The sequence below is a fragment of the Pseudomonas sp. CCC3.1 genome (genome assembly GCF_034347405.1).
Classification (GTDB): Bacteria; Pseudomonadota; Gammaproteobacteria; order Pseudomonadales; family Pseudomonadaceae; genus Aquipseudomonas.
This window is the reverse complement of sequence record NZ_CP133778.1, coordinates 805,777-921,119: the sequence shown is the minus strand read 5'-3', so window position 1 is coordinate 921,119 and position 115,343 is coordinate 805,777. Positions and strand designations below refer to the sequence as shown.

Annotated in this window: 101 protein-coding genes, 4 tRNA genes and 1 riboswitch (2 of these 106 only partly in view); of the genes, 49 read left to right on the top strand and 56 right to left on the bottom strand. The window is 57.9% G+C overall.

Annotation, left to right across the window (positions count from 1 at the left end; all coding sequences use genetic code 11):
* The 5 genes from prpF to RHM56_RS04165 form a co-directional block, all read right to left on the bottom strand.
* Positions 1–190 carry the start of a 2-methylaconitate cis-trans isomerase PrpF gene (prpF, locus tag RHM56_RS04185; protein ID WP_322238889.1) on the bottom strand. It extends 995 nt beyond the left edge of the window, so only the first 190 of its 1,185 coding nucleotides appear in the window; it begins with the start codon at positions 188–190; its stop codon lies beyond the left edge, outside the window.
* Positions 191–289: 99 nt separating this feature from the next.
* Complete coding sequence (gene acnD / locus RHM56_RS04180) at positions 290–2,881, bottom strand: Fe/S-dependent 2-methylisocitrate dehydratase AcnD (RefSeq protein WP_322238886.1); 2,592 nt, start codon at positions 2,879–2,881, stop codon at positions 290–292.
* Positions 2,882–3,053: 172 nt separating this feature from the next.
* Complete coding sequence (prpC, locus tag RHM56_RS04175; protein ID WP_322238883.1) at positions 3,054–4,181, bottom strand: 2-methylcitrate synthase; 1,128 nt, start codon at positions 4,179–4,181, stop codon at positions 3,054–3,056.
* 221 nt (positions 4,182–4,402) lie between these two features.
* The gene (gene prpB / locus RHM56_RS04170; RefSeq protein WP_322238881.1) at positions 4,403–5,290 is read right to left on the bottom strand and encodes a methylisocitrate lyase; all 888 of its coding nucleotides are present in this window, start codon (positions 5,288–5,290) and stop codon (positions 4,403–4,405) included.
* The gene (locus tag RHM56_RS04165) at positions 5,287–6,009 is read right to left on the bottom strand and encodes a GntR family transcriptional regulator (protein ID WP_322238878.1); all 723 of its coding nucleotides are present in this window, start codon (positions 6,007–6,009) and stop codon (positions 5,287–5,289) included. The genes prpB and RHM56_RS04165 overlap by 4 nt, the downstream gene beginning before the upstream one ends.
* Before the next feature lie 281 nt (positions 6,010–6,290).
* On the opposite strand from RHM56_RS04165, the gene RHM56_RS04160 reads away from it, so the two are divergent.
* The 8 genes from RHM56_RS04160 to RHM56_RS04125 all read left to right on the top strand — a co-directional run bounded on the left by RHM56_RS04160 (position 6,291) and on the right by RHM56_RS04125 (position 15,835).
* Positions 6,291–6,827 carry an ATP-dependent zinc protease gene (locus RHM56_RS04160; RefSeq protein ID WP_322238875.1) on the top strand — a complete coding sequence of 179 codons (537 nt, stop codon included), beginning with the start codon at positions 6,291–6,293 and terminating at the stop codon, positions 6,825–6,827.
* A gap of 5 nt (positions 6,828–6,832) precedes the next feature.
* A complete protein-coding gene (locus RHM56_RS04155) occupies positions 6,833–8,365 on the top strand; it encodes an inactive transglutaminase family protein (protein WP_322238872.1) in 1,533 nt (510 codons plus the stop codon).
* On the top strand, positions 8,365–9,351 hold the full coding sequence (locus tag RHM56_RS04150) for an alpha-L-glutamate ligase-like protein (RefSeq protein ID WP_322238869.1): 987 nt from the start codon (positions 8,365–8,367) through the stop codon (positions 9,349–9,351). The genes RHM56_RS04155 and RHM56_RS04150 overlap by 1 nt, the downstream gene beginning before the upstream one ends.
* 179 nt (positions 9,352–9,530) lie before the next feature.
* Positions 9,531–10,874 carry an aminodeoxychorismate synthase component I gene (gene pabB / locus RHM56_RS04145; RefSeq protein WP_322241699.1) on the top strand — a complete coding sequence of 448 codons (1,344 nt, stop codon included), beginning with the start codon at positions 9,531–9,533 and terminating at the stop codon, positions 10,872–10,874.
* Positions 10,875–10,943: 69 nt separating this feature from the next.
* Positions 10,944–11,678 carry a phosphoadenylyl-sulfate reductase gene (locus RHM56_RS04140; protein WP_322238867.1) on the top strand — a complete coding sequence of 245 codons (735 nt, stop codon included), beginning with the start codon at positions 10,944–10,946 and terminating at the stop codon, positions 11,676–11,678.
* A 158-nt stretch (positions 11,679–11,836) separates the two neighbouring features.
* Positions 11,837–12,355 carry a sigma-70 family RNA polymerase sigma factor gene (locus RHM56_RS04135; protein WP_322238865.1) on the top strand — a complete coding sequence of 173 codons (519 nt, stop codon included), beginning with the start codon at positions 11,837–11,839 and terminating at the stop codon, positions 12,353–12,355.
* The gene (locus RHM56_RS04130) at positions 12,355–13,341 is read left to right on the top strand and encodes a FecR family protein (protein WP_322238863.1); all 987 of its coding nucleotides are present in this window, start codon (positions 12,355–12,357) and stop codon (positions 13,339–13,341) included. Before RHM56_RS04135 ends, RHM56_RS04130 begins: the two co-directional genes overlap by 1 nt.
* A gap of 76 nt (positions 13,342–13,417) precedes the next feature.
* Positions 13,418–15,835: a TonB-dependent siderophore receptor gene (locus RHM56_RS04125; RefSeq protein ID WP_322238861.1), complete on the top strand. Its 2,418-nt coding sequence runs from the start codon at positions 13,418–13,420 to the stop codon at positions 15,833–15,835.
* Between the two features lie 176 nt (positions 15,836–16,011).
* On the opposite strand, the gene RHM56_RS04120 is transcribed toward RHM56_RS04125, so the two are convergent.
* From RHM56_RS04120 to RHM56_RS04105, 4 genes are all read right to left on the bottom strand, one after another.
* A tRNA-Asp gene (locus tag RHM56_RS04120) sits at positions 16,012–16,088 on the bottom strand.
* A gap of 19 nt (positions 16,089–16,107) precedes the next feature.
* A tRNA-Val gene (locus RHM56_RS04115) sits at positions 16,108–16,183 on the bottom strand.
* 220 nt (positions 16,184–16,403) lie between these two features.
* Positions 16,404–16,480: transfer RNA gene (locus tag RHM56_RS04110), tRNA-Asp, on the bottom strand.
* Positions 16,481–16,499: 19 nt separating this feature from the next.
* Positions 16,500–16,575 (bottom strand) — tRNA-Val (locus RHM56_RS04105).
* A gap of 161 nt (positions 16,576–16,736) precedes the next feature.
* Between RHM56_RS04105 and rdgC the strand changes: the two genes are divergently transcribed.
* The 3 genes from rdgC (at position 16,737) to sugE (ending at position 19,200) form a co-directional block, all read left to right on the top strand.
* Positions 16,737–17,657, top strand: coding sequence for a recombination-associated protein RdgC (gene rdgC, locus RHM56_RS04100; protein WP_322238860.1), 921 nt, complete (start codon positions 16,737–16,739; stop codon positions 17,655–17,657).
* A gap of 144 nt (positions 17,658–17,801) precedes the next feature.
* Positions 17,802–18,767, top strand: a complete 966-nt coding sequence (locus RHM56_RS04095) for a bile acid:sodium symporter family protein (protein ID WP_322238858.1) — start codon at positions 17,802–17,804, stop codon at positions 18,765–18,767.
* A gap of 118 nt (positions 18,768–18,885) precedes the next feature.
* Positions 18,886–19,200 (top strand): quaternary ammonium compound efflux SMR transporter SugE, encoded by a 315-nt coding sequence (gene sugE, locus RHM56_RS04090; RefSeq protein ID WP_322238856.1) that lies wholly within the window; start codon positions 18,886–18,888, stop codon positions 19,198–19,200.
* An 81-nt stretch (positions 19,201–19,281) separates the two neighbouring features.
* Here sugE and RHM56_RS04085 read toward each other — a convergent pair whose 3' ends face one another.
* From RHM56_RS04085 to RHM56_RS04075, 3 genes are all read right to left on the bottom strand, one after another.
* The gene (locus RHM56_RS04085; RefSeq protein ID WP_322238855.1) at positions 19,282–21,156 is read right to left on the bottom strand and encodes an MFS transporter; all 1,875 of its coding nucleotides are present in this window, start codon (positions 21,154–21,156) and stop codon (positions 19,282–19,284) included.
* A 134-nt stretch (positions 21,157–21,290) separates the two neighbouring features.
* Positions 21,291–22,442, bottom strand: a complete 1,152-nt coding sequence (locus RHM56_RS04080; RefSeq protein ID WP_322238853.1) for a TDT family transporter — start codon at positions 22,440–22,442, stop codon at positions 21,291–21,293.
* 123 nt (positions 22,443–22,565) lie between these two features.
* Positions 22,566–23,762, bottom strand: coding sequence for an MFS transporter (locus tag RHM56_RS04075; protein ID WP_322238851.1), 1,197 nt, complete (start codon positions 23,760–23,762; stop codon positions 22,566–22,568).
* A gap of 90 nt (positions 23,763–23,852) precedes the next feature.
* On the opposite strand from RHM56_RS04075, the gene RHM56_RS04070 reads away from it, so the two are divergent.
* Together RHM56_RS04070 and RHM56_RS04065 are read left to right on the top strand one after the other, a co-directional pair.
* The gene (locus RHM56_RS04070) at positions 23,853–24,398 is read left to right on the top strand and encodes a TetR/AcrR family transcriptional regulator (RefSeq protein ID WP_322238849.1); all 546 of its coding nucleotides are present in this window, start codon (positions 23,853–23,855) and stop codon (positions 24,396–24,398) included.
* Between the two features lie 121 nt (positions 24,399–24,519).
* Positions 24,520–27,987, top strand: coding sequence for a NahK/ErcS family hybrid sensor histidine kinase/response regulator (locus tag RHM56_RS04065; protein ID WP_322238847.1), 3,468 nt, complete (start codon positions 24,520–24,522; stop codon positions 27,985–27,987).
* A gap of 78 nt (positions 27,988–28,065) precedes the next feature.
* Here RHM56_RS04065 and rmuC read toward each other — a convergent pair whose 3' ends face one another.
* A complete protein-coding gene (gene rmuC / locus RHM56_RS04060; protein ID WP_322241697.1) occupies positions 28,066–29,430 on the bottom strand; it encodes a DNA recombination protein RmuC in 1,365 nt (454 codons plus the stop codon).
* Positions 29,431–29,602: 172 nt separating this feature from the next.
* Positions 29,603–29,926, bottom strand: coding sequence for a sel1 repeat family protein (locus RHM56_RS04055; RefSeq protein ID WP_322238845.1), 324 nt, complete (start codon positions 29,924–29,926; stop codon positions 29,603–29,605).
* A 1,000-nt stretch (positions 29,927–30,926) separates the two neighbouring features.
* Here RHM56_RS04055 and RHM56_RS04050 point away from each other — a divergent pair.
* From RHM56_RS04050 to RHM56_RS04040, 3 genes are all read left to right on the top strand, one after another.
* A complete protein-coding gene (locus RHM56_RS04050; protein ID WP_071482924.1) occupies positions 30,927–31,151 on the top strand; it encodes a hypothetical protein in 225 nt (74 codons plus the stop codon).
* Between the two features lie 270 nt (positions 31,152–31,421).
* Positions 31,422–31,901, top strand: coding sequence for a hypothetical protein (locus RHM56_RS04045; protein WP_322238843.1), 480 nt, complete (start codon positions 31,422–31,424; stop codon positions 31,899–31,901).
* Positions 31,902–32,047: 146 nt separating this feature from the next.
* Positions 32,048–33,328 (top strand): OmpP1/FadL family transporter, encoded by a 1,281-nt coding sequence (locus RHM56_RS04040; protein ID WP_322238841.1) that lies wholly within the window; start codon positions 32,048–32,050, stop codon positions 33,326–33,328.
* Between the two features lie 80 nt (positions 33,329–33,408).
* Here the strand turns inward: RHM56_RS04040 and RHM56_RS04035 are convergent, their stop codons facing one another.
* The 14 genes from RHM56_RS04035 to RHM56_RS03970 all read right to left on the bottom strand — a co-directional run bounded on the left by RHM56_RS04035 (position 33,409) and on the right by RHM56_RS03970 (position 45,975).
* Entirely contained in the window at positions 33,409–33,960 is a 552-nt protein-coding gene (locus RHM56_RS04035) for a glutathione peroxidase (RefSeq protein ID WP_322238839.1), read from the bottom strand.
* A gap of 175 nt (positions 33,961–34,135) precedes the next feature.
* Positions 34,136–35,335: an MFS transporter gene (locus tag RHM56_RS04030; protein ID WP_322241696.1), complete on the bottom strand. Its 1,200-nt coding sequence runs from the start codon at positions 35,333–35,335 to the stop codon at positions 34,136–34,138.
* 61 nt (positions 35,336–35,396) lie between these two features.
* Entirely contained in the window at positions 35,397–35,810 is a 414-nt protein-coding gene (locus RHM56_RS04025; RefSeq protein ID WP_322238837.1) for a MarR family winged helix-turn-helix transcriptional regulator, read from the bottom strand.
* 71 nt (positions 35,811–35,881) lie between these two features.
* Entirely contained in the window at positions 35,882–36,610 is a 729-nt protein-coding gene (locus tag RHM56_RS04020) for an adenosylcobinamide-GDP ribazoletransferase (protein WP_322238835.1), read from the bottom strand.
* A 2-nt stretch (positions 36,611–36,612) separates the two neighbouring features.
* Positions 36,613–37,188: an alpha-ribazole phosphatase family protein gene (cobC, locus tag RHM56_RS04015; protein WP_322238833.1), complete on the bottom strand. Its 576-nt coding sequence runs from the start codon at positions 37,186–37,188 to the stop codon at positions 36,613–36,615.
* The gene (gene cobT / locus RHM56_RS04010) at positions 37,185–38,240 is read right to left on the bottom strand and encodes a nicotinate-nucleotide--dimethylbenzimidazole phosphoribosyltransferase (protein WP_322238831.1); all 1,056 of its coding nucleotides are present in this window, start codon (positions 38,238–38,240) and stop codon (positions 37,185–37,187) included. The genes cobC and cobT overlap by 4 nt, the downstream gene beginning before the upstream one ends.
* The gene (gene cobU / locus RHM56_RS04005; RefSeq protein ID WP_322238829.1) at positions 38,237–38,758 is read right to left on the bottom strand and encodes a bifunctional adenosylcobinamide kinase/adenosylcobinamide-phosphate guanylyltransferase; all 522 of its coding nucleotides are present in this window, start codon (positions 38,756–38,758) and stop codon (positions 38,237–38,239) included. The genes cobT and cobU overlap by 4 nt, the downstream gene beginning before the upstream one ends.
* Before the next feature lie 74 nt (positions 38,759–38,832).
* A complete protein-coding gene (locus RHM56_RS04000; protein WP_322238826.1) occupies positions 38,833–40,284 on the bottom strand; it encodes a cobyric acid synthase in 1,452 nt (483 codons plus the stop codon).
* On the bottom strand, positions 40,281–41,285 hold the full coding sequence (cobD, locus tag RHM56_RS03995; protein ID WP_322238824.1) for a threonine-phosphate decarboxylase CobD: 1,005 nt from the start codon (positions 41,283–41,285) through the stop codon (positions 40,281–40,283). Before cobD ends, RHM56_RS04000 begins: the two co-directional genes overlap by 4 nt.
* Positions 41,278–42,186 carry an adenosylcobinamide-phosphate synthase CbiB gene (gene cbiB / locus RHM56_RS03990; protein WP_322238822.1) on the bottom strand — a complete coding sequence of 303 codons (909 nt, stop codon included), beginning with the start codon at positions 42,184–42,186 and terminating at the stop codon, positions 41,278–41,280. Before cbiB ends, cobD begins: the two co-directional genes overlap by 8 nt.
* Positions 42,183–42,833: a 5,6-dimethylbenzimidazole synthase gene (gene bluB / locus RHM56_RS03985; protein ID WP_322238820.1), complete on the bottom strand. Its 651-nt coding sequence runs from the start codon at positions 42,831–42,833 to the stop codon at positions 42,183–42,185. The genes cbiB and bluB overlap by 4 nt, the downstream gene beginning before the upstream one ends.
* Positions 42,830–44,143 carry a cobyrinate a,c-diamide synthase gene (locus tag RHM56_RS03980; RefSeq protein ID WP_322238818.1) on the bottom strand — a complete coding sequence of 438 codons (1,314 nt, stop codon included), beginning with the start codon at positions 44,141–44,143 and terminating at the stop codon, positions 42,830–42,832. Before RHM56_RS03980 ends, bluB begins: the two co-directional genes overlap by 4 nt.
* Before the next feature lie 10 nt (positions 44,144–44,153).
* Entirely contained in the window at positions 44,154–44,765 is a 612-nt protein-coding gene (gene cobO, locus RHM56_RS03975; RefSeq protein ID WP_019407948.1) for a cob(I)yrinic acid a,c-diamide adenosyltransferase, read from the bottom strand.
* 80 nt (positions 44,766–44,845) lie between these two features.
* Positions 44,846–45,093, bottom strand: a riboswitch (cobalamin riboswitch).
* 699 nt (positions 45,094–45,792) lie between these two features.
* Positions 45,793–45,975 carry a hypothetical protein gene (locus tag RHM56_RS03970; protein WP_322238815.1) on the bottom strand — a complete coding sequence of 61 codons (183 nt, stop codon included), beginning with the start codon at positions 45,973–45,975 and terminating at the stop codon, positions 45,793–45,795.
* Between the two features lie 789 nt (positions 45,976–46,764).
* Between RHM56_RS03970 and RHM56_RS03965 the strand changes: the two genes are divergently transcribed.
* The gene (locus RHM56_RS03965) at positions 46,765–48,069 is read left to right on the top strand and encodes a sorbosone dehydrogenase family protein (RefSeq protein ID WP_322238813.1); all 1,305 of its coding nucleotides are present in this window, start codon (positions 46,765–46,767) and stop codon (positions 48,067–48,069) included.
* Between the two features lie 94 nt (positions 48,070–48,163).
* On the opposite strand, the gene RHM56_RS03960 is transcribed toward RHM56_RS03965, so the two are convergent.
* The 5 genes from RHM56_RS03960 to RHM56_RS03940 form a co-directional block, all read right to left on the bottom strand.
* Positions 48,164–48,700, bottom strand: coding sequence for a C40 family peptidase (locus RHM56_RS03960; protein WP_322238812.1), 537 nt, complete (start codon positions 48,698–48,700; stop codon positions 48,164–48,166).
* A 145-nt stretch (positions 48,701–48,845) separates the two neighbouring features.
* Positions 48,846–49,469 (bottom strand): C40 family peptidase, encoded by a 624-nt coding sequence (locus RHM56_RS03955; RefSeq protein ID WP_322238810.1) that lies wholly within the window; start codon positions 49,467–49,469, stop codon positions 48,846–48,848.
* A 209-nt stretch (positions 49,470–49,678) separates the two neighbouring features.
* Positions 49,679–50,383, bottom strand: a complete 705-nt coding sequence (gene hda, locus RHM56_RS03950; RefSeq protein WP_322238808.1) for a DnaA regulatory inactivator Hda — start codon at positions 50,381–50,383, stop codon at positions 49,679–49,681.
* Between the two features lie 224 nt (positions 50,384–50,607).
* Entirely contained in the window at positions 50,608–51,681 is a 1,074-nt protein-coding gene (locus tag RHM56_RS03945; protein ID WP_322238806.1) for an AI-2E family transporter, read from the bottom strand.
* Positions 51,682–51,714: 33 nt separating this feature from the next.
* Complete coding sequence (locus RHM56_RS03940) at positions 51,715–52,749, bottom strand: DUF2066 domain-containing protein (RefSeq protein WP_322238804.1); 1,035 nt, start codon at positions 52,747–52,749, stop codon at positions 51,715–51,717.
* 381 nt (positions 52,750–53,130) lie between these two features.
* On the opposite strand from RHM56_RS03940, the gene purM reads away from it, so the two are divergent.
* The 4 genes from purM to RHM56_RS03920 all read left to right on the top strand — a co-directional run bounded on the left by purM (position 53,131) and on the right by RHM56_RS03920 (position 56,124).
* Positions 53,131–54,189 (top strand): phosphoribosylformylglycinamidine cyclo-ligase, encoded by a 1,059-nt coding sequence (gene purM / locus RHM56_RS03935; protein ID WP_322238802.1) that lies wholly within the window; start codon positions 53,131–53,133, stop codon positions 54,187–54,189.
* Complete coding sequence (gene purN, locus RHM56_RS03930; protein WP_322238800.1) at positions 54,189–54,839, top strand: phosphoribosylglycinamide formyltransferase; 651 nt, start codon at positions 54,189–54,191, stop codon at positions 54,837–54,839. Before purM ends, purN begins: the two co-directional genes overlap by 1 nt.
* A gap of 8 nt (positions 54,840–54,847) precedes the next feature.
* Entirely contained in the window at positions 54,848–55,561 is a 714-nt protein-coding gene (locus RHM56_RS03925; RefSeq protein WP_322238798.1) for a DUF3108 domain-containing protein, read from the top strand.
* Between the two features lie 377 nt (positions 55,562–55,938).
* Entirely contained in the window at positions 55,939–56,124 is a 186-nt protein-coding gene (locus RHM56_RS03920; protein ID WP_322238796.1) for a hypothetical protein, read from the top strand.
* A gap of 73 nt (positions 56,125–56,197) precedes the next feature.
* On the opposite strand, the gene RHM56_RS03915 is transcribed toward RHM56_RS03920, so the two are convergent.
* The 7 genes from RHM56_RS03915 to RHM56_RS03885 all read right to left on the bottom strand — a co-directional run bounded on the left by RHM56_RS03915 (position 56,198) and on the right by RHM56_RS03885 (position 64,734).
* Positions 56,198–56,743 (bottom strand): DUF2058 domain-containing protein, encoded by a 546-nt coding sequence (locus RHM56_RS03915; protein ID WP_016779855.1) that lies wholly within the window; start codon positions 56,741–56,743, stop codon positions 56,198–56,200.
* A 22-nt stretch (positions 56,744–56,765) separates the two neighbouring features.
* Positions 56,766–57,599, bottom strand: coding sequence for a nucleoside triphosphate pyrophosphohydrolase (gene mazG / locus RHM56_RS03910; RefSeq protein WP_322238793.1), 834 nt, complete (start codon positions 57,597–57,599; stop codon positions 56,766–56,768).
* 93 nt (positions 57,600–57,692) lie between these two features.
* Positions 57,693–59,948, bottom strand: coding sequence for a GTP diphosphokinase (relA, locus tag RHM56_RS03905; protein WP_322238791.1), 2,256 nt, complete (start codon positions 59,946–59,948; stop codon positions 57,693–57,695).
* A gap of 119 nt (positions 59,949–60,067) precedes the next feature.
* Entirely contained in the window at positions 60,068–61,420 is a 1,353-nt protein-coding gene (rlmD, locus tag RHM56_RS03900) for a 23S rRNA (uracil(1939)-C(5))-methyltransferase RlmD (protein WP_322238789.1), read from the bottom strand.
* Positions 61,420–62,322: a cysteine synthase CysM gene (gene cysM, locus RHM56_RS03895; protein WP_322241695.1), complete on the bottom strand. Its 903-nt coding sequence runs from the start codon at positions 62,320–62,322 to the stop codon at positions 61,420–61,422. The genes rlmD and cysM overlap by 1 nt, the downstream gene beginning before the upstream one ends.
* A 338-nt stretch (positions 62,323–62,660) precedes the next feature.
* The gene (locus tag RHM56_RS03890; RefSeq protein ID WP_322238787.1) at positions 62,661–64,016 is read right to left on the bottom strand and encodes a sensor histidine kinase; all 1,356 of its coding nucleotides are present in this window, start codon (positions 64,014–64,016) and stop codon (positions 62,661–62,663) included.
* Positions 64,006–64,734, bottom strand: coding sequence for a response regulator transcription factor (locus RHM56_RS03885; protein WP_322238785.1), 729 nt, complete (start codon positions 64,732–64,734; stop codon positions 64,006–64,008). Before RHM56_RS03885 ends, RHM56_RS03890 begins: the two co-directional genes overlap by 11 nt.
* A gap of 216 nt (positions 64,735–64,950) precedes the next feature.
* Between RHM56_RS03885 and RHM56_RS03880 the strand changes: the two genes are divergently transcribed.
* The 4 genes from RHM56_RS03880 to RHM56_RS03865 all read left to right on the top strand — a co-directional run bounded on the left by RHM56_RS03880 (position 64,951) and on the right by RHM56_RS03865 (position 69,682).
* Positions 64,951–67,716: a response regulator gene (locus RHM56_RS03880; protein WP_322238783.1), complete on the top strand. Its 2,766-nt coding sequence runs from the start codon at positions 64,951–64,953 to the stop codon at positions 67,714–67,716.
* Positions 67,717–67,819: 103 nt separating this feature from the next.
* Positions 67,820–68,809: a 2-hydroxyacid dehydrogenase gene (locus RHM56_RS03875; RefSeq protein ID WP_322238781.1), complete on the top strand. Its 990-nt coding sequence runs from the start codon at positions 67,820–67,822 to the stop codon at positions 68,807–68,809.
* Positions 68,810–68,843: 34 nt separating this feature from the next.
* The gene (locus RHM56_RS03870) at positions 68,844–69,281 is read left to right on the top strand and encodes a hypothetical protein (RefSeq protein ID WP_322238779.1); all 438 of its coding nucleotides are present in this window, start codon (positions 68,844–68,846) and stop codon (positions 69,279–69,281) included.
* Positions 69,278–69,682, top strand: a complete 405-nt coding sequence (locus RHM56_RS03865; protein ID WP_322238777.1) for an META domain-containing protein — start codon at positions 69,278–69,280, stop codon at positions 69,680–69,682. The genes RHM56_RS03870 and RHM56_RS03865 overlap by 4 nt, the downstream gene beginning before the upstream one ends.
* 192 nt (positions 69,683–69,874) lie before the next feature.
* On the opposite strand, the gene RHM56_RS03860 is transcribed toward RHM56_RS03865, so the two are convergent.
* A complete protein-coding gene (locus RHM56_RS03860) occupies positions 69,875–70,336 on the bottom strand; it encodes a TlpA disulfide reductase family protein (RefSeq protein WP_322238775.1) in 462 nt (153 codons plus the stop codon).
* Positions 70,337–70,450: 114 nt separating this feature from the next.
* On the opposite strand from RHM56_RS03860, the gene arsC reads away from it, so the two are divergent.
* Genes arsC through RHM56_RS03845 form a run of 3 tightly spaced genes read left to right on the top strand, consistent with a single transcriptional unit; the run spans position 70,451 to position 71,806 of the window.
* Entirely contained in the window at positions 70,451–70,804 is a 354-nt protein-coding gene (arsC, locus tag RHM56_RS03855; protein ID WP_322238773.1) for an arsenate reductase (glutaredoxin), read from the top strand.
* Entirely contained in the window at positions 70,801–71,406 is a 606-nt protein-coding gene (gene wrbA / locus RHM56_RS03850; protein WP_322238771.1) for an NAD(P)H:quinone oxidoreductase, read from the top strand. Before arsC ends, wrbA begins: the two co-directional genes overlap by 4 nt.
* Complete coding sequence (locus tag RHM56_RS03845) at positions 71,399–71,806, top strand: DUF2069 domain-containing protein (RefSeq protein WP_322238768.1); 408 nt, start codon at positions 71,399–71,401, stop codon at positions 71,804–71,806. The genes wrbA and RHM56_RS03845 overlap by 8 nt, the downstream gene beginning before the upstream one ends.
* A gap of 45 nt (positions 71,807–71,851) precedes the next feature.
* Here the strand turns inward: RHM56_RS03845 and RHM56_RS03840 are convergent, their stop codons facing one another.
* Positions 71,852–72,523, bottom strand: a complete 672-nt coding sequence (locus RHM56_RS03840; protein WP_322238766.1) for a DNA-3-methyladenine glycosylase I — start codon at positions 72,521–72,523, stop codon at positions 71,852–71,854.
* An 18-nt stretch (positions 72,524–72,541) separates the two neighbouring features.
* Positions 72,542–73,366 (bottom strand): tRNA 2-thiocytidine(32) synthetase TtcA, encoded by an 825-nt coding sequence (ttcA, locus tag RHM56_RS03835; RefSeq protein ID WP_322238764.1) that lies wholly within the window; start codon positions 73,364–73,366, stop codon positions 72,542–72,544.
* Between the two features lie 264 nt (positions 73,367–73,630).
* Between ttcA and RHM56_RS03830 the strand changes: the two genes are divergently transcribed.
* Complete coding sequence (locus RHM56_RS03830; protein ID WP_322238762.1) at positions 73,631–74,233, top strand: Yip1 family protein; 603 nt, start codon at positions 73,631–73,633, stop codon at positions 74,231–74,233.
* A 165-nt stretch (positions 74,234–74,398) separates the two neighbouring features.
* On the opposite strand, the gene RHM56_RS03825 is transcribed toward RHM56_RS03830, so the two are convergent.
* The gene (locus RHM56_RS03825) at positions 74,399–75,331 is read right to left on the bottom strand and encodes a transposase (protein ID WP_322238760.1); all 933 of its coding nucleotides are present in this window, start codon (positions 75,329–75,331) and stop codon (positions 74,399–74,401) included.
* Between the two features lie 385 nt (positions 75,332–75,716).
* Between RHM56_RS03825 and RHM56_RS03820 the strand changes: the two genes are divergently transcribed.
* Both RHM56_RS03820 and RHM56_RS03815 read left to right on the top strand, forming a co-directional pair.
* A complete protein-coding gene (locus RHM56_RS03820) occupies positions 75,717–76,211 on the top strand; it encodes a SprT family zinc-dependent metalloprotease (protein WP_322238758.1) in 495 nt (164 codons plus the stop codon).
* A gap of 101 nt (positions 76,212–76,312) precedes the next feature.
* Positions 76,313–80,566 (top strand): fibronectin type III domain-containing protein, encoded by a 4,254-nt coding sequence (locus tag RHM56_RS03815; RefSeq protein ID WP_322238756.1) that lies wholly within the window; start codon positions 76,313–76,315, stop codon positions 80,564–80,566.
* A gap of 364 nt (positions 80,567–80,930) precedes the next feature.
* On the opposite strand, the gene RHM56_RS03810 is transcribed toward RHM56_RS03815, so the two are convergent.
* The 3 genes from RHM56_RS03810 to RHM56_RS03800 all read right to left on the bottom strand — a co-directional run bounded on the left by RHM56_RS03810 (position 80,931) and on the right by RHM56_RS03800 (position 84,639).
* Positions 80,931–82,265: a dicarboxylate/amino acid:cation symporter gene (locus RHM56_RS03810; RefSeq protein WP_322238754.1), complete on the bottom strand. Its 1,335-nt coding sequence runs from the start codon at positions 82,263–82,265 to the stop codon at positions 80,931–80,933.
* Positions 82,266–82,618: 353 nt separating this feature from the next.
* Positions 82,619–83,965 (bottom strand): ATP-binding protein, encoded by a 1,347-nt coding sequence (locus RHM56_RS03805; RefSeq protein ID WP_322238752.1) that lies wholly within the window; start codon positions 83,963–83,965, stop codon positions 82,619–82,621.
* A complete protein-coding gene (locus tag RHM56_RS03800; protein WP_322238750.1) occupies positions 83,962–84,639 on the bottom strand; it encodes a response regulator in 678 nt (225 codons plus the stop codon). Before RHM56_RS03800 ends, RHM56_RS03805 begins: the two co-directional genes overlap by 4 nt.
* Positions 84,640–84,774: 135 nt before the next feature.
* Here RHM56_RS03800 and RHM56_RS03795 point away from each other — a divergent pair, with 135 nt between their 5' ends.
* The 6 genes from RHM56_RS03795 to RHM56_RS03770 all read left to right on the top strand — a co-directional run bounded on the left by RHM56_RS03795 (position 84,775) and on the right by RHM56_RS03770 (position 91,879).
* Complete coding sequence (locus RHM56_RS03795) at positions 84,775–85,506, top strand: 4'-phosphopantetheinyl transferase family protein (RefSeq protein WP_322238748.1); 732 nt, start codon at positions 84,775–84,777, stop codon at positions 85,504–85,506.
* A gap of 247 nt (positions 85,507–85,753) precedes the next feature.
* The gene (locus RHM56_RS03790) at positions 85,754–87,508 is read left to right on the top strand and encodes an ATP-binding protein (protein WP_322241694.1); all 1,755 of its coding nucleotides are present in this window, start codon (positions 85,754–85,756) and stop codon (positions 87,506–87,508) included.
* Between the two features lie 2 nt (positions 87,509–87,510).
* Positions 87,511–88,842 (top strand): sigma-54 dependent transcriptional regulator, encoded by a 1,332-nt coding sequence (locus tag RHM56_RS03785; protein ID WP_322238745.1) that lies wholly within the window; start codon positions 87,511–87,513, stop codon positions 88,840–88,842.
* 245 nt (positions 88,843–89,087) lie between these two features.
* The gene (locus RHM56_RS03780; protein WP_322238743.1) at positions 89,088–90,413 is read left to right on the top strand and encodes an MFS transporter; all 1,326 of its coding nucleotides are present in this window, start codon (positions 89,088–89,090) and stop codon (positions 90,411–90,413) included.
* A 172-nt stretch (positions 90,414–90,585) separates the two neighbouring features.
* Positions 90,586–91,083: a heme utilization protein gene (locus RHM56_RS03775; RefSeq protein WP_322238741.1), complete on the top strand. Its 498-nt coding sequence runs from the start codon at positions 90,586–90,588 to the stop codon at positions 91,081–91,083.
* Between the two features lie 175 nt (positions 91,084–91,258).
* Positions 91,259–91,879 carry a flavin reductase family protein gene (locus tag RHM56_RS03770; protein WP_322238739.1) on the top strand — a complete coding sequence of 207 codons (621 nt, stop codon included), beginning with the start codon at positions 91,259–91,261 and terminating at the stop codon, positions 91,877–91,879.
* Here RHM56_RS03770 and RHM56_RS03765 read toward each other — a convergent pair whose 3' ends face one another.
* Positions 91,880–92,122 carry a hypothetical protein gene (locus tag RHM56_RS03765; RefSeq protein WP_322238737.1) on the bottom strand — a complete coding sequence of 81 codons (243 nt, stop codon included), beginning with the start codon at positions 92,120–92,122 and terminating at the stop codon, positions 91,880–91,882.
* Positions 92,123–92,163: 41 nt separating this feature from the next.
* Complete coding sequence (locus tag RHM56_RS03760) at positions 92,164–92,493, bottom strand: antibiotic biosynthesis monooxygenase family protein (protein ID WP_322238735.1); 330 nt, start codon at positions 92,491–92,493, stop codon at positions 92,164–92,166.
* A 319-nt stretch (positions 92,494–92,812) separates the two neighbouring features.
* Between RHM56_RS03760 and RHM56_RS03755 the strand changes: the two genes are divergently transcribed.
* Positions 92,813–93,742 (top strand): AraC family transcriptional regulator, encoded by a 930-nt coding sequence (locus RHM56_RS03755; protein ID WP_322238733.1) that lies wholly within the window; start codon positions 92,813–92,815, stop codon positions 93,740–93,742.
* Here the strand turns inward: RHM56_RS03755 and RHM56_RS03750 are convergent.
* Positions 93,737–95,374: a 5-guanidino-2-oxopentanoate decarboxylase gene (locus tag RHM56_RS03750; RefSeq protein WP_322238731.1), complete on the bottom strand. Its 1,638-nt coding sequence runs from the start codon at positions 95,372–95,374 to the stop codon at positions 93,737–93,739. The two genes, RHM56_RS03755 and RHM56_RS03750, sit on opposite strands and share 6 nt — an antisense overlap.
* A gap of 114 nt (positions 95,375–95,488) precedes the next feature.
* On the opposite strand from RHM56_RS03750, the gene RHM56_RS03745 reads away from it, so the two are divergent.
* A complete protein-coding gene (locus tag RHM56_RS03745; RefSeq protein ID WP_322238728.1) occupies positions 95,489–96,376 on the top strand; it encodes a LysR substrate-binding domain-containing protein in 888 nt (295 codons plus the stop codon).
* Positions 96,377–96,455: 79 nt separating this feature from the next.
* Here the strand turns inward: RHM56_RS03745 and RHM56_RS03740 are convergent, their stop codons facing one another.
* Both RHM56_RS03740 and RHM56_RS03735 read right to left on the bottom strand, forming a co-directional pair.
* Complete coding sequence (locus tag RHM56_RS03740; RefSeq protein ID WP_322238726.1) at positions 96,456–97,073, bottom strand: NAD(P)-dependent oxidoreductase; 618 nt, start codon at positions 97,071–97,073, stop codon at positions 96,456–96,458.
* A 43-nt stretch (positions 97,074–97,116) separates the two neighbouring features.
* On the bottom strand, positions 97,117–98,001 hold the full coding sequence (locus RHM56_RS03735; RefSeq protein ID WP_322238724.1) for an MBL fold metallo-hydrolase: 885 nt from the start codon (positions 97,999–98,001) through the stop codon (positions 97,117–97,119).
* Between the two features lie 105 nt (positions 98,002–98,106).
* On the opposite strand from RHM56_RS03735, the gene RHM56_RS03730 reads away from it, so the two are divergent.
* Positions 98,107–99,012 carry a LysR family transcriptional regulator gene (locus RHM56_RS03730; RefSeq protein WP_322238722.1) on the top strand — a complete coding sequence of 302 codons (906 nt, stop codon included), beginning with the start codon at positions 98,107–98,109 and terminating at the stop codon, positions 99,010–99,012.
* 317 nt (positions 99,013–99,329) lie between these two features.
* Here RHM56_RS03730 and RHM56_RS03725 read toward each other — a convergent pair whose 3' ends face one another.
* Positions 99,330–100,223, bottom strand: a complete 894-nt coding sequence (locus RHM56_RS03725) for a helix-turn-helix domain-containing protein (RefSeq protein WP_322238720.1) — start codon at positions 100,221–100,223, stop codon at positions 99,330–99,332.
* A 282-nt stretch (positions 100,224–100,505) separates the two neighbouring features.
* On the opposite strand from RHM56_RS03725, the gene pobA reads away from it, so the two are divergent.
* Positions 100,506–101,690, top strand: a complete 1,185-nt coding sequence (gene pobA / locus RHM56_RS03720) for a 4-hydroxybenzoate 3-monooxygenase (RefSeq protein WP_322238718.1) — start codon at positions 100,506–100,508, stop codon at positions 101,688–101,690.
* A gap of 61 nt (positions 101,691–101,751) precedes the next feature.
* On the top strand, positions 101,752–103,269 hold the full coding sequence (locus RHM56_RS03715; protein ID WP_322238716.1) for an MDR family MFS transporter: 1,518 nt from the start codon (positions 101,752–101,754) through the stop codon (positions 103,267–103,269).
* A gap of 98 nt (positions 103,270–103,367) precedes the next feature.
* Here the strand turns inward: RHM56_RS03715 and RHM56_RS03710 are convergent, their stop codons facing one another.
* From RHM56_RS03710 to RHM56_RS03700, 3 genes are read right to left on the bottom strand one after another with little or no spacing between them, the layout of a single operon-like run.
* Positions 103,368–104,189: an ATPase gene (locus tag RHM56_RS03710; protein ID WP_322238714.1), complete on the bottom strand. Its 822-nt coding sequence runs from the start codon at positions 104,187–104,189 to the stop codon at positions 103,368–103,370.
* A gap of 30 nt (positions 104,190–104,219) precedes the next feature.
* On the bottom strand, positions 104,220–105,218 hold the full coding sequence (locus RHM56_RS03705) for an NAD(P)-dependent oxidoreductase (RefSeq protein WP_322238712.1): 999 nt from the start codon (positions 105,216–105,218) through the stop codon (positions 104,220–104,222).
* A 52-nt stretch (positions 105,219–105,270) separates the two neighbouring features.
* Positions 105,271–106,164: a LysR family transcriptional regulator ArgP gene (locus tag RHM56_RS03700; RefSeq protein WP_322238710.1), complete on the bottom strand. Its 894-nt coding sequence runs from the start codon at positions 106,162–106,164 to the stop codon at positions 105,271–105,273.
* Between the two features lie 110 nt (positions 106,165–106,274).
* On the opposite strand from RHM56_RS03700, the gene RHM56_RS03695 reads away from it, so the two are divergent.
* From RHM56_RS03695 to RHM56_RS03665, 7 genes are all read left to right on the top strand, one after another.
* Positions 106,275–106,877 (top strand): LysE/ArgO family amino acid transporter, encoded by a 603-nt coding sequence (locus tag RHM56_RS03695; protein ID WP_322238708.1) that lies wholly within the window; start codon positions 106,275–106,277, stop codon positions 106,875–106,877.
* Positions 106,878–107,129: 252 nt separating this feature from the next.
* Complete coding sequence (locus RHM56_RS03690) at positions 107,130–107,726, top strand: superoxide dismutase (RefSeq protein WP_322238706.1); 597 nt, start codon at positions 107,130–107,132, stop codon at positions 107,724–107,726.
* Between the two features lie 258 nt (positions 107,727–107,984).
* Positions 107,985–110,036: a putative bifunctional diguanylate cyclase/phosphodiesterase gene (locus RHM56_RS03685; RefSeq protein ID WP_322238704.1), complete on the top strand. Its 2,052-nt coding sequence runs from the start codon at positions 107,985–107,987 to the stop codon at positions 110,034–110,036.
* A 173-nt stretch (positions 110,037–110,209) separates the two neighbouring features.
* Complete coding sequence (locus RHM56_RS03680) at positions 110,210–111,559, top strand: imelysin family protein (protein WP_322238701.1); 1,350 nt, start codon at positions 110,210–110,212, stop codon at positions 111,557–111,559.
* 566 nt (positions 111,560–112,125) lie between these two features.
* Positions 112,126–113,538, top strand: coding sequence for a di-heme oxidoredictase family protein (locus tag RHM56_RS03675; RefSeq protein WP_322238700.1), 1,413 nt, complete (start codon positions 112,126–112,128; stop codon positions 113,536–113,538).
* Positions 113,539–113,564: 26 nt separating this feature from the next.
* A complete protein-coding gene (locus tag RHM56_RS03670) occupies positions 113,565–114,629 on the top strand; it encodes an imelysin family protein (protein WP_322238698.1) in 1,065 nt (354 codons plus the stop codon).
* Between the two features lie 14 nt (positions 114,630–114,643).
* On the top strand, positions 114,644–115,343 hold the 5' portion of the coding sequence (locus RHM56_RS03665) for a DUF1513 domain-containing protein (RefSeq protein ID WP_322238696.1). The gene runs 398 nt beyond the window's last position; 700 of the gene's 1,098 nt are visible here — the first part of the coding sequence; its start codon is at positions 114,644–114,646; its stop codon lies beyond the right edge, outside the window.

Below are 115,343 nucleotides of genomic sequence, written 5' to 3'. Positions count from 1 at the left end.
CGGCGCCCATGCCGTCGATTTGCTTCTCGTACGGGTCCGGGCTGCCGATCACCCGCAGCAACAATGCATCACGGGCCGCGCCCGGCACCTGAGCCTCAGCCGGCAAATCGAGCAGGCTGAAGAACACGCCCTTACTGGTCCCACCCCGCATATACGTCGCCGGGATTTTGATTTGCGCTGCATAAGCCATAGAACATAGTCCTGTCGTATCCCGGTAGGAGCGAGCTTGCCTCGCGATCTTTTAAAAGATCAAAAGATCGCGAGGCAAGCTCGCTCCTACAGGAATTGGTTAAGCGGTTGCCGATTCCAGGAAGTCCTGGGCAAAGCGCTGCAATACGCCGCCCGCTTCATAAATCGACACTTCTTCAGCGGTATCAAGGCGGCACGTCACCGGCACCTCGACACGCTCGCCATTTTTGCGGGTGATCACCAGCGTCAGCGTGGCTCGCGGGGTACGCTCGCCAATCACGTCGTAGGTTTCGCTGCCGTCGATTTGCAAGGTTTTGCGATCAGTACCCGGCATAAATTCCAGCGGCAATACACCCATGCCCACCAGGTTGGTGCGGTGAATACGCTCAAAGCCCTCAGCGGCAATCGCTTCAACCCCGGCCAGACGCACGCCCTTGGCGGCCCAATCGCGGGATGAGCCCTGGCCGTAGTCGGCACCGGCGATGATGATCAGCGGCTGTTTGCGCTCCATGTAGGTCTCAATCGCTTCCCACATGCGCATCACTTGGCCTTCTGGCTCAAGACGGGTCAACGAACCTTGTTTGACCTTGCCGTCCTCGATCACCATTTCGTTGAACAGTTTCGGGTTGGCGAAGGTCGCACGCTGGGCCGTCAAGTGGTCGCCACGGTGCGTTGCGTAGGAGTTGAAGTCGACTTCCGGCAGGCCCATTTTCGCCAGGTATTCGCCAGCGGCGCTGTCGAGCATGATCGCGTTGGAGGGCGACAAGTGGTCGGTGGTGATGTTGTCCGGCAGCACGGCCAATGGACGCATGCCTTTGAGCGGTCGCGCGCCGGCCAGCGCACCTTCCCAATACGGCGGACGACGAATGTAAGTGCTTTGCGGACGCCAGTCGTACAGCGGCTCGACTTTCGGGCCGGTGTCTTCATGGATCGCGAACATCGGGATGTAAACCTGGCGGAACTGCTCCGGTTTCACCGACGCCTTGACCACTGCGTCGATTTCTTCGTCGCTTGGCCAGATGTCTTTCAGGCGGATTTCGTTGCCATTGGCGTCGAGGCCCAGCACGTCTTTTTCAATGTCGAAACGGATGGTCCCGGCAATCGCATACGCCACCACTAGCGGCGGCGACGCCAAAAATGCTTGCTTGGCGTACGGGTGAATGCGTCCGTCAAAGTTGCGGTTACCCGACAACACAGCCGTGGCGTAGAGATCACGGTCGATGATTTCCTGCTGAATCACAGGGTCCAGCGCGCCCGACATGCCGTTGCACGTGGTGCAGGCAAAGGCCACCACGCCAAAACCCAACTGCTCCAGTTCGTCAGTCAGGCCCGCTTCATCCAGATACAGCGCCACGGTTTTCGAGCCTGGAGCCAGCGATGATTTGACCCACGGTTTGCGGGTCAGCCCCAGTTTGTTGGCGTTACGCGCAATCAACCCGGCCGCAATCACGTTGCGCGGGTTGCTGGTGTTGGTGCAACTGGTGATCGCGGCAATGATCACCGCGCCATCGGGCATTTGCCCCGGCACGTCGTCCCACTGCCCGGCGATGCCTTTGGCGGCCAGGTCGCTGGTTGCCACGCGGGCATGCGGGTTGCTCGGACCGGCCATGTTGCGCACCACTGACGACAGGTCAAAGCTCAGGCTGCGCTCGTATTGCGCGCCCTTGAGGCTGTCTGCCCACAGCCCGCTGACCTTGGCGTAATTTTCGACCAACTGCACTTGCTGGTCTTCACGCCCCGTCAGTTTGAGGTAGTCGATGGTTTGCTGGTCGATGAAGAACATCGCGGCCGTGGCGCCGTATTCCGGGGCCATGTTGGAGATAGTCGCGCGGTCGCCCAGGGTCAGCGCCGCGGCGCCTTCGCCGAAGAACTCCAGCCAGGCACCGACCACTTTCTGTTTGCGCAAAAACTCGGTCAGCGCCAGCACCATGTCGGTGGCGGTAATGCCCGGTTGCAGCTTGCCGGTCAGCTCAACGCCGACGATTTCTGGCAGACGCATCCACGAGGCCCGGCCGAGCATGACGCTTTCGGCTTCGAGGCCGCCGACGCCGATGGCAATCACGCCCAGCGAGTCGACGTGCGGGGTGTGGCTGTCAGTGCCGACGCAGGTGTCCGGGAAGGCCACGCCGTCACGCACCTGAATCACCGGCGACATTTTCTCTAGGTTGATCTGGTGCATGATGCCGTTGCCCGGCGGGATCACATCGACGTTTTTGAAGGCTTTTTTGGTCCACTCAATAAAGTGGAAACGGTCTTCGTTGCGGCGGTCTTCGATGGCGCGGTTTTTTTCAAACGCCTCGGGATCGTAACCGCCACATTCCACGGCCAGCGAGTGATCGACGATCAACTGCGTCGGCACCACCGGGTTGACTTGCGCCGGGTCGCCGCCTTGCAGTGCGATAGCGTCACGCAGGCCCGCCAGGTCAACCAGTGCGGTCTGACCGAGAATGTCGTGGCACACAACGCGCGCCGGAAACCATGGAAAATCGAGATCGCGCTTGCGCTCGATCAACTGGCTCAGTGAAGCATTCAGGGTGGCCGGATCGCAGCGTCGCACCAGGTTTTCGGCCAGCACGCGCGCGGTATAAGGCAGGGTGTCATAGGCACCGGGCTTGATCGCATCGACCGCCGCACGGGTGTCGAAGTAATCCAGCCGGGTGCCCGGCAGTGTCTTGCGAAATTCAGTATTCATGGATGCGGGACTCGATCACGGTAATGACAAAAGAGAGTGACGGCAAAGCACTCATGTGGGAGCGGGCTTGCCCGCGAAAGCATCGACAAGGTCTTGCTGAAAGACCGAGGTACCCGAATCGCGAGCAAGCCCGCTCCCACAGTTAGTCAATAGCTGCCGTCAGCCCCCTCATTCAGCGACGCTCGATTGGCACGAACTTGCGCTGTTCAACACCGATGTACTCGGCGCTTGGGCGGATGATGCGATTGTTGGCACGCTGCTCGAACACGTGCGCGGCCCAGCCGGTCAGGCGTGAGCAGACAAAAATCGGGGTGAACAGCTTGGTTGGAATCCCCATGAAGTGGTACGCCGAGGCATGGTAGAAGTCGGCATTCGGGAACAGTTTCTTTTGCTCCCACATGGTTTTGTCGATGGCTTCGGACACTGGAAACAACACGGTATCGCCCACTTCGTCCGCCAGCTTTTTCGACCAGCCCTTGATCACCTCGTTACGCGGGTCGCTGTCTTTGTAGATCGCATGGCCAAAGCCCATGATCTTGTCTTTGCGCGCCAGCATGCCGAGGGTGCCCTGCACCGCTTCTTCAGCCGAGCCAAAGCGCTCGATCATTTCCATGGCCGCTTCGTTGGCGCCGCCGTGCAGCGGGCCGCGCAGCGAACCGATGGCCGCGGTGATGCACGAATACAGGTCCGACAAGGTCGATGCACACACGCGCGCGGTGAACGTCGAGGCGTTGAACTCGTGCTCGGCATAAAGGATCAGTGACACGTTCATCACTTTGACGTGCAACTCGCTCGGCTTTTTATCGTGCAGCAAGTGCAGGAAGTGACCGCCAATCGACGCTTCATCGCTCACGCAGTCAATGCGTTTGCCGTCGTGGCTGAAGCGATACCAGTAGCACATGATCGCCGGGAAGGCGGCCAGCAGGCGGTTGGTCTTGTCCAACTGCTCGGAGAAGTCTTTCTCCGGCTCCAGATTGCCCAGAAACGAACACCCGGTACGCATCACGTCCATCGGGTGCGCGTCAGCAGGGATGCGCTCCAGCACTTCTTTTAGCGCTTGCGGTAAATCACGCAGGGTTTTGAGCTTGGCGGTGTAGTCCGCCAGCTCGACTTTGGTAGGCAGTTCGCCATACAGCAGCAGGTAAGCCACTTCTTCGAACTGGGCATCGGCTGCCAGCTCACGCACGTCATAACCCCGATAAGTGAGGCCCGCACCTTCTTGACCTACCGTCGACAGGGCCGTTTGCCCAGCCACCTGGCCGCGTAATCCGGCACCACTCAATACTTTTGCTTCGGCCATTGCGCTCTCCAATCTTGAATTTGTTAGGGATTCGGCAAGTCTTTGTAGCTTCAATACACTCCGTAGCAGTTGACGAGCTTTGCGAGGCTACGTCCGAGCGCGAAGCGGTCGCAAACCAGACAACGTGTTCATTCAGCCATATTGAGCCTTACGGTTTTACGACTGCTTCGCAGCCGGACGTAGCCTCGCAAAGCTCGTCAACTGCTACGGGTACTGTTTTATTACTTCTTGCTGGCAAACAGCGCGTCGAGCTTCTGTTCAAATTCGTGGTAGTTGATGGCGTCGTACAGCTCCATGCGGGTTTGCATGGTGTCGATCACGTTTTGCTGGGTACCGTCGCGGCGGATGGCGGTGTAGACGTTTTCGGCCGCCTTGTTCATCGCCCGGAACGCCGACAGCGGGTACAGCACCAGCGAAACATCAGCGCCAGCCAATTGTTCGGTGGTGTACAGCGGGGTCGCACCGAACTCGGTGATGTTGGCCAGAATCGGCGCGTTCACCCGATTGGCGAACAGTTTGTACATTTCAAGCTCGGTGATGGCTTCCGGGAACACCATGTCGGCACCGGCTTCAACACACGCCGCTGCACGCTCAAGGGCCGACTCCAGCCCCTCTACCGCCAACGCATCGGTCCGCGCCATGATCACGAAGCTGTCATCGGTGCGGGCATCAACTGCCGCTTTGATACGGTCGACCATTTCTTGCAGCGAGACGATTTCTTTGTTCGGACGATGGCCACAACGCTTCGCGCCGACCTGGTCTTCGATGTGAATCGCGGCCGCGCCAAACTTGATCATCGATTTAACAGTCCGTGACACGTTGAAAAACGACGAACCAAAACCGGTGTCCACGTCGACCAGCAGCGGCAGGTCGCACACGTCGGTAATGCGGCGCACGTCAGTCAGTACGTCGTCCAGGCCCGTAATGCCCAAGTCCGGCACGCCCAGCGAGCCTGCAGCAACGCCGCCACCCGACAGATAAATCGCCTTGAAGCCGGCACGTTTGGCCAGCAACGCGTGGTTGGCGTTGATCGCGCCGACGACTTGCAGCGGGTGCTCGCTGGCGACTGCATCACGGAAACGCTGGCCTGGACTGTTTTTATTGCTCATGACTCACCTCGTGGAGTGGCTGTCTGCTGGGCGCTGTCTTGGTAGTGACGCGCAATATTGCGTTTCGAGGCGCCGATATGACGGCGCATCAACAACTCGGCCAGTTCGCCGTCGCGATCGGCAATGGCATCGAGAATGCGGTGATGCTCGGCAAACGCCTGATGCGGGCGATTGGGGGTGGCAGAAAACTGGATGCGGTACATGCGCACCAGTTGATACAACTCACCGCAGAGCATTTGGGTCAGCGTGCGATTGCCGCTGCCTTGAATAATCTTGTAATGAAAATCGAAGTCGCCTTCTTGCTGGTAGTAGCCGACACCCGCCTGAAACGCCTCATCGCGCTCATGGGTTTCAAGCACCCGGCGCAATTGTGCGATGTCTTCATCGCTCATGCGCTCGGCAGCCAAACGACAGGCCATGCCTTCAAGGGACTCGCGGATTTCGTAGAGTTCGATCAGCTCTGCGTGGCTTAAAGAGACCACTCGGGCCCCTACATGCGGCACTCGCACCAACAAACGCTGACCTTCAAGACGGTGGATGGCCTCACGCAATGGACCGCGGCTGATGCCGTAGGTACGCGCCAGCTCAGGTTCGGAGATCTTGCTGCCAGGGGCGATTTCGCCTTTGACAATAGCCGCCTGAATACGCCGAAAGACGTTCTCGGAGAGGGTTTCCGAATCGTCCTGGGCAATGACGGCTGGCTCCAGTGCTTTGAGCATATTGTCGACACCTTTCAAATCAATAGCGCCAAAACTAGCGATTTAAGCGCTATCAGTCAAAGGCTAAATTGATATTGTCGACAATCTACATATTCGACCTTAGTTCTATCGACACGCTCCTGGCAGGCGTCGAACCCGCCTCAACGCTGGCGCCATAAAACCATCATGTTAGAATGCCGACCGCATCCGCCCTGCCCCTTTCATCGGGCAGCCGCACGAGGAAACTTGCACCCCAGCCAGTCGCCTTGAACTGTAGATTGCAAGAGACCACGCCTGGATTTATGAAAGTCACTTCGTTTATTACCCTTCTCTGTCTGCTGTGTTTGCCGGGCCTGAGCCTTGCCGGCGAAAAAACCGTATATGGCCTCAATGAATACGCCGAATTGGCCGGAATAGACCTGCTGGTCGCCGCCAAACTCGACACCGGCGCCAAAACTGCTTCGCTGAGTGCCCGCGACATAAAACGTTTCAAGCGTGATGGCGAGAGCTGGGTGCGCTTTTACCTGGCCATCGACGACGCCCACTCGCACCCGATCGAGCGCCCGCTGGCCCGCGTCAGCAAGATCAAACGCCGCTCCGGCGACTACGACCCGCAGGCCGACAAGAACTACACGTCGCGCCCGGTTATTGCCCTGGAAATCTGCATGGGCAAAGCTTTGCGCACCATCGAAGTGAACTTGACCGACCGAAGTGCGTTCCAATACCCGCTGTTGATTGGCTCCGAAGCACTGAAACGCTTTGATGCGCTGGTCGACCCCAGTCTTAAATACGCTGCTGGCAAACCTGCCTGCGTCGCCAACGCTCAAACCGCAGAGTAATTGAAATGCGCGCGCTCACCCTTCACCTGAAAATCTTGATCACCATCCTTGTGGTGCTGGGGATTTCGATTACCGCTTATCAGATTTTTGTCATCGGCATCCCTGTGACCGAAGACGCAACCGACGATCTGTGGAACATCGACGCCAAAGTCGAGTTCGTGGCCAACGCCAAAGATCCGGTCAAGATCCAGATGTTCGTCCCGCCGCTGAACCGCGACTACGTCAGCCTCAACGAAAGCTTTATCTCGAATAACTACGGGGTGAGCGTCAATCGGGTCGATGGCAACCGCAAAGTCACCTGGTCGGCGCGCCGGGTCAGCGGCAAGCAAACCCTTTACTACCGACTGGTGTTGACCAAACGTTATTCGGGCGACAAAACCAAGGTCAAAGGCCCGGTGTTCCGCGACAGCATTGCTGTCGAAGGCCCGGAAAAAATCGCCGCCGAAGCGCTATTGGCGCCGATTCGCCAGCACTCTGCCGACGTCGAAACCTTTATCAGCGAGACCATCAAACGGGTTAACAACCTCAATGATGACAACGTGAAACTGCTGCTGGCGGGCGACCCGTCTACCCCGCACAAAGCCCAGATCATCGAGTTGCTGCTGTCGATTGCTCACGTCCCGATGGAACGCGTCCACACCATCCGCCTGGTGGCCGATCAACCGCAAAACCCTGAGCTGTGGCTGCGCAGCTTCAACGGTAACGACTGGCTGTATTTCAACCCCGATACCGGCGAACAAGGCCTGCCGTCTGATCGCCTGTTGTGGTGGATCGGCGACGAGCCAATGGTCACGGTGGATGGCGGCAAAAAACCTAACGTGACCTTCAGCCTCAACAACAGCGAAATGAACGCCATTCGCCTGGCCAAGCTGACGGACGAAAATACCGACGCCAACTTCCTTGAGTACTCGCTGTACGGCTTGCCGCTGCAAACCCAGCAGACCTTCATGATCATGGTGATGATCCCGATTGGCGTGCTGGTGATTCTGGTGTTGCGCAACCTGATCGGCTTGCAAACCCTCGGCACGTTTACGCCCGTTCTGATTGCCCTGGCATTCCGAGAAACCCAGCTGGAGTTTGGCATCATCCTGTTTACGGTGATAACGGCCCTCGGATTGATGCTGCGTTCTTACCTTGAGCACCTGAAGCTGCAAATGCTGCCCAGACTCTCCGTTGTACTGACCTTCGTGGTGATACTGATCGCAGCCATCAGCCTGTTCAGCCATAAGCTGGGCCTGGAACGCGGGCTGTCTGTGGCGCTGTTCCCGATGGTGATTCTGACCATGACCATCGAGCGGCTCTCGATCACGTGGGAAGAACGCGGAGGTGGTCATGCGATGAAGGTCGCGATCGGCACTCTGTTTGCAGCCACGCTGGCGTATCTGGTCATGAGCATCCCTGAACTGGTGTACTTCGTCTTCACCTTCCCGGCGGTGCTGTTGATTCTGGTGGGTTTCATGCTGGCCATGGGTCGCTACCGCGGTTACCGCCTGACTGAACTGGTGCGCTTCAAGGCTTTCCTGAAGGCTGATTCCTGATGTTTGGCTTCTGGAAGACCTGGAAGGCCCTTGAAGCCAGGGGCATCATGGGCATCAATCGGCGCAATGCGGACTACGTACTCAAGTACAACAAACGCAGCCTGTACCCGATTGTGGATGACAAGATCATCACCAAAGAGCGCGCGATCAAGGCCGGCATTCACGTGCCGGAAATGTACGGTGTGATCTCCACCGAGAAAGAAATCGAAAAACTCGACGAAATCATCGGCGGTCGCAGCGACTTCGTGATCAAGCCTGCGCAGGGCGCGGGCGGTGATGGCATTTTGGTGATCGCGGACCGTTTCGAAGATCGTTTCCGCACGGTCTCGGGCAAAATCATCAGCCACGAAGAAATCGAGCATCAGATTTCCAGCATCCTCACCGGCCTTTATTCGCTGGGCGGTCACCGCGACCGGGCACTGATCGAATACCGCGTGACACCCGACCAGATCTTCAAAAGCATCAGCTACGAAGGTGTACCGGATATTCGCATCATCGTGCTGATGGGCTACCCGGTGATGGCGATGTTGCGCTTGCCGACCCGCCAGTCGGGCGGCAAGGCCAACCTGCACCAAGGCGCGATTGGCGTGGGCGTCGACCTGGCAACCGGTCTGACTCTGCGTGGCACCTGGCTGAACAACATCATCAGCAAACACCCGGACACCACCAATGCGGTGGACGGCGTGCAACTGCCCAACTGGGACGGCTTCATGAAGCTCGCGGCGGGTTGTTATGAACTGTGCGGCCTGGGCTACATCGGCGTCGACATGGTGCTCGATCAGGACAAAGGCCCGCTGATTCTGGAACTCAACGCGCGTCCTGGCCTGAACATCCAGATCGCCAACGACTGTGGCCTGACCTTGCGCACCCATGCCGTGGAAGCGCACCTGGAAGAGCTGGCGGCCAAAGGCATCCAGGAAACCGCAGAAGAGCGCGTACACTTTGCCCAAGAGCTGTTTGGGCATATTCATAGCAACGAAGAATGACCTGATCGCAATGGTTGTTGTGGGCCCGGGCTTGCTCGCGATTCAGACGACACTGTTTGTCTGAGTCACTGCGGTGACTCCATCGCGAGCAAGCCCGCTCCCATAGGTTCCGACATAGATTTGGCGTCCTACACAGGACTACAATCAGCACCCCCGCTCCGATGGCTGATTTGCTTCGCATGCTGACCTGCTCTGTACATCCCCTGCCTTACCATCCCGACCCTGCCCACTACTTCGCAGTGATTCGTCATGCACCTGGCGCCGTACTGCTGGACAGCGGCCGCCCCATCGCAGATCGCGGACGTTATGACCTGTTGAGCGCGTGGCCAATTGAAGCGTTCGCGGTGCAGCCAGAAGAGTCAGGACGTGGCTTCCTGCAGCGCCTGCGCAGTGCGTTGAAGCAACTGGGCAATGCCGCACTGCCCGCACCTTACGAGCTGCCTTTTGTCGGCGGGCTGATCGGCTATCTGAGCTACGATTTCGGCCGTCAACTTGAACACCTGCCCGCCCAGTCGCTCAACGACCTGCAGTTACCGGATGCACAGCTCGGGCTGTATGCCTGGGCGCTGGTCACCGACCATCACGCGGCAACCAGCCAACTGGTGTTTCACCCAAGCCTGTCGACCGCCGAGCGCGAGCGCCTGATTCAGTTGTTCACACAGCCCGCACAGGCCGAACCCGGCACGTTTTCCCTCAAGCACCCGATGCAGCCCGACATCAGCGCTGAGTTTTATCAGCACGCGCTGCAAAAAATTCAGCACTACATTCAGGCGGGTGACTGTTATCAGGTCAACTACACCCAGCGTTTCAGCGCCCCGTGCGAAGGCGATGCCTGGACCGCCTATTGCGCGTTGCGTGCTGCTTGCCCGACGCCGTTTTCAGGCTTTATCAGCCTGGCCGAAGACACTGCGATTTTAAGCCTGTCGCCTGAGCGCTTTGTGCACGTCAGCGACAATCAGGTAGAAACCCGCCCGATCAAAGGCACGCGCCCACGCGGCAAAGACAGCGTCGAAGATGCTGCGAACGCCGCCCAATTGTTGGCCAGTGCCAAGGATCGCGCCGAAAACCTGATGATCGTCGATTTGTTGCGTAATGACTTGGGGCGCACCTGCCGCACGGGCTCGGTGAGCGTGCCGCAGTTGATCACCCTCGAAAGCTACCCCAACGTTCACCACTTGGTGAGCAGTGTCATCGGCGAGCTGGCCGACGGCAAAGACGCGCTGGACCTGATCGGCGACAGTTTTCCCGGTGGCTCAATCACCGGCGCGCCGAAAATCCGGGCGATGCAAATCATTGATGAATTGGAGCCCACGCGCCGCAGTATTTACTGCGGCTCGCTGCTGTACCTCGATGTGCGCGGAGAAATGGACAGCTCAATCGCCATTCGCAGCCTGCTGATCAAAGACGGGCGCGTGAATTGCTGGGGCGGCGGCGGGATCGTGGCCGACTCCGACTGGCAGGATGAATATCAGGAATCGATCACCAAAGTGAAGGTATTGCTCGATACGCTGCAAACCCTGTAGCTCGCGGTTTTTGCTACCATCCGCCCCACTAGAGAGCGCCAAGCGCCATTTACTGTAGGAAGCCGCCTGATGAGCCATCCGTTCGACGTCGCCGAAACCGCCGCGACATACGCCAGCAAATCCCCGCAAGACATTCTCAAACTCGCCTTTGAACATTTTGGCGACGAACTCTGGATCTCGTTCAGCGGCGCCGAAGATGTGGTGCTGGTGGACATGGCCTGGAAGCTCAACAAAAACGTCAAAGTGTTCAGCCTGGACACCGGGCGTCTGCACCCCGAGACCTACCGTTTTATTGAGCAAGTGCGCGATCACTACAAGATCCAGATCGAGCTGATCTCGCCAGACCAAAGCAAACTTGAACCGTTCGTCAAAGAAAAAGGCTTGTTCAGCTTTTACAAAGACGGCCATGGCGAGTGCTGCGGCGTGCGTAAAATCGAGCCTCTGCGCCGCAAGTTGTCGACTGTACGGGCATGGGCGACTGGCCAGCGCCGCGACCAAAGCCCTGGCACGCGCAGTCAGGTCGCAGCACTGGAACTGGACGGCGCGTTCTCGACGCCAGAGCGAGCGCTGTACAAGTTCAACCCGCTGGCGCAAATGACCAGCGAGGAAGTGTGGGGTTACATCCGCATGCTGGAATTGCCGTACAACAGCCTGCACGAGCGCGGCTTTATCAGCATCGGCTGCGAGCCCTGCACCCGTCCGGTACTGCCCAACCAGCACGAGCGCGAAGGCCGCTGGTGGTGGGAAGAAGCCACGCAAAAAGAATGCGGGCTGCATGCCGGTAATTTGATCGCCAAGCACTAAACACCACACCCTGCAGGAGCGAGCTTGCCTCGCGATCTTTTAAAGATCAAAAGATCGCGAGACAAGCTCGCTCCTACAGTTGTTTCGCCCGCTTGCGTTTAGCTCAAACTTATGATCAGAATTAGCAATAATTCTCAATAACGTTTGAGCAACATTTTATGTCTTCGGGTGAGCCTCCGTTCCAGACCGCGATTTCTGACCTGTACTGCGAGCACCACGGCTGGCTGTTTGGCTGGCTGCGCAGAAAACTCGGTTGCGCGCACAATGCTGCCGACCTGGCCCAGGACACCTTCGCCCGAATCCTCAATGCCCGCGAGTCGGTTGCTACTCTGCGCGAACCCCGAGCATTTTTGAGCACCACCGCTCGTCGGCTGATCATCGATCAGGTGCGGCGCAAGCAGATCGAAAACGCCTACCTGCAAGAGCTGGCCCTGACCACCGAAGCGCTCGAAGGCTTTCAATCACCCGAGCAGATCCTCACCACCCTGCAAGCCCTGGAACACATCGCGTTTATGCTCGAAGGCATGCACGACAACGTCCGCCAGGCCTTTGTGCTGTATTACCTGGACGGCCTGACGCAGAGCGAAATCGCCCGCCACTTGGGGTTATCTGATCGCACAGTGCGCAAGTACCTGATCCAGGCCCTGCTGCATTGCAGCCACAGCCTGGACACCTGATGCCAGCCGCACGCCAGACCATTGATGAACAAGCAGCCGAATGGATGCTGCGTCTGCACGAAGAGGGCTTCAGCGACGCGGCGCGCCTTGAATTCGAGCACTGGAAACAACAAAGCCCGCAACACGCAGCGGCCGCGCTGCGCATGCAAGACGCGATCAGCCGCCTGCAATCGTTGCGCGAGCAGTCAGCCCCGGCCAAGGCGGCACTGAATGCGGCCTTCAGCGGGCGCAAGCCGGTCACACAACGCAAGCCGTTGCTGCGCGCCCTGCTGATTGCCGGCTGCCTGGCCTTGCCTGTCACATTGACACTGAAAAGCCATTATCCAGAACGCTGGCTGGCCGACATCAGCACCGGCCCCAACGACTGGAAGACCCTGCATCTGGCCGACAATTCCACCATTACCCTCAGCGGTACCAGCGCCGTCAATGTGCACTTCAACAGCGCAGAGCGCCGGATCGAATTGCTTCAGGGCGAAGTACTGGTCGACGTAGCACATGACAGCGCCCGCCCTTTTATCGTGCAGACCGAGCAAGGCAGGATGCGCGCCCTGGGCACCCGGTTCGTGGTCAAGCGCCAGGCAGACACCACGGTGCTGAGCATGTTGCAGTCACGCGTGGCAGCACAGAGTGCCAACGAGCAACAAACCCTCGAAGTCGATGCCGGTTCGCGCGCACTGATCAGCCGCGACACCGTGAAGCTGACAGACAGTATTGACCCCGCCAGCATCAATGACGCCTGGCGCCGTCATCAGTTGGTGGTGGAAAACCAGCCATTAACGCAAGTTCTCGATGAAATTTCCCGCCATCGTCGCGGCCATATCCAGTTTGATCGCGAGGCACTGGATGGCTTGCGCGTGTCTGCCGTCTTGCCGCTGGACGACACGGATCGGGCGCTGCAATTGATCGCGCAAACCCTGCCGCTCACCCTCAAGACCTACACGCCGTGGCTGATTGTGATCAGCCAGACGCAGGCATCTAAAAAATAATAATTCGCATTCGTTCCGCTTTTTCCGAGTCGCCCGTCAAGGAAGGTATACAGACCCATAAAGGATTGCGTTCTCCATGCTGACCTCTTCCAATCAACGCGGGCGTTTTAAGCCGTTAACCCTGGCCATTCACTTGGCGGCAGCCTCGGCGGCAGGCGTGCTGGGCACTTCTGTTGCGCAGGCGCAGACGTCCGTGCAGACCTACGACATCCCTGCCGGGTCGCTGAGCAGCGCCTTGAATCGTTTTGCACAGCAGGCAGGCGTGGCGATTATTTTTCAATCGCATAACCTGGACGGCATGACTACGCCCGGTCTGCATGGGGTCTATAACGAGCAAAGCGGGTTCGAAACCCTGCTGCGCGGCAGCGGATATACCGTGGTCAAAAGCGCCAACGGCTACATGCTCGACGCTATGCCCACCGGCGACGCGCTGGAGCTGGGCGCCACCCAGGTCAGCGCCAACCAATTGGGCACCATCACCGAAGGCTCGGGTTCCTACACGCCCGGCAGCATCGCCACCGCTACGCGCATGGTGCTCACACCGCGCGAAACGCCGCAGTCGATATCGGTGGTCACGCGCCAGGCGATGGATGATTTCGGTCTCACCTCGATTGATGACGTGATGCGCCACACCCCCGGCATCACGGTGGCCACCTATGACAGCGACCGCACCAGCTATTACTCGCGCGGCTTTGCGATCAAGAACTTCCAGTACGATGGCATCCCGATCCTGCAAGATCCGCAATATTCCGCCGGGCACACCCTCACCGACACTGCGATTTACGACCGGGTTGAGATTCTCAAGGGTGCAACCGGCTTGCTCACCGGCGCAGGCGGCCCCGGTGGCACGATCAACATGGTGCGCAAAAAACCCACCAGCGAGTTCAAGGCCCACGTCGATGTGGGCGCAGGATCGTGGGACAACTACCGCTCCGAAATCGATGTCAGCGGGCCATTAACCGAGAGCGGCAATGTGCGCGGCCGGGCGGTTGCAGCCTATCAAGACAAGCACTCGTTCATGGATCACTACACGCGCGACAGTGAGGTCTACTACGGGATTCTTGAGATCGACCTGGACCCGGACACCCTGCTGACCCTCGGCGCCGATTATCAGGACAACAACCCTAAAGGTTCCAGTTGGTCGGGCAGCGCCTCATTGTTCAACTCCGCAGGCGAGCGCATCAGCACCCCGCGCTCGTTCAACAACGGCGCCAAGTGGAGCAGTTGGAAACAATACACGCGCACCGCGTTCGCCACTCTGGAACACAGCTTTGACAACGGCTGGGTCGCTAAAGCCCAGTACAACCACCAGATCAACGGCTACAACGCCCCACTTGGCGCCTTGCTCTTCCCCAACGTGGACACCGGCGAAGCACGGCTGCTGGCGCGCAAGTACACCGGCGAATACGTCAGCGACAGTGGAGACCTGTACGCCACCGGCCCGTTCGAGTTTCTGGGCCGTGAGCATGAGTTGGTGGTGGGCGGCTCGGTGTCGCGCTCGCACTGGACCGGCAACGACTACACCAGTGCCATCCAGTTTAAAAGCCAGTACGACTACTACAACTGGAAAGGCGATGCTTATGAGCCGGACTGGGGCAATGTCACCTCGCGAAACGACGAAACCACCCGTCAGACGGGTACCTACATCACCGGGCGTTTCAGCCTGACCGATGACCTGACGCTGATGCTCGGTACCCGCGTGGCCGACTACACCCTCACCGGCACCAGCCAGGCCAAAGACACCGGCAAGGTGCTGCCTTATGCCGGGATCCTCTACGACATCAACGAAAACATCTCGGCCTACGCCAGCTACACAGAGATTTTTCTGCCGCAGTCGTACTACCGCAACCGCGACAATAAAATGCTTGAGCCCGATGAGGGCACCAACTATGAAATCGGCTTGAAAGGCGAGTTTTTTGACGGACGCCTGAATTCAAGCCTCGCGTACTTCGAAGTGCACCAGGACAACCGCCCCGAAGAAGACACGGCCTACAACGCCAACCCGACCAACCCGGACATCGAGTACGCCTACAAAGGCATCAAGGCCACGACCAAGGGTTACGAAGCAGAAGTTTCTGGCGAACTGATGCCCGGCTGGCAGTTGCAAGCGGGCTACACGCACAAGGTCAGCCGCGAACAAGGCGGCAAGAAAGTCTCGACGTGGGAACCCGAAGATCAGATCAACCTGTACACCAGCTACAAGCTGACCGGTCCTCTGGACAAACTCACCCTGGGCGGTGGCGTGCGCTGGCAGGGCACGGGCTGGCAGATGCTGACCAACTGGAACAAGGGCGGCACCGTGGAGAAGTTTTCTCAGGATCCGTACTGGCTGGTGGACCTGATGGCTCGCTACCAGTTCACGAAAAACCTGTCGGGCACGGTCAACCTGAACAACGTATTCGACAAGTCGTATTACACCAACATCGGGTTCTACAACTCGTCGTACTACGGTGATCCGCGCAACGTCATGGTCAGCACGCGCTGGGATTTCTAAAGCGCCTATGCAGTAAACCTGTAGGAGCGAGCTTGCCTCGCGATCTTTTAAAGCTCAAAAGATCGCGAGACAAGCCCGCCCCTTCAGGCCATATAAAACACACGCGCACAAAAAAGCCTGCACAAGGCAGGCTTTTTTGCGTGTCACAAGCGTTCAAGGGGCTTATGACTCAAATATGGCGCAGCGGACGGGACTCGAACCCGCGACCCCCGGCGTGACAGGCCGGTATTCTAACCGACTGAACTACCGCTGCGCGTAACACTGAAAGCGAATGGTGGGTGATGACGGGATCGAACCGCCGACCCTCTGCTTGTAAGGCAGATGCTCTCCCAGCTGAGCTAATCACCCTTTCACTTCACTCTCGTTGCGGGGCGCATTCTCTCACACTTTTTGTGTAAGTGGTTGTTTTTATTCAAGTTTTTTTCAAAACCGTTTAAAAACTACCGTTTCCAACGCCCTGCACCTTTGATTCAACAGCGAACTGTAGAACCGAAGCCTTTCAAGAAAAAGCCCGCATTCAGCGGACTTCCCCTAACCACAAGCGTTCAAGGGGCTTGTGGTAAAAATATGGCGCAGCGGACGGGACTCGAACCCGCGACCCCCGGCGTGACAGGCCGGTATTCTAACCGACTGAACTACCGCTGCGCGTAACACTGTGAGCGAATGGTGGGTGATGACGGGATCGAACCGCCGACCCTCTGCTTGTAAGGCAGATGCTCTCCCAGCTGAGCTAATCACCCTTTCACTCTCGGTGTGGCGCGCATTCTACGGAGCGACCTATAGTCTGGCAAGCACTTTTTAAAATAATTTTCTTATGCACGACAAAGGCTTAGCGCAGGGTTGGCCTATTAAGGCTATCAAGCGAATAATGCCGTCTTTGTATAAAGGAGTGATTCACCCCATGTGGTTCAAAAACCTGCTTATCTATCGCCTGACCCAAGATCTGCCTTTTGATGCGCAGGTGCTGGAAACGGCACTGGCCACCAAGCCGGCCCGCCCGTGTGCAAGCCAGGAATTAGCCACCTACGGTTTCGTCGCCCCTTTCGGTAAAGGTGAAGACGCCCCGCTGGTTCACGCCAGCCAGGACTTCCTGCTGATTGCCGCCCGTAAAGAAGAACGCATCCTGCCAGGGAGCGTGGTGCGCGATGCATTAAAGGAGAAGGTCGAAGAGATCGAAGCCGAACAAATGCGCAAGGTCTATAAGAAGGAGCGTGATCAACTCAAGGATGAAATCATCCAAGCCTTCTTGCCACGTGCCTTTATTCGTCGCTCGGCGACCTTTGCCGCCATCGCGCCAAAGCAGGGCCTGATTCTGGTTAACGCCTCCAGCCCGAAACGCGCCGAAGACCTGCTGTCCACCTTGCGCGAAGTGATCGGTTCGCTGCCGGTTCGCCCGCTGGCCGTTAAAATTGCGCCGAGTGCGGTCATGACCGAATGGGTCAAAACCCAAAAAGCGGCCGACAATTTCTTTGTGCTCGATGAGTGTGAGCTGCGCGACACCCACGAAGATGGCGGGATTATCCGCTGCAAGCGCCAAGACTTGACCAGCGATGAAATCCAGCTGCACCTGAGCACTGGCAAAGTCGTGACTCAATTGTCGCTGGCCTGGCAAGACAAACTGTCGTTCGTGCTGGACGACAAGCTGGTGGTCAAGCGCCTGAAGTTTGAAGACCTGCTGCAAGACGAAGCCGAGCAAAACGGCGGTGACGACGATCTGGGCCAACAAGACGCTAGCTTCACATTAATGATGCTGACCTTCGGCGAGTTCTTGCCGCAGCTGTTTGAAGCGCTGGGCGGAGAAGAGATTCCTCAGGGGATCTAAACCTCAAAACGGCTGTGGGAGCGGGCTTGCCTGCGATTGCATCACCTCGATACATCTGAAACACCGAGGTGGATTCATCGCTGGCAAGCCAGGCTCCCACGGTTGTCACGCCTGCCACACACCATAACCATAAAAAGGAACACCATGCGCGCACTTGCTGCCTTAAGCCGCTTTGTCGGTAATACCTTTGCTTATTGGGTTCTGATTTTTGCCGTGCTGGCGTTTCTAGAGCCTGCCTGGTTCGTTGGCCTTAAAGGCTACATCGTGCCCCTGCTGGGTGTGGTGATGTTCGGCATGGGCCTGACCCTCAAACTCGATGACTTCGCCGAAGTCGCTCGCCACCCGTGGCGCGTCGCACTGGGCGTGGTTGCCCACTTCGTGATCATGCCCGGCGTGGCGTGGTTGCTCTGCCAAGTGTTTCACTTGCCGCCCGAAATCGCTGTCGGCGTCATTTTGGTTGGCTGCTGCCCAAGCGGCACCTCGTCTAATGTCATGACCTGGCTGGCCCGGGGCGATCTCGCGCTGTCAGTCGCCATTGCCGCCGTCACCACCCTCCTCGCCCCGTTGCTGACGCCCGCCCTGATTTGGCTGCTGGCCTCAGCCTGGCTGCCGGTTTCGTTCATGGAGTTGTTCTGGTCGATTCTGCAAGTGGTGTTGCTACCCATTGTGCTCGGGGTTTTGGCTCAGCGCCTGCTGGGCGCGCGGGTCCGTTTTGCGGTCGACGTGCTGCCGCTGGTTTCGGTGATCAGCATTGTGATTATCGTCGCCGCTGTAGTCGCTGCCAGCCAGGCACAAATCGCCAAGTCGGGCCTGCTGATCATGGCCGTGGTCATGCTGCATAACAGCTTTGGCTACTTGCTCGGCTACTTTACCGGGCGCCTGTTCAAACTGCCGTTGGCGCAACGCAAATCACTGGCGCTGGAAGTCGGCATGCAGAACTCAGGGCTGGGTGCCGCATTGGCCAGCGCACACTTTTCGCCGCTGGCGGCCGTGCCCAGCGCGCTGTTCAGCGTGTGGCACAACATCTCGGGCGCGCTGCTGTCGACGTACTTCCGTCGAATGAGCGAAAAAGAGGATCGTTTAGCGGCGGAAAAACCTGCCATCGACTGAAAATTCGGGGTTGATCGTCAGAAAAATCGTGGGCACTATAATGCGCACTGCGGGGACGACCCCGCGACTCATCGAGTGATAAATCTGGGGACGACCCCATCAATTGATGGAGGCAAGCATGTCCTGGATTATTCTGTTTTTCGCCGGTCTGTTCGAAGTTGGCTGGGCCGTCGGCCTGAAGTACACCGACGGTTTCAGCCGACCCCTGCCAACGGCGCTGACGATTGCCGCCATGGCCATCAGCCTTGGCCTGCTCGGCCTGGCGATGAAAGAACTTCCGCTGGGCACCGCCTACGCGATCTGGACAGGCGTTGGCGCAGTCGGCACGGTGATCGCCGGAATCATTCTGTTTGGTGAGTCCATGGCACTGTTCCGACTGGCCAGCGTGGCACTGATTATTGCTGGCCTGGTCGGCCTGAAGATGAGCGCCTAACCACGCAAAACTGTTGCCTCGCGATCTTTAAAAGATCAAAAGATCAAAAGATCGCGAGGCAAGCTCGCTCCAGTCATCAAGTCAGAGCACATCGCCACGCAATTCGATCACCCGCTCACGCAGCCGCTTTTGCGTGGCTTCGCTGGCCGCTATCGGCGCTCCGGCCACCAGCGTTACCCGTGACCACAGTCGATGAAACACACCCTTGTTCGGGTCACGGCTGAAGAAACTGCCCCACAAGCCTTGCAACGCCATCGGAATCACCGGCACCGGCGTCTGCTCCAGAATGCGCGTCATCCCCGCCTTGAACTCACTGATCTGGCCATCGCTGGTCAGCTTGCCCTCGGGAAAGATGCACACCAGTTCGCCATCGTTCAGGTACTCGGCAATCTTCTTGAATGCCCGCTCATAAATCACTTCATCTTCAGCACGTCCAGCAATCGGAATCGTACCGGCGGTGCGGAAGATAAAGTTGAGCACCGGCAGGTTGTAGATTTTGTAATACATCACAAAGCGAATCGGCCGACGTACTGCGCCGCCTATCAAGAGCGCATCGACAAACGACACGTGGTTGCACGCCAACAAGGCCGCGCCTTCATCCGGAATCGCTTCCAGGTTTTTGTGCTGCACGCGGTACATGGAATGGCTGAGCAGCCAAATCATGAAGCGCATGCTGAATTCGGGAACGATTTTGAAGATGTAGGTGTTAACCGCGATGTTCAGCAACGACACCACCAGAAACAACTCGGGAATCGTCAGCTTGGCCACACTCAGCAGCAGGATGGTGACGATGGCCGACACCACCATAAACAACGCATTGAGGATGTTGTTGGCTGCAATCACCCGGGCGCGTTCGTTTTCAGCGGTACGCGACTGAATCAGCGCATACAGCGGCACAATATAGAAACCACCGAACACGCCGAGCCCGAGAATATCAAACAGCACCCACCACGCCTGGCTGAAACCCAGCACACCGAGCCAGTCATTGGCCTGGATGTTTTGTGGCATATGCCCCGAGTGCCACCACAGCAGCAGACCAAACACCGTCAGGCCGAACGAGCCAAACGGCACCAGACCGATTTCGACTTTACGCCCCGAGAGTTTTTCACACAGCATCGAGCCCAAGGCAATACCGACCGAAAAGACCGTAAGAATCAGCGTGACCACGGTTTCATCGCCGTACAGCCACTCTTTGGCGTAGGCCGGGATTTGCGTGAGATAAATCGCACCGACAAACCAGAACCAGGAGTTGCCGACGACAGATCGCGACACCGCAGGCGTCTGATTCAAGCCCATGCGCAACGTAGCCCAGGACTCGCTGAAAATGTTCCAGTTAAGGCGCAAATCCGGCGTATCAGCCGGTGCTCGTGGAATGGCACGACTGGACAGATAACCGAGCACGGCGACCGAAATGATCACCACCGACACAATGACCGTGTAATTGCTCGACGAGAGCATGATTCCGGCGCCAATGGTGCCTGCCAGAATCGACAGAAAGGTGCCCATTTCCACCAGGCCGTTGCCGCCCACCAGCTCATCTTCATGCAGGGTCTGCGGCAAAATCGAATACTTCACCGGCCCGAACAACGCCGAATGGGTGCCCATGGCAAACAGCGCGACCAACATCAATGCCAAATGATCGAACGCAAAACCAATGGCTCCGACCACCATGATCGCGATTTCGCCCAACTTGATCAGGCGTATCAGTTGGTCCTTGGGGTACTTTTCACCAAATTGCCCAGCCAGTGCCGAGAATAAAAAGAACGGCACTATAAAGAGCAGCGCGCAGAGGTTGACCCAAATCCCACGGTCCCCTTCGATGCTCAGCTTATAAAGGATGGCGAGAATCAGCGATTGTTTGAACAGGTTGTCATTGAGCGCACCCAAGGACTGGGTCACGAAGAACGGCAGGAAGCGGCGCTTCCCGAGCAAGCTGAACTGCGAAGGGTGACTCATCTTCCATGTACTCACGTTGCGCCGGAGGCTTTCTCATTGGAGTGAGGTTTTAACACTCAGGGCACAACCTTACTCAGGTTCTGTCACGAATAACGTCATATTCGGCGTTTTCGTACAGAACCTGAGCACATGGATTACTTCTTGAGGCCTGCGATGCAAGGCGACACAAACAACTCGCCGCGCCAGGCACCTTTGACCGTGCGTGTGCCGACAATCAGCCACATCAGCGCCAGCATCAGCACCAATACGCAACCGACCACATCGAAGAAGCTCAGGTGCAACACGTGCCCCAGACGCAAGGTGGCCAGCGAGTACACACCCAGCGGGAAGGTGAAGCCCCACCACCCCAGGTTGAACGGGATACCGGCACGCAAATAACGCACGGTGATCAGCACCGCCATCAAAATCCACCACAGGCCAAAGCCCCACAGCGCGACGCCAGAAATCAGCCCAAAGCCTTGGGCGATGTCACCGATTCCGGCAAACCCGTTGGCAGCAAAGATCGCAGGCGAATCAGCGCCCAACAGCAACAAACCCAGCGCACCGGTACCAATCGGCCCCAAGGCCAGCCAACTCGACGCCGCCATGCTTTCGTGAGGCAATTTATGCAGCGCCATGCGCAGCATCAGAATGGTCAAAATGCTGAACGCCACCGGCACCGAAAACGCCCACAACACATAGCTGGTGATCAGTACATGGAACTGCGCCACCGGGTCCGCCAGATGCGGCGCCAGCAATCCGCCGCTGGCCGCAGCCACTTCGGCCGCCACCACAGGCAACAGCCAAACAGCGGTCATCTGGTCAATGCTGTGTTCCTGACGGGTGAACATCATGTAGGGAATCATCACCCCGAACGCCAGCGACATGGCTACATCCAGCCACCACAACACGTGCGCAACCTGCACCATGTCGCTGCCCCAGCGCGCAACGCCGAACAGCAGAAAACCGTTGATGATGGTCGCCAGCCCCATGGGAATGGTGCCGAAAAACATCGACACGGTGGAGTGGCCGAAAATCCGCCGCGCCTCATCGAAATACATCACCCAGCGTGCGCCATAGAGCACGCCGAACAGAATGAACAAACCGATATTGAACAACCACAGCCCTTCGGCAAACGCATGCATGCCGGGGATCTGTACCGGCAACTGAGCCAGCGCCAGCGCCAAAACCCCCGTCCCCATGGTCGCGGCAAACCAGTTCGGGGTGAACTGGCGAATCACTTCACGCGGGTGCTGCAAGTGGCTAAATGGCCGTAAACCGGCTTTGGCAGTGTTTGGGCAAGTCATGGGCTCCTCCTGTTCCTCGTATGAGGTAATGCAAGAGTAGAACTGAATCGAATATCTATATAACGGGTAATTTCTCTATGTATTATCTGTTTTACCTATATATATGACCACAGCTTCAGCCCTTCAAGCCTTGCTCGGCGTGGCAATCCGTCTCAATAACAGGACGAACAACGCCCCCAGCGCCAGCACAATCAACACCACACTGAAACCATCGGCAGTGACAACCAGCCCAAAAATTCGCGTCAGGCTGCCCACCAACAACACCGGCAGGCAGAACGCCAAATAACTGAGGACATAAAAAGCAGACATCAAGCCAGCGCGCTCATGCGGCAACGCCAAAGGCACCACACTGCGCACGCTGCCTAAAAAGCCGGAGCCAAAACCGCAGCCTGCCAACAACGAACCGAAAAAGAACAACCCAAGGCTTGCGGTGTGCACCGCCAACATAATCGTGCTGACGCCCACCACCAGCAGGCTAGACCCCAACGTCAGGACACGTGCGGCGGATTGATTACGCATGCTGAAAATAGCCAGCGCACCGCTCAAGGTCAGAACAGCAACCACCCCGCCCCCGACCAGGTAAGAAGTTGAGCCGGTTGCCGCACGGATCAGTGAAGGCACCAGCGCCAGATAAAAACCGCCCATTGCCCATACCGCAATATTGACCGGCAACACCGACCACATGGCTGCGCGTGCTTGAGGCGGAATGTGCAAGCTGGGGCGCAATGACGCCAGCGCGCCAGGCTGCGGGCTCATGCTTTCGGGCAGCCGCCACACATACAAGGCCTGAATCGCGAGCGCACCGAGCAAAACCCAATACGCCAGATGCAATGGCTGCGGCGCGAATTCCACCAGCACACTGGTGCCCAGCGCCCCACACGCCATGCCCACCAACGGCGAAATACTATTGATCAACGGCCCTTGCTGGCGGTCGTTGTCGAGCATCGCCGCGCCCAGCACACTGGTCGCCATGCCCGTAGCAAACCCTTGCAACAAACGGGCAGCGATCAGCCAGGTCACGCTGTCCGCACAGAGAAACAACCCCATCGCCAACATGTCTAGAATCAGCGCGCAGAAAATGACCGGCCTGCGACCCAAATAATCCGACAATGAACCCACCGTCAGCAGCGCCGTCAGCAAACTCAAGGCATACACCCCAAAAATCAAGGTCAGGGTGGCGGCTGAGAACTGCATGTTTTCTTGATAAAGACGATACAACGGGGTCGGTGCAGACGAAGCAGCCAAAAACGTCACGGCAGTCAGCCCAAGAAACACCATGCTGGCGCGATTTGAAACCGGAACATCGATGCTAATGGACATGCCACCCTCACTAAAGCTAAATATTTGCTTTTGCGGAGTGTGCGACTACCGTCGGCTTAAAGCAAATTCTTTGTGTTAAGGTCTTTCGCCATGAACCAACCTAAAGAAGTACGCACCGGCGGGCGAAGCGCCCGCGTGCAGGAATCCATTCACTCGGCGGTGCGCCAATTGCTCAAGGAGCATGAGCGCTCGACCGTGACCGTGCCCATGGTGGCAACGCTTGCAGGCGTGACCCCGTCGACTATTTATCGGCGCTGGGGAGATTTGGGCGCGCTGCTGGCCGACGTGGCGCTGGCGCGCATGCGCCCTGATGCCGAACCGCTTGCCACTGGCAGTCTGCGCGGGGACATTCAGGCCTGGTCCGAACAGTATCTGGACGAAATGAACTCCGAACCTGGGCGCAACATGATGCGTGACGTGCAATGCAGCCCGGTAAAAGGCACCTGCGTGCAGATTCTCGGGGCTCAATTACAGATCATTCTGGATCGCCACCGCGCCAGCGTTGACACCTTGCCCAGCATTGATCGCCTGCTGAACGTGATTGTTGCCCCAGTGGTTTTCCGAATTTTGTTTGCCGAAACGCCGTTGACCCTTGAGCAACTGAACGAGCAAATCGACCTGGCCCTTCGCCCCTGACTGAGCGCCTGCGACGCTTGGCCGCGCTCAGACCATCGTCGACGTGCCGCGGCTCAAACATCATGCGAGACTAGGCTCCCGCAGCTGGATTGCGCGGGTCTTTTTACGCTCAGGAGTCTTCATGTCGCTGTCCAGCGGGCTGATCGCCGCCGTCGCCCTGGCCTACATGGCCATTATGTTTGCCATTGCCTTTTATGGTGACCGGCGCAGCAAACCGCTGCCGCCGCGGGTTCGCGCGTGGGTCTACAGCCTGTCCCTGGCGGTGTATTGCACCAGTTGGACATTCTTCGGCGCCGTCGGTCAGGCCGCCGAACAACTCTGGTCGTTCTTGCCCATTTATCTGGGGCCAGTGTTGCTGTTGGTCTGCGCACCCTGGGTGCTGCAAAAGATGGTGATGATCAGTAAACAGGAAAACATCACCTCGATTGCCGACTTTATTGCTGCGCGCTATGGCAAATCACAGTCCCTGGCAATTGTTGTGGCACTGATCTGCCTGGTCGGGGTCTTGCCTTATATCGCCCTGCAACTCAAAGGCATCGTGCTCGGGGTGAACCTGCTGATCGGCGCCGGAGCCGACACCACGGGCACCCGCGCCCAAGACACCGCGCTGTTGGTTTCACTGGTTCTGGCGCTGTTCACCATTGTGTTTGGCACACGCAACCTCGATTCCACCGAGCACCACCGGGGCATGGTGCTGGCGATTGCCTTTGAATCGCTGGTCAAGCTATTCGCGTTTCTCGCTGTCGGCGCGTTTGTGACCTACGGCCTCTATGACGGCTTCGATGACCTCTTTAGCCAGGCCATGCTGGCGCCGCGGCTTGAGGAATACTGGAAAGAAACCATCAACTGGCCATCCATGGTGGTGCAAACCGGCGTCGCCATGATGGCAATCATCTGTCTGCCCCGGCAATTCCACGTGACCGTGGTTGAAAACATCGAGCCGCAAGACCTGCGACTGGCCAAATGGGTGTTCCCGGCCTACCTGATTCTGGCGGCGCTGTTCGTGGTGCCGATTGCCCTGGCAGGGCAAATGATGCTGCCAAGTTCAGTGCTGCCCGATTCGTTCGTTATCAGCTTGCCACTGGCGCAAGCGCACCCGGCGCTGGCCGTGCTGGCCTTTATCGGCGGCGCCTCGGCCGCCACCGGCATGGTGATTGTGGCCAGCGTGGCGCTTTCAACCATGGTGTCTAACGACATGCTGCTGCCGTGGTTGTTGCGACACAAGAACGCCGAGCGCCCGTTTGAAGTGTTCCGTCACTGGATGCTGTCGGTGCGCCGCGTCTCGATTGTGGTCATTCTGCTGCTGGCCTATGTCAGCTACCGCCTGCTGGGTTCAACCGCCAGCCTCGCCACAATCGGACAAATTTCCTTCGCAGCCGTGACTCAACTGGCACCCGCCATGATCGGCGCGCTGTACTGGAAACAAGCCAACCGTCGCGGTGTTTTCGCGGGGCTCGCGGCGGGTACATTCATTTGGTTCTACACCTTGGTGCTGCCGCTGATCGCCCATAGCATGGGCTGGCACCTGGGGCACTTTCCAGGGCTCGCGTGGCTGCACAGCAACCCGCTGGGCCTGCCCATCACCCCGCTGACCCAAGGCGTCGTGCTGTCCCTAGCGGGTAACTTCACCCTGTTTGCCTGGGTTTCGGTGCTGTCGCGTACCCGCGTCTCGGAGCATTGGCAGGCAGGCCGTTTTATCGGCCAGGAAATCAGCAGCCACCCCAGCGGTCGCTCGATGCTCTCGGTACAAATCAACGACCTGCTGACCCTGGCAGCGCGCTTTGTCGGTGAAGAACGTGCCCGCCAGAGCTTTATCCGTTTTGCCTATCGACAGGGTAAAGGCTTCAATCCCAATCAAAACGCCGACGGCGAATGGATCGCCCACACAGAGCGGCTGCTGGCCGGGGTACTCGGCGCGTCATCAACCCGCGCAGTGGTTAAAGCGGCCATTGAAGGCAGAGAAATGCAACTTGAAGACGTAGTCCGCATTGCGGATGAAGCGTCAGAAGTCTTGCAGTTCAACCGCGCATTGCTGCAAGGCGCAATTGAAAACATCACCCAAGGCATCAGTGTGGTCGATCAATCACTGCGGCTCGTGGCCTGGAACCGCCGCTATCTGGAACTGTTCAACTACCCGGAAGGCTTGATCAGTGTCGGTCGGCCGATTGCCGACATTATTCGTCACAACGCCGAACGTGGCCTGTGCGGCCCCGGTGAAGCCGAAGTGCACGTGGCACGTCGCCTGCACTGGATGCGCCAAGGCCGGGCGCACACCTCTGAGCGCTTGTTTCCCAATGGCCGGGTGATTGAACTGATCGGCAACCCCATGCCGGGCGGCGGGTTCGTCATGAGTTTTACTGACATTACTGCGTTCCGAGAAGCCGAGCAGGCACTCACCGAAGCCAACGAAGGCCTTGAACAGCGGGTAGCCGAACGGACCCGCGAGCTGTCGCAACTCAATCAGGCACTGATCGAAGCCAAAGGCACAGCCGAAGCCGCCAACCAATCGAAAACCCGCTTTCTGGCTGCCGTCAGCCATGACCTGATGCAGCCCATGAACGCAGCGCGGCTGTTCTCGGCCGCCCTGTCGCATCAAGAAGACTTGAGCCCCGAAGCGCAAACACTGGTGCAGCATCTGGACAGTTCGCTGCGCTCGGCCGAAGACTTGATCAGCGACTTGCTGGATATTTCCCGCTTGGAAAATGGCAAATTCACACCTGACATCAAGCCTTTTGCGATCAATGATCTGTTCAACACCTTAGGCAATGAATTTACCGCCCAAGCGCAGGAACAGGGCCTCAAGTTCAGGGTTCGCGGCAGCCGTTTGCGGGTCAACAGCGACATCAAATTGCTGCGACGTATTTTGCAAAACTTCCTGACCAACGCGTTTCGCTACGCCAAAGGCCCGATATTGCTGGGCGTACGTCGCCGTGGCGATCAGTTGTGTCTGGAGGTGTGGGACCGCGGCCCCGGCATCCCGCAAGACAAGCTGCAGGTTATTTTTGAAGAATTCAAACGCCTGGACAGCCATCAGACCCGCGCCGAAAAAGGCCTGGGCCTGGGTCTGGCGATCGCAGACGGCCTGTGCCGAGTGTTGGGGCACACGCTTAAAGTGCGCTCATGGCAAGGTAAAGGCAGCGTATTCAGTGTCAGCGTGCCGCTGGCGTCTGCTCAAAGCGAACCGAAAAGCATCGCGACTGAACACAAAGGCCAATCCGTCACCGGCGCCCAAGTGCTGTGCGTAGACAACGAAGACAGCATTTTGATTGGCATGCACAGCTTGCTGACGCGCTGGGGTTGCCGCGTCTGGACAGCCAGAAACCGTGATGAGTGTGCTGCCTTGCTCAACGATGGCGTGCGCCCGCAACTGGTGCTGGTGGACTACCACCTGGACGATGGCGAGACAGGCACCGACCTGATGGGCTGGCTGCGTGCGCAACTGGGTGAGCCCGTGCCGGGCGTGGTGATCAGCGCTGACGGGCGCCCGGAAATGATTGCGCAAGTGCACGCGGCAGGCTTGGAATACCTGCCAAAACCGGTCAAACCTGCGGTGTTGAGAGCGTTGCTGAGCCGGCATGTGCCGCTGTAGGAGCGAGCGTATTTCGCGATCGTTTAAAAGATCAAAAGATCGCGAGGCAAGCTCGCTCCTACAAGGGCCGCGTTAGATCTACTCCGAGGGGTGCGCCACGCCGTCAACGTCGGTCATGGCACGCTCCAGCAGTTCGGGCGGCAAGCTTTTACTCGCCCGCGCGCCTAGCAATTTGAGCTGCTCGCTGCGGCTTACAAGGTTCCCGCGTCCGTCTGTCAGTTTATTGCGGGCGGCTGCGTAAGCTTTGTCCAGTTGTTGAAGGCGATTGCCGACTTCATCCAGGTCCTGAATAAACAGCACGAATTTGTCATACAGCCAGCCTGCGCGCTCAGCGATTTCACGGGCGTTTTGGCTCTGACGCTCTTGCTTCCAAAGGCTGTCAATGACCCGCAACGTCGCGAGCAACGTGGTCGGGCTGACGATCACAATGTTGCGATCAAAGGCTTCTTGAAACAGGTTGGGCTCAGCTTGTAACGCCGCAGAAAAAGCCGCTTCAATAGGCACAAACAACAACACGAAATCCAGACTGTGCAGCCCCTCAAGGCGCTTGTAATCTTTGCCGGCCAGGCCTTTCACATGGTTGCGCAGCGACAATACATGCTGCTTGAGGGCCGCCTGGCCGATCACGTCGTCATCGGCGCCGACATACTGCTGATAGGCCGTGAGGCTGACTTTGGAGTCGACCACCACCTGCTTGTCACCCGGCAACATGATCAGTACGTCTGGCTGAAAGCGCTCACCGTCCGGGCCTTTCAAGCTGACTTGGGTCTGATACTCACGCCCCTTTTCGAGCCCCGCGTGTTCAAGCACCCGTTCCAGAATCAACTCGCCCCAGTTGCCCTGGGTCTTTTGACCTTTCAAGGCACGGGTCAGGTTGGTGGCCTCATCGCTTAGACGCAGGTTCAGTTGCTGCAAGCGCTCCAACTCTTTACCCAGCGAGAAACGCTCGCGGGCTTCCTGCTGATAGCTTTCTTCGACACGCTTTTCGAACGACTGGATCCGCTCTTTGAGCGGGTCGAGCAATTGCCCGAGGCGCTCATTGCTGGTCTGCGCAAAGCGCTGCTCGCGCTCATCGAAAATTTTGCCTGCCAGCTCCGAAAACTGCGCCCGCAGCTCATCACGCGAACCTTGCAAGTCGCTCAGACGCTGCTTGTGGCTGTCTTGCTGCTCACGCAACTCGGCGCTCAGTGCGGCGGCCTGAGCGTCCAGACGGCGTAATTCGGACTCTTTCTGTGCCCGTTCCAGGCTCCAGGCATGCGCGGCATCGCGGGCGTTGTCGCGCTCCAACTGGAGCAATTCGACTTCGCGGCGCAATGCGGCAAGTTCTGCCTGTTTGGCGGCGTTGGCCTGCCCCAGATCGCTGACCTCATCACGGCTGGCATCCAGCTGGGCACTCAAACCTTCTTGTGCCAACTGCGCCATGTTCAAGCGCTCATCCAGCAGATTCAGCTCTGCCTGATGCCCGCTGGCACGCCGCTGCAACTGCCAGACAAGCGCCAGCAACGGCACACCTGCCAGCGCCAGGCCCAGCAAAATGCTGTTCAGGTCCAAGGCCATAACCACTCCGCACACGGTAAAAGAGCAAGGTTAACCAAGCTCAAGGATCGAAGACAGCTCAGTCTTCGATCTTGTTCAGTTCCAGCTGTGCAAGGCGGTCGCCAGCACGGGCGGCCTGGCGCAACAGTTCGTGACCAATGCGCTGATCACGGGCGCTGCCGCAATCACGGCACATCAATTGCCCCAAACGGCTTTGTGCCAGCACGACGCCTTGGCGGGCGGGCTGTTTGAGCAAATGACCGGCAACCTGCTTGACGCTGGGGTTAGCGCCCAGGCGAGGGTTGTCCAGCAACCAGACCGCAATCCGCAAAGAAAAACGTTTTGGGGCTTCGGGTGGTGTGTTGGAACGAGCAACAGAGGAAGTAGAGGTGCGAAACTTCATAAAACACTGTAGGGCAGAACAGAAGGCGCGCCACTCTACTCCTTTTTTCGCTGGGGTAAAGACGTAAAAAGTCTATACCCGCGATCTAGAGCAAGCGCGCGGGACAATCCACAGATCCTGTGGATAAGTCAGTGGACAACCCCCGTTTACCCCCCGCAAACGCCCACCCTGCGGGGCTTCGAGTCAAACTGTCGATTTTTTCACCAATTAAAAAAAACGATGTTTTTCATTGACTTAAATTTTCAGAACAGGCTAGACGCCTGTGTAGACGGGTATCAAAAGCGATTGTGGCAATTGCACTGCAAATGTGTACAAGTTCACATTCCACTCAATTTATCGGGCAACAGCAGGGCTAAAAATGTAGGACCGCACACCGATAAAGACCGAGGAACAGAGTACGTTGCAATGGCTAATGCCTCAGTCACCACGCTGGAAAATCGGCCAAAGTAGGCTAACACCAGAGTCGAAAACCCTTGAAATCAGCCCTGTCATTTCCTTGCGTTAACCGCACTTCGTGACGGCAACTGAATGTATTTTTACTAGCACACTTGCATTTAGAATTTCAACCCGATAGTATCCGCAGCGTTAGTACCAAGCTGAAAGTCAATTCGGGCCGAACAAATCCCCTCAGCGACCTCCGAAAAAGAGCAGTCACGCTGATATAACGGGATCGACCCCCTCGATGGTTTCCAGGTAAATCTTGCGTCGATACAGCCTTTGAACATACACAAAGGGTATCGCGAAGTTTTTTACTCTGACCGAACCAACCTGCAAATTGATCAGGATCTTCACCCGGAGCACGGAACCTTAGCTCCTGTTGTGATTGCCTGCCCTCCTAAGTACCTACCTGCCAGCCCAAGCGCCACATACTTAATGCGCTCCAACTGGCGGCTTTGTTCCAGTCAGGTTCTTCGTCCAGCCAAAGATGGCGCGACGTCACTGGAACGTTTTAACGCAGCACGGATCATATCCGTGTCATTTGTAGGAACACCTAATAACTATGTCGACTCAAATCCACACTCAGGATGCCATTCGCACCCTAACCAACGCCTTTGCTCCAATGAACTGCCTGATTATGGCCGCTCGCAAAGGATGCTTCAGCTTTACCCTGGTCAACGAACACGGCATTGCTCGTCACAGCGAGCGCCTGTATCCCGATCAATATTCCAGCGCAGAACCTCTGCAAGCTGTGATCGAGCGTACTCGTCAGGCACTGACTGCCTAAGTACCCAGCAAGCGTTTACACAACAAGCCCTGCCTGATTAGCAGGGCTTTTTGTTGCCTGCGATTTATGACATATCCAGCATCGCTTAAGTACTTGCGGATATATCACTAACACCTAGAAGCTATAAATGTTTTAAAAACATACCTTTACAGCAAGAATATGACACTACACTTCAACTCAAGCGGCGCGTTCCGCTTCCGGCGCCCCCACACAACTCACTGCTGCCAAGCGCTTGAGGGTCGCCGGCCATTTTCAGCCGTTGAGGACGATATGGGGATCGCTGCCAGGGAGTTGAGCCTTTATGTGATTCGGCCAACGCTTCTTTATCTGGGCCAAAACAACCCGGATGCCGAAGCTTTATTACTGGGCATTGCAGCCAGCCAATCAAGTTTAGGGTCGGCGCTGCATAACCGCCGCGGCCATGGCCTTTACGGCATACGCGAGCCTCGCCACAGCGCATTGTGGGATGTGTACCTGGCCCGCGACCCGGATTTGGCCAGCCAAGTACGCGGACTGGCCAGTCAGCATGCATTCCTGCGTAGCCCTCATCTGGAATTGACGGTTAATTTGCGTTACGCCACCGCCATTGCCTGGCTGCTGGTTGAAGAGCAAAAAACCACCATTCCACACGTCGATGACGTACTCGGCATGGCAAGAATATGGCGCCAAGTATTTGAGCCACAAGGACGTTTACGCGATTACATAAATGCTTGGCACAACTGCGTTACGCCCCTCAATCAGGTTGCCTGATTGAGAAACTTCCTACAAAAACATGCAAATGATCCAAAACCGGTCGGATTGTCCTACAAAACAACGTTATCTTCTGCGATTTAGCCTATAGCGCTTACACAAAAATGTTGGTAGTTTTCGTCCGGTGATCAAAAGGAGTTCTAATAATGAAAAAAGTAATGCTCAAGACCACACTTAGCCTCGCCGTCACTTTGGCTTCCAGCCAGATTTTCGCCAGCGGCTTCGCCCTCAACGAACAAAGCGTTAGCGGTATGGGGACCGGCTTCGCGGGTCGTTCATCTTCTGCTGACGATGCAAGTACCGTTTTCGGTAACCCTGCCGGTATGGCCCGCCTTGACGGACAGCAAATCACAGGTGGTTTCGCAGTTATCGATGCGTCGACTGACATCAAAGATGCTTCGGGTAAATACTCAGGTACCAACAAAGGTGACATGGTTCCATTCACCGGCGTGCCAATGGGTTTCTACACCAACAAAATCAATGACCAGTGGGCTGTCGGCTTCGGTGTGTACGCGCCTTTTGGTCTCGTTACCGACTACGAAAGCAGCTTCCAGGGCCGCGCGTTCGGCAGCAAAAGTGAAGTTAAAGTCGTCACTTTGCAGCCAACTGTCAGCTACGCCTTCAACGATCGGGTTTCGGTGGGCTTTGGTCCGACTATCAACCGCATCTCCGGCACCCTGGAATCAGAAATCACTGTCAACCCTGCACTGGGTGACAACAATGTGAAGATCAAGGGCGACGATACTGCTCTGGGCTTCAACATTGGCGTGCTGGTACAAGCAACAGATACCACCCGCATCGGCCTGACCTACCACTCCAAGGTCAACTACAAGCTTGAAGGCCACACTGAAGTCTCGGCCAGCCAAGGTACCAGCGCTTTCGGCTATCTGAAGAATGGTCGCTATGACGCCACTCTGAAAATCGAAACCCCTGAGTCCTACGACCTGTCGGTCACTCAAGACATCAACGATGCCTGGAAAGTCTACGCAGGTTCGACCTGGACACGCTGGAGCCGCCTGAAAGACATCACTGTCAACAACGAAGGCGTAACTGCTGCTGGCGGGGCTCTTGCTCCGACCCTGTTCACTTCCATCAAGGAAGAACAGAACTGGCACGATACCTGGGCTTACGCCATCGGTACTTCGTATCAGTTGAACAAGCAGTGGGTTCTGCGTACTGGTCTGACTTGGGACCAATCGCCTACCAACAATGAAAATCGCTCGCCACGTATCCCCACTGGCGACCGTACGATCTTCAGCGTAGGTGCTGGCTATGCAGTCAACGAGAACCTGGCTATTGACGTTGCTTATTCCTACCTCAAGGAAGAGTCGGTCAAAGTTAACGATTCCAATGCACTTAACAGCTACAGCTCCAAGTACGAAAACAGCGCTAACGGCTTCGCAGTCGGTGCAACGTACAAGTTCTAATTCACCACGAGTCTGAACTGCTCGCCAGCTGAAACAAAAAACCCGCTCTCTTCATCGAGGCGGGTTTTTTTGTGTAGGAACTAAGACTTTGAAGCGATGGCTTTTTCTATAGCCTCAACCAACTCCGGGTTGTCCGGCTTGGTCAGACTGGAGAAGCTGGCAATGACCTTGCCTTGCCGATCGACAACATACTTGTAGAAATTCCACTTCGGCGCGCCGGCTTGCTCCGCCAGCACCTTGAACAGGTGTGTCGGATCAGCGCCGCGAACCTTTTGCGGCTCAGTCATGGTGAAGGTCACGCCGTAATTGACGTAGCAGACCTTGGCGGTCTCCGCGCCATCCTTGGACTCTTGCTTGAAGTCATCCGATGGCACGCCAATCACTTCCAGCCCTTGCGCCTTGAAGCGTTGATTCAACACCTCCAGCCCTTTGAACTGCGGCGCAAAACCGCAAAAGCTCGCCGTGTTCACAATCAACAAAGGCTTGCCAGCGAAGCGCTGGCACAAATCGATAGACTCTTTGGCCCGCAGCTTGGGCAACGAGCCCTCCAGTAATGGCGGGCAATCGGCCGCCCAGACAGAACCGGCGCACGCTAACAGCAGTACGGGCATCGCAATCCAGCGCTTCAGCATGATGAGTGTCCTTTAGCAAAGAGGCAGGCACAGAACTTACTCGCCCCTGTAACGCTCTAGCAAGCGCCCATGCCTAACTGAAGCAAAGCGAGGCCGCCCTGATGCCACCCCCACCAGGTCAGCGCCAGCAAGAGAAAGCCCGCACTGGCTGCACCTAGCCAAAGCCACGCTGATTTCACGCCACGCTTCCTTGTGCTTGTAAACGCGCTACCGGGCGCTCACGTACCGGCCAATTCAAGGCTGCTGCCAACAGGCTCAGCAAAATGGAACCTTGCCAAATCAGGTCATAGCTGCCGGTTTGATCATAGACCACCCCGCCCAGCCAGCCGCCCAGGAATGCCCCCAACTGGTGGAACAGGAAGACGATCCCGCCCAGCATCGACAAGTTACGCACCCCAAACATTGTCGCAACGGTACCGTTGGTCAGGGGCACGGTCGACAGCCACAAAAAGCCCATGGTCATGCCGAACAGGTAAGCGCTGAATTGCGTCACCGGAGCCCACAAGAACAGCACGATCACCACGGCTCGCGCCAGGTACAGCGCCGTCAGCAAGCGCGGCTTGGACATACGCCCACCCAACCAGCCCGCCGTGTACGTGCCAAAGATATTAAACAGACCGATCAACGCCAAGACGGTGGTGCCCACGGTGGCGGGCAGATGCTGATCGACCAGATACGCTGGCAAGTGGATGCCGATAAACACCACTTGAAACCCGCACACAAAAAAACCAAACGCCAGCAACCAGAATCCCGAGTGACTGCACGCTTCGTGCAGCGCTTCTTTAAGGGTTTGCTCGCCGCCCAGACTTGGCATCGGTCGGTCCTTGAGCATGCTCACCAGCGGCACAATCAATGCCACCAACAACCCCAGCACGAGCAATGCCGACGACCAACCGAGCCAACCTATCAGGCCCAGCGTACCCGGCAACATTGCAAATTGGCCAAAGGAGCCAGCGGCACTGGCGATCCCCATGCCCATGCTGCGCTTTTCCGGCGGCAAGGCACGCCCCACGACCCCCAAAATGACCGAGAACGAAGTACCAGACAGACCGATACCGATCAACAAGCCGGCACTGAGCGATAACGTCAGTAACGAATCAGACAAGCCCATCAGCACTAGGCCGACGGCGTACAACACGCCACCGATCAGCACCACCTTGGCCGCACCAAAGCGGTCGGCCAATGCGCCGGTAAACGGCTGAGCCAGCCCCCAGATCAAGTTCTGCAAGGCAATTGCGAAGGCAAAGACCTCACGCCCCCAGCCAAACTGCGCGCTCATTGGCGGCAAAAACAGGCCGAAGCCATGCCTGACCCCCAACGACAGCGCCAAAATCAGCGCACTGCCCACCAACACCCACACACTCGCCCGCCACACCGATGTCATTGTTATTCTCCGCAAGCGGGTATATACCCATTTCTATTCGTACAACGGGTACTTAATCAGCACCCGCCAGCTCATCCAGTAACTGCAAGAGTTGTTCGCGCCGCTCTTCGCCCAAACGGTCGATCAGGCGTTGCTGCGCGGCTTCCCAGGCTGGCCAGGCAGCGCTGAAGCACTTCTCCCCTTCGACAGTCATGCAGACCAGCCGATTACGCTGGTCCTGACCTTCAGACAGCTTCACCAGCCCGGCGCTTTCAAGCACCCGCAGATTACGCCCCAACGTACTGCGATCCAGCCCCATGGCCTCAGCCAGGCTGGAAATACTGGGCTGATCCAGTCGCTTGAGATTACTCATCAACGAAAACTGAGCGACATTAATCCCGAAGCCATCAAGGGCTCCGTCGTAATGTTTGCTGATGCCCCGCGACGCGCGCCGCAGGTTGGTGCATAAACACTGGGTTGGTAACATTTTGTATGTATATACCCGCAATAAAAGAGAATCAAGATTTAAAAAATCTCTGTGGGAGCCGAAGGCTGCGATCAGGCAACGAGTAGCGCCAAGCCCACCAACACCAGCACTTCAAGCAACTCCAGCAGTGCCCCCGCTGTATCACCTGTGGTGCCGCCCAAGCGTTTGATCATCACCCGGCGCAGCCATATAAAGCCTGACGCCGCCAGCACCATGACCCAAAACCCGGCCAGCACGACACAGGCCAGCGCACTCAGCCCCAACACCCACCAGCCCGCCTTGCGCGGCAAATGGTCGGCCAGGGCTTGCCCCAAACCACCCGCCCGTACATACGGAGTGGTCAGGAACACGGCCAGCAAGGCGCTGCGCCCGATCAGCGGGACGATCAACAAAACAGCGGTGTGCTGCTGTTCGATCAGCGCCAGCAACGCGCAAAACTTGAGCAGCAACACCAGCACCAGCGTGACCACAGCAATCGGACCGCTGCGTGGGTCTTTCATGATGCTCAGGGTACGCTCGCGATCCCCGAAACCACCCAGCCAAGCATCCGCGCTGTCCGCCAGACCATCCAGATGCAACCCGCCACTGAGCAATACCCAGGCCGTCAGTAGCAGCGCCGCGTGCAACATCAACGGCGTGCCCGTCAGTACGCTGTTCAACGCCCACAGCAACAGGCCAAACAGCAGCCCGACCAGCGGATAAAACAACAGCGAACGCCCCAGTTCCTGAGGTTGCGGCATGCCAGGCAAGCGAATCGGCAGGCTGCTCAAAAACTGCAAGGCGATCCAGAATGGCAGCATGTTCAGCGCCCCTCGCTCAACACGCCATGTGCGTCGACCTGCAACTCGAACAATGCACCATTGACCACCTGGATCTGTAGCAACTGTTCCCGAGGCAAGCCACGCGCCTGCGCCAGCAGCAACTTCATCACCCCACCGTGACAGACCACCAAAACCCGCTCGCCCGCATGCATTTGCTGCAAACGATTGACGGCTGACAACACACGCGTCGAGAACTCAAGCACCGGTTCGCCATCAGGCGGGGTAAACGCGTAAGGGTCAGACCAAAACAGGCCCAGCGCCTCGGCATCGGTTTCCATCAGCGCGGCTGCGCTTTGCCCTTCCCAGGCGCCAAAGTGCAGCTCTTGCAAGTCTTTGTCGAAGGCCACAGGCAACCTGAGCTGCTCGCCCAACTCACGGGCGAACAAGGCACAACGCTGCAAGGGTGAACTGACGATACGGTCCCACGGGCCCTGCCCCTCAACGGCTGCGCGCATTTGCGCCCAGCCCGGCGCCGTCAGCGCGTCATCCAGGCTGCCGCGCAGACCTCCGCCCAATTCGGTTTCACCATGGCGCAGCAAATCCAGGGTGATGCTCATGCCGGACGGTCCGCGACAGCCGCTTCAGCAAAGGTTGCCATCTGCCCATGCAGGTCACAGGCCAGTCGCACCAGCGGCACCGCCAGCGCCGCGCCACTGCCTTCACCCAGGCGCAACCCCAGATCGAGCAACGGCTGGGCCTGCAAACTGTCGAGCACGTGGCGATGCCCTTGCTCGGCGCCGCGATGGCTGAACACCAACCACTCGCGACACTCCGGATTCAAGCGCACGGCCACCATGGCCGCGACGGTGCAGATAAAGCCGTCCACCAGCGCCACGATACCGGCTTGCGCGCACGCAACATAAGCACCGGCCAAGGCCGCAATTTCAAACCCGCCCAAGCGAAACAGCGTCTGTAACGGGTCGTCGAGGTAGCCGTCATGAAACGCCAGCGCCCGCTCAATCACCTGCGCCTTATGGCTGACCCCGGCCGCATCCAGCCCTGTACCCGGCCCGGTCAGCAAAGAGGCCGAGCAGTTCAGCAGGGCACTGGCCACGGCACTGGCCGAAGCAGTGTTGCCGATGCCCATCTCGCCGCCGACAAACAGTTCAGTGCCCTGCTCTTTTGCCCGCGCAATACTCTCGCGACCGGCAGCCAGCGCTTTCAAGCCTTGCGCATCGCTCATGGCAGGGCCCGTGGCGAAGTTCGCCGTGCCAGCCCCCAGCTGTAAATGCCGCACGCCCGCCAGATTAAGCATCGGAGTCACGGTGCCCAGGTCCACCACGTCCAAATGCGCGCCCAACTGGCGGGCCAACACGCTGATAGCCGCCCCACCGCTGACAAAATTGTGCAGCATCTGCCCGGTGACCGCCTGCGGATAAGCCGACACACCTTCGGCGACCACGCCGTGATCACCGGCAAAAATCGCAATCCACAGCTGGTCGGCGCGCGGCTTCAATCGACCCTGCAACCCGGCCAACTGCACCGCCAGGGCTTCGAGTTGCCCCAGCGAACCGGCAGGTTTGGTCAACTGCTGCTGACGCTCGGCCGCGGCTGCTTGCATGTCACGGTCAACCGGTTTGCACGGGTTCAGCCACCACGGAGTATTCATAGAGCAGTTCCTTTCAGGGTCAGGGGCAGGCCCGCCACGGTCAGCACCACTCGCTGACAACGCTCGGCCAAGGCTTGATGCAACCAACCGGCTTCATCGACATAGCGGCGAGTCAATTCGCCCAGCGGCACGACACCCATTCCGGTTTCGTTGCTGACAAAAACAATCTCGCCCGGCAAGTGGGCCAGGCATTCCAGCAGCGCATCACGCTCGGCGCTCAAACGCTGCGGGTCTTCGAGCATCAGCAGGTTGGTCAGCCACAACGTCAGGCAATCCACCAACAGGCACGTGTCTGCGCGAGCGTTCTCACGCAGTACGCGGGCCAGTTCAATCGGTTCTTCTATCAAGCCCCACTGTTCAGGACGACGTTCACGATGATGGCGCACCCGCTCGTTCATCTCGCCGTCCAGCGGCTGGCTGGTGGCGATGTAGATGACAGCGCAGCCAGAGTCGGCCGCGAGCTTCTCGGCCAAGCGGCTTTTACCCGAGCGGGCGCCACCCAAAATCAGTTGCAGCATGCCAATAAACCTCTAAAGGATGACGCCTCCCTTGTCGAAGCGAGCTTGCTCGCCCCCACAAGGATTGGTGCGTTTCAGATCCCGCACAGTTCGCGCAAGTACGCCGTGTCCAGGTGCTTCTCGACCATGTCGGCCAGGCGCTCGATGTCGCGCTCGCGCAGGGCGTGGTAATCCACCTGCTGCACGTCCTGCAAACCGGCCCAGCGCAGCAAGGCGCTACAGGCGGCAGGCGACTCGAACACGCCGTGTAGATAGGTGCCGAGGATTTGCCCGTCAGCACTTTGCGCGCCGTCACAACGGCCGTCATCCAGACGCACCACAGGCTGTTCCAGCGCCACACCCGTGGTCACTCCCGCGTGAATTTCATAGCCGCTGACCTCGGCGTTTTCCAACACTAAATGTCCACGCACGTTACGCAGTTGTTTCTCAGCCGCCAGTTCGGTGCTGAATGCCAGCAAACTCAGGCCATCGCTGGAGCCCGCTGCGCCTTCCAGCCCCAGCGGGTCATGCACCTGCTCGCCGAGCATCTGCAAGCCGCCACAGATGCCTAGCACTTTGCCGCCGTAGCGCAAGTGCCGACTGATGGCCGTGTCCCATCCATTGGCGCGCAAATAGGCCAAATCACTGCGCACGCTTTTTGAGCCCGGCAGGATGATCAAGTCCGCGGGAGGAATCGGCTGACCCGGCCCGACAAACTGCAAGTTCACCTGCGGGTGCAGGCGCAACGGGTCGAAGTCCGTGTGATTGCTGATGCGCGGCAACACCGGCACTACCACGCTGAGCACCTGGTCAGCCTTGTCGGTCTGGCGCTGGTCGATGCCATCTTCGGCTTCAAGGTGCAGGTCCAGCACGTAAGGCAGCACGCCGATCACCGGCTTGCCAGTGCGCTGTTCCAGCCAGTCGAGCCCCGGTTGCAGCAAGGCGATGTCGCCACGAAAGCGGTTGATGATGAAACCTTTGACCCGCGCCTGCTCGGTCTCGGACAGCAGTTCGAGCGTCCCGACCAGATGCGCAAACACCCCGCCACGGTTGATGTCGGCAATCAGCACCACCGGGCAATCCACCGCTTCGGCAAAGCCCATGTTGGCAATATCACCGGCGCGCAAATTGATTTCGGCCGGGGAGCCCGCGCCCTCAACCATGACCACCGGGTAGGCGGCGCTCAAGCGTTGATGCGAGGCCAGCACAGCTTGCATGGCGATGGCCTTGTAGTCGTGATACGCCACCGCGTTCATGCTGGTGACCGCCCGACCATGAATGATCACTTGCGCGCCGGTGTCGCTGTTGGGCTTGAGCAGCACCGGGTTCATGTCGGTGTGCGGCACCAGCCCGGCAGCCTGCGCCTGTACGGCCTGGGCGCGGCCAATCTCGCCACCTTCAGCCGTCACGGCACTGTTGAGCGCCATGTTCTGCGGCTTGAAAGGCACCACGCGCACGCCTTGACGGGTCAGCCAGCGGCACAAGGCCGTGACCAAGGTACTTTTGCCGGCATCGGACGTGGTGCCCTGCACCATCAATGTGCTCATGACACTCCCTTAGTGAACGCTTGGCTATAAGCCTGTAACGCCTGTTCCAGCCTTAACCAGTCAGCCTCATCGGCGGGCAGACCAAAACGTACGCTGCTGTTGCTGGTAAACAGGCGCAGCAAAATGCCGCGCTGCGCCATAAATTCGTAAAGACGCTCGGCATGCGGCGTGATCAGCCACTGGAACAGGGCGCACCCGCCTTGCGGGAGCAAATCATGCAGGCCCAGCAATCGCTGCAAACGCTCACTGGCCAGCGCGGTGCGTTCGCGCTGGAGGGCATGGCTGGCGGTGTCGAGCAGGCACGCCTGGCCCACAATGCGGGTCGGGCCACTGACAGCCCAAGGCCCGACCTGTTCGGCCAGCAGCTTGAGCAACCGGAGTTCGGCCAGCACAAAGCCTAAACGCACGCCAGCCAGGCCAAAAAACTTGCCGAATGAACGCAACACAATCAACCCGGTACGCCAACTCTCAGCCGCCAGACTCAAGTCGGGGGTGTTGTCCATAAAGGCTTCGTCCACCACCAGCCAACCGCCACGCTGCGCCAGCCGTGCGTGCCACTCCAGCAAACGCTCAGGGGACAGGTTCAAGCCCGTGGGGTTATTGGGGTTCACCACCACCAGCACATCCAGCGTGTCGAGGTAGAAGTCGACTTCTTGATCCATGACTTCGCGCACGATGTGCCCGCTGCGCCGCCACGCTTCGGCGTGCTCGGCGTAACACGGCGACAGCACGCCCACCTTGCCACTGCGGCGCAACCGCGGCAGTAACTGGATCGCACATTGCGAGCCCGGCACCGGCAAGGCATTTTGCGCGCCGTAGTAAATGCAGGCCGCTTGCTCCAGGCCATCATCGGTTTCGGGCAAACGTGCCCAGGCCCGTTCCGGGACAGGAGGAATTGCAAAAGGCCAAGGCGCCAGACCACTGGACAGATCCAACCAGGCCGACTCGGCAATGCCGTAGTGCAAGGCCGCCTGACGTAAACGCCCGCCGTGTTCAAGCATAGAACTCACTCCCCACACACAGGATCAGTAACCACAGCCACACCCCGCGCTGTACCAACTGCCAGCCGCGGCCGATTGAGTCAGCATCGGCGGGCACGCCTTCACCCAGTTGCGGGCGTTCATGCAGCTCACCGTGATAAATTGCCGCTCCACCCAGCTCGACACCCAGCGCACCGGCACCCGCCGCCATCACCGGCCCGGCATTGGGGCTGTCCCACTGCGGCGCCTGTTGACGCCAGCACGTGATCGCCAAGCGCGTCTTGCCCAACAAGGCGTAGGTCAATGCCACCAGCCGTGCAGGAATATAGTTGAGTACATCGTCGATGCGCGCGGCGGCCCAGCCAAAACGCTCAAAGCGTTCGTTGCGATAGCCCCACATCGCGTCCAGGGTGTTGCTCAAACGGTAGAGCACCACGCCCGGCGCACCCGCCACGGCAAACCAGAACAAGGCCGCGAACACCGCATCGCTGCCGTTTTCAAGCACCGACTCTGTGGCCGCGCGCGCCACTTCGGTCGAATCCAGTTCACTGGTTTGACGGCTGACCAAATACCCGACCCGCGTGCGGGCCTCGTCCAGATCATTGGCGCGCAACGCCTCGGCCACCGGCTGCACGTGCTCACCCAGGCTGCGCATGCCCAGCGCGCAGTACAACGCCAGAATCTCCACCAGCCAGCCGATATAAGGCAGCCACGACAACGCCGTGGCCACAAGGGTCAGTGGCAACACCGCCAGCACCCAGGCAGTCACGCCATGGCTGCGCCAGCCCCGCCCGCCTGAATTGAATCGCTGCTCGATGCGCTCAGCCATGCGGCCAAACGCAACCAGTGGATGCCAGCGTTTAGGCTCGCCGAGCAGCGCATCCAACGCCACACCGGCAACGCACAACAACGCCACACTCATGGCTTCACTCCCCAAAAATTCTCGTACACCAACTCACTCAGCGGACGTGCTTGCGCCCACCCTTCCAGCACCAGCATCGGCGCAGGATAAAACGCCTCGACCGGGCCCAGGCACAACACCGCAAGCGGCTTGGCACCGGCGGGCAAGCCCAGCAAATCTGCCAGCGCCTGCGGCTCGAACAATGACACCCAGCCCATTCCCAGACCTTCAACCCGCGCTGCCAGCCACAGGTTTTGGATGGCACAAGACAACGACGCCATGTCCATTTCCGGCAACGTACGACGGCCGAAAATGTGCTTTTCGCGATCATCCATCAACGCCGCCACCAGCACCTCGGCGCAATCGTTGATGCCCTCGACCTTGAGGGTCATGAATTCATCCGAACGCTCACCCAGCGCCTCGGCAGTGCGTACTCGCTCGTCTTCAACGACCGCTTGAATCTTGCCCCGCAGCTGGCGGTCGGTGATGCGGATAAACCGCCACGGCTGCATCAGGCCCACACTCGGCGCCTGATGCGCGGCTTCCAGCAAACGTGCCAGCAGCTCAGGAGCCACGTTGCCCCCGCTGAAGTGCCGCATGTCGCGGCGTTCAGCAATGGCCCGATACACCGCGGCCTTTTCTTCAGAACTAAATGCGTTGTCGCTCATGACACCTTCACGGCACACGGCGCGAACAACGCAGCCATGGCCTGGGGATTGGACGGAAAGTAAAAGTGCACGTAAGACGCTGTCATACGCCCTTCGCGATACACAGCCTCCGCACCGCGCCCGCCATTGGGGCTCAGGCCACGTGCGACAGGCTCAAGCTCGGTGCTGGTCAGCGAGTGGTGATAGGTATGTCCGCGCAGCAGGCCTTCCGGCATCTCGACTGCCTGCAACGCCAGGGCCGCCAAGCGTTTTTGCATGGTCGCCTCGCCTTTGAGCAAGCCGACCAACTCGGCGCGCTGCCCGTCGACGTCGGTCAAGGCATCCAGCAGATAGAGCATGCCGCCACATTCGGCCAGCAGCGGTTTACCCGCGTGATGGTGAGCTCGGATTGCCTCCAGCATCGAGGTGTTGCGCGACAGCTCAAGGTGATGCAGCTCCGGGTAGCCGCCCGGCAAATACAGACTGTCAGCGGCAGGCAGTTGCGTGTCGCGAATCGGCGAGAAAAACACCAGTTCGGCGCCCATTTCACGCAACAGCGCCAGACTCGCGCCATAGGTAAAGGCAAAGGCTTCATCGCGCGCCACGGCAATCCGCACCCCGGCCAGTAACGCCTCAACGGCGACAGGTTGTGGCGCGGCAAACTCCACCGCCGGTGGCAGCGCTACCTCACAGGTGCTGGCCAAGGCATTGGCCGCTGCATCGAGGCGTGCATCCAGGTCATTCAGTTCGCTGGCTTGCACCAGGCCCAAATGCCGGCTTGGCAGTTCAATCCCGGTCTCGCGGGACAACGCGCCGTACCAGCGCAAGCCTTCGGTCAGGCTGCCTTCGAGCAACTGCGCATGACGCACCGTGCCGACCCGGTTAGCCAGAACCCCGGCAAACGGCAGGTCTGGCTGATAACGCGCGAGCCCCAGGGCCAGCGCGCCGAAGGTCTGGGCCATGGCGGTGCCATCAATCACCCCCAACACCGGCACGCCGAAATGCCGCGCCAGATCAGCGCTGGACGGCGTGCCGTCGAACAGGCCCATCACGCCTTCGATCAGAATCAGGTCCGCTTCACCGGCCGCTTCCCACAGCAAGCGACGGCTTTCATCGGCGCCTACCATCCACAAGTCCACCTGATACACCGGCGCACCGCTGGCGCGCTCCAGGATCATGGGGTCGAGGAAATCCGGGCCACATTTAAATACCCGCACCTTGCGCCCTTGATTGCGATGCAATCGGGCCAAGGCGGCAGTAACGGTGGTCTTGCCCTGACCGGAAGCCGGCGCGGCGATCAGTACCGCCGGGCAATGACGCGACTCTCTCATGCTTCAACACTCACAATTCAATGCCTTTCTGGGCTTTGATCCCGGCCTGGAATGCATGCTTGATCACACCCATTTCAGTCACGGTATCGGCCAGATCAATCAGTTCAGGTTTAGCGCCACGCCCGGTGACAAGCACATGCTGCATCGGCGGACGGGCTTGCAGGTCACTCAGCACCTGCTCAAGGTCGAGGTAGCCGTGCTTGAGCGCAATGTTCAGCTCATCCAGCACCACCAGCCCAATGGACGGATCACGCAACATCTCGCGAGACACTTCCCACGCTGCTTCGGCGGCCGCAATGTCTCGCTGGCGGTCCTGAGTTTCCCAGGTAAAGCCCTCGCCCATCACGTGATAGCGCACTTGTTCAGGGAAGCGACGGAAAAAAATCTCTTCGCCGGTGCTGTTACGGCCCTTGATGAACTGCACCACGCCGCATTGCAGGCCGTGGCCCATGGCCCGGGCCAACATGCCAAAAGCCGAACTGCTTTTGCCTTTGCCATTGCCGGTCAACACCAGCAACAGGCCGCATTCGTTAGGGGCACTGGCAATGCGCTCGTCCATAACGGCTTTTTTGCGCAGCATGCGCGCCAGGTGACGTTCGTCGCGTTCGGGGGATTCATTCATGGCAGCTCTCCGTTGGGGCTGAATTAAGCAAACGGGAGGCGGGAGAATTCATTAAAAACGACACACCTTCGCCCGCCGCAAGGGTGCTGGATGGATCAGGCCGGTCTCCGGGCTCATGAGCGGGGCGCTTTTATACATAAAACGCCACCTGACCACGCGCCTTCCCGTGCATAAAACACAGTGGCATTGGGCGTGATGTTGACTCATTTACCGTTGCGGGGGCAGCGCCGGGATCAAAGCGGTTGTGTGGTTAAACACGCCCTCACCGGCTTCCCTGTTTCACTCGGCCAACCTTGGGTTGCAGAGCACCTGAAACAAGCCGCGAAGGTTAGAGGGTTGGGGGTGGAGCGTCAATTAAAGCCCGTCAGAACGGACGCAAGGCTAAGCCATTATTAAGGTATGGGTGAAGCCTGGCAGGTTTCGTGGCTGAGGTTGCCGTAGCTGCCGTGCCTGTGGACCTCAGGGCTTTGGCCCAGCAAGTTGCCCGCCGGATCGTGGATGACGTGTTCGGGGTGGCACCTCGGTCAGGCGGTCGAGCGGATCATAGGCGTAGCTTTTTTACCCTTTACGGCTGTCGCTGTTATTAGCCGGCGATGTTTGAGCAAGGAGCCCTGCTGTTACATGATTTGCGCCTGCTTTCGAAGCGGTGGCCTGTGAGCTGTTCTCTACTGAGGTTGTTGGCGTTGAGGGCTGGGCCTGTAATGCAGGTTAATCACCCTATAAAGGCGCGAACATTAGGCTCTGTACGAAATGTATCTACGCTCGGTTATGCGGCGTTGAAAACAGGCTCGGAATGCTCATTTACAGCCCGTAAACTCCGCTTCCTCGCCTGTTTTCGCCTTGCCTAACCTTCGCTCGAAAACATTTCGTACAGCCCCTAGAAACAATCATGAATCAATAACAAAAAAGGTCTGATTACTCGACCGAACTTAATTTTTTTAACCTCCGACAGTGAGGCCATAAAAATCTGCGAGTCGTTCAGACCCTCCTTGAATTACGCATCATTTATACGTTGTTAAATGTTAAATCACAGAATGCGCCCACCTCCTAAAGAGTCTATACAGCATGCATACTTGTCTTCTGTGATGGTGATGTCGCCAGGGGATTTTATATTGGCGACAGGGAGTTCAGTAGCATAGACCTGACCAACTGCAGCCAAGCCCCAGAACAGCAGCAACATAGCAAAGAAATTATTCTTAACAACAGTCATGATTATCCATCCTTCATATGTGTTGGTTTGCGATAGTTAGCGTTAATTAGTGCTGTTGACAATTAATGCTAACTGATTTTATTAAGGCTGTGACTTCTCGGGGGATACACGAGAAGAAAGATTGAGTGCTAAATAATGTAGGAGCTGTCTCTCAGATAAGAAAAGTCTGAAGTACTTGCTGACTTTAGATACTCTCGCTGTCGGTGTGGGACTGCAGTCGGCCTTGTTGGTAGTGGTAGATGCTTTTTCAATGAACACATATAAACGATTTATTCTCAGCCATTGCAGGGACTCCGAAGCTTAATGCGATCAAAAATGCACAAAATTCAAAACCGCACATTAGCCCACCGTAAAGCTGGGCTGCAGGGAGTAACGACATCCCAAAAGCGTTGTAAGTGAGATGCCAGCGGGTAGTCGTTATTTTTGGGGGCGCCAGTTTTTTCCATCTCTTTATTCCATAAATCGTAATTATCTATTGATGAAGTTTTAATCCTCCCCGCATGCATCCCCCATAATTTATCCCTCAGCGACTTCTCCAACTCCGGATTTGGCTGCGCAATGCCCAACGCCGAGTCACTGTGCAGACTGCGGAGTTTGAGTGATAGTCACGCAAGGCGCTGCGGGTGGAACGGGTGTTCAGGCCCGCTGCAAAGTGGTTGATTGACGGCTCTTCGGCCACCAGGCCGCTGCCGCTGTGAAAGGGTACGGGGTGTTCGAGTTTGGCGAAGGCGTTCTGGCCGTCGCCGAACACCAGGTTATGACTGACACGACAAAAAACAGGAGATCCACATGTTTAAACGCAAGCACGCTGTTGTCATCGTTCTAGCAGCAGGGCTGGCAGCCTGCGGTGAGACATCGACCCTACAAGTCGCGGACGGCACCGGGCCCTCACCCACACTGCCAGAGCCGAACAAGACGCTGATTCCCACTGTCAACATCGCCCCGGCCATTGGCTGGCCAGCGGGCGCCAAACCGATGGCAGCTCAAGGTTTGCAGGTGCAGGCTTTTGCCGAAGGCCTTGATCACCCGCGCTGGCTGTATGTGCTGCCCAATGGCGATGTGCTAGTGGCGGAAACCAACGCCCCGGCCAAGCCGGATGACAGCCAAGGGCTTCGCGAATGGGTCGCAAGCAAGGTCATGGGCCGCGCCGGTGCGGGCGTTCCGAGCGCCAATCGGATCACCTTGTTGCGCGATACAGACCACGATGGAAAGGTCGATACCCGCACCGTGTTTCTTGAGCACCTTAATTCGCCCTTCGGCATGACTCTGGTGGGCAATGACCTGTACGTGGCGGACGCCGACAAACTGCTGCGCTTTCCTTATCAACCGGGTGAAACCTCCATCAGTGCGCCACCGACCAAGATTGCTGATTTGCCGAGCGGCCTGAACCACCACTGGACCAAAAACGTCATCGCCAGCCCCGACGGCAAAAAGCTCTATGTGACGGTGGGTTCCAACAGCAACGTCGGCGAAAACGGCCTGGACAAGGAAGAAGGTCGCGCCGCGATCTGGGAAGTCGACCCCGCGACTGGCAGCCACCGTATTTTCGCCTCGGGGCTGCGCAACCCTAATGGCATGGACTGGGAGCCGAAGACCGGCAAACTGTGGACCGCCGTAAACGAACGCGACGAGATTGGCAGCGATCTGGTGCCCGACTACATCACCTCGGTCCGGGATGGCGGCTTTTACGGCTGGCCCTACAGCTACTACGGGCAACACGTCGATACACGGGTCAGCCCGCAAAACCTCGATTTGGTCGCCAAAGCGCTTGCCCCAGACTACGCGGTGGGCCCGCACACGGCCTCGCTGGGCCTGAGCTTTGCTGAACACAGCAGGCTGCCGAACTTCACTGACGGGGTATTCATTGGCCAGCATGGCTCGTGGAACCGCAAGCCGCACAGTGGATACAAGGTGATTTTCGTGCCGTTTACTGACGGCAAACCCGCAGGCATGCCGATCGACGTGCTGACGGGCTTCCTCAGCGCAGACGAGAAAGCCATGGGGCGACCGGTTGGGGTGGTGATCGATAAACAGGGGGACTTGCTGGTGGCCGATGATGTCGGCAACACGATTTGGCGGGTATCGGGGAAGTAAGCCTTAAAATCCCTCCCAGGCTGTGGGAGCCTGGCTTGCCAGCGATGCAGGCGATGCGGTTTTTCGGTTAAACCGCATCGATACCCTCGCAGGATTAAGGCAACTGCGCCAAATGCTGCTCGGTCGGCAGTACGCGCTTGGCGTTCAAATAGGCTTTTTGCCAGTAGGCTTTGTTCAAGCTGTCCAGCTTGACCGTGCCACCCGTGGCTGGCGCATGCACGAAGCGGCCTTCACCCACGTAGATCCCGGCATGGCTGACCTGCGTGCCGCCGCCTGTAGCGAAGAACAGCAAGTCACCCGTTTGCAGTTGATCCTGGCCGACATTCTGCGCCCGCATCACGATCATTTCGCGCGTGGTACGTGGCAACGAAATACCCGCTACGTCGTTGTAGACGTATTTGATCAAGCCACTGCAATCAAAACCCGAATCCGGCGTATTGCCACCCCAGCGATAAGGCGTGCCTACCAAACTGAAGGCACGGAACAACACATCCGCAGCTACCGGAGACGTTTCATCGGGTTTGGAAAATACCGCCTTTTGGACGACCACAGGGGCCGGCGCCGGACGGTTGGCGCAAGCACTGAGCAGTGCTGCTAACGTGATAAGTGCAACGCGAGCCATAGTCGACATAAACAGAACGTTCCTGCTTCTGGATACGGCTACTGGGGCCGCGAAACCTGAAGCCGCGACAGGGAGCACCTTCGCGGCTTCAGGAATTTAACATTGCGACTGAATTCTAGCCCTTAGAGGCCAAACTTCAAGTAAGACTTTAACTTTACTTGCGGGCCACTACGCTCGTTGGCGCCATCGCCAAGGCACGCTTGGCTTCCATAAAGGTCTTGTTCCAGTAGCTGTCACCCAGACTGTCGATCCGCACACCACCGCTGCGGCGGCTGCTGGAGTGGATAAACTGGTCGTCGCCCAGGTAAATCCCGGCGTGGCTGACGCGCCCACGGCCATTGGTGCTGAAGAACAGCAAGTCACCTGGCTTGAGATTGTTTCGTGCGACCAACGGTGCATTTACGTTGATCATTTCACGCGTTGAACGCGGCAATTGCATGCCCGCTTCTTCTTTGAACAGATAGCCGATGAAGCCGCTGCAATCGAAACCGGCTTCAGAGGTGCCGCCAAAACGATAACGGGTACCGATCAAGGACATGCCGCGCTCAAGAATGCTGTCAGCCAAAGCTGGCAGTTCGTAAGGCTTGCTGTTTGCGGAAAATTGAGCCAGTTCTTTTTCGGTCGCCAGTTCTTCCTGATAAAGAGCGGAAGCGTGCGACGAAGATGACGTTTGAACCTGAGTTTCGGTGACTTGCTGGGACACTGGCGTGTGCGCAGCGCAGCCGAACAGCAGGGTAACAAGTGCGAGAGGCACGAGGGGTGCGAAGCGCTTTAGCATGGGCACGACCGTGGCTTGTAGGAAAAGTAGCCGCGACTATGCCTTCTATGATCCTCATTTGCAAATTCAATCGATATAAATGTGACTCAGTCGATTTCACATGACATCTAAGGTTTTACACCCCTGACAATAGATTTTGCGTAGACACCCTGTCTGACACGCAGGTTTTCTGGCGCCTGAAAGCTGCCAACACAGGCAATGTGCGGTGTTTACCAGCCAAGGGTTTCTTTCAGAAAGGGAATTGTCAGCTTGCGCTGCGCCTGCAAGGACGCCTGATCGAGGCGCTCAAGCAATTCGAATAACGCACTCATGCTGCGCGTACCGCGAGTGAGGATGAAATGCCCCACTTCATCTGTCAGGTGCAGGCCGCGGCGCGATGCGCGAAGTTGCAAGGCGCGCAATTTGTCTTCGTCAGACAAAGGACGCATTTGAAAAACCAGCGCCAGGGTAAGGCGTGATTTGAGGTCGGCCAGTTTGATCGGCAGTTCACGCGGCGAAGCCGACGCGGCGATCAACAGACGGCGCCCGCTGTCGCGCAGACGATTGAACAAGTGAAACAGCGCCTCTTCCCAGTCAGCCCGCCCGGCCACTGCCTGAAGGTCATCCAGGCAAACCAGCTCGTACTGCTCAAGGTTGTCGAGAATCTCGATACCGCGATCCAGCAACTCAGCCAACGGCAGATAGACCGCCGGCTCGCCCAACTGCTCAAAACGCAGGCAAGCGGCCTGTAGCAAGTGCGTACGCCCTACGCCCTGCTTGCCCCACAGATAGATCAGACTTTCCGTCCAGCCGGCGTCGGCTTCGCACAGACGCTCGACATAGCCGAGTGCAGCGGCATTGGCGCCTGGATAGTAATTTATGAAGGTAGCGTCATCACGCAGACGCACACCTAGGGGCAGCTGAATCGGTTTCATGCTGACTGAACAGTTCAAACGAACCGTTAGTGGCCTCTGTGTAAAGTTTGCAAAGTTTATACCCGTGTAGCCGGGCGCACAATGTAACAGACCACGAGCAAAATCAAAGGTTTGCGTTAGCATCTTGAATTGAATGAAGTTTTTTTGGCAAAGCTGGCCAGACAACACGCAAAAAGGCGAGCCCATTGAAAATGAACTCGCCTCTTTTTCAGTACGTGATGGCGCTACAGCTCAGGCTCTTCATCCCCTTTGTAGGCCTGCGAATCCTTGTACAAATCGTGCATATGGCGCACCAGCACCATAATCACCGCCGCCACAGGCAATGCCAGCAACACGCCGGTAAAACCGAACAATTCGCCACCCGCCAGAATCGCAAAGATTACAGCCACGGGGTGCAAGCCGATTCGATCGCCCACCAGCAAGGGTGTAAGCACCATGCCTTCGAGCGCCTGACCAACCATAAACACCGCCACAATGCCCAGCATCGGGTACAGGTCGCCGCCGAACTGGAACAGGCCCGCGATCAGCGCCGCGCCAATACCGATGATGAAACCCATGTACGGCACAATGGCTGCCAGCCCCGCCATCAAACCAATCAACAGCCCCAACTCCAGCCCGACCAGCATCAAGCCCGCCGAGTAGATCACGCCCAGCGCCAGCATCACCAGCAACTGCCCGCGAACAAAGGCTCCGAGCACGTCGTGACACTCTTTGGCCAGCGACACGATCCGCTCTTCGCGATCACGTGGCAGCAGGCTGCGGATCTTGGCCAGCATGATGTCCCAGTCGCGCAACAGGTAAAACGCCACCACCGGGATCAGCACCAGATTGGCCAAAAAGCCCACCAGCGCCAGGCTGGAAGCGGTCGCCTGCGACAACACCACACCGACGATGTCGCCCGCCTGACCCATGTGCTCGGTGATTGCCGCCTTGATCTTGTCGAAGTTCCAGAAGCCATCGCCCAGACCGAACTTGGCTTGCACCCACGGCATGGCCGTGTGCTGCAACCAATCGAGTACCTGCGGCGCCAGTTGGTAGAGTTTGAGCAATTGCTTGGCCAATAACGGCACCAACACCAGCAGCAACGTCACCAGAATGACGGTAAACACCGAGAAGACTGTAATCGTCCCCCAGGTTCTTGATATGCCTAACTTTTCGAGACGATCAACCACCGGATCGAACATGTAGGCGAGGACGATGGCAATCAGAAAAGGCGTCAGTATCGGGTGCAAGAAATACACAAACAGCGCTGCCACCAGCGCTACCCCCCACCATACCCACCGGCGCGAATCCGTCATAAATGCCTGTCCTTATATATAGAAGAGAAAAATCTACCAGCTAAAGCGTAGCTGCGGCCCTGACGCTGTCACTGCACCCGGCGCCTGCCCGTCAGTCGCTACAGACTGAACCTGGCCTGCCGGCACTTCATGCAGTTGCGCAAGCCCAAGCTGCGAACGCAACTGTTCGGTGCTGCCGTTGACCTGATAAACAATACGATCACCGTCCACGCTAATAAGTTGCCCACCAAATGGCTCAAGCAAACGACCCAACTGGGCATAGCGCTCCAGCGTCATGCCCTGCACCTGAAGCAACTGTTCAGTTGAAACACCTGGCTTGACCGCATAACGCGGAGCCAGTCGCTCACTGACTTGCAGCAGCACGGCATCCGCCAGTGCCGCCTGATCGGCTGCCGATGCGCTGCCTTGCTCTTGCTGATCGCCGACCCACAGGCGCCATTTGGCTTGCCATTGCCCCCCGTCCTCACGGGCATGCACCGCCAGCAGCGCATCGGCCCCGTAGCGCTCAGAGGCTTCTTTCAACGGGGCCGGGTTAGAGCCCTCAAGGTTTTCAGCTGTGCCGACCAATTGCTCGCTCAAGTCAGCCAAAGGCAAGCGCAGCGGCAGCCCGCGATGTTGCGCCGCACGACGCAAGGGGTCAGCCGCCGATTGGCCGTCACCGACCAGGCTGGCACCCTCGACCGAATCGTTCAGCCACCAGCCCAGCAGCGCGGGTCGGTTGGTGCCCCACAGCGACAAACCGGCCTGACGCAAGGCGCGATCGGTGCTCACCGGGTCAAAGTCCACTTGCAGGGCTTCAGGGGGGCCTGCGTCATAGCCGTATTGGCTGATGATTTGCTGCGGGTCTTTACGGATCGCTTCCAGCGCTGGGCTTTGAATGGCCTTGGCGTCGCCCGTCAGGCGCAGCACCAGGGTTTCAAGGGCTTTTTGGGTGGCTTGCGCGCGCTCATCCGGGGACTGGCTAGCCACCGGCTCACGCACTTGGTACAGACCCGTCAGGATTTCGGCATGACTCGCCAGGCTAAACAATGACAAACAGCCCACAGCTATAAATTGATGAAAACGCATGAAAGATTCCTGACGGCAAAAGGCAATATTAAAAGGCCGCATAAAAACACTCGATAAAGCTTCAGACAGGCCTGCGGCCAAATCATTCACGCCCACCTCGCAGTTTTATCCGGTCATAAAAACTCAAAACTGAACGGCTATACCTTATACAGGGCCGCGCAAAGCAACCAGTACGTGTAAAAAAGGTTTTTTTCGACAGATATAACCCTGCCTGTCGGCCCGAGGATGGCCGCTGCCCTTCAAGCCTGATAAAATCGCGCGCCTTCGCAGACCGGCGACAGCCGGGCACCCTGCAAATGCTCTGTTCCATACAGTGAGCACTTGCAAGCGGGCCCCCTGAGATCGGTCGATACCCCCGAATCCCCCCTAAAGGCCTGGATTATGAGCAAGCAACCCTCCCTGAGCTACAAGGACGCCGGTGTAGACATCGACGCCGGTGAAGCATTGGTCGAACGCATCAAGAGCGTGGCCAAGCGCACTGCACGCCCGGAAGTGATGGGCGGCCTCGGCGGTTTTGGCGCCCTCTGCGAAATCCCGGCGGGTTACAAGCAGCCTGTTCTGGTGTCCGGTACCGACGGTGTAGGCACCAAGCTGCGTCTGGCACTGAACCTGAACAAGCACGACAGCATCGGCATCGACCTGGTGGCCATGTGCGTTAACGACCTGATCGTGTGCGGCGCCGAGCCTCTGTTCTTCCTCGACTACTACGCCACCGGCAAGCTCAACGTAGAAACCGCGACCCAGGTGGTCACCGGTATCGGCGCTGGCTGCGAATTGTCCGGTTGCTCGCTGGTAGGCGGCGAAACGGCAGAAATGCCGGGCATGTACGAAGGCGAAGACTACGACCTGGCCGGTTTCTGCGTCGGCGTGGTCGAGAAGTCCGAAATCATCGACGGCTCCAAAGTGGCCACCGGTGACGCCCTGCTCGCCCTGCCCTCTTCGGGTCCGCACTCCAACGGCTACTCGCTGATCCGCAAAATCATCGAAGTGTCGGGTGCCGACATCGAAAACATCCAGCTCGACGGCAAGCCGCTGACCGACCTGCTGATGGCCCCGACCCGTATCTACGTCAAGCCGTTGCTCAAGCTGATCAAAGAAACCGGCGTGGTTAAAGCCATGGCCCACATCACCGGTGGCGGCCTGCTCGACAACATCCCGCGCGTTCTGCCTAAAGGCGCACAAGCGGTGGTTGACGTGGCCAGTTGGCAGCGCCCAGCCGTCTTCGACTGGCTGCAAGAAAAAGGCAACGTCAACGAAACCGAAATGCACCGCGTACTGAACTGCGGCGTGGGCATGGTGATCTGCGTGGCTCAGGCCGACGTTGAAACCGCACTGAACGTACTGCGTGAAGCAGGCGAGCAGCCTTGGGTTATCGGCCAGATCGCTGCCGCTGCCGAAGGTGCACCACAAGTTGAGCTGCAAAACCTCAAGGCGCACTAATGCCTGATACCTGTGATGTGGTGGTGCTGCTTTCCGGCACCGGCAGCAACTTGCAGGCCTTGATCGACAGCGATGACATCAAGGAAAGTCCGGCCAACATCCGCGCGGTGATCTCCAACCGCGCAGATGCCTACGGCCTGCAACGCGCTCAAGACGCGGGTATCGATACCCGCGTACTGGATCACAAAGCATTCGAGGGCCGCGAGGCCTTCGATGCTGAACTGATCAAAATCATTGACGCCTTCAACCCGAAACTGGTGGTTCTGGCCGGATTCATGCGCATCCTCAGCGCAGACTTCGTGCGTCACTATCAGGGTCGCCTGCTCAACATCCATCCTTCCCTGCTGCCTAAGTACAAAGGCTTGCACACGCATCAGCGTGCGCTGGAAGCCGGTGACAGCGAGCATGGTTGCAGCGTGCACTTCGTCACCGAGGAACTCGATGGCGGGCCTCTGGTCGTACAAGCAATCATTGCGGTAGAGTCCGATGACTCGCCGCACAGTCTGGCGCAACGGGTTCACGCCCAGGAGCACCGGATTTACCCGCTTGCAGTGCGCTGGTTTGCCGAAGGTCGCTTGTCACTTGACGAGCAAGGCGCATTATTAGACGGTCAATTACTCGCGGCCAGCGGCCACTTGATACGAACCTAGGAGACATTATGCGTCGTGCCCTGCTCCTCGCCCTCAGCCTGCTGGCTATTCCAGCAGTGCAGGCGGCCGAACTTAAACCTTTCCAGGCCAGCTACACCGCTGACTGGAAACAGCTACCCATGAGCGGCTCAGCCGAGCGCAGTCTGAGCAAAGACGCCAACAACGTCTGGACCTTGAGTTTCAAGGCTACGATGTTGATCGCCAGCCTGACCGAGTCCAGCACCTTCGCGTTCAAAAACGACAGCCTGATCCCTCAGTCCTACACCTTCGAGCGTGGCGGTCTGGGCAAAGCGAAAAAAGTCAATCTGGATTTCGACTGGGCGACCAACATGGTCACCGGTACCGATAGGGGCGATCCAGTCAAGGTTCCGCTGCTCAGTGGCACGCTCGACAAGTCTACTTACCAGTTGGCTTTGCAGCGCGATGTAGCGGCTGGCAAAAAGAGCATGAGCTACAAAGTGGTAGAGGGAACAGACGTAGACACGTATGACTTCCGCGTCCTTGGCAGCGAGAAAGTCCAGACCAAAGCCGGCACGATCGATGCCATCAAGGTTGAACGCGTCCGCGACCCGACACAAAACAAACGCACTACCATCATGTGGTTCGCCAAAGACTGGGATTATCTGCTGGTGGCCTTACAGCAGGTAGAAACCGACGGCAAGCAATACAACATCATGCTGCAAGACGGCACGGTGGATGGCAAAGCCGTCAAGGGTAACTGAAGTTAGCGGCAAGCTTTTAGCGGCAAGCTTCAAGAAAACCTCGCTTCGGCGAGGTTTTTCGTTTCAAGGCGAATACCTTGTGGGAGCGGGCTTGCCCGCGATTGGATCGACGCGGTGTATCTGCCAGACCGCGTTGCCTGCATCGCGGGCAAGCCCGACTCCCACGGACAGTGCACACTCCCTCGATCATGAAACTTTTGTCATAAAACTATTGGCAAAATCCGTAAACACCCCGTCGCACAAGGGCTGCAGCGTTTTTCGGTTTTTCGCAACATGACAGAGCGACAATCAGCTATTTACTTAGGAAGCTAACAAATTCTATAAAGAAGTCCTGCGACGTCTTGCCGCAGGCCCTTACCAGAATTTGGAGCAAGCAGATGACTATCAAAGTAACTGAGCGCGACGATTCACGTATGTTCCATCAGCTTGTCGCTCACGGCGTACACCTGTGGGATGTTCACCAGGAAGACATATTGGTTGGCATGTTCCACCGCGAGAGCGACGCTCATAACTACAAAGCCGAGCTGGAAAAGCTTGAAGCGCTGAAACAAAGCCAAGCCTGAATCACTGCAACTACTGTCTTGAAACACACAAACCCCGCCGAAGCGGGGTTTGTTTTGTCCGAGGTTTACGGGCTTACCACATCAGATCGTCGGGGATCTGATACGCCGCGTACGGATCGTCTTCTTCTGGCGTCTTCGGCTCAACCAGAATGTTGAGCTGAACGATACGGCGCGGATCGCGCTCCTGGATCTTCAGCGCCGCCTCACGCGGAATCACTTCATAGCCGCCCTGATGCTGCACAATCGCCAGCGAGCCATTGGCCAGCTTGTTACGCATCAAGGTGTTGACCGACAGGCGCTTAACCTTTTTGTCGTCCACAAAGTTGTAGTAATCCTCGGTGTTCAGCTTGGGCAGACGCGACACTTCGATCAATTGTTTGATCTGCGCAGCACGGGCCTTTTGCTCGACCTTTTCCTGTTGCTGACGATTCAGTTCCTGGTCGCGCTTGACCTTCTCGGCCTTGGCTTCAGCGGCCAGACGTTGCTGAGTGTCGTCCAGCTCGATCTGTCCTTTGTGGGCCAGACGCTGCTGCTTTTGCTTTTCTTTGCCAGCCTGTTTGGCCTGCTTCTCGTTGACCAGTCCGGCTTTGAGCAACTGGTCGCGTAGGGAAATGCTCATCTACTTACTCACTTAGGCAAACTCAGCCGCAGCTGGGTACATTCTTTTCCTGGCGCTTGGCTTCGCCCCACAGAGCGTCCAGGTCTTCAAGGGTGCAATCTTCAATGGGACGCAGGGTATCGCGCAATGCCTGCTCGATAAACCGGAAACGTCTGTCAAATTTAGTATTCGCGCTGCGCAGAGCCGTTTCCGGGTCGATTTTTAGATGACGCGCCAGATTGACCACCGAAAACAGCAGGTCGCCCACCTCATCGTGGATCGCGGCCGTGTCGTTATCCGCCATGGCTTCGAGCACTTCATCCAGCTCTTCACGCACCTTGTCCAGCACTGGCAAGGCCGCAGGCCAGTCAAACCCGACTTGCGCCGCACGCTTTTGCAACTTGGCAGCGCGAGACAAGGCAGGGAGCGCCACCGGCACGTCATCGAGCAACGACAACTGCTGCGGCGTGGCGGATTTTTCTGCGCGCTCCTCAGCCTTGATCTGGTCCCAGCGCTCCTTGACCTGCTCTTCACTCAGGCGCGGCACATCCATGGGGGCATACAGATCGCCGGTCGGAAACACATGGGGATGGCGACGAATCAACTTGCGGGTAATGCTGTCGATCACCCCGGAAAATTCAAAACGCCCTTCTTCACGGGCCAACTGGCTGTAATACACCACCTGAAACAGCAAATCACCGAGTTCACCCTGCAGATGCTCAAAGTCGCTGCGCTCAATGGCATCCGCCACTTCATAGGCTTCTTCGAGGGTATAAGGCACGAGGGTGGCATAGGTTTGTTTGATGTCCCACGGGCAGCCAAACTGCGGGTCACGCAGGCGGGCCATGAGATGTAGCAAGTCGTCGAGGGTAAACATCAATAATCCTTGTGCAAAACGATGTAGGAGCGAGCTTGCCTCGCGATCTTTAAAGGTCAAAAGATCGCGAGGCAAGCTCGCTCCTACAAGAGATCAACGGGCTTCGCTACGCCCGATACGGCGGGTTTCGATGATGTTTGGCAGTTGCGAAATACGCCCCAGCAAACGCCCCAATGCATCCAGCCCCGGGATCTCGATGGTCAAGGTCATCAGCGCCGTGTTGTTCTCTTTGTTCGAGCGGGTGTTGACCGCCAAAACGTTGAGCCGCTCGTTGAGCAGCACTTGCGACACGTCGCGCAGCAGGCCTGAACGATCATAGGCACGGATTTCGATGTCGACCGGGTACGTCGACACCGGGATCGGCCCCCAGTTGACCTGAATGATGCGCTCCGGCTCACGGCTGCCCAGTTGCAGCACCGAGGCGCAGTCCTGACGGTGAATGCTCACGCCACGCCCTTGGGTGATGTAACCGACAATCGCGTCACCCGGCAGCGGCTGGCAGCAGCCAGCCATTTGGGTCAACAGGTTGCCCACGCCTTCGATCTGGATGTCGCCACGCTTGCCCGGCTTGTAGCCCGTGGCTTTGCGCGGGATGAGTTCCATCTGTTCGCTGCCGCGTTCCGGCTCGACCAGTTGCTGCGCCAGATTGATCAGCTGTGCCAGGCGCAAGTCGCCCGCACCCAACGCCGCGTACATGTCCTCGGCGGTTTTCATGTTGGCTTTGTCGGCGAGCTTGTCGTAATCCACCGCGGGCAAGCCCAGACGGCCCAGCTCGCGCTCAAGCAAGGTTTTACCGGCCGCAACGTTTTGATCGCGGGCCTGCAATTTAAACCAGTGAACAATCTTCGCCCGCGCCCGGGAAGTGGTGACATACCCCAGGTTGGAGTTCAGCCAGTCGCGGCTCGGCGTGCCGTGCTTGCTGGTGATGATCTCGACCTGCTCGCCGGTTTGCAGGCTGTAGTTGAGCGGCACAATGCGCCCGTTGATCTTGGCACCTCGGCAGTTATGGCCGATTTCGGTGTGCACCCGGTAGGCGAAGTCCAGCGGCGTCGCGCCCTTGGGCAGGTCGATGGCATGCCCGTCGGGGGTAAAGATGTACACCCGATCCGGCTCGATATCGACCCGCAACTGATCGGCCAGACCGCCGATGTCGCCCAGTTCTTCGTGCCATTCCAGCACCTGGCGCAACCACGAGATTTTCTCTTCGTACTGGTTGGACCCGGCCTTGACGTCGGTGCCCTTGTAACGCCAGTGCGCACACACCCCCAGCTCCGCCTCTTCGTGCATGGCGTGGGTGCGAATCTGCACTTCCAGCACCTTACCTTCAGGCCCGATCACCGCCGTGTGCAGCGAGCGATAGCCGTTCTCTTTCGGGTTGGCGATGTAGTCGTCGAATTCTTTGGGGATGTGCCGCCACAAGGTGTGGACGATGCCCAGCGCGGTGTAGCAATCGCGCATTTCCGGCACCAGCACCCGCACCGCGCGCACATCATAGATCTGACTGAAAGCCAGGCCCTTGCGCTGCATTTTGCGCCAGATCGAGTAAATGTGTTTGGCCCGGCCGCTGATGTCTGCGTCAACCACCCCAGTGGCTTCAAGCTCGGTGCGCAACTGGTTCATCACGTCACTGATAAAGCGCTCGCGATCAAGGCGGCGCTCATGCAGCAACGTGGCGATCTGTTTGTACTGCTCGGGTTCGAGGTAGCGGAAGGACAAGTCCTCCAGCTCCCATTTGATATGGCCAATGCCCAGTCGGTGCGCCAACGGCGCATAAATATCGAAGACCTCGCGCGCAACGCGAATGCGTTTTTCGTCCGAAGCACTTTTGACTTCACGGATTGCGCAGGTGCGCTCAGCCAGTTTGATCAGTGCCACGCGCACGTCATCAACCATCGCCACGAGCATTTTGCGCAGGTTTTCGACCTGGCCCTGAGAGCCCATGACCATGGATTGACGAGGACTGAGGCTGGCGCTGATCGCCGCCATGCGCAGCACGCCATCAATCAGCTTGGCAACCACCGGGCCAAAGCGCTGGCTGACGGCCGGCAGCAGGATCTGCCCTTCACGCACGCCGCGATACAGAATTGCGGCGACCAGAGAATCTTGGTCCAGCTTGAGATCAGCCAGGATTTCAGCGATTTCCAACCCGGTTCGAAAGCTCGACGCGCCCTCGGACCACAGGTTTTTCGCTGCATTGGCTTGCTGTTCGGCCTCACGTGCAAACTCACACGCTTCTTTCAAGGCTTCACGGTCCAGCGCCACATCGACACTCACCGCATGATCAAGCCATGCCTCGAGGTTGAGACTGCCGTCGGTGTTGATCGGCTGGTGTGCTCTGACCTGTACCATCTTGCTTACCTTCCCTACAGCGCACGTTTAATGCGCTGATATCACCGACCCGAATCCCAGCCGCACGCCCCAGGGTAAAGCAGCGTACGGTTGCGGGCCCGTCGAAATAGACAGACGTCCTAGTCTGCTTCAAATAACGCCATCGCCTCGACATGCGCGGTTTGCGGGAACATATCGAGGATTCCGGCACGTTTTAACCGATACCCCTGTTTCATCAACTCAACCGTGTCGCGGGCCAACGTGGCCGGGTTGCACGACACATACACCAAACGCTTGGCACCCAGGCCCGACAGCTTGCGCACCACTTCATACGCCCCGTCACGCGGCGGGTCGAGGAGCACGGCGGCGAAGCCCTGCTTGGCCCATGTCGCATCCACCAAAGGCTGCGACAGATCGGCCTGAAAAAACGCTGCATTATGCAGTGTGTTACTGACCGCGTTTTGCGCGGCACGTTCGACCATCGTCGCAACACCTTCGACGGCCACCACTTCGCGCACCTGACGCGCCAGCGGCAATGCGAAATTACCCAGCCCACAGAACAAGTCAAGAACCCGCTCGTCGGCCTGTGGCGCCAGCCAGTCCAGCGCTTGCGCAACCATGGCTTCATTGACCCCGGCGTTGACCTGAACAAAGTCACCCGGCCTGTAGGCCAATTCCAGATCCCACTGTTGTAAACGGTAGCCCAAGGTCTGACTCAAATCGACCGGTTGTGGCTCGCCGTCTCCATGTAGCCACAATTGGGCATTATGCAGGGCGCAAAAATTCTGTAAAACCTGCAGGTCGGCTTCGTTCAGCGGCGCCATGTGGCGCAGCAAAACAGCAATCGCCGAACCGCTGAACAACTCGACATGCCCAAGGGCTTTCGGATTGCTCAACTGACGCAACATGGCGGGCAACCCGCTCATGATAGGTTGCAAAGCCTGTACCAGCACCAAACAGTGGTCGATGGCGACGATGTCCTGACTGCCTGCAGCCCGGAAACCGACGTCCAGTCGCTTGGCCCGCGCATCCCAGCGCACTGCAATGCGGGCCCGGCGGCGGTAGCCAAACTCAGGTCCGGTCAACGGCTGCGCCCATTCCTCAGGCTCGACGCCCGCAACACGGTTCAACTGTTCGCTGAGCATGCGCTGTTTCAGTGCAAGCTGCTCGTTATGGGGCAGATGCTGCACGCTGCACCCCCCACATTTCCCGGCATGCACGCACGGCGCAACGCGACGAATATCGCTGGCCTTGAATACACGTTCGGTGCGCGCTTCGACGACTTTTCCGTGCGCGCCCAACACGCGGGCTTCCACCTCTTCACCGGCCAAGGCCCCCGACACAAACCAGGTACGGCCTTCAATAAAGGCAATACCACGGCCGTCGTTGGCCAGACGCTCGATGTTCAAACGCTGTTTTTTACCCGTAGGCACTTGCGCGGCCTTGGTCCCGCCAGTGGGCTGGAAACGCAGGCCTCTCTCTTGCTTAGCCATCAGTTGGGCGCATCGTAAATGCCGGTCGACAAGTAACGGTCGCCGCGGTCACAAATAATGCCGACGATCACGGCGTTTTCGACTTCTTGAGACAAACGCAGCATCGCTGCCACCGCACCGCCCGAAGACACACCGCAGAAAATGCCTTCTTCGCGGGCCAGTCGGCGCATCACGTCTTCGGCTTCGCGCTGGGCCATGTCGACAATCCGGTCAACCCGACTGGCTTGATAGATTTTCGGCAAGTATTCGGTCGGCCAGCGACGAATGCCCGGAATTGCGGCGCCTTCCATCGGTTGCAAACCGACGATCTGCACCTCGGGGTTTTGCTCTTTGAGGTAACGCGAGACACCCATGATGGTGCCCGTGGTGCCCATCGAGCTGACGAAGTGGGTGATCGTGCCTTGGGTCTGACGCCAGAGTTCCGGGCCAGTGCTGGTGTAATGCGCCTCTGGGTTATCACCATTGGCGAACTGATCGAGCACCTTGCCGCGGCCTTCGGCCTGCATCTTGTCGGCCAGGTCGCGGGCACCTTCCATGCCTTCTTCCTGACTGACCAGGATCAGCTCGGCGCCATACGCGGTCATGGCCGCCTTGCGCTCGGCGCTGGAGTTGTCGGGCATGATCAGGATCATCTTGTAGCCCTTGATCGCGGCAGCCATCGCCAGCGCAATCCCGGTATTACCCGACGTGGCCTCAATCAGAGTATCGCCGGCCTGGATCTGCCCACGCGTTTGCGCGCGGGTAATCATCGACAGTGCAGGACGGTCCTTGACCGAGCCCGCCGGGTTGTTCCCTTCGAGCTTGAGCAACAAGGTGTTAGACGTGTTCCCGGCCAGGCGCTGCAAGCGCACCAGCGGAGTGTTGCCGATGCAATCGGCGATAGTGGGGTACTGCAAGGTCATGGCGTATTCGCAATCCAGACTGCGGGGCCGCACATCATACCGGCAAACGCCCAGAGCCCATATCACGCAAAGTGCGAAGCTTATGGCTAAAGGCTATAAGCAATGTTTCAGACGTACGGGAGATTCTATGGCGCGCTGCAAGCCGATTTCGTAGCAGTTGCCGAGCCTGCGAGGCTACGTCCGATTGCGCAGCGATCGTAAACGCTAAGTGCAGGGTCTGGCTGACACACCGCAGTGCTTGATTTTACGACTGCTACACAGCCGGACGCAGCCTCGCAGGCTCGACAGCTGCTACGGTTTTTCGCGCGTCATAGATCTGCGGCAGCTCCAGGCACGATTTAACCTGCACTAGGCAGCCGCAAATGCACGCGCAAGCCGCACTCAGTGTTTTCGGCCCACAAGCTGCCACCCTGCACGCGTAACGCGTTGCGGGCGATGCTCAAACCCAGGCCAAAGCCTCCGTCCCCAGGTCGCGAACCATCGAGGCGGGTAAACGGGGCGAAGATCCGCTCCAGCGCTTCAGGGGCCACGCCGCCGCCCTGATCATCGAGCCATAAGTGCCACTCGTCCCCCTCACGTCGGCCATTGAGGCTGACGATGCCATCCGCAGGCGAATGACGAATGGCATTGCGCAGAATGTTTTCCAGCGCCTGCGCCAGGCTATTGAGATGGCCTTTAACCCAGCAATGGGCATCGACCCGGCACGGTAGCCGCGACTCAGGCCAGTGACTTTCAAAACGCGCATTTTCAGTGAGCATTTCCCACAGCGCCTGAATCTGGATGTCTTCGACCGGCAACGGCCCGCGCTCGGCATCCAGCCAGGCCAGTTGCAAGGTGTCTTCGACGAGCCGCTGCATGCCATCCACCTCACGGCTCAGCCGTTCGCGCAGGGCTTCAAGCCCTTGCTCGCTGTCACACGCCACCCGCAGGCGGCTCAAAGGCGTACGCAGTTCATGGGACAAGTCGCGCAGCATTTGCTGCTGTTGGCTGACAGTGCTTTGCAAACGCTCGGACATCTGATCAAACGCTCGGCCCAAGTCACCCAGCTCGTCTTGGCGGCTGGTGGTCTGGCTCGACAGCCGCGTGCCCAGTTGATCAACGCGCCAGGCATTGGCCTGCTCGCGCAAGTGGTTCAGCGGCACGATCAACAGTCGGTACAAGCCCACGCACAAGAGCAACGTGAACAGCCCAGGGATCACACCATTGATAAGGATGCGCCACACCATTTGAGAACGGCCCGGCATAAAGCGCTGGGGCAATTCGATGACCAGATAACCCGCAGCAGGGTCTTTGGGAAACGGCACCTTGATCCACGGCCGCACCGCATTGATGTGACTGATAGGCCAATCCAGCCCGCGCAGAAACGTCAGCCGCTGAGTTTCGGTGTCATTCAGGGGGTAACTGCTCAGCGCCTGCAAGTCTTGGCCAACCACACCGACCCAACCACTTTCGACCTGGCCAAAGGCCTGCAACCACTGATCAACGCCCGTTTGCTGACCTTTGTTCCAGGCCTGTTCCGCTTCACCGGCGTAACGTATCAGTGTGCTTTTAGCCTCTACGGTTAAAAAGCCGGTGCGTTTGTCCATGTAGCGGCCCCAGGACCAACTGAGCCAGATCATCAGCAAGCAGAAAGCCACCAGCAGACACGCCAGTTTCCAGAACACCGATTGCTTGCCCGGGACTTTAGAGCGCATCGCTGGCGCTCAAGACGTAACCTTTGCCCCACACCGTGCGCACTTCCCGCTCAAGATAGCCAATCGCCTTGAGCTTGCGACGGATCTGGCTGATATGCATGTCCAGGCTGCGGTCATGGGCCGCATAACCGCGCTGCAACACGTGTTGATAGAGGAACGCCTTGCTCAACACTTCGTCCGGGTTGCGTTGCAGCGTGTCGAGCAGACGGAATTCGCTGCGGGTGAGCCCGGCCCATTGCTGGCCATAGCGCACATCTGCCGTGTTTTCGTCCAGAAACAGCGCACTCTCGGCCTGTACCGGGCCAGGTTGCGGGCTGGGCCGAGGCATGCGGTCCAGCGCTACCCGGCGCAAGATGGCCTGAATGCGCACCCGCAACTCGGCCATGCTGAACGGTTTGGGCAAGTAGTCATCGGCGCCCAATTGAAAACCGCTGATGCGGTCGGCCTCGGCCCCCAACGCAGACATCAAAATCACGGGCAGCGCATGGGTCTGACGCAATTGTGTGAGCACCTGCAAGCCATTCATGCCCGGCAGCAGAATATCCATCAGCACCACGTCAAAGTGCTCACCCCGGGCGCGGCTCAAGCCTTCCTGGCCGTTTTGACACCACACCACCTCAAACCCGCAGCGCCCCAATTGCTCATGCAAATAGGCACCCAGGATGGGATCGTCTTCGATGGCCAAAAGGCGCGAGGGGTGAACAGCTACGGGATTCATTAGCGTCTGCAAGTCATTCTCAATCGTCGATTATTCAAGATTGAGCCAGCGCGAGCAACCGGCACGGACATTGCAAAAACTTGATCAAGCGCACTAAGCCGTGGGTCAAGGGCAAATATTCAAAGATTTGCACGCCCTCAACTGGCTACACTGCGACCTGACCTGCGCGAAAGATAGGCTCAGGACACTTTCGACAATGCTGGGCTGGAGAGCTGCGTGCTGACAAATCTGGGTATTAAAGGCCGCGTATTGCTGCTCACATTGCTACCCGTCACTTTGATGGCGATGGTATTGGGCGGCTACTTCACGTGGCTGCAGCAATCGGAACTGCAAGCGCAACTGTTGCAGCGTGGCGAGATGATCGCCGAGCAGCTTGCCCCTCTGGTCGCCCCGGCCATGGGCCGCAAAGACACCCAACTGCTGGAACGCATCGCCGCCGAGTCCCTGGATCAGCAAGACGTCAGGGCCGTGGCGTTTCTGGATGCCAACCACGTTCCGATTGCCCATGCCGGCCCCACCATGCTCAACCAGGCCCCGCTGGGCAACAGCACCCAGTTGCTGCAACGCACAGACAACGATGCCACGCGCTACTTGCTCCCGGTCTTTGGCCGTCATCGCAATCTGGCTGGCGATGTGATCCCCAGCGAAGCTCATCGCCTGCTGGGCTGGGTCGAGCTGGAACTGTCGCACAACAACATGCTGTTGCGCGGCTATCGCAGCCTGTTTGCCAGCCTGCTGCTGATCGTCACCGGTCTGGTCTTTACCACCCTGCTGGCGCTGCGCATGAGCCGCACGATCAATGCACCGCTGGACCAAATCAAGCATGCCGTGTCGCAGCTCAAGGACGGCCAGTTGCAAACCCGTTTGCCGCCGTTGGGCAGTCGTGAGCTGGATGAACTGGCCTCGGGCATCAACCGCATGGCCGAAACCCTGCAAAATGCCCAGGAAGAACTGCAACACAGCGTCGACCAAGCCACCGAAGACGTGCGCCAGAACCTTGAAACCATCGAAATTCAGAACCTGGAACTCGACCTGGCGCGCAAGGAAGCCCTCGAAGCCAGCCGTATCAAGTCCGAATTCCTGGCCAATATGAGCCACGAGATCCGCACCCCGCTCAATGGCATTCTGGGTTTCACCCACTTGCTGCAAAAAAGCGAGCTCACGCCTCGCCAGTTCGATTACCTGCACACCATCGAAAAGTCGGCCGACAATTTGCTCGGCATCATCAACGAGATTCTCGACTTCTCGAAAATTGAGGCTGGCAAGCTGGTGCTCGACAGCACGCCCTTCAACCTGCGCGACCTGTTGCAAGACACCCTGACAATCCTGGCCCCCTCCGCTCACGAAAAAGGCCTGGAGCTGGTGAGTCTGGTGTATCGCGATACGCCGTTGTCGTTGATCGGCGACCCGCTGCGACTCAAGCAAATTCTCACCAACCTGATCAATAACGCGATCAAGTTCACCCGCGAAGGCACGATTGTGGTGCGGGCCATGCTTGAAGATGACGACGACAACAAAACCGACGGCGGCGTGCAACTGCGCATCAGCGTGCAGGACACCGGCATTGGCCTGACCAGCCAGGATGTCCGAGCACTGTTCCAGGCGTTCAGCCAGGCCGACAACTCGCTGTCACGCCAGCCTGGCGGAACCGGGTTGGGGCTGGTGATTTCCAAGCGGCTGGTCGAACAGATGGGCGGCGAGATCGGGGTAGAAAGTGTGCCCGGCGAAGGCTCGGTGTTCTGGATCAGCGTCAACCTGCCCAAAGCCCACGACGACATCGAGGACTTGCCGCTGACACCGTTGCTCGGGCATCACGTGGCCTTGCTGGAAAAACACGACCTGGCGCGCCAGGCCTTGTTGCATCAACTCGAAGACTGCGGGCTGAGCGTGACCCCGTTCCTGACCCTGGAAAACCTCGCCAATGGCGTGACCAGCGCCCACCAGACCGAACACGCGATTGATCTGGCGGTGCTGGGTGTCACGGCCAACGACATACCGCCCGAGCGCCTCAACCAGCACATCTGGGACCTCGAGCACCTGGGTTGCAAAGTCTTGGTGCTGTGCCCGACCACCGAGCAGGCGCTGTTCAATACGTCAGTGCCCAACCCCCACAGCCAGCTTCAATCCAAACCCGCTTGCACCCGCAAATTGCGCCGGGCTCTGGTTGACCTCATCAGCCCGCAGCAAGCCCGCGTCGAACCCGGCGAGATACTGGCCAGCCGTGCGCCGCGTATTTTGTGTGTCGACGACAACCCGGCCAACCTGTTGCTGGTGCAAACCCTGCTCGAAGACATGGGCGCCAAAGTCCTGGCGGTCGACAGCGGGTATGCGGCCGTTGACGCGTTCAAGGCCGAAGCCTTCGATCTGGTGCTGATGGACGTGCAAATGCCCGGCATGGATGGCCGCGAAACCACCGAAGTGCTGCGCCAGTGGGAGCACGAACGTCAGTCCTCGCCGCTGCCGATTGTGGCCCTCACCGCCCATGCCATGGCCAACGAAAAGCGGGCCCTGCTGCAAAGCGGCATGGACGACTACCTGACCAAACCCATCAGCGAGCGCCAACTCGCACAAGTGGTGTTGAAGTGGACCGGCCTGGCGTTGCGCAACCAAACCAGCGACGGCCTGCCGGAACCCTCCCGGCAGGCGCCCAAACTGGCCGTGCTGGATGCCGACGAAGGCTTGCGCCTGGCGGCGGGCAAAGCCGACCTGGCCGCCGACATGCTGGCCATGCTGCTGGCATCGCTGGAGGCCGATCGCCGGTTGATTCTTGAAGCGCGAGACACCAAGGACAACGCCGTGCTGATCGAGCGCGTGCACCGCTTGCACGGAGCGACCCGTTACTGCGGCGTGCCGCAATTGCGCGCGGCCTGCCAACGCAGCGAAACCCTGCTTAAACAAGACAACCCGCAAGCTGAAGCCGCCCTCGACGAACTGGACCTGGCCATCATCCGCCTGGCCGAGGAAGCCCGCAGCATGGCGTAAAACATACCCCCTGTAGGAGCGAGCTTGTCTCGCGATCTTTTGATCTTTAAAAGACCGCGAGACAAGCTCGCTCCTACAAAGGCCACACACCAAGGAAGAACTCATGCGCACCCTTCTTTTCAGCAGCCAGACCTACGACCGCGACAGTTTTATCGCCGCCCCGCAGCCCGACGACCTTGAGCTGCACTTTCAACCTGCGCGCCTGAGCATCGACACCGCGGCCCTGGCCCACGGTCACGAAGTGGTCTGCCCGTTTATCAATGACGACTTGAGCGCCCCGGTACTCGAACAACTGGCCGCAGGCGGCACCCGCCTGATTGCCTTGCGCTCGGCGGGCTATAACCACATTGACCTGCCCGCCGCCAAACACCTGGGCTTGAGCGTGGTGCGTGTACCCGCGTACTCACCGCACGCCGTCGCCGAACATGCCGTGGCCTTGATTCTGGCGCTGAACCGCCGCCTGCACCGCGCTTACAACCGCACCCGTGAAGGCGACTTCACGCTGCACGGCTTGACCGGATTTGACCTGGTGGGCAAAACCGTCGGCGTGGTCGGGACCGGCCAGATCGGCGCAACCTTCGGCAAGATCATGGCCGGATTTGGCTGCAAGCTGCTGTGCTTTGATCCCTATCCCAACGCCGAACTGCTGGCCTTGGGCGCGCAATACGTGAGCCTTCCTGAGTTACTGGCCAACTCGCACATCATCAGCCTGCATTGCCCGCTGACGGGCGACAACAAACACCTGATCAACAGCCAGTCGCTGGCCACCCTGCAACACGGCGCCATGCTGATCAACACCGGGCGCGGTGCGCTGGTCAACACACCGGCACTGATCGAAGCGCTCAAAAGCGGGCAACTGGGGTATCTGGGGCTGGATGTCTACGAAGAAGAAGCGCAGCTGTTCTTTGAGGATCGTTCCGACCTGCCCTTGCAAGACGATGTGCTGGCGCGCCTGCTGACCTTCCCCAACGTGATCATCACCGCTCACCAGGCGTTCTTGACCCGCGAGGCGCTGAGCGCAATTGCCAGCACCACGCTGAACAACATCGCCGCCTGGCGCGAAGGCACGCCACAAAACCTGATCGAAGGCTAGCGCGTGCTAGCATAGCGGCCTATTTGGAGGACCCATGGTCGAACACGATTTCCGCTACAACCTGCTAAGCCCGCAGCACACCCTGATCGAATGCCGCGCCCTGATGCCAGGCCGCTACCAAGTCACCGGCAACGGTGGCTCGATCCAGAACAATGACGTGCTGATTGTGACCCTCAAAGGCAGCAAGGACTTGTCCATGCGCCTGAGCGTCGAAAAAGTCCGTCACCTGATCAATCCGCGCGGTCAGTGGGTGGCCGTCGCCAACGGTCCGGTATTCGGCGAGTTGGCGATTCACCAATGGCAAGTCAATTGCGACGCGTGCGCCAAAGAGCTGAAATTCGAGTTCGCGGTCGACGCCAAGCTGGGCACCAAAGCGCAAAAGCCAGCGGCCAGCGCGCGTATTACCGAGCTGGGCTGGAGCACTGAAGGCGCCAAGCACCTGTGCCCACACTGCCAAAAGGCCGCGCTATGAAACGCCCCTTCCTGTTAGCGTTGCTCGGCGCCAGCCTGGCAGGCTGCGCAGGGAACTCGCCGCAGTTGCAGCACAACCACACCTACGTGGTGGAATGGATTGGCGAACGGCCCTTGATTGACTACAGCCACCTGACCGTGACCTTCGACGACGCGGGTCGGGCCTACGGCAGTGGCGGCTGTAACCATTGGTTCGCGCCCTACGCCCTGGACGGCGAGAAGCTGACCTTCGGTGGCGTGGGCAGCACCCGCAAAGCCTGTGCCCCGGCGCTGATGGAGCAAGAGCAACGGTTCTTCAAGGCCTTGCAGACCGTACAGCGCTGGGACATCTCGCCGATTGAGCAAGTGCGTTTTTGGCCCGCCGAAGGCCAGCCGTTGCGGCTGTGGCCGGAAGACAGTTAAGCGTCCTTGGCTCAATATCCCGTAGCAGCTGCCGAGTTCCGCGAGGCTGCGTCCGATTGCGAAGCGATCGTAAATCCTGAAAGTCGGATCTTTCTCAAAGATCGCGATAACTGATTTTACGGTGGCTACGCCGCCGGACGCAGCCTCGCAGAACTCGGCAGCTGCTACGGGTATCGAGTTGCTTTACGTTTATTAACCCTTCAATTCCTTGATCTTGGCCAACACCCCGGCAGCCGTCTGTTCGCCCAGCATCTGGGCCCGTACCTTGCCCTTGTCATCAATGATGTAGGTCACCGGCAACGCTTCACTGCGCGGCAGGTTAAAGACTTCAGCCGGGTCCTGCGCCAGCACAGTAAACGTGATGCCCAGCGCGGCGCTCGCATCGCTCAGTTCCTTGCCCTGCAAGCCATCAAAATTGACCCCGAACACGCCAACCGATTGCCCCTGCAATTGGGTTTCCAATGCATTGAGCTCAGGGATTTCAACCCGGCACGGCCCGCACCACTCGGCCCAGTAGTTGATCACCTTCCATTGCTTGTCCAGACGTTCGGACGCGACCTTCTCTCCATGTTGATCGACCCCGTAATCATTGCCACAACCGGTCAGCAGTAACGTGGCGGCGACGGCAGCTACCGCCATAAGTCGCTTGAACATGCATTGATCCTTCTCGGTAAAGACATTAACAGGCGGCCAATGAGCGCACAGGGTTCAGGCGCGCCTGCGAGGTGGGTAGAATAGCCGCCTCCTTACGCAAGAAGCGACCCGCTCATGACCGATCTGACGCTTTATCACAATCCGCGCTGCTCGAAATCACGCGGTGCGCTCGAACTGCTCCAGGACCGCGGCCTTGCGCCGACGATCGTGCGCTACCTCGACACCCCGCTGGACGCCGCACAACTGCACGATCTGCTGGGCAAGCTGAACATCAGCGCACGCCAACTGCTGCGCACCGGCGAAGACGAATACAAAACCTTGAACCTGGCCGACGCCAGCCTCAGCGATGAACAACTGATCGCTGCCATGGCCGCTCATCCCAAGCTGATCGAACGCCCGATTCTGGTCGCTGGCGACAAAGCCGTCATCGGTCGCCCGCCGGAAAAGGTTCTGGAGATCCTGCCATGAGCACGCCGTACATTCTGGTGCTGTATTACAGCCGCAGCGGCTCCACCCGTGACATGGCCCGGCACATTGCCCGCGGTATTGAACACGCAGGGCTTGAAGCGCGCCTGCGCACCGTACCGGCGATCTCGACCGAATGCGAAGCTGTGGCGCCAAGCATTCCGGCAGAAGGCGCAACGTACGCCAGCCTCGACGACCTTAAAAACTGCGCAGGCCTGGCGCTGGGCAGCCCGACCCGATTTGGCAACATGGCCGCGCCGCTCAAATATTTTCTGGATGGCACCAGCAACCTGTGGCTGACCGGCGCCCTGGTGGGCAAGCCTGCTGGCGTGTTCACCTCCACCGCCAGCCTGCATGGCGGCCAGGAAACCACCCTGTTGTCGATGATGATGCCGTTGCTGCACCACGGCATGCTGATCACCGGCCTGCCCTACAGCGAATCGGCCCTGCTCAATACCACAGGCGGCGGCACGCCTTACGGGCCGAGCCATCACGCTGGGCCAGACGGCAAGCGCAAGCTCGATGAACACGAAATCGCCTTGTGCCGCGCGCTGGGTCAACGTGTGGCCACAACGGCACTGAAGCTGGAGAGCAACCGTGGCTAAAAAGCCCAAGGTGTTGCCGTCAATCGAGTGGCTGGCGCCTCGTGTACGGCTGATGCGGGTCTTGAGCCTGGTGTGTTTTTTCGGCCTTATCGGCTTGCTCAGCGCCTGGTACCTGGTGTTTGCCGACTTGCACGGCGCACGCCCGTGGGTGATTTTGCTGATCGAGCTGGTGCCGCTGCTGATCCTTGTACCCGGCATGCTTAAAGGCAGCCCGCGCGGGCACTCGTTCACCTGCTACGTGGTCAATTTGTACTTGATCAAGGGCGCGCTGGCCGCGTTCGATTCGAATCGCCAGGTATTCGGTCTACTGGAAATAGCCGCCAGCGTGGCAGTGTTCATCAGCGCGATGCTGTTTGTGCGCTGGCGCTACCAGTTGGATCGCCGGTTGGCGGGTGAATAATGCGCAGGCTGCGCCTTTAAAAAGAGCGCAGCCTACAGGCAGGGCTTAGTGATTCACGGTAAACGCCAGCATCTGTGACAACTGGCACATCGGCCGGCCGCTTTCAGCGTGCCATTGGTTGAAGGCGTTCTGCACAATCGCCAGATCCCGCAGGCTGGTCGGCACCTTGTCCACCAGCTTCTGCGCGTTCAGCGCCGCTACCACGTCATAGCTCGGTACAAACGTGTCTTTGCCGACCATGCGCAAAAAGCGCGGTGCCGACAGCCCGCCCAACTGGTGGCCGTGCTTGGACAGGTACTTCCACAACCCGACAATGTCAGTCACCGGCCAATCGGCGATGAATGCGCCAAAGCTGCCGTGTTCTTGGGCAATATCCAGCACCATCTGCGCATTGCGCGGCACGCTTTTGAGCTTGCCCAAATGGCGAATGATCCGCGCATCCTGCATCAGCCGCTCCAGGTGCTCCGCGCCCATCAACACCACTTTTTCAGGGTCGAAGCCGAAGAACACTTGCTCAAACACCGGCCATTTGGCGTCTACCACGCTGTGCTTGAGCCCGGCACGAAACACCCGCAATGCCAGGGTCGACAGATAACGGTCATCCGGGATCTGACGCAATTGCGCCGACGTATAAGGAACGGGCAACTCGGCTTCCAGCGCGGCTGACGAACCAAAACGATTCAAACAATATTCGTGCAGCCATTTGTAGTCGCGCATGCCCTCTCCTCTTGGAAGTTACAGATTCAGCAGATTGACGAAACGCGGCGTGGCGCTTTCATCGATTTTCAGGCTGGCAAAGTCAAACAGAGTGCGATCCGCCAATTGCGACGGGTTCACGTGTTGCAGGCTGCGGAAGATACTCTCGGTGCGACCCGGCGTCTTGCGGTCCCACTCTTGCAGCATGTCTTTGACCACCTGGCGTTGCAGGTTTTCCTGCGAGCCGCAGAGGTTGCACGGAATAATCGGGAACTGCTGCAAATCCGAGTACGCCTGAATGTCCTTCTCGTTGCAATACGCCAGCGGCCGGATCACCACGTTACGCCCGTCATCGGAGCGCAGCTTGGGCGGCATCGCCTTAAGGGTGCCGTTGAAGAACATGTTGAGGAAGAAGGTTTCGACGATGTCATCACGGTGATGCCCCAAGGCCATCTTGGTCGCGCCAATTTCATCCGCGAAGGTGTACAGCGTGCCACGGCGCAGGCGAGAACACAGCGAGCAGGTGGTCTTGCCTTCAGGGATCAGTTCCTTGACCACCGAATAGGTGTCTTTTTCGACGATGTGATAGTCCACGCCCAGCGACTTGAGATAGGCCGGCAGCACGTCTTCGGGGAAACCCGGCTGCTTCTGGTCCATGTTCACGGCCACGATTGAAAACTGGATCGGCGCGACCTTTTGCAGGTGCAGCAGCACATCCAGCAGTGTGTAACTGTCTTTGCCGCCCGACAGACACACCATCACTTTGTCGCCGTCTTCAATCATGTTGAAGTCAGCCACCGCCTCACCGGTCAATCGACGCAGGCGTTTCTGGAGTTTGATTTGAGAGACCGAAAGAGTGCCCATAGCGCTTCAATTCCGCGAGTTAAGACCAAAAGCCGGCCATTTTACTTAAAAAAACTCGCTCACAAACCCCCTGCCACCCCCTAAAGATCACAACGTTCTATGCCTGCCCCTAACAAACGAATTAGCTCTAAAGGACTAAGGCAAAGAGCATAAGGCTTCCTATACTGAACATATGGCCGCATGCCAGCACCGAAGATCTGCCTTCCTGGCCAGGCGACCGCGAGCATCCCACTCGGGTGATGCGTACAGACAGGAGCGAGCGCCATGATCCATCACGTTGTAGGACTCTTTACCCACCCAGACCAGGAGTGGCGTCAGATCCGTGTTGATGCTGAGGAAAGCGTCAGCCGCTTGTACCTCACCCACACCTTGATACTGGCCGCGATTCCGGTCATTTCCGCTTTTATTGGCACCACCCAGATCGGCTGGATGATTGGCGGCCGCGCCCCGGTCATGCTGACCGTCAACAGCGCGCTGTGGATGAGCCTGATGTCTTACCTGGTGATGCTGGGCGGGGTGGCGGTGATGGCAACGTTCATTCACTGGATGGCCCGCACCTACGATGCACTGCCCAGCATGTCCCGCTGCGTAGCCTTTGCCACTTACACCGCAACCCCGCTGTTTATTGGCGGACTGGCGGCGCTGTATCCCCATATGTGGGTGGCGATGCTGGTCGGTACCACAGCAATTTGCTACACGGTGTATTTGCTGTACGTGGGCTTACCAACCTTCATGAACATCGACCCGGACGAGGGTTTTCTGTTTTCGAGTTCGATACTCGCGGTAGGGTTGGTGGTGCTGGTCGCGATCATGGCCCTTAGCGTGATTATCTGGGGCCTGGGCATCGGCCCGGTTTATACCAACTGACACAACCACCTGCGAGATCGCTACAAGCGCTGATTCTGAGCAGCGATTGAAAACCTGTGGGAGCAACTGTCTTGGCGACTTTTATTGAGTCGCCCAACTCAGAGGCAGCAAAGCTCCCACAGTATCTAACCGTGCAGCTGTCTGAAGAAGGTATTGCCGTCCCGTTCAGACGACGTGTTCCTTCCATTCAGATCCATCACGGATCATCGCGTTTAGACGTATCAGCAAGACCCGCATACAGGCGATGAGCGCGACTTTGGCGCATTTGCCTTTCTCGCGCAGCGCCTTGTATCGGGCGCTGAACTCAGGCTGATACCGAATCACGGACCAACAACTCATATACAACGACCTGCGTACTGCGAACCTGCCGCCGCTGATATGACGCTTACCTTGGTGTCTACCACTGTCGTCGTTGTAAGGGGCGATGCCCGCCAACGCAGCAATCTGACGCCTGCCAACTTCGCCCAGCTCCGGTAGATAGGACATTAAACTGGCCGCTGTAATCAGCCCTATACCTTTCACTGAGCGCAAACGAGCGGTTTTTTCACTGTCCAGGCTTTCGGCGCACTCACTAATGAGTACTTCTATCGCTTTAATGGCCTTGCACAGGTAGTCGATATGACTTTGCAGCGCTGGTTTGACGACGTCGGATGAGGCCGTTTTGAGCCTGCGCTTATCGTCATCCATTTGCTGAACAAAGTGTTCCCGCTGCTGGACCAGCGCACGCAAGTTATCTTGCTCGGAACTTGTGATTCGGGCGCCAGGGGCTTTGATGACGGCTGCAAACTGCGCAAGAAAACGTGCATCTATCGGATCGGTTTTGGCTTGTTGCCCCATGGCCTTGGCAAAGCTTTTGGCACGGCACGGGTTGATCCGTATGACTTCAAGTCCTGCGGTCTGAAGCGCCTTCATCACATTGCGCTCATAACCGCCGGTAGCTTCAAGCAAAACGCGGCCGACTTGGTGAAGTAACAACCACCCAATCAACCCGGGGAAATCACTTTCGGCATTGGGGCAACTCACCCCGACCTCTAGCAGATTAACCCGAACTTCAAGGCTGTCTTTGGAAACATCAATCCCTGCAGGATAGGAAAACATGGCCAAACCCTCTTACACTCAAGATGAGAGCGCTCTGGTTTGGCCCGCGCTTGTAACTGTTCGAGGTGGGCTCGTTCAACTGTTCGGGCTCAATAACCAGAGTGGAGAGGTGAGTGGCAGCGTTGGCTCCCACACGTGCTTTAAGCACTCCAGGCATTCAGCTTGCCACTCACCGCTCTCATCCTCAGTCTAATCCCGACGTAAGACACAAGCGGGCTTGCCCGCGATTGAATCGCTGCGGTGTATCTGCCTGACCAAGGTGGATCCATCGCGGGCAAGCCCGCTCCCACAAGTTTGTTACAAGCATTGAGACCGCTCAGTACCTTCACGCTTCGGAAGCGCTGCGGCTTGCGGCATAATCGCGGCTTCTGGAGAGCCGAACTGCATGCCCGAGTCACTCAACACCCGCGTCGAAGATTGTTTCCAACAGGCCGAAACGTTTTTCAAACGGCCATTCAAGCGCCCGGTGGTCAGCTTCAAACTGCGCGGCCAAAAAGCCGGCGTCGCTCATTTGCATGAAAATCTGCTGCGTTTCAACCCGCAGCTATACCGCGAAAACAGTGACGACTTCCTCAAGCAAACCGTCCCCCACGAAGTCGCACACCTGATTGCCCATCAATTGTTTGGTGACCGTATCGCGCCCCACGGCGAGGAATGGCAACTGATCATGCGTGGCGTCTACGAGCTGCCGCCCAATCGTTGCCACACCTACGCAATCAAACGCCGCAGCGCCACGCGCTATATCTATCGCTGCCCCTGCCCGGACAGCGACTTCCCCTTCTCGTCGCAACGCCACGGTCTGGTCAAGCAAGGCCGTCGTTATCTGTGCCGTCGATGTCGGCAGACGCTGGTGTTCAGCGGCGAAACCCGGGTCGAATAAAAATACCGCTACTACGATTGCCGACCTGTTATTTCTGACAGTAGCCGCATTAACTGACATGCCACATGATGATTCCAACCTGACTGCCTGGAATCTAGAAAATGAATAGGCTATTGCGCAACGCTGAGTCTCATAATCTTATTAATTCGGTGGGCAAACTGTTATGCACACTATTAGTGGTTGCCTTACTGATTAATGCCAATACCCTCAATGCCCAGACAGACAACTCCCTGACGCCCTCTGTGCGTAGCCCGCACTATAATGAATCATCTTCAAGCAAGCCTTGGCCAGGCGCCAATGCGGAACCTCCCAGCGCACCCTATATCCGAAACTTCTCAATGCCTTTTAATGAGTACACATGGGTAACGGCTCACAATGCCTATTTAAATGACACCTCCACAGAGCTGGAAAGAGGTGTTCGTTCTTTAATGTGGGATTTACACCCACTAACAAGAAAAATTAATGGCAGCCTTACAACTGATGCCTATATGTGCCATTACGCACCACCAAGCGAAGAGCCCGACCCTTATGGAGCTTGCTCAGATCTTGGAGTAACCAAAAGAAAATTCAGCACAGAACTTAACAAGGTTAAAAACTTCCTTGACAAGACCGAGAACAGGAATGCAGTTGTCACTATATTCCTGGAGGACAGAATCGACACTGAATACATACAAAAAGCCTTCAACGAAGTCCCCAATTTAGGCAACTATATTTTCAACATCAATGATTACGCCAACACCAACCAATGGCCAACACTGCAAAAAATCATAGACAGCAACCGTAGAATCATTATTTTCTTTGAGCGTGAAAATGGAAGGTACCTGTTTTCCGAAAACAGTATAGAACTCCCAAATGATAAAATATTCATAAAGCAAAACATTTACGACCTCGGCAAACTCGGAGTTATAAAAGAAAACTGGGCCTGCAACAGCCGATACGATGACGGTGAGTATGAGGAGGGCAAGACCTATTTTAATTATCTTTATAAAACCATACACAAAACCGGGTTTCAGGAATGGCCTCGCTTGTTCACCATGAATCAATATCACTCCATATTTTCCTCCCGACCCCACGCAGCTCAAGTTGACAACAATTTGACGTGGCTTGAATTCAGGGTCGACGAGGCCTGCAAATATTCGAATGCCGGTGTTCGTATGGTGCCTAATTACATAGCCCTCGACTTTACCCAAGTCGGAGATGCCATTCCGTATGCCGGTGCTTTAACAGAGGGGGGAGTTTATTTCTATGAAAAAAATGACGGTAACTCTGAGGCGCATCCCGACGCGCTTTTAAATGATGATGTCGTGTGCGTTTTACCCACCAGTGTTGAGTGGGATCTGCGCTTGAAGGCAGCGGGATGCGAAAATGATGAAGCCCGATCACTGGCACTGCGCGGTGTTGCAAAAGGGATCAGCATAAAACTGTTCGACAAACCCGACAGCTCCAAATCCGATGATTGGACGGAAATTGAAGTATTAAGAGACATTGCACTTACAGAGCGCGTAATAGTCGGCACATTTGAGAAATCCTATACTGATGCCAATGTAAAAGTAACGAACCATTCTCATAATGGGCTTGACGGAAAGGTTTCGCACATCACAATCGAACCCGTGACGGGTTCGGTCATGCCAAAACTGAGTTTAGGCGATCAGGAAGGTGATATTTTTTGTAATGTTCCTGTGGACGCGGCCTTATCATTCGAATTGCAAAGCGGCTCTGATCACTGGGGTTGTCAAAATGACCAGGCCGCCACTGCAGTACTTTCAAATGCATTGGCCGGAACCACAATCACATTGTTTGGCACCAAAAACTCTGATGAGAAATGCAGCCAAGGTTGCCTGCGTATTTTTGTACGCAAAGACATGACCTCGCCTTTTGATATAGGCAACATTCAGGAGTTCGGGCAAAGTAAAGAGAGCCCTGATGGTTCAGCTATCGCTTATCGTTTTGGCGGCAGCCAAGCCTTGGACGGCAAAGTCTCCTACATGACCGTCAACATGAATACATTCGGGGGGCAAGATGTGATACCCACCTCTGCCGAAGCGGATGGTGGACGGGGCGCGTGGGGGAAAAAAGCAAGCTGCCCATCATCTACCGTTGCCTGGGGCTTTGACCTCAGGAATGAAGAGGAGCAAGGCCAAAAAGGTGATAACTCAGGCCTTAACAGCTTGCGCATGTATTGTTCCGCAGATGGCGACACTACGACTACACAGATAACCAGCAATAATGGCTACTGGGGGGGGTGGAGCAACCTCTATAAGTGCAGCGTTGCCAACGGCCCGTTAAAAGGGTTTGCCTTGAAAAAACTTTGGCCCCGAGCCCATAGAGATGAAGTAGAAGCTACAGAAGTATTGGGTGTTTGCCAGGACAACACCTTGATTGGTGGCGACTTGGGTTATTGGGGCTCATGGAGCAAAAACTTTATATGCCCCGCCGGTGAGAACGTCGTGGGCTTTATAAATCGCGTCGAGTCGAAACAAGGCGATGGCGATGATACAGCCATGAACGGGCTAAGAATGTATTGCGCTAAAAGCCTGATCAACGCGCTACCGGTAACACCGCTTGTGCGTCAGCTGTCACCCAGCACCGCTTTGCTTTACTGGGAAGAACCCGCAGGACAATCTGGTATTGCTGAGTTCAGGGTTTACGTTGATGGCAAACCTCTACTAGCGACCCATGAAAACTTTACTGAGTTCAACACTACCGGTATTAAACAAATATCTGTAATTGCTGTCGATTTCGATAACAATGTATCTCCCCCCCAGTCCATAACTATTCCTCCGTACGAAACAGCCCCCCCTGCGCCGCCCACAGGGTTGAAGATGACCAACTTACAGGGAGGTTTGTTTGAAGTCAGCTGGGATAAAACTTCAGTGCCCACCAGTGAACTGATCTATGAAGCCTCTGGCAACTCTATGGTCTCTAAAATCCCCACTGAGCACAGCATGGTCATTGCCGATACAACCCCACCGGAAAATTTCACCTTTTCTATACGCGCACACAAGTTCAACGATACATACTCGGAACCCGCCAAGCTCTATATTGATCGCACGCCACCGACTACGCCGACGTCACTGGCTTTCAGTGACTTACAGCCAACTTCATTGACGTTGACATGGACGGCTTCTACAGATGATGTCGCGATGAAGGACTACGTGATCTACAAAGATGAGGTGTACATTCAATCCACAGAAAAAACTACTGACAGTATCCAAAACCTTGAACCCGGTGAAAATCATACGTTTTCAATCCGGGCCAGAGACGCTGCTGACAACGAGTCAACTCCGATCTCGGTTTGGGTTGACCGTGAGCCGCCTAAACCTGTTGAAAACCTGGAATACAAAAAAGTAACCGACACGTCTCTTACTCTGCAGTGGAGCTCAACTACAGACAATGTGGCTGTCACGGGTTACACCATAAAACGGGACGATAATAAGAAATTCGACTCAAAAACGCCCAACTACGACGACACCACGCTAACACCTCTCACCACCTATCGTTATGAAGTCATGGGTTATGACGCTAACGGGAACTTGTCTACCCCTGCAAAGTTGCTGGTTGACCGGATTCCTCCTTCCGCGCCATTAAACCCGCAGTCCAGTAACGACACAGGGACAACGCTGCAGCTCAATTGGGATGCATCAAGCGATGATATTGGCGTGACGGGTTACAACGTTTACATCGATAAAATTCCCGAAGCCGTCGCAACATCTGCTACGCCAGAGGTTGTGGTCGAAAGGCTAGCGCCCGTCACGACGTATACCTTCTATATCGAAGCAATTGATGCGGCGGGTAATAAATCGCCCAAAACGCCCATACTGGTTGACCGAGTACCACCCACTACGCCCGCGTTCTTTTACGCTCATGACGAGACCTCTACTTTCCCGACACTAAACTGGACCGCTGCATCAGACGATATCGCGGTGAAAGGTTATGAACTCGTTGTCAACAACAATCACGATGAAAAAATGGAGTTCCCAAGCAATCGATTCACGGCTCGCCTGGAAGGCATGGACCCTACCGCTGAACATGCTTTTTCACTGCGAGCATTTGATGCGGCAGGCAACTACTCTTCACCTATTGAGTTCAACCTTCAACCTGAACGCCCTAATCAGCCATTCGGTCTAAAAGGGACTGTAATCTCTAATAGCGGCATTATCTTCGACTGGGCGCGGGGGCCAGACAATCGAGCTGTTAAATATGCAGTAAAAACCAACACCGGAATTAACGAGGAAATAACCTCCACACAAATCACCGTTGGCGGTAACGGCAAACCTATTACTATCCAAGTCCAGGCGATCGACAAAGACGGCGTCAAATCCTTAAGTGTCGTGAGATCAATGAACCCAAACTAGTGAGGGCATACACCCTATCATCAGCAAGCGCGCCACAGATCCCCACCTTTGAGTAGATGAGGATCTGTGGCTATCTTGAAATGCGCGGCGTGCAGTTCCACGGCAATAGGGCTTCTTAATCTTCTACGCAGGTTACCTGTAGAAGATGCTCAAGCGCGTCGAAGCGAGGCAGTGGTAAGCAGTCGACGTATTGGGTTGCCAGCAGCCTCGCCAGATTGGCCGTCTTGGTGCGGCCATGTACCCGCGATTCGCGCATGATGATGGCCTCCAAAAACAAAACACCCTGCGAAAACGTAGCTCTCGCAGGGTGTGGGGGCGACCCTCTCATTAACCCATCCGAAGATGGATTTTTTATGCGCTGAGGTTACTTGACCGCAGCAGGGATCTGACCTTCAGCGACCAGCAGATCGTCTTCAGGCATTGTGTTGTCCAGCGGGCGACCGCCCGATGTCAGCTCACGTTGCATAACGTCTACGTCCAGCTCTTTCACCCACTTGGCAACCACCAGGGTGGCCACCGCGTTACCAATCAGGTTGGTCAGAGCGCGGGCTTCGGACATGAAGCGGTCGATGCCCAGGATCAGCGCCAAACCGGCAACCGGCAAGTGGCCAACTGCCGACAAGGTTGCCGCCAGTACGATAAAGCCGCTACCGGTCACGCCAGCAGCCCCTTTGGACGACAGCAGCAGCACCAGCAACAGCGTGATCTGGTGGGTGATGTCCATGTGCGTATCAGTCGCTTGAGCGATGAACACCGCAGCCATGGTCAGGTAGATCGACGTGCCGTCGAGGTTGAACGAGTAGCCCGTCGGAATGACCAGACCTACGACCGACTTCTTCGCGCCCAGACGCTCCATCTTCACCAGCATGCGTGGCAGTGCCGATTCAGACGACGAGGTACCCAATACGATCAGCAGTTCTTCACGGATGTAGCGGATCAGCTTGATCACGCTGAAGCCGTGGGCGCGAGCGATGCCGCCCAGTACGATCAGTACAAACAGCACGCACGTGACGTAGAAGCAGATCATCAACTGACCCAGTTGCACCAGCGACCCTACGCCGTAGGCACCGATGGTGAACGCCATGGCGCCCAATGCACCCAGTGGGGCCAGCTTCATGATCATGTTGATGATGTTGAACATCACGTGTGCAAAGCGATCAATGAAGTCCAGCACCGGCTTGCCGTAGGCACCCAGGCGATGCAGTGCGAAACCGAACAGCACCGAGAACATCAGCACTTGCAGAATGTCGCCATTGGCAAAGGCGCCAACGATGGTCGACGGGATCACATTGAGGATGAAGCCAACGATGCTCTGGTCCGCACCGGCCGTCACGTAGGCCGCAACTTTAGAGGCGTCCAGGGTGGAAACGTCAATGTGCATGCCAGCGCCTGGCTGCACAACGTTGACCACAATCAGGCCAATCAGCAGGGCAATGGTCGACACGATTTCGAAGTAAAGCAACGCATAGCCACCGGTCTTGCCGACCGACTTCATGCTCTGCATACCCGCAATACCGCTCACCACCGTACAGAAAATAATGGGTGCGATGACCATTTTGATCAGTTTGATAAAGCCATCACCCAAGGGTTTGAGTGCAACCCCGGTTTCCGGGTAGTAGTGGCCCAGCAGAATACCGATAGCAATCGCTACGATTACTTGCACATACAGGGATTTGTACAGTGGCTGACGAGTCGTCATTGCAAAGTTCCTCAAGTGCATCACTCCATCGTCATTCCATCTGAGACGGGTGATACCTAAAGCGCGAACCCTCCTGTACTCGGAGGGATTTGTTTTTTCGAGCTGCTCTAACGGCAGACCTCTCGCAGCAGTCTTTGCAAAGCACGGGCCACATTGCACAAAGGCAGTGCAACAGCCCATTTCGCCTGCACTTGTAGGAATATATCTTGGGATTTTGTAGGGCGGATTCTGGCGGATTTCCGCCCTTTGGCGGAATTTGAACAGGGTGAAATGGCGGATACCCGCCTTTCAACTAAACAGAGCACCTGTAGTCGCTGACGAGGAACGAAGGCTGCGACTACAACGTCACGCCGTCAGGCCGTGGCAAAGCGAATCCGAAACGCTGCCCCGCCCAGTGCAGAGTCTTCCAGGATGAGTTGGGCGTCGTAGCTTTCGATGATGTCTTTAACCACCGCCAAGCCAATCCCCTGCCCCGGATGCTGACGGTCCAGACGTTCGCCTCGCTGCAGAATGCGCGCCCGCTGATCGGGCGGCACTCCCGGGCCATCGTCTTCCACACACACTTCAATGCCGTGGGCATTGCGGTGCAGGCTGACCCGCACTTGCTTCAGGCACAGCCGATAGGCGTTTTCCAGCAAGTTGCCCAGCAATTCGAGCAATGCATTCTGCTCGATGGGGACATGGCTGAGCAGCGCAATGTCGTAGCTGACCTTGACCCCCTTGTCGCGATAAACCTTGTCCAGCGTGTTACACAGGCTTTCTACCACCGGCAGCAACTCAACCTGATGGCGCACCAGACCACTTTTGCGCAAGCTCGCACGCTGCAACTGGTAACTGATTTGCTGGTTCATGCGCTCAATCTGGGTTTGCAGCACCCAGGCCTGCTCACGCTCGGTAGGGCGTTGCGCCATGCTTTCACTCACGCCCTGCAGCACCGCCAGCGGCGTTTTCAAGCTGTGGGCCAGATCATCGAGGGAGTCGCGGTAGCGCGAACGTTGTTCACGCTCGCTGTGCAGCAAACGGTTAAGCGAACCGGTCAGACGCAGCAACTCACGAGGGTGCTGCTCACTCAGGCTCTCGCGCTCGCCGGTTTCGATTTCATCCAGTTCCTGACTTAAGCGCCGCAATGCTTTTAACCCCCACGTCAGACCAATCCACAACAACGCCAGCAGTACAAAAAGGGCTGCACCAAAACCTAAATAAAGGTTGTCACGCAATCCGGCGAGTGTCTGGTTGTATTCACGCATGGGCTGCAGCGCCACAAAACTGAACGCGGCGCTTTTACCGCCCAGCAGTTTGACTTCAACGTCGTAGACGAAAAACTCTTGGCCGTTGTCTTCGCGGATACTGGCAAATTCATTGCCACGCCCGTCGTAACGCGGCGTGTAGTTGATGGTTTCTTCTTGCGTCGCCCGTGAGCGCCACACCAAGCGCCCATCACGGTCATAGATATAGCCAAGCAATCGGCTGTCCGGCAGGTTTAACTGCTCATCCGGCAGCAAGGTCGGCATTTTGAGGTGATTTTTTTCAACCTTCGCCGCTGAGATCAGTGTCGTCACATCAGACGCCAAGCGCTGCTCAATGGCATCTTTGAGCGCCAGGCTGAAGGCACCCTGCATCGCTGGCAGCAGCCCGAGCATAAACAGGACGGCCAACAACGTGGCCGCCAACATCAAACGAACGCGAAGCGAACGTATCAACGACAGCGCTCGGTAAACAGGTACCCCAAACCGCGTACCGTATCGATTGGCTTAAAGCCGTTTGCCCCCTCAAGCTTGCGTCGCAGGCGCCCGACCAGCACCTCGATCACATTCGGATCACGCTCCTCGTCATCCGGGTACAGCTGTTCCATCAGTCGGTCCTTGGCCACCACTTGCTGATGATGGCGCATCAGGTATTCGAGAATCCGGTACTCATAGGCGGTCAGTGGCAGGGGCTCCCCATCCAGTACCGCTTGTTTGCGATTGATATCGAGCACCAACTCACCCGCGACGATGGTCGACTGCGTAAAGCCGCTGGAACGACGCAACAACGCATTGAGACGTGCTTCAAGCTCTTCAAATTGAAACGGCTTGACCACGTAGTCGTCGGCACCGGCTGCCAGCCCTTCGACTTTGTCCTGCCAGTTACCACGCGCCGTGAGAATCAGGATCGGGAACGTCTTGCCCCGCGCCCGCAATTGACGAATCAATTCCAAGCCGCCCATGCCCGGCAAGCCAAGGTCAATCATCGCCAGATCGTGATTAAACTGCTCGGTCTGGTACAACGCCTCGTCGGCATTGGCCACCGCCTCGACCACGTGGCCACTTTCTGTCAGACGGGTTTGCAAGTGATGACGCAACAGCGCCTCATCTTCAACCACCAGCAATTTCATCGCGCTCTCCCAAGCTATCCGCGTCTCGAAGGACGTGTGTCCTCTACCAAGCCTAGCCTTTACACAATAAGACGTAAGCCCTGAACACACTCTGAACAATTGCGCAGCCAAGTTAAGACCCGCAAAATGCCCGGCATGAATCGACTTCCGACGTTACCAGCCTGCTGCACGCCGCTGCGCGCTGACTGGCCTTTGCCCCTGGCGCTGCCAAACAGTGTGTGGCGCAGCACCGACTTTACGCCTGCGCAGTTCAACACCACCGATTTTGCCAGCAGTGCAATTGAAGCCCCTGCGAGTATTCAACGCTCAGTGGCCAAACGCCAAGCCGAATTTATCGCTGGCAGGCTGTGCGCCCGCGCCGCCTTGCTGCAACTGGACGGCACTCGCGCCACGCCGAGCATTGGCGAAGACCGCGCGCCCATCTGGCCGGCGCATATCAGCGGCAGCATCACCCACAGTAAAGGTCGGGCTGCGGCGCTGGTGGGGCTCAAGCGTGACTGGCAAGGATTGGGCATGGACCTCGAAAACCTGCTCAGTGCTGAACGGGCCCAGCGTCTGGCCAAAGAGATCCTCACGCCCGATGAGCTGCAACGCATGGCTGACGGGCCCGCCGAACAGATCGCGCACATCGTCACCCTGACCTTTTCAGTCAAGGAAAGCCTGTTCAAGGCGCTGTACCCCATCGTTCAACGACGGTTTTATTTTGAACATGCTGAGGTCGTGAGCTGGACGGTTGAGGGTCATGTGCGTTTGCGCTTGCTGACCGACTTGAGCGCAGACTGGCACCACGGCCGTGAACTGGATGCACAGTTTGGTGTGTTTGAAGGGCAGTTGCTGAGCGTGGTGGGGATCAGGGCGCAGGATTGAGCGATTGTGGGACCGGTGCTGGCGGCTCGGTTGGTCTGAACAAGCGCATTTCCGGCCTTACGCCAGACCCGAAACTGTAGCCGCTGCCGCAAAGCGCTCTTGCCCCTACCACTCGGTACACATCAGGCGGGGTTTGGGTGGGGGGATGAGCATTGAGCCAATTTCAGCCTTTGCCTACTGGCATATCTGCTAGGTAAACCGCCGCCATGCTATGGTTTGCGCCCCCATGATCGAGCCCCTCGCCGCTATGCCCGTGACTTCCCGCTACCTGCGCCTGGCCTTATACACGCTGCTGATTTTGATCGGGGCGGCTCTGGCTGGCGGCTGGGCGATGCACCAGGCCGAACGCCATGCGCTGGAAGAAAGCGCCAGACGCGGGCCCGAGCAGCTCAGTTTGTACGCCAACTCGCTGCACACCTTGATTGAACGCTATCGCGCCCTGCCCGCCGTACTGGCGCTGGACGCTGAATTTATTGCGGCCTTGAGCGGCTCGATCAACAACGACGTGCAATGCGCGCTCAATCGCAAGCTGGAGCGGATCAATGGCGCGGCGCAATCTTCGACCCTGGAGTTGATGGACCGCACCGGGCTGGCCGTGGCGGCGAGCAACTGGAACACGTCCAACAGTTATGTCGGCCATAACTACGCTTTTCGCCCCTACTTTATGCAAACCCGCATCCAGGGCAGCGGCAGCTTTTATGCCGTCGGGGTCACCACCGGGATTCCGGGCTACTTTTTATCCAGCGCCATCCATGACGCCCAAGGCCAGTTTTTAGGGGCGATGGTGGTCAAGCTGGAGTTCCCGCAGTTGGAGCGCGAATGGAGCCAGGGCAACGACATTGTGCTGGTCAGCGATGCGCGAGGCATTGTGTTTATCGCCAATCAACCGGGTTGGCGCTATCGGCATTTGCGGCCGTTGTCTGATGAGGATCGCAGCGAAATTTCTAACACTCGCCAATACGATAAACAGCCGCTGACGCACATGAAGACGCGCACCTTGCGCAGTTTTGATGAGCATAGTTTCCTGACCCGCACAGAGGGCCCGGACGGCCCGCAAGATTATCTGTGGGAGTCGCTGCCGCTCAACGCCGAAGGCTGGACGCTGCACCTGTTGCGTCGCCCGGTGATTTCAGCTGAAGACAGCCGCAATGCTGCGCTGGCGGGGATTGGTCTGTGGCTGACGCTGGTTTTTCTGGGGCTGTTTTTGCTCCAGCGCTGGCGCCTGTCGCGCTTGCGTCAGCGCAATCGTGAAGAGCTCGAACAACTGGTCGACGTGCGCACCCGCGATTTGCGTACTGCGCAAGACGGTTTGGTGCAATCGGCCAAGCTCGCGGCGCTGGGGCAAATGTCCGCCGCCCTGGCCCATGAAATCAATCAGCCGCTGACGGCGCAACGCATGCAGTTGGCGACGATGCGCCTGCTGCTCGATCACGGCCGCATCGACGACGCCTATAAAGCCCTGATCCCTCTGGAGCACATGCTCACGCGCATGGCGGCGCTCACCGGGCACCTGAAAACCTACGCCCGACAAAGCCCCAGCGGCCTGCGCGAGAAGCTCGATCTGACCCATGTGGTCGACCAGGCCTTACAGCTACTGGAGCCACGCATCCAGGAAGAAGCCATTGACCTGCACGTTGAACTGATCCGCCCGGCCTGGGTGCGCGGCGACGCCATCCGTCTGGAGCAAGTGCTGATCAACCTGCTGCGCAATGCCCTGGATGCCATGCGCAACACGCCGCGCAAACGCCTGGAGATTCGCATCGAGGCCGATCAGCAGTTGTGGCACTTGATGGTCAGCGACACAGGCGGTGGGATTAGCGAAGAACATTTGGGTAAGATCTTCGACCCGTTTTTCACCACCAAACCTGTGGGCGACGGGCTGGGACTGGGGTTGGCGGTGTCTTACGCCATTGTTCACGAACTCGGCGGTCGCCTGACGGCGAGTAACCATGCCGAAGGCGCGCTGTTTACGCTGACGCTGCCGATCGCACAGGACTATTGAAAATGCTCAATTCGGTGATTGTGGTCGATGACGAGGCCAGTATTCGCACGGCTATAGAGCAATGGCTGAGCCTGAGCGGGTTTGACGTGCAACTGTTCAGTTGCGCCGAAGACTGCCTGAGCCAGTTACCGCCGCACTTTGCCGGGGTTGTCGTCAGTGATGTACGCATGCCGGGCATCGGCGGTCTGGCGCTGCTGGCCCGCTTGCAGCAACTGGACCCGGACCTGCCGGTGATTCTGCTGACCGGGCATGGCGATGTGCCGATGGCGGTCGAAGCCATGCGCGAGGGGGCTTACGACTTTCTGGAAAAACCTTTCAGCCCCGAAGCGCTGCTCAGCAGCCTGCGCCGGGCGCTGGAGAAGCGCCAACTGGTGCTGGAAAACCGCCGTTTGCATGAGCAAGCCGACTTGCGCGAGCAGATAGACGGGCGTTTGCTGGGCGTGTCACGCAGCCTGCAAACCCTGCGCCGTCAAATCATCGATTTGGCGCCGTTGCCAGTCAACGTGCTGATCCGGGGTGAAACCGGCAGCGGCAAAGAATTGGTCGCCCGCTGCCTGCACGACTTTGGCCCGCGGGCAGACAAGCCCTTTGTGGCGCTGAACTGCGCGGCGATCCCGGAGCAACTGTTTGAGGCCGAATTGTTTGGCCATGAAAGCGGCGCCTTTACTGGCGCGCAAGGCAAGCGCATCGGCAAGCTCGAATACGCTGACGGCGGCACGTTGTTTCTGGACGAAATCGAGAGCATGCCACTGGCCCAGCAAGCCAAATTGTTGCGGGTATTGCAGGAGCAAAAGCTTGAGCGCCTGGGCTCAAATCACAGCATTCATGTGGATTTGCGGGTAATTGCCGCCACCAAACCCGACCTGCTCGACGAAGCGCGCGCCGGGCGTTTTCGCGAAGACCTGGCGTATCGCCTGACCGTGGCGGAACTGCGTTTGGCGCCACTGCGTGAACGTCGCGAAGACATCCCGCTGCTCTATGAAGCCTTTTCCCGCAATGCGGCCGAGCGCATGGGGCGCACCGCTGCGCCAATGTCCGGGCCGCAGTTGTCACACCTGCTGAGCCACGACTGGCCAGGTAACGTGCGTGAACTGGCTAACGTCGCAGAGCGGCACGTATTGGGCTTGGGCGATCCGCAACTCGACGGCATCGATGCAGGTCAATCGCTGGTGGCGCAACAGGAAGCGTTTGAGGCGCATTGTTTGCGAGCGGCTTTGACTCGGCACAAAGGAGACATCAAAGCGGTGCTCAACGAACTGCAACTGCCGCGCCGAACCCTGAATGAAAAGATGCAACGGCATGGCTTGGTGCGTGAAGCGTTTTTGAGTGTGTAAGAGCGAGCTTGCCTCGCGATCTTTTGATATTTGAAAAGATCGCGAGGCAAGCTCGCTCCTACAGATTTGTGGTGAACGGCGGATTTCCGCTTATCCATATCGATCAACCAGCGGATTCCCGCTCATTTCTTGATTGAAACCCTTGTAAACCGGGCGTTCAAGCCTTGGCACAAGTTCTGCTATAGCCCCCGCAAGCTCGCGTTTTACCGCGCTATAACAAAACCAAGAAAACAAGGATCCATTCAATGGATAACTCAAGCACCCTGCCTGCCGGGTCAGCGTCTTCTGCACCCCTCAAAGCAAAATCCACGTCCAGCCGTATCAAATCCATTTTCAGTGGTTCGGTCGGCAACATGGTCGAGTGGTACGACTGGTACGTTTACGCCGCCTTCTCGCTGTACTTCGCCAAGGCCTTTTTCCCGAAAGGCGACACCACGGCTCAACTGCTCAATACCGCTGCCATTTTTGCCGTGGGCTTTTTGATGCGCCCGATCGGTGGCTGGCTGATGGGTCTGTACGCAGACCGCAAAGGCCGTAAAGCTGCATTGATGGCCTCAGTGCTGCTGATGTGTTTCGGCTCGCTGGTGATTGCACTGTCGCCAGGTTACGAAACCATTGGCGTCTGGGCCCCGGTCCTGCTGGTGTTCGCCCGTTTGCTGCAAGGTTTGTCGGTGGGTGGCGAATACGGCACCTCGGCCACTTACCTCAGTGAAATGGCCACTAAAGAACGCCGTGGCTTCTTCTCCAGCTTCCAGTACGTGACCCTGATCTCGGGTCAGCTCATCGCGCTGGGCGTGTTGATCGTGCTGCAACAAACCCTGACCGAAGAACAGCTGTACAGCTGGGGCTGGCGGATCCCGTTTGTGATCGGCGCCCTGTGTGCGGTGGTCGCGCTCTATCTGCGTCGTGGCATGGAAGAGACCGAGTCGTTCAAAAAGACCAAGGTCAAGCCAAAAGAAAGCGCCATGCGCACCTTGCTGCGTCATCCAAAAGAACTGATGACCGTCGTCGGTCTAACCATGGGCGGTACGCTGGCGTTTTACACCTACACCACGTACATGCAGAAATACCTGGTGAACACGGTCGGGATGAGCATCTCCGACTCCACCACGATTTCCGCCGCTACGCTGTTTCTGTTCATGTGCATTCAGCCGCTGGTAGGCGGTTTGTCTGACAAAATCGGCCGTCGTCCGATCCTGATTGCCTTCGGCGTTCTGGGCACCCTGTTCACCGTGCCGATCCTGACCACCTTGCACACCATCACCACGTGGTGGGGCGCGTTCTTCCTGATCATGGCAGCGCTGATCATTGTCAGCGGCTACACCTCGATCAACGCGGTGGTGAAGGCTGAGCTGTTCCCGACCGAAATCCGCGCGCTGGGCGTTGGCTTGCCTTACGCACTGACGGTGTCGATCTTCGGTGGTACCGCTGAATACATCGCACTGTGGTTCAAAAGTGCAGGTATGGAAACCGGCTACTACTGGTATGTAACGGCGTGTATCGCCTGCTCGCTGCTGGTGTACGCGACCATGAAAGACACCCGTACCCATTCGCGGATCGAGACTGACTAAGCACCTGAGTTTGCCTGTAGTCGCTGCCGCAAGCAGCGACTACAGGTGTTACATCCTCCCCGCTCTACCCCCCCCTTGTAAGAACTCTTCCAATTAATTGTCAGTTAATTCTGTTAGCTCACTATCAACCTCAACGAAATCTCAGTTCAGACCTGTCTTGAGTCTTTTGCGAATGAAAGCTCAAACACCCTTTAGAACCGGTTTTCGCGCGGGCATATACATCGAATTTAATGATTGTTTTGCGCTATTTTTTGCGCTTTTTAATCAAATTAATCGGCGTAGTCTTAAACCCATACCCGCTGCACCTACCCAATCACGTAACAGGAGCAACATCATGAAAACCCAATTAATCCTCGCAGCTGTCCTTTCGGCCTTGGCTTTCAACACGTTTGCCGCTGATGGTTTTGATCGTACTCAGTCTTCGACCTTTGCCGAGGATGGCTACAACAGCACTCGCTCAGCGACCTTTGCTGAAGATGGCTACAACAAAACTCACTCGGCAACCTTTGCTGAAGACGGCTACAACAAAACTCACTCGGCAACTTTTGCTGAAGATGGCTACGACAAAACCCACTCGGCAACTTTTGCTGAAGACGGCTACGACAAAACCCAGTCGGCGACTTTTGCTGAAGATGGCTACGATCGCACCAAAGGCGCCAGCATCAGCTAAGACCTGAAATTGGCATCCCAGCCCGGCTTCGGCCGGGCTTAATCGTTTTTGGGGGCATCGTTTATCAAGGTCACACGCCTGATCAAACAACCGGCCGGATACCCAGCATTTGTCTTCACGGAAAATGCCTTGCACTATATGGCCCCTCTATCTCAGCTGTTTGCGGATGCCTGCCATGCATGACGATATTCACTTTTACGAGCCTTCTCAGGGCCACGGCCTGCCCCATGATCCGTTCAATGCGATTGTCGGGCCGCGCCCGATTGGCTGGATTTCGTCGCAGGATGCTCAAGGTCGGCTGAATCTCGCGCCGTACAGCTTTTTCAACGCGTTTAATTACATCCCGCCCATCATTGGTTTTTGCAGTGTGGGCCGCAAAGACAGCCTCAATAACATTGAGCAAACCGGTGAGTTTGTCTGGAACCTGGCCACGCGCCCTTTGGCCGAGGCGATGAATCAAAGCTGCGCGCCTGTCGGGCCCGAGGTGGATGAGTTTGCATTGGCGGGCCTGACGACAGTGGCTTCTCGCGTGGTGAGCGTGCCACGGGTGGCCGAAACACCGGTGTCGTTTGAATGCAAGGTGACGCAGATTATTCAGCTACAACGCGCCGACACAGCATTAGTGCCGAGCTGGCTGATTCTGGGAGAGGTGGTAGCCGTGCATATCGCCAAGCACCTGCTTAAAGACGGGATTTACGACACAGCTGCCGCCGAACCGATTTTGCGCGGCGGCGGCCCGGCGGATTATTTCCAGCTCGGCCCAGAGGCGCTGTTCAAAATGCACCGCCCAAAATAACTACCAGACCAGCTCGCCGTCTTCAGTGACGTCTAGCAGGTTTTGCAGGTGGTTTTGCGCTGCGGCATCGGCTGCCGTGGCGGTTGCAAAGGTCTGGTCGATCAGGAGTTTGTGAAAGCGCGGCGCTCCACCTTCGTACAAGGCTTTGACCGCAATCGCTGCGTTGTAAGCCCCAGGAACCCCCAGTTCTACCGGGACAACTGCCGATACCGCTTCAAAGTCTTTAAATTCTTTACGCGCCATGCTTCACATCCCGGCCAGTGAAAAGGCGGCATTCTACCCGCTTAACTGGCCTGCTTGTGCATTTGGGCAGACGCGTGTTCGTTGAAGGTCTGAAAGTCCAGGCTGTCGATCACGTGCTGGTTGAGCAGCACGCTGAAAACGTCCATCAACGGAGAATTGAAGTACGCCTGCATCGCAAGCTCACTCTCCCAATAACCGGCGACATGCCACAGTAACGGGTCGTTGTCGCAATGCTGCAGGGCAAAGTGCAGGCAACCGGGCGTTTGCCGCGAGGGTTCAATCAATTGCTTCAAACAGGCGTGGACCTGAGCCGAACACCCGACGCGAGCGCGAACCAACGTCAGATGACTGACAGCAGTGTGCTGGGGCATGGAGGCCTCCACAAAGGAAAGTGGCATTAGGGGGGAGATTCAAATCTTAAGGCCCGGCGACCAACGGCGTTAGTCGATTTCTGCCCCAGGCTTGCACGATTCTGCAAAACATCGTCTTGGCACGTTGTCACCTTTGAGCAAGCCGCAGCACCCATTTGTCGAGGTTTCGAGCAATACTCCACGTCTGTTACGCCAGCGTCAGGCGCTTGATACCCGGCACTCGCAGGATCAGGCAAGACTGCGACAGAAATTGGCTACCCCCTCGCCTTGCACAAACTTAAGCTGTGCCTACACCGCGTCTGTTATGAGGAAACTTCACATGTCACTGCTGGAACCGCCGCGACCCGCGCTCGACCCCGCGCTTGAAAAACAGCGCGTGGAACTGGCTGACCTGATTTACCGGCACACCCCCGACGACGGTTCATTCGAAACGGGTGTCAAGGCGCTATTTGTGTCGCGCTACAGCCAGCCCAGCGGTTTTTCGCCCAGCCTGCCCAAACCCGCGTTGTGCATCATGGCTCAGGGCCGCAAAGAAGTGCGCCTGGCCGATGAGTACTTTGCCTACGACCCCCTCAATTACCTGATGGTTTCGGTGTCGATGCCCATCAGTGGGCGCGTGGTAGAGGTGTCTCCCGAAAAACCGATATTGGCCTTGCGCCTTGATATTGATCCGGCAGAAATCACCACCTTGCTCAACGAGGCAGGCCCCATGGGTGTGCCTTCGCGACCTACAGGGCGCGGGCTGTACGTTGAACCCATCGACCAACCGATGCTCGACGCCTTGTTGCGCCTGACGCGGTTGCTCGATACGCCGAAAGACATCGCCATGCTCGCGCCTCTCATTCGTCGTGAGATCTTGTATCGCTTGCTGCGCAGTCCGCAGGGTTATCGCTTGTATGAAATTGCCAGCGAGAACAGTCAAACCCACCGCGTCAGCCGGGCTATTTCGTGGCTCAACGGTAATTTCGAGCAACCGCTGCGCATCGACAACCTGGCCCGTGAAGCCAATTTGAGCGTGTCGACACTCCACCATCGGTTCAAGGCCGTGACCGCCATGAGCCCGTTGCAGTACCAAAAGCAATTGCGCCTTAACGAAGCGCGACGGCTGATGCTCAGCGAGGGGCTCGATGCTTCGGCGGCAGGTTATCGCGTGGGTTATGAAAGCCCTTCGCAATTCAGCCGCGAGTACAGCCGACAGTTTGGCGCGCCGCCGGTACGGGATCTGGCGCGCCTGCGCATGAGCCTATGAAGCCCGCGATTGCTGCCAGTGCTGCTCGTCGATTTCAATCACGGTCGGCCCTTGGCGGTCGGCGGCACTGGCCAGCGCGGCACGCAATTGTGCTTCGCCCTCGACCGTCAACGCCGTGCAACCCAGAGCTTTGGCCACGCCGATAAAATCCGGGGTGTAGATGTCGACCCCGACCGGCTCGATGGCGCGATTGAGCATGTATTTTTTGATTTCGCCATAGCCTTGGTTGTTCCACAGCAACACGATGATCGGCGTGCGTGCTTCAACGGCGCAGGCCAGTTCAGACAGGGTAAATTGCAACCCGCCATCGCCGATCAGGCACAGCACCGGGCCCGCGGGCCGGCCGTCAGCGCAACGCCCCAGCCACGCGCCGATGGCGGCGGGCAAGGCGTAACCGAGGGTCCCGTAGCCGGTTGATGAGTTGAACCAGCGGCGCGGCTGTTCGGGGTTAAAGGTCAGGTTGCCGGTGTACACCGGCTGGGTCGAGTCGCCCACGCACACGGCGTCAGGCAACACGTCGAAAACAGTCTGCAAAAAGTGCGTTTGCGCCAGGGTCGGTGCATCCCAGCCAATGGCCAGTGCCGTTCGTAAACGGGCGGCTCGCGTCGCTCCCCAGTCAGCCGTGCGCTCAGGCAGCGGTTGAGCGTTGATGCGCGCCAACAACGCTTCGGCGGCCAGCCGGGCATCGGCCACCAAGGCCTGCGCGGGTGGGTAATTGCGCACGGTCTGGTCCGGGTCAATATCGATGCGCAGCAAGACCCCGGGAATGTCAAAGCCACCGGCAAAGGTCACGTCGTAATCGGTTTCGGCCAACTCGGTGCCGATCGCCAAGACCACGTCGGCCTCGGCCACCAAGGCCCGGGTCTCGACCAGCGTTTGGGTGGAACCGATCAACAACGGGTGCGCCGAAGGCAGCATGCCTTTGGCATTGATGGTCAGCGCCACCGGCGCCCCCAGACGTTCAGCCAATTGCAGCAGCGCCGGGGCCGCGTCGATCGCCCCACCGCCCGCCAGAATCAGCGGGCGCTTGGCGTGGGCCAGACGCTCACTCATCGCCTTGACGGCAGCGGGCGCTGCACCCGGGCGCGCGATGTTGACCGGCAGGCTGGCGAGCAAGGCATCGGCGTTTTCTACCAGCACGTCCAGCGGGATTTCAATGTGCACCGGCCGCGGCCGACCGGCCTGAAACAACGCAAAAGCCCGCGCCAGCACGCCCGGCAACTCGGCCGCCGACATCAAGGTGTGGGAAAAAGCCGCGACGCCAGCCACCAGCGCGCTCTGGTTCGGCAATTCATGCAACTTGCCACGCCCGCCGCCCAACTGGCTGCGCGACTGCACGCTGGAGATCACCAGCATCGGGATCGAGTCCGCGTAAGCCTGGCCCATGGCCGTGGTGATGTTGGTCATGCCCGGCCCGGTGATGATGAAACACACCCCCGGCTTGCCGCTGGTGCGCGCATAGCCATCGGCCATAAAGCCTGCGCCCTGCTCGTGGCGCGGGGTCACGTGATTGATTCGTGAACCGGCCAGCCCGCGATACAACTCGACCGTGTGCACGCCAGGGATGCCAAACACCTGCTCAACCCCATACGCTTCCAGCAACTTGACCAGTACTTCGCCGCACGTCGCCATGTGTCCTGCCCTCTTCTTGTGCTCAAGTAATGAGCCATTGAAGCGAGCGCGTGTAGCGGGCACAACGCAAACCTGCTCATACTAGCCATGTCCTGGACTCATGGCTGACCTCACATGAAACGCCTCCCACCGTTGCCCGCGCTGCACACCTTTTTGATCACGGCCCAATGCTGCAACTTCACCCGCGCCGGTGAACAATTGCACATCACCCAAGGCGCGGTCAGTCGCCAAATAGCCGGACTTGAGGAGCACCTGGGCTATCCCCTGTTTTATCGGCAGGCCCGTGGACTGAGCCTGACCGAACAGGGCCAGGCGCTGTACCCGCGTATCGAGCAGGTGTTTGATTTGATCGGGGAAGCCGTCGAACACGCCAGCATCCGCCGCACGCCACTGCAAATCAAAGCCCCGACCTGCATGCTGCGCTGGCTGCTGCCCAAGCTGATGCAATGGCAAAAACTGCGCCCGGACGTGCCCGTCGAGCTGACCAGCAGCGTGCAGCATGGGGTCGATTTTCGCCGCGAAGCCTTCGATGCCGCCGTGGTTTACAGCCCGCTACCGGGGCCAAAACGTGTGGGGCAACACCTGTTTGACGAACTACTGATACCGGTCTGCGCCCCGCATTTACTGGAAGGCCGCGAGGCGATCAATCGCTTGAGCCACCTTGAGCAACACACCTTGTTGCACCCCAGCCGAGACCAGCGGGACTGGGCTCACTGGCTCAGTGTGGCCGGGGCAGACGCCTCGACCATTCGTCAGAGCCAATACTTCGACACCCTGGACCTGGCCATGACGGTGGCCGCGCAAGGTAACGGCGTTGCGATAGGTGACTGGTCGTTGATCGGCGACGACTTGCAGGCCGGGCGGCTGGCGGTGCCTTTTGATTTGAAGGTGCGCACCGGCGCGGCCTACCTGCTGGTGAGTTCACCGCGCAGCGAGCCTGCGCCGCCGTTGCGCGAATTGATGGATTGGCTGGTAGCACAAGCCACCGCAAATCCCGTGTAGGAGCGAGCTTGTCTCGCGATCTTTTGATCTTTAAAAGATCGCGAGGCAAGCTCGCTCCTACAGAGGGTCAGCGGGGTGTTTAGTAGCCGACAGTGAACCGCTGGCGCGAGTGCTTGGGCGCTTCGACTTCATCCAGCATGGCGATGGCGAAGTCAGCGAAGGTGATCCAGCTTTTGCCTTCAGCACTGACCAGCAGGTGGTCTTTGCCCAGACGGAAGGTGCCTGTGCGCTCGCCTTCGACAAACTCGGCTGATGGCGAAATAAAGGTCCAGTCCAGGTCCTTTTCTTTGCGCAGCGTGTCGAGGTACTTGCCGCCCGCCGTCGCTTCTAGCTTGTATGCTTCCGGGAAGTCTTCGCTCTCGATGACCTTGGTGTCGTCCGGCAGTAATAGCGAACCCGCACCGCCCACAAACAGCAGGCGTTTCACCCCGGCCTTTTTCACCGGCTCGATGATTGCCTCAGGTTCGAGTGTCGAAAAATGCGCGGCGCTGAGCACTACGTCACTTCCGGCAACAGCCGCTTGCAACGCCTGAGCGTCGTTGACGTCAACGTCCTTGATCACAACGTCCTTATGCGGGCTGATTTTTGACGTAGCGTGACGAGCAATGGCTGTCACGCGATGACCACGACGCAGTGCTTCTTTCAGCAGTTGGCTACCCGCACGACCGGTGGCTCCGATGATTGCAATGTTGCTCATGATGTTCTCCTGTTGGATGGATTGGGTGGCGGTCAGCGTTAAATCACCACTTCATTTCGCCTTTCGCTACTTTGGCGCTCAGCTCCAGCGAAGACGCTTCACCCAGATTCGGGTAACGCTTTTTCATCGCGGCGATCAGTTCATCCGAGTTCTTGGCTTTGAGGGTTTCCTCATCAAATGCCTTGATGTAATCGCGGGTGAAGGTCACTGAGTTCATTGATTGGTCGTTTTCGCCCAGGTAATGCCCCGGCACGACGATTTTCGGTTGCAAGCTGGCGATGCGTTTCAAGGTGCCCAGCCATTGCCGGTGCGACTGCGGGGTCTGGGTGTCGGCCATCCACACATGCAGGTTGTCGGCCACGACCACGCCACCAACCACCGCTTTAAGCGATGGAATCCAGACGAAGGTGCGCTCCGGCTGGCGGCTGGTCAGTCCGACGACATCCAGTTCATGGCCTTCAAGTTCCAACGTGTTGCCTTGCATGACCTGCGGCACGATTAACTGGTTCGGCACATCGGCGCCCATTTTCGGCCCCCAGAACGCCAGCTTGGCGTCTTTGGTCTGGTTGATGTGCTCAACGGTCGGTGCCGTGGCAAGCACATTGGCTTCAGGGAAGGCCTTGGTCAGGGTTTCGAGGCCAAAGTAATAGTCCGGGTCGCCGTGGCTGATGTAGATGGTGGTCAGGTGCTTGCCGCTGGCGCGGATTTTGTCGACCAGTTGCTGGGCCTGGCCCTTGGCAAACTGCGCATCGACCAGAATCGCGTCTTTCTCGCCGCTGACCAGCACTGACGACACTGGAAAAATCGCCTCGGCGCCGGGGTTGTAAACATCCAGGGTCAAGGGTGCCGGGGCCGCCGCCGCGTGCGCAGCGAAGCCCAGAGCGACAGCACTGAGGCAAAAACGGCGAAGAGTCGAGAATACGGTCATGGATGCGTCCTGAGGCTGGATCAGCGATGCACAGAGCTTAGTCGCACAATAGGCAACAAAAAATGCGATGCTCCGACATAGTTTGTTTCAGTAATCGGGCAAATCATGGATCGTCTTATCGCAATGCGGGTGTTTGTCACGGTGGTCGACCTGGGTAGCCAGTCTGCGGCAGCCGACCATCTAGACTTGTCACGCCCCGTGGTGTCACGTTATTTGGCAGAACTCGAAGAGTGGGTGGGCGCGCGCTTGATGCATCGCACCACGCGCAAGCTGAGCCTGACCGCCGCTGGCAATGAAACCCTGCCCCGCTGTCGGCAGTTACTGGAACTGGCAGACGACATGCAAGCCGCCGTCAGCGTGCCCGATGAGGCGCCGCGCGGGCTGTTGCGCATCAGCGTCAGCACCTCGTTTGGCCAGGCGCAGTTGGCGGCCGCCGTCACCGAGTACGTGCGGCGTTACCCCGACGTGTGCATAGACCTGCAAATGCTCGACCGCACAGTGAATCTGGTGGATGAACGCATCGACCTGGCGATTCGCACCAGCAACGACCTGGACCCGAGTTTGATCGCCCGCAAGCTGACCGTTTGTCGTTCCGTGCTGTGCGCGGCCCCCCAGTATTTGCGCGAGCATCCGGCGCCGCAGCAGGTCGACGACCTCAGCCAGCACAACTGCCTGAGCCACGCTTACTACGGCAAGAGCCTGTGGCATTTCACGGCTCATGGCGAAGCGGTTTCGGTGCCGGTGCAGGGCAATATCAGCGCCAACGAGGCCAGCACGCTGCTCAGCGTCACACTGGCCGGGGCGGGGGTTTCGCTGCTGCCCACTTATCAGGCCGGATGCCACGTGCGCAGCGGGGAGTTGGTGCGTCTACTGCCAGACGCTGAACCTTTGCTGATGAACATTTACGCGGTGTACGCCTCGCGCAAGCACATGCCTGCGACGTTGCGCAGCATGCTCGACTTTCTTGCAGAGCGTTTTACTGAGGAGCCCGCATGGGACAAAGGTTTGTGATGCGTAGTCCATTTGGAGGATGAAGCCGCGCGCGACCGCTCGTACAACTGGCATGGCAAGAAGAAGGGTCTGAGCTAGCCTCAAGGGTGTGAAGTCTAGGTCTGACTCCGATCGTGACAGGAGAGATGAAAGCCATGACCACTAAAACAAAAACCAGATGCATGACCTTTTTTATCGTTTTAGCGGCTGCTGTTCTGTTTGCAGGCGCGTGTTACCGCGCCGAACAAACACGGCTATCAGCCGGATTGGCCGCCAGTTGCTATGGCGGGCACTGCAACGCAATGTTCAGCGCGCTGAGGTAAGGATGCTTTAGCGCATCAGACCGGGCTGATGCTGTCAGTCCGGTCTGCTCGAAACCCGCTGGGCGAGGTGCCCGTCAGGCGCCGGAAGAACCGCGCAAAATACGCCGGATCGACAAACCCCAGGCTATCAGCCACTTCGCTGATGGTCATCGGTGTGTAGATCAAATGACGCTTGGCCTCCAATAGCAGCCGCTGATGAATGATCTGCAAGGCCGATTGCCCTGCCAGTTCGCGGCAGATGCTGTTCAGATGCGCCACCGAAATCCCCACCCGATGCGCCAACTGCTCAACGCTGGGCTGCTCACGAAATCGCGCCTCGACTTGCTGATTGAACAGGTTCAGGTACTCACGCCCGCGTGGCGGTATCTGCCGGGCTTCACGGCGCTGAATGACCTGACGCGTGACCCACACCAGCAGCACACTGATCAACGATTGCAAGAGCATGTCGCGGGCGGGCTGGGCGCTCACATATTCACTGTGCAACGCGCTGAACAGGCTGTTGAGGTAGTTCCGATCCTTGCCCGCCGGGTAGCTGGCAACTCGCTGCAGAGCGCTGATCGAACCACCCAACTGCGCTTGTAACTGCGCCACCAGCGGCGCGGCCAGGGTGAGGACAAACCCTTCAACGTTCGGCGAAAACTGAAACCCGTGCACGCACAGCGGCGGGATCACCTGAATCGCTGACTGCGCCAACTCATGGTACTGACCTTCGATTTCGACCCGCGCCCGGCCTTTGTGCACGTACAGCAACTGGCACAAATCGGCATGCCGATGGGTGCGTATTTCCCAGTCATGCACACGACTGCGCAGCGAAATGGTCTCGCAGTGCAGCAGGTCGGGGCTAAGCCAGTCCTGCTGTTCGCCGTACAGCTTGAACACCGGGATAGACGCAGGGGCAGAGGCAGTCATGGGGCGCAGCCTGTTGATGTGACAATGGGCCGATAATCGCCCTGATTAGCGAAAAGTACCGGCAATTGCGCATTTATCACCTTCATTTGCCTCGCTCGCAAGCGAAAAATACAGGCACAAATTATAAAAACCACTTCGTCCTTAAGTGAACGCGGCCCTTGTAGGAGCGAGCTTGCCTCGCGATCTTTTAAACGATCAAAAGATCGCGAGGCAAGTTCGCTCCTACCAGAGACTGTATGCAGTAAGTCAGTTAACGGACGAAGCTTGCGAGAGAGAACAACAATGAAAACTCAAGTCGCGATTATCGGTGCCGGGCCTTCAGGGCTGCTGCTCGGCCAACTGTTGCACAACGCAGGCATTGATAACGTCATTCTCGAACGCCAGACCGGCGACTACGTACTCGGCCGAATTCGCGCCGGGGTGCTGGAACAAGGCATGGTCGACCTGTTGCGTCAGGCCGGTGTCAGCCAGCGCATGGACGCTGAAGGTCTGGTGCATGATGGCTTTGACCTGGTGCTCGATGACCGCCAGGTACGTATCGACCTCAAAGGCCTGACCGGCGGCAAAAGCGTGATGGTGTATGGCCAGACCGAAGTCACCCGCGACCTGATGGCCGCACGCGAGGCCGCCGGGGCGCAAACGCTGTACAACGCCAGCAACGTGCAACCGCACGGCATGAAAACCGATGCGCCCTACGTGACCTTCGAAAAGGACGGCGAAACCTGGCGCCTGGACTGCGACTACATCGCCGGTTGCGATGGTTTTCACGGCGTGGCACGTCAGTCTATTCCCGGCGATGTGCTGAAAGTTTTTGAACGCGTGTACCCGTTTGGCTGGCTCGGTGTGTTGGCAGACACGCCGCCGGTCAACGATGAACTGGTGTACGCCAAACATAAGCGCGGCTTTGCCCTGTGCAGCCAGCGCTCCGCCACCCGCAGCCGCTATTACTTGCAAGTGCCCGTGGAAGAGAAGGTTGAGGACTGGTCGGATCAACGCTTCTGGGACGAACTGAAAGCCCGCCTGCCCACGCCCTTGGCCGAGCGACTGGTGACCGGGCCTTCGATTGAGAAAAGCATCGCGCCGCTGCGCAGTTTTGTGGTCGAGCCCATGCAGTTCGGGCGTCTGTTTCTGGTCGGCGACGCAGCGCACATCGTGCCGCCCACGGGTGCCAAGGGCCTGAATCTGGCAGCCAGCGATGTCAGCACACTGTTCAACATCCTGCTGAAGGTCTACGCCGAGGGCCGCACCGATTTGCTGGAGCGCTACTCCGAGGTGTGTCTGCGGCGTATCTGGAAAGCCGAGCGGTTTTCGTGGTGGATGACCTCGATGCTGCACCGCTTTGCAGACAGCGACGATTTTAGCCAGCGCATTACCGACAGCGAGCTGGCGTATTTCGTCGACTCTGAGGCCGGGCGCACAACCATTGCAGAAAATTACGTTGGCCTTCCTTACGAAGCTATCGAATAGCGACCTATCGAGTACAATCGCGGGCATCTCGCCACACGTTTGATGCCCGCAGGTGTATTTCGTGACCAGCCTTAACCCGCCTCTACCAGCCAAACCCGCTATTCGCAGTATCCTCGTCGCCCTGATGCTGGCGATTTTTCTGGGGGCGCTGGACCAAACCATCGTTGCCGTCTCGATTCCCGCCATCTCTGCGCAGTTCAAGGATGTCAGCCAACTGGCGTGGGTGATTTCCGGCTACATGGTGGCCATGACCGTGGCAGTGCCGATCTATGGCAAGCTCGGCGATTTGTACGGCCGCAGACGCCTGATGCTGTTCGGCATGGGCCTGTTTACCCTGGCCTCGTTGTTTTGCGGGCTCGCGCAGAACATGGAGCAACTGGTGCTGGCGCGGATCCTTCAGGGGATTGGCGCTGGCGGGATGATTTCGGTGAGTCAGGCGATCATCGGGGACATCGTGCCGCCACGCGAGCGCGGGCGTTATCAGGGCTATTTCAGCAGCATGTACGCGGTGGCCAGTGTGGCCGGGCCGGTGCTGGGCGGCTACATGACCGAATACTTGTCGTGGCGCTGGGTATTTTTGATCAATCTGCCGCTGGGGTTGGTGTCGTTGTGGATCGCGCATCGCACCTTGGTCGGGCTACCTGTCCCACAACGCAAACCGATCATTGATTACCTCGGCACCGTGCTGATGATTGTCGGACTGACCTCATTGCTGCTGGGCATCACCTTTATTGGCCAGGGTCACAGCTGGCGCGACGATCAGGTGCTGGGCCTGCTGGCGGCTGCATTGGTCGCGCTGGCGCTGTTTGTCTGGCATGAACGCCGCACTCTGGAGCCGTTGCTGCCGATGCACCTGTTCGCCAATCGCAACGCGGTGCTGTGTTGGTGCACCATTTTCTTCACCAGTTTCCAGGCCATTTCACTGATTGTGCTAATGCCGCTGCGCTACCAAAGCATCACCGGCGCTGGCGCCGACAGTGCGGCCCTGCACTTGCTGCCATTGGCCATGGGCTTGCCCATGGGCGCCTACTTTGCCGGGCGCATGACCTCCGTGACCGGGTATTACAAACCCATGATTTTGAGTGGAGCGGTGCTGATGCCGCTCTCCATTGTCGGCATGGCCTTAAGCCCGCCGAGCGCCGAACTAGTGAGTGGCGTGTTTATGCTGCTCAGCGGGATCGCGGCAGGGTTGCAGTTTCCGACGTCCTTGGTGGGCGCGCAAAATTCGGTGCAGCAACACGACATTGGCGTCGCCACCAGCACCACCAACCTGTTCCGCTCGTTGGGCGGCGCGGTGGGCGTGGCGCTGATGTCAGCCTTGTTGCTCGCGCTGCTGCATGATTCGTTAGTGACGCCAGCAGTGGGTCAGCCACTGCTGGGTGAAGGCAGCTCGGGCAATGTGTTGCTTGACGGACTCAACGCAGTACAAGGCCCGGCGCTGGATAACCTGCGCAGTGAATTGCTGATGACCTTCCGCACCTTGCTGATGGTCAGCGCTGCGATCTCACTGCTGGGGCTGTGCGCGGCGATCACGATGCCTAATAAGGTACTGCGTGGGCGCGAAGACAAGGCGAAGTAATTGCCGACATCCCCCTGTAGGAGCGAGCTTGCTCGCGATCTTTTAAAGATCAAAAGATCGCGAGCAAGCTCGCTCCTACAGGGATTTGTGCAATCGGGTCAGGGTCGGGCGCTGATTTGTTTTTGCAGGTTCTGGATCTGAGTTTGCAAGGTGTTGATGTTGCGTGTCATTTGGGCACGGAACACGTCAAATTCTGCGGTGCTGGCGCCTTGCGACGGCGCAGGGCGGTTTTCCAGCTGGCTCTTGAGCACAATCATGTCTTGTTCCAGGCTCGCTACCGCAGCGCTCGGATTGCCCTGTTTTTTCAAAGCGATCACGTCACCGGCCTGCTGTGCAACGCTGGCTTTTAGCGTGGCCAACTCAGTGCCCATGGCTTTCAGATCGGCCTCAAGCCGGGTCTGGTTTTCTTTCTGCGCAGTCACTTGCAGCAACATCGCGGCGTTGATTTGCTCAAAGCGCTGGTCCAGGTCCCCTTGCTGCCCTGCCACCAGACCTTGCTGGTGTTTACCCTGCTCCAGGAGTTGCTCTTCAAGCTGCTTGATCTGCAACTTCAAGGCTTCGCTGTCGGTGTTAATGCTCGACTCGCTGGCCACCACCTTGCCTGAGATTGCCTGCAGGCGCCCCGCCGCTTCTTCGCTGATGCGAGCAAAGCTTTCCTGGGTGGCCACCAACTGTTGTTCCATCAAAGAAATTTGCTGAAAGCTCCACCACGCCAACCCGCCAACCGCGACCAGCAAGGCCAGAATCAGCGCCCACAAAGGCCCCGTGCTCGGGCCCTTGACCTTGATCACAGGCGTATTGCGCGAGTACACCGTGGTGCGTTCGCGCGCGCCACCGGTCGAGGCCAGGTCATCATGGTCATCCGCATTGGCACGCAGGGTCGGAACATTGTCGAAGTCGTCACGAGCATCGTTACGCATGGCAAAACCTTATCTGAATCCTGAAGAATATTAGCGGTACGGCGATTCCTGAGCTTTCCACCACCCGCAAAACTCGTCCAGCGCTGCCCACAAGCTGACTTTGGGGTCGTAGTCGAGGTAATGCCGGGCGCGGCTGATGTCGAGAGTAAAGTCTTTGTCCATCACCTGCACCCCCAAACGCGAGAGTGTCGGCTCAGGCTGACCCGGCCACATCTTGCACGCGGCCTCACTGAGCGCGCCGACACTATAGGCCATGCCGTAGCCCCGATAACGGGTGACTTGCGGCACATTCATCTGGCGCATGACGTAATTGACCACGTCCCACAACGGGATCGGCGTGCCATTGCTGATGTTATAGGCCTTGCCCAAGGCTGAGCCGTTCACCAGCACGCTGCTCATCAGCGCTTCGTTGAGGTTCTGCATGCTGGTGAAGTCGACCTTGTTCAGGCCATTGCCAATGATCGCCAACCGGCCTTTGCGTTGCTGCTTCAACAACCGCGGGAAGAAGCTCATGTCCCCTGCCCCGGTCACGAAACGCGGACGCAAGGCGATCACTTCAAGGCCGAATTCCTGAGCCCCGAAAACCTTTTGTTCGGCCAGGAATCGGGTCTCGGCATAAGGGTGCTTGAAACGCTTGGGCACCTCTTCTTCAGTCAGCCCGAGGTGCGGGCGTCCGTCGAAATAAAGCGAAGCAGATGACAAGTGCACCAGACGCCGCACCCGCTGTTTCAAGCAGGCTTCCACGACGTTCTCGGTCACCAGCACGTTGTCACGAAAGAAATCCTGATAACGCCCCCAAGCGCCAACATGCCCCGCGCAATGCACCACGACATCGACATCGACGCACAGGTCACGCACCAGCAGGCCATCGGTCAAATCACCCGGGATAAATTCAGCACCACGTCGCACCAGGTGTTCAACCCCTTCGGCCCGACGCCCACTGACCCGTACGTCAAAGCCGTGCTCCAAGGCAAAACGCGCAAAGCGTCCGCCAATAAAGCCGCTCGCGCCGGTGACCAGAATCTTCATCAATTGCTCCAAATGCTGTAATTCTTGTTGCCTGCTGTTTAAACGCTATTTGTCAGGCCAAAGGCACTAACCAGCGCGATGCCGAACGCGATAAATGCGCCGTCAGTTGCTCCAGCAGTTGTCCGCCATTGCGCCAATGATGCCAGTACAGTGGCACGTCGATTGGTTTATCTGGCAAAAGCTCCAGCAATGCCCCGCTGGCCAATTGCTCGCGCACTTGCTGTTCTGGAATCAGCCCCCAACCCAGCCCGGCCTCCGTCAAGCGGATAAAGCCTTCTGATGAGGGACACAGATGGTGCTCGAAACCGCCGTCCACGCCCAGTGCTGCCAGGTAGCGATGTTGCAAAAAATCATCCGGGCCAAACACCAGCGCCGGGGTTTTAGGCAATCGCTCAGCACTCACCCCGGCCGGAAAATGCCGGGCAATAAAGCCCGGGCTCGCCAGCGCGCGGTAACGCATCGCGCCCAATAATACGCTGCGCGCCCCTGCCACCGGGCGTTCGCTGGCGCACAGGCAAGCGGCAACTTCACCGGCGCGCATGCGTTTTAAGCCGACGGTCTGATCCTCTACCACCAGGTCCAGCAACAGGTGCTGGTCGGCGCAAAAATCGCCGACTGCCTGCGCCCACCAGGTGGCCAGGCTGTCGGCATTCAATGCAATGCGCAGCCGCTCGGGCAGGCCTTCATCATCCAGCGCGGGCACGGCACTTTGCAGGTCACGCTCAAGCAAGCGCACTTGTTGCACATGGTTGAGCAAACGCCGACCAATATCAGTTGGGCTAGGCGGCGTGGCACGCACCAAAACCGGCTGCCCGATGCGCGCTTCCAGCAGTTTGATGCGCTGGGAAATAGCCGATTGTGACAAGCCCAACACCTGCGCTGCGCGCTCAAAACCGGCCTGTTCTACCACGGCGGCGAGGGCCGAGAGCAATTTATAGTCGAACATCAGTTTTCCTAATGGGCGATCAGTAATATTGGTTTTTCTTATACAGCCATGGACCCGACAATAGCCAGCAACAACCCTCTCTTCCGTGTACAGCTCGACGAGTAATTCTTATGTGGCAAAGCTACCTTAATGGCCTGTTGGTCGCGTTCGGCCTGATCATGGCGATCGGCACCCAAAACGCTTTTGTACTGGCGCAAAGCCTGCGCCGTGAACATCACCTGCCGGTGGCGGCCTTTTGTGTGATTTGCGATGCGTTGCTGGTGGCCGCAGGCGTGTTCGGCCTGGCCACGATTCTGGCGCAAAACCCGATCTTGCTGGGCATCGCCCGCTGGGGCGGCGCGGCGTTCTTGCTGTGGTACGGCACCCAGGCGTTGCGCCGAGCATTTTCGGCGTCAAGCCTGAAGCAGTCAGCCGGGCAAACCGCCCGCTCACTCAAGGCCGTGATGCTGAGTGCACTGGCGGTGACGCTGCTCAACCCGCATGTGTATCTCGATACAGTGTTGCTGATTGGCTCACTCGGCGCTCAGCAAAGCGTGCCCGGCGCTTATGTCGTGGGCGCGGCCAGTGCTTCGCTGCTGTGGTTTTTCACCTTGGCGCTCGGCGCTGCATGGCTGGCACCCTGGCTGGCCCGCCCCAGCACCTGGCGCCTGTTGGACCTGCTGGTGGCGGTGATGATGTATGCAGTGGCAGTGCAGTTGATAGTGGCGGGCTGAGTCACTGCAAGATCAAAAGATCGCAGCCTGCGGCAGCTCCACGCTGGGCACTTTTGCATCATTAAAAGCATCAGGTTTTTGAATCAATCGCGCTGAAACGTCTATTCCACACAGTTGTCGCGTGGTTAAGCCGCAACCCCGGTGCTATGATCCAGCGCTTGCGCCGCAAAGAGTACAAACTCCCCGGCGCGTGTTTGGCCGCCCGTGATCGGCCTTGCGCTCATCGCAACTGACCTGATTAGGAGAATCATCATGGCTTTCGAATTGCCGCCGCTGCCGTACGCACACGATGCCTTGCAGCCGCACATCTCCAAAGAAACCCTGGAGTTTCACCACGACAAGCACCACAACACCTACGTCGTGAACCTGAACAACCTGGTGCCAGGCACCGAGTTCGAAGGCAAAACCCTGGAAGAGATCGTCAAGACCTCTTCGGGCGGTATCTTCAACAACGCCGCTCAAGTGTGGAACCACACGTTCTACTGGAACTGCCTGTCGCCAAACGGCGGCGGCGAGCCTACTGGCGCTCTGGCTGAGGCCATCAACGCTGCGTTCGGTTCGTTCGACAAGTTCAAAGAAGAATTCAGCAAAACCTCTATCGGCACCTTCGGCTCCGGCTGGGGCTGGCTGGTGAAGAAAGCTGACGGTTCCCTGGCGCTGGCCAGCACCATCGGCGCCGGCAACCCGCTGACCAGCGGCGACACCCCGCTGCTGACCTGCGACGTTTGGGAACACGCTTACTACATCGACTACCGCAACGTACGTCCGAAGTATGTTGAGGCGTTCTGGAACATCGTTAACTGGAAGTTCGTTGCCGAGCAGTTCGAAGGCAAAGCTTTCACTGCCTGAATCTGACTTCAGGTAAAAAAACCCGGCGCTGCCGGGTTTTTTTTGGCTGAATCAAAAGTAGCGCCGGACCGCTCTTGCGCATCAGCGCCAGCTAAGATCAGCACACAGGTTTTTTTCATTCAATGGCTCAAGTTCACAAACCCATGAACCGACACAGTAGCCAATGATCAAGTCCCCTGATAGCAGCCCTGAAAAGGTGCAATGATTACCCGGCCCCCATGACCACAGGCGTCTCGGCAGGAAACAAGGAATAGCCCTTTGAAGCTGGAACTCAAAAACAGCTTGTCGATCAAGTTACTCCGGATCGTGCTGCTATCAGCATTGGTCGTGGGAGGCATACTCGGTTGCGCGCAAATTGTGTTCGATGCCTACATCACACGGCAATCCGTAACGGAAGATGCCGACCGTATCCTCAACATGTTTCGCGACCCCTCCACTCAGGCGCTGTACAGCCTGGACAGCGAAATGGCGATGCAGGTGATTGAGGGGCTGTTTCAGGACAAGGCCATACGTCACGCGTCTATCGGTCACCCCAATGAGCCGGTGCTCGCTGAAAAATCCAGGGGATTGCAAGAGACGTCCAGCCGCTGGCTGACCGACCTCATTCTAGGCAAGGAGCGCACCTTCAGCGCCGCACTGACGGGCAGCGGGCCGTACAACGAGTATTACGGCGACCTGAGCATTACCCTCGACACCGCCACCTACGGCAAGAGCTTTCTGACCAACGCCGGGGCCTTGCTGCTCTCGGGCATGTTGCGGGCCCTGCTGATGAGCCTCGTGCTGTATCTGATTTATCACTGGCTGCTGACCAAGCCCTTGTCAAAAATGATCCAGCACCTGACCAGCATCAACCCGGATCACCCCAGCGAGCATTTGATCCCGCAGCTCAAGGGCCATGAAAAAAACGAGCTGGGGGTTTGGGTCAACACCGCCAACCAACTGCTGGCCTCGATTGAGCGCAATACCCACTTGCGCCACGAAGCCGAGAACTCTTTGCTGCGCATGGCCCAGTACGATTTTTTGACCGGACTGCCCAATCGTCAGCAATTGCAAACCCAGCTCGGCAAAATCCTGATTGATGCTGGCCGCTCACAACGCCGCGTGGCCGTGTTGTGTGTGGGGCTGGATGACTTCAAAGGCATCAACGAGCAATTTGGTTATCAAACGGGCGACCAGTTGTTGCAGGCCCTGACCGACCGGATCCGTGCTCACAGCGGCAGCTTGGGGGCGTTGGCGCGTTTGGGCGGCGATCAGTTCGCGCTGGTGCAGGCGCATATCGAGCAGCCTTACGAAGCTGCCGAACTGGCGCAAAGCATTCTTGATGACCTTGAAACAGTATTCAGCGTGGATCAGCAAAACATCCGCTTGCGCGCCACCATCGGCATCACGCTGTTTCCGGAAGATGGCGACACCTCCGAGCAGTTGCTGCAAAAAGCCGAGCAAACCATGACCTTGGCCAAAACCCGTTCGCGCAGTCGCTATCAGTTTTACATCGCCAGCGTGGACCGCGAAATGCGCCGCCGACGCGAGCTGGAAAAAGACCTTCGCGATGCCTTGCTCGGCAATCAACTGTACCTCGTGTATCAACCGCAGATCCGTTACAGCGACCATCGTGTGGTCGGGGTCGAAGCGCTGTTGCGCTGGCAGCACCCTGAACACGGCATGATCCCCCCGGATCTGTTTATCCCGCTGGCCGAGAAAAACGACTCCATTATTGCCCTGGGCGAATGGGTACTGGATCAGGCCTGCAATCAACTGCGCGACTGGCACGACCAGGGTTTCACTGAACTGCGCATGGCCGTCAACTTGTCCACGGTGCAGTTACACCACGCGGAATTGCCTCGGGTGGTGAATAACCTGCTGCAGGTGTATCGCTTGCCGCCAGGCAGCCTGGAGCTGGAAGTGACCGAGACCAGCCTGATGGAAGACATCAGCACCGCCGCCCAGCATTTGCTGAGCCTGCGCCGCTCCGGCGCACTGATCGCCATTGATGACTTCGGCACGGGTTATTCATCGCTCAGCTATCTCAAAAGCTTGCCGCTGGACAAAATCAAGATCGACAAGAGCTTTGTGCAAGACCTGATTGACGATGACGACGATGCCACCATCGTGCGCGCCATCATTCAGCTCGGCAAAAGCCTGGGCATGCAGGTGATTGCCGAAGGGGTGGAAACTCTCGAACAAGAAGCCTATGTGATCAGCGAAGGCTGCCATGAAGGCCAGGGTTACCTGTACAGCAAGCCCCTTGGCACAAGGGAATTGAGCGCTTATTTGAAACAGGCGCAACGCAACAACGCACTTAATGTGTAATTTTATATTTCATTATTTTTAGACGCGCCGCGAAAGACATGGCGTCGCTGCGAAGTAAATAGGAAATATTTACAACAGTAACCCTTTACACAAAATGCAAATCTTTCGCATCATGTCGCACGTTTTGCGTGCCGTCGCATGCTTGTCCCACCTCTCGAAGCAGGATTTTCGCCATGATTCGTATGCCCCTGGCCACCGCCAGTCTGCTGGCCATTGCTATTTCACTCGCCGGTTGTGGCGACAAAGACAAAGAAAAAACAGCCGCAGCAGCCCCTACGCCAGCAGCAGCGACCACGCCTGCCACGCCAGCCACTGACGTCACGGCAGCCCAAGTCGACGAAGCAGCCGCCAAGGCCGTTGTCGCGCATTACGCCGACATGGTCCACGCCGTGTACAGCGACGCCGAATCCACTGCGAAAAAACTGCAAACCGCGATCGACGCGTTCCTCGCCAAGCCAAACGACGACACCCTGAAAGCCGCCCGCGCGGCCTGGGTTGAGGCGCGCGTGCCTTACCTGCAAAGTGAAGTGTTCCGTTTCGGCAACACGATCATTGATGACTGGGAAGGCCAAGTGAACGCCTGGCCGCTGGACGAAGGCCTGATCGACTACGTTGACGCCAACTATGCCGGCGCACTGGGCAACCCGGGTGCCAACGCCAACATCATCGCCAACACCCAGATCCAGGTCGGCGAAGACAAAGTCGACGTGACCGAAATCACCCCGGAAACCCTGGCCAGCCTGAATGAGTTGGGCGGTTCCGAAGCCAACGTGGCTACCGGCTACCACGCCATTGAGTTCCTGCTGTGGGGCCAGGACCTGAACGGCACCGGCCCAGGCGCGGGCAACCGCCCTGCTTCTGACTACCTGGAAGGTGAAGGCGCCACAGGCGGCCACAACGACCGCCGCCGTGCCTACCTCAAAGCCGTGACCCAACTGCTGGTCAACGACCTCGACGAAATGGTCGGTAACTGGGCCCCGAATGACCCGGAAAACTACCGCGCCACGCTGGAAGCCGAACCTGTACAGAACGGTCTGCGCAAAATGTTCTTCGGTATGGGCAGTCTGTCGTTGGGCGAACTGGCAGGCGAGCGCATGAAAGTGTCGCTGGAAGCCAACTCCCCTGAAGACGAGCAAGACTGCTTCAGCGACAACACCCACAACTCGCACTTCTACGATGCCAAAGGCATTCGCAACGTGTACCTGGGTGAATACGTACGCGCTGATGGCACCAAAATGACCGGCCCAAGCCTGTCATCCTTGGTCGTCGTTGTAGACCCGGCCACTGACACCACGCTGAAATCCGACCTGGCCGACACCGAAGCCAAGATCCAGGTCATGGTTGACCTCGCCAACAAGGGTGAGCACTACGACCAGTTGATCGCTGCCGGTAACGAAGCGGGCAACCAAGTGGTACGTGACGCCATCGCGGCACTGGTCAAGCAGACCGGCGCTATCGAACAAGCGGCTGGCAAGCTGGGCATCAGCGACCTGAACCCGGACAACGCCGATCACGAGTTTTAATGGGCGCTGTTTGAGTGAGTGACGCAAAAGGCGACCTTCGGGTCGCCTTTTTTTGTGGGCTGTCTGTAGCTGCGGCCTAAGGGGGCCGAGTCTCTTCAGCCGAACAAATACCCTGTAGGAGCGAGCTTGCTCGCGATCTTTTGATCGTTGATCTGTCGGTGTACATATCCATTGCCTGCGCAACGGCGCTTTACGGGTTTCGCTCTTACAGCGAGGCACTTTTGTCAAACAGCCACAAAAGTACCCAAAAAGGCCTTGCCCCAGCGTACGGCCCTCGCTGCGCTCAGGTTCCCTCGTTCCGATCCCGCTCCGTGGGCACGCCGCCACGGGCCATCCATGGCCCATCGCGGCTCTTCCGGCATCCATGCCGGAACACCCACTGCGCAGAACCTCCACTCGGCCTCCCGAAGGGGCGGGTAGATCAAGATCAAAAGATCGCGAGCAAGCTCTCTCCTACACGGAGGGAAAATTATTGTGCGTGATACCAAACGCTAATTCCTCTTATTTCAATTCACCTTCCCTGATAAACTTTCGCCCTCGATTTTGCTGACTGATCTGGACGTTTGATGCCCTCGCTGCCTCTGCGCCTGTCCTTGCTGCTGGCCTTAGGCCTTGCTGGCTGTGATGACGCGCCGCGCTTTACTCAACCCGAGCCCGGCGAAGCCCGCTCTGGCGGAGCTACGACGGTGCGTAAAACGGATCAAAATGCCTTTTCAATGCCCTCCGCCAATCTGTCGCCCACCCGGCGTCTGGATTTCAGTGTGGGTAACAGTTTTTTTCGCAGCCCGTGGGTGATTGCACCTTCTACTACCACGGCGCGTGATGGCCTGGGGCCGTTGTTTAATACCAACGCCTGCCAGAACTGCCATATCAAGGACGGTCGCGGCCATCCGCCGACGCCCAGCGCCAAGAACTCGGTGTCTATGCTGGTGCGTCTGTCGATTCCCAACGAGCCCACTTACGCCAAGTTGATCGAGCAAACCGGGGTCGTCCCGGAGCCTGTTTACGGCGGCCAACTGCAAGACATGGCGGTACCCGGCGTTGCGCCAGAAGGCAAGGTTCGGGTCGACTACGAACCGGTGTCAGTACGTTTCAAAGACGGTACCGAAGTCGAACTGCGCAAACCCGTACTCCAGATCACGCAATTGGGCTATGGCCCGATGCACCCCGACACCCGTTTCTCGGCACGCATTGCGCCGCCGATGATTGGGCTGGGGTTGCTTGAAGCCATCCCCGACGAAGCGATTCTGAAGAATGCCAACAAGGGCGGCGGCATCAACGGACGCCCGAATCAGGTGTGGGATGACGCTCAGCAAAAGACTGTTTTAGGCCGATTTGGCTGGAAAGCGGGCCAACCGAACCTCAATCAACAAAATGTTCACGCCTTTTCTGGTGATATGGGGCTCACAACTCGCCTGAGGCCGTTTGATGATTGCACCCCCGCACAAACCGACTGCCTGGCAGCGCCCAACGGCAATGGTCCGGATGGCGAACCCGAGGTCAGTGACAACATTCTGCGCCTCGTCGAGTTCTACACCCGTAACCTCGCTGTGCCCGCTCGCCGTGATGTCGGTTCGCCGCAGGTGCTGGCCGGTAAAAATCTGTTCTATCAGGCCGGTTGCGTGTCGTGTCATACGCCGAAGTTCACCACCTCAGCCAATGCGGCTGAGCCTGAGCTTGCCAATCAGGTCATTTACCCCTACAGCGATCTGCTGTTACACGACATGGGCCCGGGGCTTGCCGATAACCGTACCGAATTCGCCGCATCAGGCAGCGATTGGCGCACACCGCCACTGTGGGGCATCGGTTTGACTCAGGCGGTGAGTGGCCATACCCAGTTTCTGCACGATGGTCGTGCACGCAACCTGCTCGAAGCCGTGCTGTGGCATGGCGGTGAGGCCGAGCCGGCCAAGCAGCAGGTTTTACACTTTAATGCCGAGCAGCGCGCTGCGTTGCTGGCGTTCCTGAACTCTCTTTAACGCCTTATAAGATCGGGGACCCCGACATGTTTCGACCCAAGCTTCTGTTCACCAGCCTTGCCGCCATTGCCTTGGCTGCCTGCTCGCCACAAGACCCGCAAGCCGTCACCTCGGCCGCTATCGCTAAACAAGTGATCCTGCCGACTTACAGCCGCTGGGTTGAAGCTGATCGCCAGTTGGCGGTCAGCGCCCTCGCGTACTGCGAAGGCAAAGAATCGCTCGACACCGCTCGCGCCGACTTCTTGCACGCGCAAAAGGCCTGGGCCGAATTGCAGCCTTTGCTGATTGGCCCATTGGCCGAAGGCAATCGCTCGTGGCAGGTGCAGTTCTGGCCAGACAAAAAGAACCTGGTCGGACGTCAGGTTGAGCAACTGGTCGTGGCCCAGCCGCAGATCGATGCCGCTGCTCTGGCCAAATCCAGCGTTGTGGTGCAAGGCCTGTCGGCTTACGAATACATTCTGTTCGACAGCCATATCGACCTGGCTGATACAGCACAAAAAGCCCGTTATTGCCCTCTGCTGACCGCCATCGGCGAACGTCAAAAACAGCTGGCCGAAGAAATCCTGGCGAGCTGGAACAGCACTGACGGCATGCTGGCGCAGATGACCAAGTTCCCGAACCAGCGTTATGCCGACTCTCACGAAGCCATCGCAGACCTGCTGCGCGTACAAGTGACCGCACTCGACACCTTGAAGAAGAAGCTCGGCACGCCAATGGGCCGTCAGAGCAAGGGCATTCCACAGCCCTTCCAGGCTGACGCGTGGCGCAGTCAGGGCTCGCTGCAAAGCCTGGCCGCCAGTCTTGCGGCCGCTCAGACCGTATGGGTCGGGGTCGATAACAAAGGCTTGCGTAGCCTGTTGCCCGCCGAGCAAAAGCCGCTGGCTGACAAGATCGATGCCGCGTACGCCGCCTCGCTCAAATTGTTCAACGACAACTCGCGCACGCTCAATGAGCTGTTGGCTGACGACGCTGGCCGCGCACAACTGGATGCCATCTACGACAGCCTTAACGTGGTTCACCGTCTGCACGAAGGCGAACTGGCCAAGGCGCTGGGCATTCAACTGGGCTTTAACGCCAACGACGGCGATTAATGAAGGATGGTTCGATGATGCGCAGGCAAGCTCTCAAGCTCGGTGGTTTATTGCTGAGCGCCGTGACGCTGGGCGGTTGGTCGCTGTTTAAATCTAAAGGCCAGAGCCCGCTGCTGCTCAGTGCCCGAGACGATGTGGACGGCAACCACTTTGCCGTGGGCTATCGACTGGATGGCACCCAGGTGTTCAGTACGCAGGTCGGCCAGCGCTGCCACGACATCATCAACCACCCAACGCTGCCTATCGCGCTGTTTGTGGCACGACGTCCCGGCACGGAAAGTTACCTGATCAGCCTCAAGGACGGGCAACTGCTGCAAACCCTGACATCGTTACCCAATCGGCATTTTTATGGTCATGCGGTGATTCATAAAGACGGCGAATGGTTGTACACCACCGAGAATGACACCACCGATCCGGGGCGTGGCTTGCTGGGGGTTTACCGCTTTGAAGGCGAACGCCTGATTCACAAGGGTGAAATCCCCACTCATGGAGTGGGCCCGCATCAAGTGTCGTGGATGCCTGATGGCGAAACGCTGGTGGTGGCCAACGGCGGCATTCGCACCGAGGCCGAAAGCCGGGTTGAAATGAACCTAAACGCGATGGAGCCCAGTCTGGTGCTGATGCAGCGTGATGGCGCGTTGCTGAGCAAAGAAACACTGAACCAGCAGATGAACAGCGTGCGTCACCTCGGGATTGCCAGCGACGGCACCATCG

Coding starts and splice junctions, on each gene's coding strand:
- acnD (WP_322238886.1), bottom strand. CDS start 2,881: ATGAATACTGAATTTCGCAAGACACTGCCGGGCACCCGGCTGGATTAC.
- prpC (WP_322238883.1), bottom strand. CDS start 4,181: ATGGCCGAAGCAAAAGTATTGAGTGGTGCCGGATTACGCGGCCAGGTG.
- prpB (WP_322238881.1), bottom strand. CDS start 5,290: ATGAGCAATAAAAACAGTCCAGGCCAGCGTTTCCGTGATGCAGTCGCC.
- RHM56_RS04165 (WP_322238878.1), bottom strand. CDS start 6,009: ATGCTCAAAGCACTGGAGCCAGCCGTCATTGCCCAGGACGATTCGGAA.
- RHM56_RS04160 (WP_322238875.1), top strand. CDS start 6,291: ATGAAAGTCACTTCGTTTATTACCCTTCTCTGTCTGCTGTGTTTGCCG.
- RHM56_RS04155 (WP_322238872.1), top strand. CDS start 6,833: ATGCGCGCGCTCACCCTTCACCTGAAAATCTTGATCACCATCCTTGTG.
- RHM56_RS04150 (WP_322238869.1), top strand. CDS start 8,365: ATGTTTGGCTTCTGGAAGACCTGGAAGGCCCTTGAAGCCAGGGGCATC.
- pabB (WP_322241699.1), top strand. CDS start 9,531: ATGCTGACCTGCTCTGTACATCCCCTGCCTTACCATCCCGACCCTGCC.
- RHM56_RS04140 (WP_322238867.1), top strand. CDS start 10,944: ATGAGCCATCCGTTCGACGTCGCCGAAACCGCCGCGACATACGCCAGC.
- RHM56_RS04135 (WP_322238865.1), top strand. CDS start 11,837: ATGTCTTCGGGTGAGCCTCCGTTCCAGACCGCGATTTCTGACCTGTAC.
- RHM56_RS04130 (WP_322238863.1), top strand. CDS start 12,355: ATGCCAGCCGCACGCCAGACCATTGATGAACAAGCAGCCGAATGGATG.
- RHM56_RS04125 (WP_322238861.1), top strand. CDS start 13,418: ATGCTGACCTCTTCCAATCAACGCGGGCGTTTTAAGCCGTTAACCCTG.
- rdgC (WP_322238860.1), top strand. CDS start 16,737: ATGTGGTTCAAAAACCTGCTTATCTATCGCCTGACCCAAGATCTGCCT.
- RHM56_RS04095 (WP_322238858.1), top strand. CDS start 17,802: ATGCGCGCACTTGCTGCCTTAAGCCGCTTTGTCGGTAATACCTTTGCT.
- sugE (WP_322238856.1), top strand. CDS start 18,886: ATGTCCTGGATTATTCTGTTTTTCGCCGGTCTGTTCGAAGTTGGCTGG.
- RHM56_RS04085 (WP_322238855.1), bottom strand. CDS start 21,156: ATGAGTCACCCTTCGCAGTTCAGCTTGCTCGGGAAGCGCCGCTTCCTG.
- RHM56_RS04080 (WP_322238853.1), bottom strand. CDS start 22,442: ATGACTTGCCCAAACACTGCCAAAGCCGGTTTACGGCCATTTAGCCAC.
- RHM56_RS04075 (WP_322238851.1), bottom strand. CDS start 23,762: ATGTCCATTAGCATCGATGTTCCGGTTTCAAATCGCGCCAGCATGGTG.
- RHM56_RS04070 (WP_322238849.1), top strand. CDS start 23,853: ATGAACCAACCTAAAGAAGTACGCACCGGCGGGCGAAGCGCCCGCGTG.
- RHM56_RS04065 (WP_322238847.1), top strand. CDS start 24,520: ATGTCGCTGTCCAGCGGGCTGATCGCCGCCGTCGCCCTGGCCTACATG.
- RHM56_RS04055 (WP_322238845.1), bottom strand. CDS start 29,926: ATGAAGTTTCGCACCTCTACTTCCTCTGTTGCTCGTTCCAACACACCA.
- RHM56_RS04050 (WP_071482924.1), top strand. CDS start 30,927: ATGTCGACTCAAATCCACACTCAGGATGCCATTCGCACCCTAACCAAC.
- RHM56_RS04045 (WP_322238843.1), top strand. CDS start 31,422: ATGGGGATCGCTGCCAGGGAGTTGAGCCTTTATGTGATTCGGCCAACG.
- RHM56_RS04040 (WP_322238841.1), top strand. CDS start 32,048: ATGAAAAAAGTAATGCTCAAGACCACACTTAGCCTCGCCGTCACTTTG.
- RHM56_RS04035 (WP_322238839.1), bottom strand. CDS start 33,960: ATGCTGAAGCGCTGGATTGCGATGCCCGTACTGCTGTTAGCGTGCGCC.
- RHM56_RS04025 (WP_322238837.1), bottom strand. CDS start 35,810: ATGTTACCAACCCAGTGTTTATGCACCAACCTGCGGCGCGCGTCGCGG.
- RHM56_RS04020 (WP_322238835.1), bottom strand. CDS start 36,610: ATGCTGCCATTCTGGATCGCCTTGCAGTTTTTGAGCAGCCTGCCGATT.
- cobC (WP_322238833.1), bottom strand. CDS start 37,188: ATGAGCATCACCCTGGATTTGCTGCGCCATGGTGAAACCGAATTGGGC.
- cobT (WP_322238831.1), bottom strand. CDS start 38,240: ATGAATACTCCGTGGTGGCTGAACCCGTGCAAACCGGTTGACCGTGAC.
- cobU (WP_322238829.1), bottom strand. CDS start 38,758: ATGCTGCAACTGATTTTGGGTGGCGCCCGCTCGGGTAAAAGCCGCTTG.
- RHM56_RS04000 (WP_322238826.1), bottom strand. CDS start 40,284: ATGAGCACATTGATGGTGCAGGGCACCACGTCCGATGCCGGCAAAAGT.
- cobD (WP_322238824.1), bottom strand. CDS start 41,285: ATGCTTGAACACGGCGGGCGTTTACGTCAGGCGGCCTTGCACTACGGC.
- cbiB (WP_322238822.1), bottom strand. CDS start 42,186: ATGAGTGTGGCGTTGTTGTGCGTTGCCGGTGTGGCGTTGGATGCGCTG.
- bluB (WP_322238820.1), bottom strand. CDS start 42,833: ATGAGCGACAACGCATTTAGTTCTGAAGAAAAGGCCGCGGTGTATCGG.
- RHM56_RS03980 (WP_322238818.1), bottom strand. CDS start 44,143: ATGAGAGAGTCGCGTCATTGCCCGGCGGTACTGATCGCCGCGCCGGCT.
- cobO (WP_019407948.1), bottom strand. CDS start 44,765: ATGAATGAATCCCCCGAACGCGACGAACGTCACCTGGCGCGCATGCTG.
- RHM56_RS03970 (WP_322238815.1), bottom strand. CDS start 45,975: ATGACTGTTGTTAAGAATAATTTCTTTGCTATGTTGCTGCTGTTCTGG.
- RHM56_RS03965 (WP_322238813.1), top strand. CDS start 46,765: ATGTTTAAACGCAAGCACGCTGTTGTCATCGTTCTAGCAGCAGGGCTG.
- RHM56_RS03960 (WP_322238812.1), bottom strand. CDS start 48,700: ATGTCGACTATGGCTCGCGTTGCACTTATCACGTTAGCAGCACTGCTC.
- RHM56_RS03955 (WP_322238810.1), bottom strand. CDS start 49,469: ATGCTAAAGCGCTTCGCACCCCTCGTGCCTCTCGCACTTGTTACCCTG.
- hda (WP_322238808.1), bottom strand. CDS start 50,383: ATGAAACCGATTCAGCTGCCCCTAGGTGTGCGTCTGCGTGATGACGCT.
- RHM56_RS03945 (WP_322238806.1), bottom strand. CDS start 51,681: ATGACGGATTCGCGCCGGTGGGTATGGTGGGGGGTAGCGCTGGTGGCA.
- RHM56_RS03940 (WP_322238804.1), bottom strand. CDS start 52,749: ATGCGTTTTCATCAATTTATAGCTGTGGGCTGTTTGTCATTGTTTAGC.
- purM (WP_322238802.1), top strand. CDS start 53,131: ATGAGCAAGCAACCCTCCCTGAGCTACAAGGACGCCGGTGTAGACATC.
- purN (WP_322238800.1), top strand. CDS start 54,189: ATGCCTGATACCTGTGATGTGGTGGTGCTGCTTTCCGGCACCGGCAGC.
- RHM56_RS03925 (WP_322238798.1), top strand. CDS start 54,848: ATGCGTCGTGCCCTGCTCCTCGCCCTCAGCCTGCTGGCTATTCCAGCA.
- RHM56_RS03920 (WP_322238796.1), top strand. CDS start 55,939: ATGACTATCAAAGTAACTGAGCGCGACGATTCACGTATGTTCCATCAG.
- RHM56_RS03915 (WP_016779855.1), bottom strand. CDS start 56,743: ATGAGCATTTCCCTACGCGACCAGTTGCTCAAAGCCGGACTGGTCAAC.
- mazG (WP_322238793.1), bottom strand. CDS start 57,599: ATGTTTACCCTCGACGACTTGCTACATCTCATGGCCCGCCTGCGTGAC.
- relA (WP_322238791.1), bottom strand. CDS start 59,948: ATGGTACAGGTCAGAGCACACCAGCCGATCAACACCGACGGCAGTCTC.
- rlmD (WP_322238789.1), bottom strand. CDS start 61,420: ATGGCTAAGCAAGAGAGAGGCCTGCGTTTCCAGCCCACTGGCGGGACC.
- cysM (WP_322241695.1), bottom strand. CDS start 62,322: ATGACCTTGCAGTACCCCACTATCGCCGATTGCATCGGCAACACTCCG.
- RHM56_RS03890 (WP_322238787.1), bottom strand. CDS start 64,016: ATGCGCTCTAAAGTCCCGGGCAAGCAATCGGTGTTCTGGAAACTGGCG.
- RHM56_RS03885 (WP_322238785.1), bottom strand. CDS start 64,734: ATGAATCCCGTAGCTGTTCACCCCTCGCGCCTTTTGGCCATCGAAGAC.
- RHM56_RS03875 (WP_322238781.1), top strand. CDS start 67,820: ATGCGCACCCTTCTTTTCAGCAGCCAGACCTACGACCGCGACAGTTTT.
- RHM56_RS03870 (WP_322238779.1), top strand. CDS start 68,844: ATGGTCGAACACGATTTCCGCTACAACCTGCTAAGCCCGCAGCACACC.
- RHM56_RS03865 (WP_322238777.1), top strand. CDS start 69,278: ATGAAACGCCCCTTCCTGTTAGCGTTGCTCGGCGCCAGCCTGGCAGGC.
- RHM56_RS03860 (WP_322238775.1), bottom strand. CDS start 70,336: ATGTTCAAGCGACTTATGGCGGTAGCTGCCGTCGCCGCCACGTTACTG.
- arsC (WP_322238773.1), top strand. CDS start 70,451: ATGACCGATCTGACGCTTTATCACAATCCGCGCTGCTCGAAATCACGC.
- wrbA (WP_322238771.1), top strand. CDS start 70,801: ATGAGCACGCCGTACATTCTGGTGCTGTATTACAGCCGCAGCGGCTCC.
- RHM56_RS03840 (WP_322238766.1), bottom strand. CDS start 72,523: ATGCGCGACTACAAATGGCTGCACGAATATTGTTTGAATCGTTTTGGT.
- ttcA (WP_322238764.1), bottom strand. CDS start 73,366: ATGGGCACTCTTTCGGTCTCTCAAATCAAACTCCAGAAACGCCTGCGT.
- RHM56_RS03830 (WP_322238762.1), top strand. CDS start 73,631: ATGATCCATCACGTTGTAGGACTCTTTACCCACCCAGACCAGGAGTGG.
- RHM56_RS03825 (WP_322238760.1), bottom strand. CDS start 75,331: ATGTTTTCCTATCCTGCAGGGATTGATGTTTCCAAAGACAGCCTTGAA.
- RHM56_RS03820 (WP_322238758.1), top strand. CDS start 75,717: ATGCCCGAGTCACTCAACACCCGCGTCGAAGATTGTTTCCAACAGGCC.
- RHM56_RS03815 (WP_322238756.1), top strand. CDS start 76,313: ATGAATAGGCTATTGCGCAACGCTGAGTCTCATAATCTTATTAATTCG.
- RHM56_RS03810 (WP_322238754.1), bottom strand. CDS start 82,265: ATGACGACTCGTCAGCCACTGTACAAATCCCTGTATGTGCAAGTAATC.
- RHM56_RS03800 (WP_322238750.1), bottom strand. CDS start 84,639: ATGAAATTGCTGGTGGTTGAAGATGAGGCGCTGTTGCGTCATCACTTG.
- RHM56_RS03795 (WP_322238748.1), top strand. CDS start 84,775: ATGAATCGACTTCCGACGTTACCAGCCTGCTGCACGCCGCTGCGCGCT.
- RHM56_RS03790 (WP_322241694.1), top strand. CDS start 85,754: ATGCCCGTGACTTCCCGCTACCTGCGCCTGGCCTTATACACGCTGCTG.
- RHM56_RS03785 (WP_322238745.1), top strand. CDS start 87,511: ATGCTCAATTCGGTGATTGTGGTCGATGACGAGGCCAGTATTCGCACG.
- RHM56_RS03780 (WP_322238743.1), top strand. CDS start 89,088: ATGGATAACTCAAGCACCCTGCCTGCCGGGTCAGCGTCTTCTGCACCC.
- RHM56_RS03775 (WP_322238741.1), top strand. CDS start 90,586: ATGAAAGCTCAAACACCCTTTAGAACCGGTTTTCGCGCGGGCATATAC.
- RHM56_RS03770 (WP_322238739.1), top strand. CDS start 91,259: ATGCATGACGATATTCACTTTTACGAGCCTTCTCAGGGCCACGGCCTG.
- RHM56_RS03765 (WP_322238737.1), bottom strand. CDS start 92,122: ATGGCGCGTAAAGAATTTAAAGACTTTGAAGCGGTATCGGCAGTTGTC.
- RHM56_RS03760 (WP_322238735.1), bottom strand. CDS start 92,493: ATGCCCCAGCACACTGCTGTCAGTCATCTGACGTTGGTTCGCGCTCGC.
- RHM56_RS03755 (WP_322238733.1), top strand. CDS start 92,813: ATGTCACTGCTGGAACCGCCGCGACCCGCGCTCGACCCCGCGCTTGAA.
- RHM56_RS03750 (WP_322238731.1), bottom strand. CDS start 95,374: ATGGCGACGTGCGGCGAAGTACTGGTCAAGTTGCTGGAAGCGTATGGG.
- RHM56_RS03745 (WP_322238728.1), top strand. CDS start 95,489: ATGAAACGCCTCCCACCGTTGCCCGCGCTGCACACCTTTTTGATCACG.
- RHM56_RS03740 (WP_322238726.1), bottom strand. CDS start 97,073: ATGAGCAACATTGCAATCATCGGAGCCACCGGTCGTGCGGGTAGCCAA.
- RHM56_RS03735 (WP_322238724.1), bottom strand. CDS start 98,001: ATGACCGTATTCTCGACTCTTCGCCGTTTTTGCCTCAGTGCTGTCGCT.
- RHM56_RS03730 (WP_322238722.1), top strand. CDS start 98,107: ATGGATCGTCTTATCGCAATGCGGGTGTTTGTCACGGTGGTCGACCTG.
- RHM56_RS03725 (WP_322238720.1), bottom strand. CDS start 100,223: ATGACTGCCTCTGCCCCTGCGTCTATCCCGGTGTTCAAGCTGTACGGC.
- pobA (WP_322238718.1), top strand. CDS start 100,506: ATGAAAACTCAAGTCGCGATTATCGGTGCCGGGCCTTCAGGGCTGCTG.
- RHM56_RS03710 (WP_322238714.1), bottom strand. CDS start 104,189: ATGCGTAACGATGCTCGTGACGACTTCGACAATGTTCCGACCCTGCGT.
- RHM56_RS03705 (WP_322238712.1), bottom strand. CDS start 105,218: ATGAAGATTCTGGTCACCGGCGCGAGCGGCTTTATTGGCGGACGCTTT.
- RHM56_RS03700 (WP_322238710.1), bottom strand. CDS start 106,164: ATGTTCGACTATAAATTGCTCTCGGCCCTCGCCGCCGTGGTAGAACAG.
- RHM56_RS03695 (WP_322238708.1), top strand. CDS start 106,275: ATGTGGCAAAGCTACCTTAATGGCCTGTTGGTCGCGTTCGGCCTGATC.
- RHM56_RS03690 (WP_322238706.1), top strand. CDS start 107,130: ATGGCTTTCGAATTGCCGCCGCTGCCGTACGCACACGATGCCTTGCAG.
- RHM56_RS03680 (WP_322238701.1), top strand. CDS start 110,210: ATGATTCGTATGCCCCTGGCCACCGCCAGTCTGCTGGCCATTGCTATT.
- RHM56_RS03675 (WP_322238700.1), top strand. CDS start 112,126: ATGCCCTCGCTGCCTCTGCGCCTGTCCTTGCTGCTGGCCTTAGGCCTT.
- RHM56_RS03670 (WP_322238698.1), top strand. CDS start 113,565: ATGTTTCGACCCAAGCTTCTGTTCACCAGCCTTGCCGCCATTGCCTTG.